Source organism: Streptomyces glaucus, assembly GCF_039533365.1.
Taxonomy (GTDB): Bacteria; Actinomycetota; Actinomycetes; order Streptomycetales; family Streptomycetaceae; genus Streptomyces; species Streptomyces glaucus.
Genome location: NZ_BAAATK010000029.1, coordinates 1 through 84,146 on the forward strand (window position 1 = coordinate 1; position 84,146 = coordinate 84,146).

At 71.5% G+C, this 84,146-nt stretch carries 73 protein-coding genes and 4 pseudogenes; 26 read left to right on the top strand and 51 right to left on the bottom strand.

The window, feature by feature from the left end:
- From ABD363_RS20945 to ABD363_RS20985, 9 genes and pseudogenes are all read right to left on the bottom strand, one after another.
- Positions 1-253 (bottom strand): annotated as a pseudogene (locus ABD363_RS20945) (two-component sensor histidine kinase); the annotation flags it as partial.
- Between the two features lie 20 nt (positions 254-273).
- Positions 274-1,161 (bottom strand): DUF5936 domain-containing protein, encoded by an 888-nt coding sequence (locus ABD363_RS20950; protein WP_344605827.1) that lies wholly within the window; start codon positions 1,159-1,161, stop codon positions 274-276.
- Positions 1,162-1,182: 21 nt separating this feature from the next.
- Positions 1,183-2,127 (bottom strand): type II secretion system F family protein, encoded by a 945-nt coding sequence (locus tag ABD363_RS20955; RefSeq protein WP_344605829.1) that lies wholly within the window; start codon positions 2,125-2,127, stop codon positions 1,183-1,185.
- Positions 2,128-2,145: 18 nt separating this feature from the next.
- Positions 2,146-3,483 carry a TadA family conjugal transfer-associated ATPase gene (locus ABD363_RS20960; RefSeq protein ID WP_344605831.1) on the bottom strand — a complete coding sequence of 446 codons (1,338 nt, stop codon included), beginning with the start codon at positions 3,481-3,483 and terminating at the stop codon, positions 2,146-2,148.
- A gap of 40 nt (positions 3,484-3,523) precedes the next feature.
- Positions 3,524-3,952, bottom strand: coding sequence for a TadE family protein (locus ABD363_RS20965; protein WP_344605833.1), 429 nt, complete (start codon positions 3,950-3,952; stop codon positions 3,524-3,526).
- Position 3,953: 1 nt separating this feature from the next.
- Positions 3,954-4,370: a pilus assembly protein gene (locus tag ABD363_RS20970; RefSeq protein WP_344605835.1), complete on the bottom strand. Its 417-nt coding sequence runs from the start codon at positions 4,368-4,370 to the stop codon at positions 3,954-3,956.
- Complete coding sequence (locus ABD363_RS20975) at positions 4,367-5,620, bottom strand: CpaE/TadZ family protein (RefSeq protein WP_344605837.1); 1,254 nt, start codon at positions 5,618-5,620, stop codon at positions 4,367-4,369. The genes ABD363_RS20970 and ABD363_RS20975 overlap by 4 nt, the downstream gene beginning before the upstream one ends.
- Before the next feature lie 9 nt (positions 5,621-5,629).
- A complete protein-coding gene (cpaB, locus tag ABD363_RS20980; protein ID WP_344605839.1) occupies positions 5,630-6,340 on the bottom strand; it encodes a Flp pilus assembly protein CpaB in 711 nt (236 codons plus the stop codon).
- 121 nt (positions 6,341-6,461) lie between these two features.
- The gene (locus ABD363_RS20985; protein ID WP_344605965.1) at positions 6,462-7,271 is read right to left on the bottom strand and encodes a hypothetical protein; all 810 of its coding nucleotides are present in this window, start codon (positions 7,269-7,271) and stop codon (positions 6,462-6,464) included.
- A gap of 371 nt (positions 7,272-7,642) precedes the next feature.
- Between ABD363_RS20985 and ABD363_RS20990 the strand changes: the two genes are divergently transcribed.
- A complete protein-coding gene (locus tag ABD363_RS20990) occupies positions 7,643-7,978 on the top strand; it encodes a hypothetical protein (protein ID WP_344605841.1) in 336 nt (111 codons plus the stop codon).
- Between the two features lie 264 nt (positions 7,979-8,242).
- Here the strand turns inward: ABD363_RS20990 and ABD363_RS20995 are convergent, their stop codons facing one another.
- The 4 genes from ABD363_RS20995 to ABD363_RS21010 form a co-directional block, all read right to left on the bottom strand.
- Positions 8,243-9,565 (bottom strand): Nramp family divalent metal transporter, encoded by a 1,323-nt coding sequence (locus tag ABD363_RS20995; RefSeq protein WP_344605843.1) that lies wholly within the window; start codon positions 9,563-9,565, stop codon positions 8,243-8,245.
- A gap of 98 nt (positions 9,566-9,663) precedes the next feature.
- The gene (locus tag ABD363_RS21000) at positions 9,664-10,134 is read right to left on the bottom strand and encodes an ATP-binding protein (protein WP_344605845.1); all 471 of its coding nucleotides are present in this window, start codon (positions 10,132-10,134) and stop codon (positions 9,664-9,666) included.
- A 99-nt stretch (positions 10,135-10,233) separates the two neighbouring features.
- Complete coding sequence (locus tag ABD363_RS21005; RefSeq protein ID WP_344605847.1) at positions 10,234-11,145, bottom strand: anti-sigma factor RsbA family regulatory protein; 912 nt, start codon at positions 11,143-11,145, stop codon at positions 10,234-10,236.
- Positions 11,146-11,221: 76 nt separating this feature from the next.
- Positions 11,222-13,594 carry an ATP-binding protein gene (locus ABD363_RS21010; protein WP_344605849.1) on the bottom strand — a complete coding sequence of 791 codons (2,373 nt, stop codon included), beginning with the start codon at positions 13,592-13,594 and terminating at the stop codon, positions 11,222-11,224.
- A 307-nt stretch (positions 13,595-13,901) separates the two neighbouring features.
- On the opposite strand from ABD363_RS21010, the gene ABD363_RS21015 reads away from it, so the two are divergent.
- Entirely contained in the window at positions 13,902-15,239 is a 1,338-nt protein-coding gene (locus ABD363_RS21015) for a M14 family metallopeptidase (RefSeq protein ID WP_344605851.1), read from the top strand.
- A gap of 19 nt (positions 15,240-15,258) precedes the next feature.
- Here ABD363_RS21015 and ABD363_RS21020 read toward each other — a convergent pair whose 3' ends face one another.
- The 5 genes from ABD363_RS21020 to ABD363_RS21040 all read right to left on the bottom strand — a co-directional run bounded on the left by ABD363_RS21020 (position 15,259) and on the right by ABD363_RS21040 (position 19,832).
- Entirely contained in the window at positions 15,259-15,873 is a 615-nt protein-coding gene (locus ABD363_RS21020; protein WP_344605853.1) for a hypothetical protein, read from the bottom strand.
- A gap of 65 nt (positions 15,874-15,938) precedes the next feature.
- Entirely contained in the window at positions 15,939-17,414 is a 1,476-nt protein-coding gene (locus ABD363_RS21025; protein ID WP_344605855.1) for a GntP family permease, read from the bottom strand.
- Positions 17,415-17,521: 107 nt separating this feature from the next.
- Complete coding sequence (locus ABD363_RS21030) at positions 17,522-17,932, bottom strand: RidA family protein (RefSeq protein WP_344605857.1); 411 nt, start codon at positions 17,930-17,932, stop codon at positions 17,522-17,524.
- Positions 17,929-18,693, bottom strand: coding sequence for an IclR family transcriptional regulator (locus tag ABD363_RS21035; protein ID WP_344605859.1), 765 nt, complete (start codon positions 18,691-18,693; stop codon positions 17,929-17,931). The genes ABD363_RS21030 and ABD363_RS21035 overlap by 4 nt, the downstream gene beginning before the upstream one ends.
- On the bottom strand, positions 18,690-19,832 hold the full coding sequence (locus tag ABD363_RS21040; RefSeq protein WP_344605861.1) for a sugar kinase: 1,143 nt from the start codon (positions 19,830-19,832) through the stop codon (positions 18,690-18,692). Before ABD363_RS21040 ends, ABD363_RS21035 begins: the two co-directional genes overlap by 4 nt.
- 138 nt (positions 19,833-19,970) lie before the next feature.
- Here ABD363_RS21040 and ABD363_RS21045 point away from each other — a divergent pair, with 138 nt between their 5' ends.
- Positions 19,971-21,248 (top strand): amino acid deaminase, encoded by a 1,278-nt coding sequence (locus ABD363_RS21045; RefSeq protein ID WP_344605863.1) that lies wholly within the window; start codon positions 19,971-19,973, stop codon positions 21,246-21,248.
- Positions 21,249-21,257: 9 nt separating this feature from the next.
- Positions 21,258-22,868 carry an N-acyl-D-amino-acid deacylase family protein gene (locus ABD363_RS21050; RefSeq protein ID WP_344605865.1) on the top strand — a complete coding sequence of 537 codons (1,611 nt, stop codon included), beginning with the start codon at positions 21,258-21,260 and terminating at the stop codon, positions 22,866-22,868.
- A 31-nt stretch (positions 22,869-22,899) separates the two neighbouring features.
- Here ABD363_RS21050 and ABD363_RS21055 read toward each other — a convergent pair.
- The 3 genes and pseudogenes from ABD363_RS21055 to ABD363_RS21065 form a co-directional block, all read right to left on the bottom strand.
- Positions 22,900-23,061 (bottom strand): annotated as a pseudogene (locus ABD363_RS21055) (serine protease); the annotation flags it as partial.
- A gap of 187 nt (positions 23,062-23,248) precedes the next feature.
- Positions 23,249-23,677 carry an SCO4983 family protein gene (locus ABD363_RS21060; protein WP_344605867.1) on the bottom strand — a complete coding sequence of 143 codons (429 nt, stop codon included), beginning with the start codon at positions 23,675-23,677 and terminating at the stop codon, positions 23,249-23,251.
- Positions 23,678-23,787: 110 nt separating this feature from the next.
- Complete coding sequence (locus ABD363_RS21065) at positions 23,788-24,999, bottom strand: pyridoxal phosphate-dependent aminotransferase (protein WP_344605869.1); 1,212 nt, start codon at positions 24,997-24,999, stop codon at positions 23,788-23,790.
- 125 nt (positions 25,000-25,124) lie between these two features.
- Between ABD363_RS21065 and ABD363_RS21070 the strand changes: the two genes are divergently transcribed.
- A complete protein-coding gene (locus ABD363_RS21070) occupies positions 25,125-25,946 on the top strand; it encodes a hypothetical protein (protein WP_344605871.1) in 822 nt (273 codons plus the stop codon).
- A 275-nt stretch (positions 25,947-26,221) separates the two neighbouring features.
- Here the strand turns inward: ABD363_RS21070 and ABD363_RS21075 are convergent, their stop codons facing one another.
- Positions 26,222-28,045 carry a phosphoenolpyruvate carboxykinase (GTP) gene (locus tag ABD363_RS21075; protein WP_344605873.1) on the bottom strand — a complete coding sequence of 608 codons (1,824 nt, stop codon included), beginning with the start codon at positions 28,043-28,045 and terminating at the stop codon, positions 26,222-26,224.
- Positions 28,046-28,415: 370 nt separating this feature from the next.
- Between ABD363_RS21075 and trhA the strand changes: the two genes are divergently transcribed.
- Together trhA and ABD363_RS21085 are read left to right on the top strand one after the other, a co-directional pair.
- Positions 28,416-29,129: a PAQR family membrane homeostasis protein TrhA gene (trhA, locus tag ABD363_RS21080; protein WP_344605875.1), complete on the top strand. Its 714-nt coding sequence runs from the start codon at positions 28,416-28,418 to the stop codon at positions 29,127-29,129.
- Positions 29,130-29,286: 157 nt separating this feature from the next.
- Positions 29,287-30,012 carry a Mut7-C RNAse domain-containing protein gene (locus ABD363_RS21085; protein ID WP_344605877.1) on the top strand — a complete coding sequence of 242 codons (726 nt, stop codon included), beginning with the start codon at positions 29,287-29,289 and terminating at the stop codon, positions 30,010-30,012.
- A gap of 48 nt (positions 30,013-30,060) precedes the next feature.
- Here the strand turns inward: ABD363_RS21085 and ABD363_RS21090 are convergent, their stop codons facing one another.
- Together ABD363_RS21090 and ABD363_RS21095 are read right to left on the bottom strand one after the other, a co-directional pair.
- Entirely contained in the window at positions 30,061-32,550 is a 2,490-nt protein-coding gene (locus ABD363_RS21090; protein WP_344605879.1) for a galactose oxidase early set domain-containing protein, read from the bottom strand.
- A 61-nt stretch (positions 32,551-32,611) separates the two neighbouring features.
- Positions 32,612-34,039: an ArnT family glycosyltransferase gene (locus ABD363_RS21095; RefSeq protein ID WP_344605881.1), complete on the bottom strand. Its 1,428-nt coding sequence runs from the start codon at positions 34,037-34,039 to the stop codon at positions 32,612-32,614.
- A gap of 593 nt (positions 34,040-34,632) precedes the next feature.
- Between ABD363_RS21095 and ABD363_RS21100 the strand changes: the two genes are divergently transcribed.
- Both ABD363_RS21100 and ABD363_RS21105 read left to right on the top strand, forming a co-directional pair.
- Entirely contained in the window at positions 34,633-35,859 is a 1,227-nt protein-coding gene (locus ABD363_RS21100; protein WP_344605967.1) for a glycosyltransferase family 2 protein, read from the top strand.
- Positions 35,856-37,037, top strand: a complete 1,182-nt coding sequence (locus tag ABD363_RS21105; RefSeq protein ID WP_344605883.1) for a glycosyltransferase — start codon at positions 35,856-35,858, stop codon at positions 37,035-37,037. Before ABD363_RS21100 ends, ABD363_RS21105 begins: the two co-directional genes overlap by 4 nt.
- 22 nt (positions 37,038-37,059) lie before the next feature.
- Here ABD363_RS21105 and ABD363_RS21110 read toward each other — a convergent pair whose 3' ends face one another.
- From ABD363_RS21110 to mca, 3 genes are all read right to left on the bottom strand, one after another.
- Positions 37,060-39,126: a thioredoxin domain-containing protein gene (locus ABD363_RS21110; protein ID WP_344605885.1), complete on the bottom strand. Its 2,067-nt coding sequence runs from the start codon at positions 39,124-39,126 to the stop codon at positions 37,060-37,062.
- A 318-nt stretch (positions 39,127-39,444) separates the two neighbouring features.
- Entirely contained in the window at positions 39,445-39,690 is a 246-nt protein-coding gene (locus ABD363_RS21115; protein ID WP_344605887.1) for a hypothetical protein, read from the bottom strand.
- Positions 39,683-40,564, bottom strand: coding sequence for a mycothiol conjugate amidase Mca (gene mca, locus ABD363_RS21120; protein ID WP_344605889.1), 882 nt, complete (start codon positions 40,562-40,564; stop codon positions 39,683-39,685). Before mca ends, ABD363_RS21115 begins: the two co-directional genes overlap by 8 nt.
- 216 nt (positions 40,565-40,780) lie before the next feature.
- On the opposite strand from mca, the gene ABD363_RS21125 reads away from it, so the two are divergent.
- Positions 40,781-41,179, top strand: a complete 399-nt coding sequence (locus ABD363_RS21125) for a DUF4307 domain-containing protein (protein ID WP_344605891.1) — start codon at positions 40,781-40,783, stop codon at positions 41,177-41,179.
- A 178-nt stretch (positions 41,180-41,357) separates the two neighbouring features.
- Positions 41,358-41,855: a transcription elongation factor GreA gene (gene greA, locus ABD363_RS21130; RefSeq protein ID WP_344605892.1), complete on the top strand. Its 498-nt coding sequence runs from the start codon at positions 41,358-41,360 to the stop codon at positions 41,853-41,855.
- A gap of 109 nt (positions 41,856-41,964) precedes the next feature.
- Here the strand turns inward: greA and ABD363_RS21135 are convergent, their stop codons facing one another.
- The 3 genes from ABD363_RS21135 to ilvA all read right to left on the bottom strand — a co-directional run bounded on the left by ABD363_RS21135 (position 41,965) and on the right by ilvA (position 45,237).
- On the bottom strand, positions 41,965-42,816 hold the full coding sequence (locus ABD363_RS21135) for an ABC transporter permease (RefSeq protein WP_344605894.1): 852 nt from the start codon (positions 42,814-42,816) through the stop codon (positions 41,965-41,967).
- The gene (locus ABD363_RS21140; protein WP_344605896.1) at positions 42,813-43,823 is read right to left on the bottom strand and encodes an ATP-binding cassette domain-containing protein; all 1,011 of its coding nucleotides are present in this window, start codon (positions 43,821-43,823) and stop codon (positions 42,813-42,815) included. Before ABD363_RS21140 ends, ABD363_RS21135 begins: the two co-directional genes overlap by 4 nt.
- A gap of 184 nt (positions 43,824-44,007) precedes the next feature.
- On the bottom strand, positions 44,008-45,237 hold the full coding sequence (gene ilvA / locus ABD363_RS21145) for a threonine ammonia-lyase (RefSeq protein ID WP_344605898.1): 1,230 nt from the start codon (positions 45,235-45,237) through the stop codon (positions 44,008-44,010).
- A gap of 162 nt (positions 45,238-45,399) precedes the next feature.
- On the opposite strand from ilvA, the gene ABD363_RS21150 reads away from it, so the two are divergent.
- From ABD363_RS21150 to ABD363_RS21160, 3 genes are all read left to right on the top strand, one after another.
- Positions 45,400-45,909, top strand: coding sequence for a MarR family winged helix-turn-helix transcriptional regulator (locus ABD363_RS21150; RefSeq protein WP_344605969.1), 510 nt, complete (start codon positions 45,400-45,402; stop codon positions 45,907-45,909).
- Positions 45,910-46,108: 199 nt separating this feature from the next.
- Positions 46,109-46,606, top strand: coding sequence for a sigma factor-like helix-turn-helix DNA-binding protein (locus ABD363_RS21155; protein WP_344605900.1), 498 nt, complete (start codon positions 46,109-46,111; stop codon positions 46,604-46,606).
- 28 nt (positions 46,607-46,634) lie between these two features.
- A complete protein-coding gene (locus tag ABD363_RS21160) occupies positions 46,635-46,883 on the top strand; it encodes a hypothetical protein (RefSeq protein WP_344605902.1) in 249 nt (82 codons plus the stop codon).
- A gap of 12 nt (positions 46,884-46,895) precedes the next feature.
- Here ABD363_RS21160 and ABD363_RS21165 read toward each other — a convergent pair whose 3' ends face one another.
- The gene (locus ABD363_RS21165; RefSeq protein ID WP_344605904.1) at positions 46,896-48,050 is read right to left on the bottom strand and encodes a cystathionine gamma-synthase; all 1,155 of its coding nucleotides are present in this window, start codon (positions 48,048-48,050) and stop codon (positions 46,896-46,898) included.
- 152 nt (positions 48,051-48,202) lie between these two features.
- Between ABD363_RS21165 and ABD363_RS21170 the strand changes: the two genes are divergently transcribed.
- The 4 genes and pseudogenes from ABD363_RS21170 to ABD363_RS21185 all read left to right on the top strand — a co-directional run bounded on the left by ABD363_RS21170 (position 48,203) and on the right by ABD363_RS21185 (position 51,978).
- Entirely contained in the window at positions 48,203-49,321 is a 1,119-nt protein-coding gene (locus tag ABD363_RS21170) for a hypothetical protein (protein WP_344605906.1), read from the top strand.
- Between the two features lie 92 nt (positions 49,322-49,413).
- Positions 49,414-50,082, top strand: a complete 669-nt coding sequence (gene msrA, locus ABD363_RS21175) for a peptide-methionine (S)-S-oxide reductase MsrA (protein ID WP_344605908.1) — start codon at positions 49,414-49,416, stop codon at positions 50,080-50,082.
- A 183-nt stretch (positions 50,083-50,265) separates the two neighbouring features.
- Positions 50,266-50,439 (top strand): annotated as a pseudogene (locus ABD363_RS21180) (DUF4291 family protein); the annotation flags it as partial.
- Positions 50,440-50,457: 18 nt separating this feature from the next.
- Positions 50,458-51,978, top strand: a complete 1,521-nt coding sequence (locus ABD363_RS21185; RefSeq protein ID WP_344605910.1) for a recombinase family protein — start codon at positions 50,458-50,460, stop codon at positions 51,976-51,978.
- 185 nt (positions 51,979-52,163) lie between these two features.
- On the opposite strand, the gene ABD363_RS21190 is transcribed toward ABD363_RS21185, so the two are convergent.
- From ABD363_RS21190 to ABD363_RS21205, 4 genes are all read right to left on the bottom strand, one after another.
- Positions 52,164-53,522, bottom strand: coding sequence for a replication initiator (locus ABD363_RS21190; RefSeq protein WP_344605971.1), 1,359 nt, complete (start codon positions 53,520-53,522; stop codon positions 52,164-52,166).
- A gap of 299 nt (positions 53,523-53,821) precedes the next feature.
- A complete protein-coding gene (locus tag ABD363_RS21195) occupies positions 53,822-54,019 on the bottom strand; it encodes a hypothetical protein (protein ID WP_344605912.1) in 198 nt (65 codons plus the stop codon).
- The gene (locus tag ABD363_RS21200) at positions 54,016-55,317 is read right to left on the bottom strand and encodes an FtsK/SpoIIIE domain-containing protein (RefSeq protein WP_344605914.1); all 1,302 of its coding nucleotides are present in this window, start codon (positions 55,315-55,317) and stop codon (positions 54,016-54,018) included. The genes ABD363_RS21195 and ABD363_RS21200 overlap by 4 nt, the downstream gene beginning before the upstream one ends.
- Positions 55,317-55,661 carry an SCO3933 family regulatory protein gene (locus tag ABD363_RS21205; protein WP_344605916.1) on the bottom strand — a complete coding sequence of 115 codons (345 nt, stop codon included), beginning with the start codon at positions 55,659-55,661 and terminating at the stop codon, positions 55,317-55,319. Before ABD363_RS21205 ends, ABD363_RS21200 begins: the two co-directional genes overlap by 1 nt.
- Before the next feature lie 164 nt (positions 55,662-55,825).
- Between ABD363_RS21205 and ABD363_RS21210 the strand changes: the two genes are divergently transcribed.
- The gene (locus tag ABD363_RS21210; RefSeq protein WP_344605918.1) at positions 55,826-56,605 is read left to right on the top strand and encodes a GntR family transcriptional regulator; all 780 of its coding nucleotides are present in this window, start codon (positions 55,826-55,828) and stop codon (positions 56,603-56,605) included.
- 410 nt (positions 56,606-57,015) lie between these two features.
- Here the strand turns inward: ABD363_RS21210 and ABD363_RS21215 are convergent, their stop codons facing one another.
- Together ABD363_RS21215 and ABD363_RS21220 are read right to left on the bottom strand one after the other, a co-directional pair.
- Entirely contained in the window at positions 57,016-57,294 is a 279-nt protein-coding gene (locus ABD363_RS21215; protein WP_344605920.1) for a hypothetical protein, read from the bottom strand.
- 326 nt (positions 57,295-57,620) lie between these two features.
- A complete protein-coding gene (locus tag ABD363_RS21220) occupies positions 57,621-58,181 on the bottom strand; it encodes an ATP-binding protein (RefSeq protein WP_344605973.1) in 561 nt (186 codons plus the stop codon).
- 211 nt (positions 58,182-58,392) lie between these two features.
- Here ABD363_RS21220 and ABD363_RS21225 point away from each other — a divergent pair, with 211 nt between their 5' ends.
- Entirely contained in the window at positions 58,393-59,769 is a 1,377-nt protein-coding gene (locus tag ABD363_RS21225; RefSeq protein ID WP_344605927.1) for an NsdA family TPR-like regulatory protein, read from the top strand.
- Between the two features lie 3 nt (positions 59,770-59,772).
- Here the strand turns inward: ABD363_RS21225 and ABD363_RS21230 are convergent, their stop codons facing one another.
- The 3 genes from ABD363_RS21230 to ABD363_RS21240 all read right to left on the bottom strand — a co-directional run bounded on the left by ABD363_RS21230 (position 59,773) and on the right by ABD363_RS21240 (position 64,976).
- A complete protein-coding gene (locus ABD363_RS21230) occupies positions 59,773-60,687 on the bottom strand; it encodes a phosphotransferase enzyme family protein (RefSeq protein ID WP_344605929.1) in 915 nt (304 codons plus the stop codon).
- Between the two features lie 234 nt (positions 60,688-60,921).
- Complete coding sequence (locus ABD363_RS21235) at positions 60,922-62,811, bottom strand: UvrD-helicase domain-containing protein (protein WP_344605931.1); 1,890 nt, start codon at positions 62,809-62,811, stop codon at positions 60,922-60,924.
- A 2-nt stretch (positions 62,812-62,813) separates the two neighbouring features.
- Positions 62,814-64,976, bottom strand: a complete 2,163-nt coding sequence (locus ABD363_RS21240) for an ATP-dependent nuclease (protein ID WP_344605933.1) — start codon at positions 64,974-64,976, stop codon at positions 62,814-62,816.
- Between the two features lie 465 nt (positions 64,977-65,441).
- Between ABD363_RS21240 and ABD363_RS21245 the strand changes: the two genes are divergently transcribed.
- The gene (locus tag ABD363_RS21245) at positions 65,442-65,900 is read left to right on the top strand and encodes a DUF4291 domain-containing protein (RefSeq protein ID WP_344605935.1); all 459 of its coding nucleotides are present in this window, start codon (positions 65,442-65,444) and stop codon (positions 65,898-65,900) included.
- Positions 65,901-66,290: 390 nt separating this feature from the next.
- On the opposite strand, the gene ABD363_RS21250 is transcribed toward ABD363_RS21245, so the two are convergent.
- Positions 66,291-67,100, bottom strand: a complete 810-nt coding sequence (locus ABD363_RS21250) for an alpha/beta fold hydrolase (protein WP_344605937.1) — start codon at positions 67,098-67,100, stop codon at positions 66,291-66,293.
- Between the two features lie 60 nt (positions 67,101-67,160).
- Between ABD363_RS21250 and ABD363_RS21255 the strand changes: the two genes are divergently transcribed.
- Positions 67,161-67,568, top strand: a complete 408-nt coding sequence (locus ABD363_RS21255) for a MerR family transcriptional regulator (RefSeq protein WP_344605939.1) — start codon at positions 67,161-67,163, stop codon at positions 67,566-67,568.
- Between the two features lie 139 nt (positions 67,569-67,707).
- Here ABD363_RS21255 and ABD363_RS21260 read toward each other — a convergent pair whose 3' ends face one another.
- Complete coding sequence (locus tag ABD363_RS21260) at positions 67,708-68,091, bottom strand: VOC family protein (RefSeq protein ID WP_344605941.1); 384 nt, start codon at positions 68,089-68,091, stop codon at positions 67,708-67,710.
- Positions 68,092-68,295: 204 nt separating this feature from the next.
- Positions 68,296-69,336, bottom strand: coding sequence for an NAD(P)-dependent alcohol dehydrogenase (locus ABD363_RS21265; RefSeq protein WP_344605943.1), 1,041 nt, complete (start codon positions 69,334-69,336; stop codon positions 68,296-68,298).
- A 172-nt stretch (positions 69,337-69,508) separates the two neighbouring features.
- On the opposite strand from ABD363_RS21265, the gene ABD363_RS21270 reads away from it, so the two are divergent.
- Positions 69,509-70,435: a helix-turn-helix domain-containing protein gene (locus ABD363_RS21270; RefSeq protein WP_344605945.1), complete on the top strand. Its 927-nt coding sequence runs from the start codon at positions 69,509-69,511 to the stop codon at positions 70,433-70,435.
- A gap of 184 nt (positions 70,436-70,619) precedes the next feature.
- Here the strand turns inward: ABD363_RS21270 and ABD363_RS21275 are convergent, their stop codons facing one another.
- From ABD363_RS21275 to ABD363_RS21295, 5 genes are all read right to left on the bottom strand, one after another.
- Positions 70,620-73,922 (bottom strand): S8 family peptidase, encoded by a 3,303-nt coding sequence (locus tag ABD363_RS21275; RefSeq protein ID WP_344605947.1) that lies wholly within the window; start codon positions 73,920-73,922, stop codon positions 70,620-70,622.
- A gap of 205 nt (positions 73,923-74,127) precedes the next feature.
- Positions 74,128-74,811, bottom strand: coding sequence for an ABC transporter ATP-binding protein (locus ABD363_RS21280; protein ID WP_344605949.1), 684 nt, complete (start codon positions 74,809-74,811; stop codon positions 74,128-74,130).
- A 65-nt stretch (positions 74,812-74,876) separates the two neighbouring features.
- Positions 74,877-76,334, bottom strand: a complete 1,458-nt coding sequence (locus ABD363_RS21285) for an ABC transporter permease (RefSeq protein ID WP_344605951.1) — start codon at positions 76,332-76,334, stop codon at positions 74,877-74,879.
- Positions 76,335-76,692: 358 nt separating this feature from the next.
- Positions 76,693-77,943 carry a L,D-transpeptidase gene (locus ABD363_RS21290; RefSeq protein WP_344605953.1) on the bottom strand — a complete coding sequence of 417 codons (1,251 nt, stop codon included), beginning with the start codon at positions 77,941-77,943 and terminating at the stop codon, positions 76,693-76,695.
- 201 nt (positions 77,944-78,144) lie between these two features.
- Entirely contained in the window at positions 78,145-78,489 is a 345-nt protein-coding gene (locus ABD363_RS21295; RefSeq protein WP_344605955.1) for a hypothetical protein, read from the bottom strand.
- Positions 78,490-78,637: 148 nt separating this feature from the next.
- Here ABD363_RS21295 and ABD363_RS21300 point away from each other — a divergent pair, with 148 nt between their 5' ends.
- Positions 78,638-78,952 carry an LAETG motif-containing sortase-dependent surface protein gene (locus ABD363_RS21300; RefSeq protein WP_344605957.1) on the top strand — a complete coding sequence of 105 codons (315 nt, stop codon included), beginning with the start codon at positions 78,638-78,640 and terminating at the stop codon, positions 78,950-78,952.
- 42 nt (positions 78,953-78,994) lie between these two features.
- Entirely contained in the window at positions 78,995-79,804 is an 810-nt protein-coding gene (locus ABD363_RS21305) for a hypothetical protein (protein WP_344605959.1), read from the top strand.
- Between the two features lie 69 nt (positions 79,805-79,873).
- On the opposite strand, the gene hutH is transcribed toward ABD363_RS21305, so the two are convergent.
- The 3 genes from hutH to ABD363_RS21320 all read right to left on the bottom strand — a co-directional run bounded on the left by hutH (position 79,874) and on the right by ABD363_RS21320 (position 83,581).
- Entirely contained in the window at positions 79,874-81,412 is a 1,539-nt protein-coding gene (gene hutH, locus ABD363_RS21310; protein WP_344605975.1) for a histidine ammonia-lyase, read from the bottom strand.
- Between the two features lie 124 nt (positions 81,413-81,536).
- On the bottom strand, positions 81,537-82,685 hold the full coding sequence (locus ABD363_RS21315; protein WP_344605961.1) for a GGDEF domain-containing protein: 1,149 nt from the start codon (positions 82,683-82,685) through the stop codon (positions 81,537-81,539).
- 95 nt (positions 82,686-82,780) lie between these two features.
- Positions 82,781-83,581 (bottom strand): enoyl-CoA hydratase/isomerase family protein, encoded by an 801-nt coding sequence (locus ABD363_RS21320; RefSeq protein ID WP_344605963.1) that lies wholly within the window; start codon positions 83,579-83,581, stop codon positions 82,781-82,783.
- Between the two features lie 221 nt (positions 83,582-83,802).
- Between ABD363_RS21320 and ABD363_RS21325 the strand changes: the two are divergent.
- A pseudogene (locus ABD363_RS21325) lies at positions 83,803-84,146 on the top strand (hypothetical protein); the annotation flags it as partial.

Genomic DNA, 84,146 nt, shown 5'->3' on the forward strand with positions numbered 1-84,146 from the left:
CGGCCGGCCGTGCCGGGGCCGGCTCCGCCGCCGGTGGTGCGGGAGCGGGCCGCCCCGGCCGGGGCGCCGCCGCCCTGTCCACCGGCTCCCACCCCGGCGGCAGCGCCGGTGTCACCGACGTCACCGGGACGTCGGGGGCGCCCGTGCGGACGTGGGCCGGCAGGACCGTGCCCGCCGGCGGGGTGGTGATCTCCGGGGCTCTGGGGCGGCGGCGCAGCAGCCCCGCGCGTTCCCTGGGTTCCGTGGTCGACATGGCCGTTTCCCGCCTCCGCCCTACTTGCCCGTGATCGAGCCGAAGTCCGTGCCCGAGCCGAGGATCAGTCCGGCGCCGAGGAGGATCATGGTCGCCGGGACCATGAACGTGGTGATCATCATGGTGGCCTTGGGGACCGCGCGGGCGGCCTTGCGGCGGGCGTTCTGCGCGTCCGTGCGCCGCATGTCCTTGGCCAGCGCCACCAGCGTGTCCACGATCGGCGCGCCCAGCTCCTCGCCCTGCTGCAACGCCGTCACGAACATCGCGACCTGCTCGGAGTCGTTGCGCCGCCGCAGCTCCGCGAAGGCCTCGCGGCGGCTCATGCCCAGGTCCATCTGGCGCAGGGTGATGCGCAGCTCGTCCGCCCACGGGCCCTCGTACTTCGACGCCACCCGGTCCAGGGCCTGGCGGAAGCCCAGGCCCGCGCTCACCACGACCGCGAGCACGTCGAGGAAGTCGGGAAGGGTGCGTTCGATGACGTCCTTGCGGATGCGGATCGCCGACCAGATGCCGACCTCCGTCCAGAACGCGCCGAAGGCGAGCAGCAGCAGCGCCACGAAGAGCTGGCCGCGCAGGAGGAAGACCAGGAAGCCGACGGCGCCCAGGAAGCCGTAGACCGCCCGGCGGGCCGCGTAGCGGTCGATGGTCAGGCCGCCGGGGTTGCCCGCCAGGTCGATCCTGCGCCGGTACCTGGCGACCTGCTTGGGGCCCATCAGGCGCAGCACGGCGGGGGCGTACCGCATGCCGAGGCGGTCCACCAGCGAGTCGACCGCGCCGGTGCGGGTGGCGCCGACCTCCAGGGCCAGCGCGAGGTCGCCGGGGAGCTTCGCCTCCGCCCGGTACATGCGGATGCCGGCGAAGACGCCCCAGACGCCGAGGCCCATGAGCAGGGCGAGCAGAAGTCCCATCGGTTGTTCTCCCCTGCCTTCTCAGACGTCGATGCGGGACAGGCGGCGGATGAGGACGAAGCCGACCGCGTAGAGCGAGAACGCGACGATCACCGCGCCCTGGCCGAACGGCGAGCCCGTCATGCGTTCCAGCGCGCCGTCCTTCACCCCGTCCATCAGGAACAGGGAGCCGACGCCGAGCACCGGCACGGCGTACGACGTCATGCTCACCTGGGACAGCTGGGTGCGGACCTCGCGCCGGGTCTCCTTGCGCTCCTCCAGCGTCTCGGTCAGGTTGCGCAGCGCGCTCACCACCTGGCCGCCCGCCCGGTTCGACAGGACCAGGGTGGTGACCAGGACGACCAGTTCGCGGGAGGGCAGCCGGTCCGCCATCTCGCCCAGCGCGTCGTCCAGGGAGGCGCCGACCGCGAGCTGGGCGGCCACCTTGCCGAGTTCCTCGCCCGCCGGGGCCTCCAGCTCCTCCGCGGCCATCCCGATCGCGGTGCGCAGGGCCAGGCCCGCCTGGGTGGCGTTGGCCAGGATGCGGGACAGTTCGGGAAGCTGGTTGATGAACTTCTCGATGCGTTTCTGGCGCTGCCAGTTGAGGAACTGCAGCGCCGCCCAGACGCCCAGCAGGCCGGCCAGCGGGCCGAAGAAGGGGGCCAGCGCCGCCTGGCCGATCAGCCACAGGCCCGCGACCGCGGCGAGCATGGCGACGAAGAACTCGCCCGGCGTGATGTCCAGGCCGGTCGCCGCCAGGCGCAGTTCCAGTCTGCGGCCGAGGTCCGTGCGGCGCAGGCGGCGGTCCAGGGTGCGGAAGCGGCGCCGGCGGCCCGCGGCCGGGACCTGGCCGGTGGCCGACAGGCGGTCGACCAGGGCCTGGCGCTGGGCCCGGCCCATGGCGTAGGAGTGCAGGCCCACGACGGCCAGGACGCAGGTCAGCAGGGTGACGCCGGTGGTGAGCGTGATCAGGGTCTGGAGATCCATGGGGACGGTTCCTCCCTCCTACCTGGCTTCTCGGGTGGCCAGCTGGTCCGCGGACCGGGCGACGCCGAAGGCCTGGGGGACGGGCTGGCTCGCCATGTGGAGGCGGTCGGCGGCGCGGCGCGGGAGCGGGAGATGCTCGTACGCGCCGTGGACGCGGCCGTCGGCCGTCATGGGCCGGGCGTTGAAGCGGGCGACCGTGGCCAGCCGGTACGGCTCGCCGCCGTGGCTGTCCAGCAGGGCGATCTCGGTGATGCGGCGGGCGCCGTCGGCGAAGCGGGTGAGCTGGACGATGACGTCGACCGCGCTGTTGATCTGGTCGTGCAGCGCCACGAAGGGGATCTCCACGTCGGACATGGAGGCCAGGGTCTGCAGGCGCATCAGGGCGTCCTCCGCGCTGTTGGCGTGGACGGTGGCCAGGGAGCCGTCGTGGCCCGTCGACATCGCCTGGAGCATGTCCAGGGACTCGCCGCCGCGGACCTCGCCGACCACGATGCGGTCGGGGCGCATCCGCAGCGAGTTGCGGACCAGGTCGCGGATGGTGACCCGGCCCTTGCCCTCCACGTTCGGCGGGCGGGACTCCAGGCGGATCACGTGCGCCTGCTGGAGCTGGAGTTCGGCGGAGTCCTCGATGGTGATGATGCGTTCGCCCTCGGGGATGAGCCCGGACAGGGCGTTGAGCAGCGTCGTCTTGCCGGTGCCCGTGGCGCCGGAGACGATGATGTTGAACTTGGCCTGCACCAGGGCCGCCAGCAGGTACAGCATGGGCTCGTCGAGCGAGCCGAGGCCGATCAGCTCGTGCAGGGTGAAGGAGCGCGGGAAGCGGCGGATGGTGAGGGTGGCGCCGGTCAGGGACAGCGGCGGGATGATGACGTTGACGCGTTCGCCGGAGGGCAGGCGGGCGTCGACCATCGGGTTGGACTCGTCGACGCGGCGGTTGACGGTGGAGACGATGCGCTCGATGGTCTGCATGAGCTGGTCGTTCGAGGCGAACCGCAGCGGCAGCTGCTCCACCCGGCCGCCGCGCTCCACGAAGATCGCGTCGGGGCCGTTCACCATGATCTCCGTGATGGAGGCGTCCTCCAGGAGGGGTTCGAGGATGCCCAGGCCCAGGGCCTCGTCGACGACCCGGCGGATCAGCTGGGAGCGTTCGATCGTCGACAGGACGGGGCCCTCGCGGCTGATGATGTGTCCGAGCACGCGCTCCAGCCGGGCCCTGCGTTCGGCCGCGGCCAGCGAACTCATCTCCGCGAGGTCGATCTCCTCCAGGAGCTTGGCGCGGTAGGAGGCGACCAGGTGGCCGTCCTCGCCCCGGTTGCCGTTCTCCTCGGGGGAGTGGATGCGTGCCCGCAGGCTCATGGTCCGGTGCTCCTCGTTCGTTCCGGGCTTTCTGGGTGCCTCAGCGGTCGAGCGGCATCGTCGCCGTCTTCTCGGCGTCGTCGAAGGTCCAGCCGGGGACGACCGAGGGGATCTGCACGGAGGCGGTGACGGTGACCTCCTCGCCCGAGTACGCCGCCGTGCAGGTGGTCCGGTCGGCCAGCCAGTCGCTGAGCGCGGCCTTGCAGTGCTGCTGGTAGTCCTCGTCCAGGGAGGCGCTGCGCGCGCCGGTCCGGGCGGCGGTGCCGGCCTGCTGGGCGGTGTAGGCGATCAGGCCGAGCTGTACGGCCGCCATCGCCGTGACGAGCAGGACCGGGAGGAAGCCCAGGTACTCGAGGGCGACCTGGCCGGCGTCGCGCCGCCGCTGCCGCTCCCGGCGCTCGTGTTCCCGGCGTTCCCGGTCGCGCCGCTGCCGCTCCCGGCGCTCGCGGTCGTCGTTGCCGTACGGCATCTCAGTTCTTCGCCTCCTCGACGGCGCCCGCGTGGCCCTCGACCTCGAAGGGGAAAGCGATCGTGCCCGGGAACAGGACGGGGACCCTCAGCGTCACGTCGGAGGTGACGTAGCCGCCGGCCGTCGCGCAGCTGACGTCGGCGCCCTCCCGCCACGCGTCCGACAGCTTGTCCAGGCCGGCCTGCTCGCACGCCGCCTGCCGCTGTCCCGGCGCCGCGGCCGTGCCCTGCCGTACGGCCTCGTCGGCGGAGTTGCCCGCGAGGGTGAAGGTGTACCCCACGAGGACCACCTGCCACAGCGCCACCAGCGTGACGAGGATCGTCGGTGTCATGCCGAGGAACTCGATCGTGACCTGGCCCCGGTCGCGCGCCGTCCGCCGCTCCCGGTCCCGTGCCCGTGCCGGGACGCGCCGTGTCATCCCCCACCGTCCTTCCGCCGCCGGAGGCTCACCGCGCCCCGGTCGCCCCGGAGCCTGCCCGCCTTCCGGTCGCCCTCGGAGGCCTTGACGAGCCCGAGTTCGCCCGCGAGGCCCCACAGAGCCTGCTTGACCGCGCCCTTGCTGTCCAGCTCGTGGACGCGTCCGGCGTCCACGGCGCCCTGGAGTTCCTTGAAGTGGGCCGGGATCGCGGTGGCCGCGACCGCCGTGCCGGTGATCTTCTGGATCAGCGGGGGCTGGATCTCGGTGGCCCGGGTGTGGCGGTTGACGACGATCGTGGTCTCCTCCGCCTTGCGGACCTGCAGCCGGTCCCACATCCGCACCACGCGTTTGGCGCCCCGGACCGCGACCACGTCCGGGGTGGTGACCAGCAGCGCCCGGTCGGCCATCTCCACGGCCGCCGCGCCGGCGCCGCTGAGCTGGGCGCCGCAGTCGATGACGACGACCTCGTAGCGGGAGCGCAGGGCGCTGACGATCTGCCGGGCGGCGCGGTCGGTGACGTCCTCGCCGCGTTCGCCCTCGGCGGGGGCGAGCAGCAGGGCGACGCCGGTGTCGTGGCGGAAGACGGCGTCGGCCAGGACGCGCGGGGAGATGTCGGTGATGGCCGCCAGGTCCACCACCGACCGGCGGAACTGGACGTCCAGGTAGGAGGCGACGTCCCCCGTCTGGAGGTCCATGTCCACCAGGGCCGTGCTGCGGCCCGACGCCTGGGCCGCCAGGGCCAGCTGGATCGCCGTCAGGGTGGTCCCCACGCCGCCCTTGGCGCCGCTGACCGTGACGACCGTGCCGCCGACGCCGGTGAACACGTCGCCGCCGGCGCCCAGATGGCGCCGTACGCCCGCCGACCACTGGGCGACCGCCTGGACGCGGCTGGCCAGCTCCTCGTAGCTCAGCGGCAGGGCGACCAGGCCGCGGGCGCCGTAGTCCATGGCGGCCTGGAACAGGCCGGGGCTCGCGTCGGAGGTGACGAGGATGACGCCGACGGCCGGGAAGCGCAGGGCGACCTCGCGGATCAGCTCCAGTGCGGGCACCGGGCCGATCCGCTCGTGCACCACCACGACCTCGGGCAGTTCGTCGACCGACTCGGCGGCCAGCCGCGCGAGGGTGTCGACGAGCTGGGTGGAGTCGGCGACCGGGGCCACCGGCTCGGCGTCCGGGAGCTGGCTGAGCAGTGTCGTGATGGACCGGACCGCGTCCGCGTCGCCGATCGCCGGGAGGATCCTGGTGGGCATGCGGGCCTCTCACTTGTCCTTCGCGAGTTCGTACGTCCGCTGCGAGTCCGGGACGGTGGTGTCGCTGCCGGGCGCCACCAGCGCGAGCCGGACCCGCTGGGCGAACGACTCGGCGTAGGTGATGCGCTGGGCGTCGATGGTGGACAGCGCGAAGGTGATGGGGACGGCGTCGGTGGGCTGCTGCCGGTTCCGGTCGCTCTCGCCGGGCTTGAGCGCGGTCAGCTCGCCCACGTCGAGGACTCTGGCGTTTGTTACGATGATCTTGGATTGAGCGGGGTCACCCTCACGCTCTCCCTCGAAGGTGGCGTACACGTTGACGGTGGAGCCCGGCGTGATCTTGCCGGCGACACCGGTCGCCGCATCGATCATGATGGCGACCTCCTGCTGCCCGGGCTGCAGGGCGGGCCGGTCGACGATCATGTCGCTCTGCAGCAGGGAGCCCTCGCGCAAGGTGGTCACCGCGATCTTGCCCTGGATCCGGGAGAGATCGGTGACCGCGTTCTTCGACAGCCACCGCTCGGGCATCGAGATCTTCTCGAACTGGCCGGTGCTGAGGGTGGTGTAGGGCGCCACGTCGTCCTTGAGCCGGTACGCGGTGACCTCGGGGCCGACCTTGGACTTCACGTCGCTGATGACGGACAGCACGCCGGCGAACGCGCCGAGGGCGCAGACGACCGACACGAGCAGGAGAATCACGCCGCGGCGCTGACGGGAGTTCATGAACCGTACAACCTCATGGGGGATATCGGTCGAGCGGGATACGGGTGCGAGCGGTGGTCCGGGCGGGTCGGGAGCGCGTACCGGGGACGCCGGTCCCGTCGTGCGCCCTGTGGTTCGGGACTCACCCGACGGGCGTCCGGTTCTCGTGGACGGGTGGAGTGGCGGAGCAGAACACGCACCGGTCCCCGATGAGGTCGATGCCGCACCAGTGGCAGGTGCTCCGCCGTACGGACGTCACCAGCTGGTACAGGACCGACAGGTCGGGCAGGTAGGTGCAGAACTCGATCAGCCGGCCGGTGCCCCACCAGCCGGCGGACTCGGCGGGCGGCGGGCACTCGCGCAGCCCGAGGACGTTCCAGGACGGGGCCAGGGTGGCGGTGACCCAGTCGGACTGGAGCTGGCCCTTGGCGACCAGCATCCAGGTGCCGAACTCCGGCCCGGGCAGGGTGGCTCCGGGGCCGATCCGCACCAGCCGCGGCTCGGGATGGGCGAGGACGCCGAACTGGCTGCCCGGCACCCAGGACCTGGCGTGCGCCTTCAGGCCCACGGGGACGCGGTCGAGCCGGGCGACGGAGCCGAGCAGCGCCCCGGCGTGGATGTAGTGGGTGAGCAGCCGGCCGGCCGAGGCGAGCACGCCGGGGCTGAGGTCGCAGGAGGCGAGCTGCCGCAGCTGGCGGGCCAGCGCGGCCAGTCCGAGCGGGGGCAGATCCGGGCGGAACAGCGCGATCCGGTCGCTCTCCAGGAGGGAGCGGATGGTGTGCAGCCGGCGCCGCACGCCCGCGGGGACGGCCCGCGAGCACACCACGATCACATGACCGTGCCGGTCGAGGAGCCCCTGCATCTCGGTCAGCGCCTGTTCCAGCGGACGCCGGTCCAGGTCCTGCAGCACGGTGGCGGGCAGGGTCCGTTCGTCCTGCGGTGGCAGCGCCATGTCGGCACTGGTCACGGCAATGGCAGTTGGCACGCGCAGCTCCCCGTTTCCCCATGCCCGTCGGTCCGCCGGCACGGCTCCGGCACACCCCGGTGACTTCACTGCGTGACTACCTCAGCACTGTATCCACGCCTCTGTGGCCGGAGAACAGCGTTTGTGCAGCCGATGAGCAACTGTCCTCGCACAAGACACGCCAAACCGGGTCAGGTTGAGCATCCTGCCGGCCCCGTCCCCGCGCCCGGCCCGGATCCGGGCGGGCCCACCGGATCTTGGGCCCGGGGTTTGGGCCCTCGGGCCCAGGCGTCGCCGGCCGTCACGGACCCCGCCTCGCCGTCCGAACAGAGGTGCTGCTGGGCAAGGAGGGGTGCGGCATGGCTCGCGGGGGAGGCATACGGCCGCGCGGACGGACGTACCGATACGACGACCGGGGCGCGACCGCCGCCGAGGCGGGCATCCAGCTGGGCGCCGACGTGCGCGGCCAGCAGGCCGTGGAGCTGGCCGGCGCGGACGAGGCCAGGCGGATCGACTTCGCCTCCACCGCGACCGGCGAGGACGCCGGCCCGCCCAGGGGCACGCCGGTCGAGGGCGTGATCCTGACCGGCCTGGACTCGGCCGGCACGGCCTTCGCGATCCGCGTCGACGCGGCCCGGGGCGAACTGCCGGACGCCGACCTGGGGAGGATCGTCGACTCGGTGGAGGTGCACTAGCCATGGGGGTGCCCGGCGCCGGTCACGTCGTCCTCACGCTGCTCACCGCCCTGTTCGGCGCGGTGGCGGTGAAGTACGCGCGCCGTCTGGCGACGGTGGCGCGGGTGCTGCGGCGCGGGGTGCGCGCGGACGGGACCGGCCCCGCCCGGCCGAGGAGCCCCCGCCCCGCGTCGCGCGGGCCGGGGGCTCCTCGGCGTCGCCGTGCGGGGGCCGTGAGACGTCCCCGGGCCCACCGCGCCGGAGGGGTGCGCGAGGAACCGGGCGCTAGAAGAACTCCGACCACGGCTGGTCCCAGACCTGCTTCACGCACAGGACCAGGAAGAGCAGCCCGGCGACGGCGAGCATGGCGTTGCTCAGCGGGCCGTTGCGCCACGGGGCCGGGGTGCGGGAGGAGTTGAGCAGCCAGATCAGGGTCAGCGCCAGGAACGGCATGAAGGCCGCGCCCAGGACGCCGTAGAGGACGACCAGCCGGAAGGGCTGGCCCTGGAAGAGCAGGACGGTGGGCGGGAAGGTCAGCCAGAGCAGGTAGGCGCGGAAGGGCCAGGAGCGTTCCCGGGCCCCCGCGGCGACCTCCTCGCCCTTCAGCGCGCCGCGCTCCCGGTAGCGCGCCACGAAGTCGGCGAACATCAGGCTCACGCCGTGCCAGACGCCGATCAGGGAGGTGAAGGAGGTGGCGAAGAAGCCGATGAGGAAGAACTTCGCCGTGGCCGTGCCGTACTCCTGCGCCAGGATGTCGCCGAGCTGGATCAGGCCCTTGTCGCCGCTCGCGATGGCGACGTTCGCGGAGTGCAGGAGCTCGGCGCCGACGAAGAGCATGGCCACCACGAACACGCCCGTGGTGGCGTACGCGACGCGGTTGTCCAGGCGCATGACCTTCATCCAGCCGGTGTGGGTCCAGCCCTTGGCGTTGACCCAGTAGCCGTAGGCGGCGAGCGTGATGGTGCCGCCGACGCCACCGATCAGGCCGAGGGTGTTGAGCACCGAGTCCTTCTCGTCGGGCAGGACCGGCACCAGGCCGGCCAGGGCGTCCCCGAGGTTCGGGGTGACCCGGACCGCCAGGTACACCGTCACCACGAACATGACGCCCACCAGGACCGTCATGACCTTCTCGAAGACCGCGTACTTGTTGAACCAGACGAAGGCCAGGCCGACCAGGCCGCAGACCACGCCCCACCACTCGAGGTCCATCACGTCCGGGAACAGGGCGTGCAGCGGCAGCGCGCTGGACGACATCGCCGCCGCGCCGTAGACGAAGCCCCAGATCACGGCGTAGACCACGAAGAAGTACGTCGTCCAGCGGCCGAGGCTCGCCCAGCCGTCGAACAGGGTGCGGCCGGTGGACAGGTGCCAGCGGCCGGCCGCCTCGGCGAGGGCGATCTTCACCAGGCAGCCGACGACCGCGGCCCACAGAAGCGTGTAGCCGAAGTTGCTGCCCGCGATGAGCGTGGCGACCAGGTCGCCGGCGCCCACGCCGGTCGCGGCGACGACGATGCCGGGGCCGATGTACTTCCAGCTCGACTTGCGGGGGGCCGGGCCGGGGACCGGTGCCGCGGCAGTGCTGTGTGTGTTTCCCGTGGTGTCCGCCATGCACGCCACGTAAGCCCAAAGCCGCCGGTGGGGACAAGGGGGCGTGCGCGGATCTTCACCCGCCGTGCCCAACGGGCGGGCCCGGCGCCCGCGCGGTCCTACGGCCGGCGCCGGCCGCAGCCGTCCGACCCGCACGTGCCGAGCTCGAACCACACGGTCTTGCCCTGCCCGTCCTGGTGACAGCCCCAGCGCCGGGCGAGCGCCTGCACCAGGAGCATGCCGCGGCCGTTCTCCGCGCAGCCCGCGTCGAGCACCTGCGGCACCCGGCGGTCCGCGTCGGTGACCTCGCAGCGCAGGACGCCGTGCGCGGCGAACAGGGTGAGCCGGAAGCGGGTCGCGGAGTGCAGCAGGGCGTTGGTGGCCAGCTCGCTGACGAGCAGCTCGGCCACCTCCACCACGTCGTCCCGCTCCGCGAGCCCCCACGCCTCCAGTTGCCGGCGGACCTCCGCACGGGCCTCACGGACGGCGCAGGGGCGGGGGTCGTACTCGATACTCAGATGGCCCGCACCCAGCGGCGGCTGGGGGAACGCACCGTACCGGTCCTCGGGGTCCCCGGAGAGTCGCAGCATGTCCTCAGGGTGACCGCGCGGACCGGTCCGGCGCAGGGGGAGGACTACCCGTTCCCCTACCTGCTTTCCCCGCGCCCGGCGCCGGCCGTACCCGCGCCGCTACGCGTACTGCAGGCGCACGGCGGCCCCGGCGGCGTCGTCGCGGACGTCGACGTACGCGCACACCTGCCGCGCGTACCACAGCCCCTGGCCGGGCTGCGGGGCGGTGGCGGGCGGCGGGACGAAGCCGGCCAGCGGGTCGTCGACGCGGCGGGCGGCGCGCAGCTCGCAGACGCAGGCCGGCGGCTCGCCCCACAGCAGGGCGGCGCCGGTGAGCGGGCCGAGGAACGCCGCGGTCTCGGCGACGGCCGTGGCGAACAGCTCGGCCTCCGCCACGGGCAGGCCGCGGGCGACCGCCCAGGCCTGCACCGCGTCGGCGTCCGGCGGGGCGAGGCGGTGCGCGTCGGCCGGGGGCGGCGGCAGCGGTACGGCGTCCAGCTCGGCCGCCAGCCGGACCGGGTCCTCGTACACGTCGGTGTCCGGGTGGGCGCGGCGGGCCGCCGCGACGACGGCGGGGCCGGCGACGCGGACGTCGTACGCGCACAGGGCGGTCGTCGGGAAGGGGGCGAAGAGGAGGTTGGTGAGGGCCTCGTAGCGGATCCACTCGGCGCTCTCGCGCACGGAGCGGCCGGCGCGGCCGTCCCAGGCCGGTTCCATGAGGAGGTGGATCCGGCCGCCGGGGCCGGCGTGCGCGGCGAGGTAGCCGGCGCCCTGGGCCACGGCATTGGCGGCGGAGCCGGTGTACCAGTCGGTGTGCGGGACGCAGCGGACGCGTCCCGCGTCGCCGCCGAGGGCGTCGCGCAGCAGGTCCAGCTTGCGGGGGGCGGCGACGGCCACCGGCGGGGGCTCGTCCGGTGCGGCGAGACCCTCGGCGAGGAAGGGCAGGGCGGCGGCCAGGAAGCCGTCGTCGCTGTCGAAGACGGCGATGCGGTGGTCGAAGGCACCGGGAGCCGGTGCGGGTCGGGTGTCCATGTGTCTCCCCTGGTGGTGGATGGTGCTCCCGTGGGGGGTGGCGTCCTGGTGGGGGGTGGCGTCCTGGTGGGGGCGTTCAGCGCTGGGCCGTCACCCAGGCGGCGATCTGGCTGCGGTTGCTGAAGCCGAGCTTGCTGAGGATGCGCTCCACGTGGCCTTCGGCGGTGCGCCGGGCGATGACCAGGCGGTCGGCGATCTGCTGGTTGGCCAGTCCTTCGGCGACGAGCTGGGCGACCTCGGTCTCGCGGCGGGTCAGGCGCACGCCCGTGGGGCCGCCGGGCGGCCCGGCCTCGGCGGGCGGTTCCTCGCGGGGCGGTTCCTGGAGCGCGTAGCCGACGATCTCCGTGAGGCACAGGCCGGCGCCCCGGCCGTACGCCCGCTCGAAGTCGCGGCGTCCGACGGCCGCGCAGACCCGCTCCTCGCTGTCCCGGCGCACGGAGGTCAGGGCCGCCGAGCCCCAGCGGTCGCGGTCGATGCCGGCCCAGACCCGGTCGGCGCCGCCCAGCAGGACGGCGGCGCGCTCGTGGGCGCCGCGCTCGGCGGCGATCACCGCCAGCAGGTCGAGGGTGAGCGCGCTGCCGGTGACGTCGTGGAGGGCGAGTTTGAGGCGCAGCGCCTCACGGGCGTACCGCTCGGCCCGCGCCCAGTCCCGGCGCACGGTCTGGGCGAGGGCGAGCATCCGCAGGACGTAGGAGCGCACCCATTCCTCGCCGTGCTCCTCGCACAGCCGCAGGGTCTCCTCCCCCACGGCGAGGGCCCGGTCGGCCTGGCCGAGGAGGCCGAGCGCGCAGGCGAGTTCGACCCGGTCGAGGCCGAAGACGCCGAGGTGCTGGCCGGGGACGGGGCCGCGGGCCACACAGGCCTCGAAGTGGGCCAGCGCGCCCGGCAGGTCGTCGCCGAAGAGCGTCAGGACGCCGATGACGTACTCGGAGTGGGCCTCCTCGGCCGGGTCGCCGAGGGCGCGGGCCAGCGCGCGGGCGTCCTCGGCGAGGCGGCGGCCCCGGGCGAGGTCCCGGGTGACGGCGGCGAGCAGGCCGGCCGTCCACAGGCCGCGGGCCCGCTCCCGGGTCGGCTCGGGGTTGGCGTCGAGGGCGCGGTCGAGCCAGTAGCGGCCCTCGCGGGGCAGGCCGCAGGCGTGCCAGTAGAACCACAGGGTGCCCGCGAGCCGGAGGGCGGTGCGGGCCTGGCCGGGGGTGCCGAGGCTGTGGTCGAGGACGGCCCGCAGGTTGTCGTGGTCGGCGCGCAGCCGTGCGACGATCTCCCGCTGGCCGGGACCGAACCAGCCGCGCTCGCAGTCCTCGGCCCGGCGCAGCACCCAGTTCCGCAGCCGTGTCCGGGCGGCGTCCTCCTCGCCCGGCAGCCGCCGCAGCCGGTCCAGGCCGTAGTGCCGTAACGTGTCGAGCAGCCGGTACCGCGCGCCGCCGGGCCCCGGTTCCCGGCAGAGCACGGACTTGTCGACGAGCCCGGCGACGGCCTCCAGGACGTCGTGGCGCGGGACGTGCGGGGTGCGCTCCCCGCTTCCGGGCTCCCCCTCGCCCGCCTCCGCCTCGTCCGCGCCCACCGCTTCGGCCGTCTCCAGGTCGAAGGCGCCGGCCAGCACCGACAGCCGGGCCCACACCAGTTGCTCCCGCTCGGTGCACAGGTCGTGGCTCCAGTCGACGGCGGCGCGCAGGGTCTGGTGGCGGGGCAGGACGGCGGGGCTGCCGGCGGACAGCAGGCGGTAGCGGTCGTCGAGGCGTTCGAGGAGCTGCTCGACGCCGAGGACGCGCATGCGGACGGCGGCCAGTTCGATGGCGAGGGGCAGTCCGTCGAGGCGCCGGCACAGGCGGGCGACGGCGGCCCGGTTGTCCGGGGTGAGGCGGAAGCCGGGGACGACGGCGGCGGCCCGGTCGGCGAAGAGGGTGAGCGCCGGGTAGCCCTCGGCGGCGGAGAGGTCGCCGTCCGGGTCGGGCACCGCCAGCGGCCGCACCTCCATGAGGTGTTCCTCGGTCAGGCCGAGGCGGTGGCGGCTGGTGGCGAGGATCCGCACGCCGGGGGTGCCGCGCAGCAGCGCCGCGGCCAGGTCGGCGCACGCCCCCAGCAGGTGCTCGCAGTTGTCGACGACGAGCAGCAGCCGGCGGTCCCGTACGTGCTCGACCAGCACGTCCAGCGGCGGTTGCGCGGAGTGGTCGTACAGGCCGAGCGACTCGGCGGCGGTGAGCGGGACGAGCGCCGCGTCGCGCAGCCCGGACAGGTGCACGAAGCGCACGCCGTCCGGGAAGGCGCGGGCGACGCGGGCCGCGATGCGCGCGGCGAGCCGGGTCTTGCCGACGCCGCCCGGCCCGGTCAGGGTCACCAGACGCGCCCGGGCCAACAACTCGCGGCCTTCGGTGAGTTCGCCGCGCCGGTCGACGAAGCTGGTCGTCTCGACCGGCAGGTGATGGTCCCGTCGTGGCGCTGATCCGCCCATGATCAGCCAGTCCTCTGGGGTGGGTCCGAGGAGCCGGACACTCCAGCCCCTCTCATGCGGACCCCACTATCCCCCGATCCCTACATATATGCACATGCGGTGTCACACCCCCGAGTGCACTTCGTCCAGGATCGCGTCGCGGGTCTTCGGCCCCCGTAGACTGCGCGGCCTGCGGGCGACGGAATCCGGTCGCCGCCCCTCCGTCCTCCTATTGACCTGCGCATGACAAAAGCGGACGATGAGCGGCACCGCACCACGCACCTTCGCACGTCGCACGGAACGACCCCACCTCCCACCAGGAGATTTCATGCGACTTCGCATCCGCGGCAGACGCTCCGCCGCCCTGGCCGCCCTCCTCGCCCTCGCGCTCGCGGCGCCCCTGTCCGCGACGGCGACGCAGGCCACCGCCGACAGCGCCGCCGAGGCGGAGCCGGCCGCCGACGACATCCGGCAGTACGAGGTCCGCACGCCCTCCGACGCCCGGTCCCGTACCGCGCTGCAGCAGGCCGGCGTGACGGTGGACGAGGCCGGCGACCACACCGTCGTCGTCTCCGGCCGCGCCGGCCAGATCCGGAAACTGCGCCGGCTGGGCTACGACGTCACCCCGTTGGGCGCGGTCCCCGACCGGTCCGGCGGCGCGGACGACGTACGGCTGTACGACTTCCCCTCGGCCGACTCGCGCTACCACAACCACGCCGAGATGAACGCCGAGATCGACCAGCGGATCGCCGCCCACCCGACCATCATGAGCAAGCGGGTCATCGGAAAGTCGTACCAGGGCCGGGACATCGTCGCCATCAAGGTCAGCGACAACGTGACGGCCGACGAGTCCGAGCCGGAGGTGCTGTTCACCCACCACCAGCACGCGCGCGAGCACCTGACCGTGGAGATGGCCCTGTACCTGCTGCGCGAGCTGGGCGCCGGCTACGGCTCCGACTCCCGCGTCACCGGCATGGTGAACAACCGGGAGATCTGGATCGTCCCCGACCTCAACCCGGACGGCGGCGAGTACGACATCGCGACCGGCTCCTACCGCTCCTGGCGCAAGAACCGCCAGCCCAACTCCGGCTCCACGGCCGTGGGGACGGACCTGAACCGCAACTGGAGCTACCGCTGGGGCTGCTGCGGCGGCTCCTCCGGGTCGCCGTCCTCCGACACCTACCGGGGTCCGGCGCCCGAGTCCGCGCCCGAGGTGAAGGTGGTCGCCGACTTCGTGCGCAGCCGGGTCGTCGGCGGGGTGCAGCAGATCAGGGCGAGCATCGACTTCCACACCTACAGCGAACTGGTGCTGTGGCCGTTCGGGCACACCTACTCCGACACCACGACCGGGATGACCGCCGACGACCGCAACGCCTTCGCCACGGTGGGGCGGAGGATGGGCGCGAGCAACGGCTACACGGCCCAGCAGTCCAGCGACCTGTACATCACCGACGGGTCGATCGACGACTACCTCTGGGGCACCCACAGGATCTTCGCGTACACCTTCGAGATGTACCCGTCGTCCAGCGCGGGCGGCGGGTTCTACCCGCCCGACGAGGTCATCGAGCGGGAGACGTCGCGCAACCGGGACGCGGTGCTGCAACTGCTGGAGAACGCGGACTGCATGTACCGGTCCATCGGCAAGCAGGCCCAGTACTGCGGTTAGGCCCGGGTCGGTCCGGGGACTACTCCCGGTCCTCGCCGGACGCCTCCGCCGCGTCCTCGGCGGCCTCGGCGTCACCGCCGTCCTCGAAGTAGGCGTCCAGGACCGCGTCCAGCCGGGCGTCCCACTCCTTGAAGCGGCTCCTGGCCGGCGCCTCGATCTCGATCGGGTACCAGCGCCGGTCAGGAGTGTGCACGGTGACCGTGAACCGCTTGCCGAAGCGGGCGGTCTCCGTCTCCACCGCTCCGATCTCGTCCCAGCGGAACTCGCACTCCTGGTCGTCCAGGGCGAGCCGGATGCCGCGGTGGTCGGCGACGATCCGCGCGCGGCGGTCGGACGCCTCGAAGACGGGACCGTCGGGGACGGCCTCCCCGGCGTCCTCCGCCTCCCCGGCGTCCGTCACCTCCCCGGCGTCCTCCGCCTGTTCGGTGTCCTTCGCCTGCTCGGACTCCCCGGCCGCCTCGGTCTCCTCCGGCCCGCCGGCGTCCTCGGCCTTCGCCGTCCGCTCCGGCTCCGCGTCCCGCGCCTCGCCGGACGCGGGCGGGGTGAGCCCGGGGACGAAGGCCGGGTCGAATCCGGCGCCCTTCAGGGGCACGGTCTCCAGGGGCTGGCTGCTCGAACCTATGCGCTGCTCCACAGCCGAGCAGTATGGTCGACGAACCTGTGCCGGGCACAGCCGGTCCCGACTTCGTTATCAGACGCCTACACGAACACGCTCAGCACGGCCGCCACCGCGAACCCCGCGACGGACAGCACCGATTCCAGCACCGTCCAGGTCCTGAGCGTGTCCCGCTCGCTGATGCCGAAGTACTTCGCCACGATCCAGAAGCCGCCGTCGTTGACGTGCGAGGCGAAGATCGACCCCGCCGAGACGGCCATGATGACCAGCGCGACGAAGGCCTGGGAGTGGTCCCCCTCCGACACCAGCGGGGCCACGATGCCCGCGGTCGTGACGATCGCCACCGTCGCCGAGCCCTGGGCCACCCGCAGCACCAGCGACAGCAGGTACGACAGCACGATCACCGGCAGGCCCACGTCGGCGAAGGTGTCCGACAGGGCCTGGGCCACTCCGCTGGCCTTGAGGACGGCGCCGAAGACCCCGCCCGCGCCGACCACCAGCAGGATGTTGCCGACCGGCTTGAGGGAGGAGGTCGACACCGTCTCCAGGGACGTGCGGGACCAGCCGCGGCGGACGCCGAGGAGGTAGTACGCCAGGAGCAGGGCCAGGGTCAGGGCCACGAACGGGTGGCCGAGGAACTCGATCACCGAGCGGAGGGTGGACGGGTCCAGGGCGATCGAGGAGAAGGTGGCGGCGAGGATCAGGACCAGCGGCGTGCCGATGATGCCGAGGACGGTGCCGAGGGCGACCGGCTGCTCACGGGGCTCCGCCCCGGCCGCGCGCTGCTCGGCGAGTACGGCGTTCCTCGCCTCGTCGGCCGCCTCGGCCATGTCCTGCGGGACGGGGACGAAGACGCGCCGCCCGATCCACGCCGAGAACGCCCACGCGGCGAGCACCGCGGGGACACCGCAGACGACGCCCATGAGGATCACCCAGCCGAGGTCCACGCGCAGCAGGCCGGCGGCGGCCACCGGGCCGGGGTGCGGCGGCAGGAAGGCGTGGGTCATGGACAGGCCGGCCAGCAGGGGCAGGCAGTACAGCAGGATCGACCTGCCGGACCGCCTGGCCGCCGCGTACACGAGCGGCGCGAGGACGAAGATGCCGACGTCGAAGAAGACCGGGATGCCGAAGATCAGGCCGGTGAGGCCCATGGCCCACGGCGCGCGCTTCTCGCCGAACAGGTTCAGCAGCCGCGACGCCAGGACCTCGGCGCCGCCGCTGACTTCGAGGATCGCGCCGAGCATGGTGCCCAGGCCGATGATGACGGCGACATGGCCGAGGATGCCGCCCATGCCGGACTCGATGGTGGAGACGGCGTCCGAACGCTGGACGGTGCCGAAGAGCTCGGTGACGGAGAGCCCGGCGAGCAGGCCGACGGCTATGGAGACCGCGAGCAGGGCGACGAACGGCTGGAGCCGGACCTTGATGATCAGGAAGAGCAGCAGCGCGATGCCGAGGGCGGCGACCAGCAGCAGGCCCGCGGTGCCGTCGACGAGGAGGAGCAGACCTCCGGTGTGGGGTGGCGCTTCGGGCGTGGCGGCGGCGAGCGGACGGGACATTCGGGGGTCCTCTACGTGAACGCATACAGCTTTCGGGCAGGGGGGATCGCGGCACGGCGCACCGGGTGCGCCGTGCCGGACTGCGGCGTGCGGGAGGTGAGGGGGTGTCAGCCCAGGACGGCGAGCGCGTCGATCTCGACGAGGAGCCCGGCGGGGAGGCCGACGTAGACCGTCGTGCGGGCGGCGGGCGGCTGGGTGAGGCCCTGCTCGTCGAAGTAGGCGTCGTAGATCTCGTTCATCTCGGCGAAGTGGTCCGTGTCCGTGAGGTAGACCCGGATCATCATCACGTCGTCCCAGCCGGCGCCGCCCTCCCGGAGGACGGCCTCGACGTTGGCGAGGGTCTGCAGGGTCTGCTCGCGCAGGGTCGGCCCGGCGGGCGTGGGCGGCTTGCCCGGCTCGGCCGGCAGGAAGCCGACCTGGCCGGCGACCTGGAGGATGTTGCCCTTCCGCACGCCGTGCGAGAACCGGGCGGGCGGGGTGGTGTGGGTCTTCGGGGTGAGTGCGGTCTTCTCGGTCATGAACTGGCTTCCTTGGCTGGGGTCCTGCCGGAGTACTCGCCGCTGATGGCGTCCGCCGTGCGGCGCACCAGGGGGAGCAGGGTGAGGAGTTCGTCGGCGGTGACGACGACGTTCGGCGCGGAGACCGACATCGCGGCGACGACCCGGCCGTCGGCGCCCCGGATGGGCGCGGCGACGCAGTTGATGGACTCCTCGTGGCCGCCGAGGTCGGTGGCCCAGCCCTGTTCGCGCACCTTGGCCAGTTCCGCCAGGAAGGCTTCGGCGTTCGGTGTCGAACGGGGCGTGTACAGGGGGTAGTCGAGCTTCTCGGCCACCGCCCGCCGCTCGGGCTCGGGCAGGTCGGCCAGGAGCAGCTTGGCCACGGCCGCGACGGTGATGGCGACGGGCTTGCCGATCCGGGAGTACATCCGCACCGGGTAGCGGCTCTCCACCTTGTCGATGTAGAGCACCTCGTCCTCCTCGTGGACGGCGAGGTGCACGGTGTGCCCGCACCTCTCGTTGAGGCGGACCAGGTGGGGGTGGGCGATCTCGCGGACGTCGAGGTTCTCCATCGCCTCCTGGGCGAGGGCGATCAGGCGGGCGCCGAGGCGGTAGCGCTGGTCGGACTGGCGGTAGACGAAGCCGTGCTCGTGCAGGGTGCGCAGCAGGCGCAGGGCGGTGGACTTGTGCACGCCGAGGCGGTCGGCGACCTGGCCGAGGTCGGCGGGCCCCTCGGCGAGCAGCGGCAGGATGCTGAGCGCGCGGTCGACGGTCTGGCTCATGGCGTGCGTACCTCCTCCTCGGCCCGGTCCACGGTGTCGGTCCACCCGGGGCCGAGTCGAAGTCTCCCCCACGCCCGGTCGTCGAGGGCGGCCAGGCGGCCGGCGTGGTCGATCCAGGTGGGGCGGCGCGCCGGGGACGGCGCCGGGCGCCCGGCTTCCGGGGCGGCCCCGGGCGGGCGCTCGCGCGGCCGGCGGGCGGGCGGCGGGGCCAGGTCGCCGGGGACGGTGAGCGCGGCGGCGGCCGCCAGGTGCCCGTACCGCAGCCGGTCGCGCACGGGCAGCCCGCGCAGGGTGGCGGAGAGGAACCCGGCGGCGAAGGCGTCCCCGGCGCCGACGGCGGCGACGACCTCGACGTGCGGGGCGGGAACGCGGGTGACGGCGCCGTCGGTGTCCGCCGCCGGCCCGCCGAAGGCGAGCGCGCCGCCCGGGCCCTGCTTGACCACCAGCGTTCCGGGCTCGGGCAGCGCGTCGCGGACGGCCCGCGGGCCGTGCAGGCCCCAGGCCGCGCGGGCCTCGTCGTCGCCGACGAACACGATGTCCGCGCCGCGCGCCAGTTCCAGCAGCACGCGCGGGCCGTCGGCGTCCCGCCACAGCCCGGGCCGGTGGTTGACGTCGAAGGAGACCAGCGGGCGTCCGGGGCGGCGGGCGGTGAGCTCGCGCATCAGCTCCAGGCAGTCGGCGGAGAGGGCGGCCGTGATGCCGGACAGGTGGAGGATCCGCGCGGAGCGGACGGCGTCCAGGTCCATGTTCCCGACCGCCATCGCCGAGGCCGCGGATCCGGCCCGGTAGTACGCCACCTCGTGCGCGGCGGACGCCCGGTCCCCGGCGGTGCGGAAGTAGACGCCGGTGGGGCGCTCCGGATCGCGCCGCACGTGCGACACGTCGACGCCGTACGCCCCGATCGCCTCCACCAGGTGGTCGCCGAACCCGTCGGCCCCCACCCTGCTGACCCACCGCGCGGTGTGCCCGGCCGCCGCCAGCACGCAGGCCACGTTGGACTCCGCGCCGCCGATCGCGCGGTCGAAGGACGGCACGTCGGCCAGCCGTCCCGGCCGGGAGGGCAGGAACGTGACCATGGACTCGCCGAGCGCGACGACGTCCACGACGCCGGGGGCGTTGCAGGGTCCGGTGGCGGTCACGATGCTCGTAGCTCCTCGGCGTCGGGCGGTGGTCGTCGGCGGCTCCGTTGACCCCGCGTGGCCGAGATGTTAGACAGCACTGAGCGACATACGCAATGGACGTTGCACATAGCGCAACGCTCTGGATCAGGAGGCTCCATGGCTCTCGCCACCAGCGCCGAAGCGCTCGCCGGCCTCGCCGAGGAACGCGTCGGCCCCCGCTTCAAGGGCCTCCCGTCGGACGCCGACGGGCTGACCGTCGGCGAGCTGGCCGCCCAGCGCCGCAACCTGTTCACCGGCGGCTTCACCACCCCCGTGCTGGCCCTGTCCGCCGAGCGCCTGGCGCACAACCTGCGGCTGATGGAGACGTACGCGGCCCGCCACGGCCTCGCCTTCGCCCCGCACGGCAAGACCTCCATGGCCCCGCAGCTCTTCGCCCGGCAGATCGAGCACGGCGCCTGGGGGATCACCCTGGCGGTGCCGCACCAGGTGCGCGTGGCCCGCGCCTTCGGCGTGCGGCGGATCTTCCTCGCCAACGAGCTGGTGGACCCGGCGGCCCTGCGCTGGCTCTCCGCCGAGCTGGCGGCCGACCCCGGCTTCCGCTTCGTCTGCTACGTCGACTCCGTGCGCGGGGTGCATCTGATGGACGCGGCGCTGGCCGGGGCCGGACGCCCGGTGGACGTGGTGGTGGAGCTGGCCGCCGGGGAGGACGCCCGGACCGGGGCGCGCACGGAGGCCGAGTGCGCGGCCGTCGCCGACGCGGTGGCGGCCGCGCCCACGCTGCGGCTGGCCGGTGTCGCCGGGTACGAGGGCGAGGTGCCGCGGGCCGACCCGGAGCGGGTGCGGGCCTGGCTGGGGCGGCTGGTGTCCCTCGCCGCCGCCTTCGACGCGGCGGGGCGGTTCGCGGACCTGGACGAGATCGTGGTCAGCGCGGGCGGCAGCGCCTGGTTCGACGCGGTGGCCGAGGTGTTCGCCGGGATCCCGGAACTGTCCCGGCCCGTGCTGAAGCTGCTGCGCTCGGGCGCGTACGTCTCGCACGACGACGGCCACTACCGCAGGCTCACCCCGTTCAACCGCGTCCCCGGGCAGGGCGCGCTGGAGTCCGCGTTCCGGCTGTGGGCGCAGGTGGTGTCGCGGCCGTCACCGCACCAGGCGTTCCTCAACGCCGGCAAGCGGGACGCGGCCCACGACCTCGACCTGCCCGTCGCCCGGGTGGTCCGCCGGGACGGCGCCGAGCGCCCGGCCGCCGGCATCACGGTCAGCGCCCTGTCCGACCAGCACACCTGGCTGCGCACGGACCCGGAGGCCGACCTGAGGGTCGGCGACTGGCTCGGCCTGGGGCTGTCCCACCCGTGCACGTCCTTCGACAAGTGGCCGCTGATCCCCCTCGCCGAGGCGGACGGCACGGTCGTCGACTACATCCGCACGTTCTTCTAGGGGGCCGCCGTGGAAGACCTCGTCATCCGGGACGCCGACGTCGTGGACGGCTCCGGCGCCCCCGCGTACCGCGCCGACGTGGTGGTCGACGGCGGCCGGATCGTCTCCGTCGTCAAGGAGGCGGCGGCAGCGGGCTGCCAGCGCCCGACGGCCGTGCGCGAGCTGGACGCGGAGGGGCTGGTCCTGTCCCCCGGCTTCATCGACATGCACGCCCACAGCGACCTGGCGCTGCTGCGGGACCCCGACCACGCCGCCAAGGCGGCGCAGGGCGTGACGCTGGAGGTCATCGGCCAGGACGGCCTGAGCTACGCGCCGGTCGACGACCGCACCCTCGACGAGGTGCGCCGCGCGATCGCCGGGTGGAACGGCCCCGGCGACGACGTCGACTTCGACTGGCGGTCGGTGGGCGAGTACCTCGACCGGCTGGACCGGGGCATCGCGGTGAACGCGGCCTACCTGATCCCCCAGGGCACGGTCCGCGCCCTCGCCGTCGGCTGGGAGGACCGGAAGGCCACGCCCCGGGAGCTGGACCGCATGCGGCGGCTGGTCGCGGAGGGGATGGAGCAGGGCGCGGTCGGCATGTCGTCCGGGCTGACCTACACCCCCGGCATGTACGCCGGGGACGCCGAACTCACCGAGCTGTGCCGGGTGGTGGCCGGGTACGGCGGCTACTACTGCCCGCACCACCGCTCCTACGGCGCCGGGGCTCTCCAGGCGTACGCGGAGATGGTCGCCCTGGCCCGGGAGGCGGGCTGCCCGCTCCACCTCGCCCACGCCACCATGAACTTCGGCGTGAACCGGGGCCGGGCGCCCGAGCTGCTGGCGCTGCTCGACGAGGCGCTCGCCGCGGGCGCCGACATCAGCCTCGACACCTACCCCTACACCCCGGGCTGCACCACCCTGGTGGCCCTGCTGCCCGGCTGGGCGAGCGAGGGCGGCCCGGAGCAGGTCCTGCGGCGGCTCGCCGACGAGGCGACCGCCGAGCGGATCCGGCACGACCTGGAGGTCACCGGCTCCGACGGCTGCCACGGCGTGCCGGTCGAGTGGGACACGATCGAGATCTCCGGGGTGACCGACCCGGCCCTGTCCGACCACGTGGGCCGCAGCGTCGCGGAGTCGGCGCGGCTGCGGGGCGAGGCCCCCTGGGCGACCGCCCGCCGGCTGCTGCTGGCGGACCGGCTCGGCCCGACCATCCTCCAGCACGTCGGGCACGAGGAGAACGTGCGGGCCATCATGCGGCACCGCGTGCACACCGGCGGCTCGGACGGCATCCTCCAGGGCGCCAAGCCGCACCCGCGCGCGTACGGCACCTTCCCGCACTACCTCGGCCGGTACGTGCGGGAGCTGGGGGTGCTGTCGCTGGAGGAGTGCGTCGCCCACCTCACCTCCCGCCCGGCGGCCCGGCTGCGGCTGCCGGACCGGGGGCTGGTGCGGGAGGGGTACCGGGCCGACCTGGTGCTGTTCGACCCGGCGACGGTCGCGGCGGGCGCCACCTTCGCCGAGCCGCGCCGGCTCCCCGTCGGCATCCCGTACGTCCTCGTCGACGGGCGGTTCGTCATCGAGGACGGGCGGCGGACGGACGTGCTGGCGGGGCGGGCGGTGCGCCGGGCCCCCCGGTGACCGCCGGCCCCGCCCCGGACCCGTGCCGGACCTACGGCTTGGGCCGGGCGCAGCCGCTGCGGCCGAGGTCGAGCTTGTCGTCGAGGCCGAAGCAGGCGGGGATCCGGTGGGTCCGCCGGGCGTAGCCGGCGCCCCGGCGGACGGTCACGGCGCCGTTCGCGTCGGCCTCGCAGGGGTTGTTCGCCGTGCGGCGCCCGCTCCTCCCCGCGACGGCCGGGCGCCGCGCCGGGACAGCGAGGAGCCGGGCCCGCGGCGCCGCGGGGGGAGACGGCACCGCGGGCCCGGCTCGGGGGGAAAGCGGTCAGGTGGTGCGGGGCGCCCGGTCCGCGCGTCGCTGCGGGTGCACGCGGACCGGGGCCGTTCGAGGGACCCCGAGGGGGTCAGCCGGCGGCGCTCAGTTCCCGCTCCCCGGCCAGCGCGGCGGCGTGCGCGTCCATGCGTTCCGCGGCCAGGATCGCCGCCGCCGTGTCGGCGCGGGACGCCGCCACGACCAGCGCGCGGCCCGCCAGCGCGTGCGCCCGCCGGTGCAGTGCGGCCGGGCACGGTTCACCGCCCTTGGCCGTCACCGCCGCACGGGCCGGCGTCCGTCCGCCCCGCAACCGGGCCACCTGCCCGGCGAGCCGTTCGGCCGCGGCGTCCAGGTCGGCGGACGGCGCCAGCGCGCGCAGCTCGTCGGTGACGGCGAGCAGTGCCGCCAGATGGCCCGCGAGCTGGATGTCCAGCTCTTCCTCACGCGACCGGTGGGGGAAGTCGGAGGTGGCGCCGGCCATCGTGCTGTGGACCGACTTGGTGCGGATCGGTTCGTACATGGATGGCCTCCCGAGTGCTTGCAGGAAGACATCCTAGCTTGGATTTCGTCTAAAGTTGAGTGCTTCACAAATCCGGACACCATACGCACCCGCGGTGGGCGGCCCGGCTCTCAGGGCTGGCCGTAGCCGTCCAGGAACCGCCCGATCCGGCCCACCGCGTCCCGCAGATCGGTGACCGTGGGCAGGGTCACCACCCGGAAGTGGTCCGGCTCCGGCCAGTTGAACCCGGTGCCCTGCACGACCATGATCTTCTCCTGCCGCAGCAGGTCCAGCACGAGTTGCCGGTCGTCCCTGACCTTGAAGACCTTGGGGTCGAGGCGCGGGAAGAGGTACAGCGCCCCCTTCGGCTTCACGCAGGTCACCCCGGGGATCTGGGTCAGCAGCTCGTGGGCGACGTCCCGCTGCTCGCGCAGCCGCCCGCCCGGCAGCACCAGGTCGTCGATGGACTGCCGCCCGCTCAGCGCCGCGACCACGCCGTGCTGTCCCGGCATGTTGGCGCACAGCCGCATGTTCGCCAGGATCGTCAGGCCCTCGATATAGGAGTCGGCGTGCGCGCGCGGCCCGGAGATCGACATCCAGCCGACCCGGTACCCCGCCACCCGGTACGCCTTCGACATCCCGTTGAAGGTCAGCGTCAGCAGGTCCGGGGCGACCGCCGCGGTGGGTTTGTGGGTGACGCCGTCGTACAGGATCTTGTCGTAGATCTCGTCGGAGCAGACCAGCAGGTTGTGGCGGCGGGCGATGTCGGTGAGCCCCTTGAGGACCGCCTCGTCGTACACCGCGCCCGTCGGGTTGTTGGGGTTGATGACGACGATCGCCTTGGTGCGGTCGGTGACCTTGCGCTCCACGTCCGCCAGGTCCGGCATCCAGTCGGACTGCTCGTCGCAGCGGTAGTGCACGGCGGTGCCGCCGGACAGCGAGACGGCCGCCGTCCACAGCGGGTAGTCCGGCGCCGGCACGAGGACCTCGTCGCCGTCGTCCAGCAGCCCCTGCATCGCCATCACGATCAGCTCGGAGACGCCGTTGCCGATGAAGACGTGCTCGACGTCCGTCTCGATGCCGAGGGTCTGGTTGTGCATGACGACCGCCCGGCGCGCGGCCAGCAGCCCCTTGGCGTCGCCGTAGCCGTGCGCGGTGGAGACGTTGCGGAGGATGTCCTCCAGGATCTCGGGCGGGCACTCGAAACCGAACGCGGCCGGGTTGCCGGTGTTCAGCTTGAGGATGCGGTGACCGGCGGCTTCCAGCCGCATCGCCTCCTCGAGCACCGGGCCCCGGATCTCGTAACAGACGTTGGCGAGCTTGGTCGACTGGATCACCTGCATGCCTGGGAGCTTACGGCCGGGTAACGCTCCTCGGGCCGTGTTTTCCACCACGTGAGACGAGGGATTTGTGCGGGTTTCGCCCTCCGCTGTCCCGCCGGCCCCGCCGGTCTCTACAATGCGCCGCCATGTCCAGGCCATCCGAGTACGAGAACGGGGCGTACGGCGCACATGCCGCGCACCATGCCGCCGGGGCGTACGGCGTTCCCGGTACGCCCGCGGAGGCCGGCGAGCCCCAGGGTCCCCCGAACGTGTACCACCCGCGGGCCGTCCCTCCGCCGTCGTACGAGGAGTACGCCGATCCGGCGACGGCCCACGGCTGGCAGAACGCGTACGACGAGACGGCCGAACTGCCCGTGGCGGCCGAACGGCCCGCGGCGGGCGGCGGCACGGGGCGGGGCGGTCCGCCCGGTCCAGCGCGGGCGCGGCACGCCGGGCGCGGGCCGGGGTCCCGGCGGGCGCGGCGCGCGGTGGCCGCCGCCGAGGCGGCGGGTGCCGTGTCGGTGGCCGCCCTGGTGGCCGGGTTCGTCTTCTCGGGGGCGTCGCCGGAGTCGTCCTCGATCTCGTCGCCGGACTCCTCGCCGGGTTCGTCGCGGGGTTCGTCGCCGGACGGGACCGGGGACGGGGGCGGGAAGGCGCGTGCCACTCCCCCGGCCCCGGCGTCGCCGGCCGAGTCGCGCGGCGCGCAGGCGGGCGCCCCCGCCGAGCCCTCCGCCGGATCGCCCGCCGGGAAGACGCCCGGCGCCGGGGTCCCCGGCGGTGCGGCGCCGTCCGGGGCGGTGAGCGCCGCCCCGCGCCGCACCGGGGTGGCGGCCGCCCCGGAGGAGTCCGCCGCCTCGCCGTCCGCCACCGGCTCCACGGCCGCGCCGGTCCCGTCCGCCACTCCGCCTCCGGACGGCCCCGGCCGCAGGCCGGGGCGCGGTCACGGCAGCACCGGACGCGCCAAGTGATCACGGGCCCGCGGTCCGGGGCGGACGGGCCGCCTGGCCCGGCGCGGCCCGGGGCGGTCCGGCGCGACCGGACCCGGCGGCGGCCCCAGGGCGCCGCCCGGCGCGGGGAGTCCGCCGGAGGCGTCGGCGCGGGGCCCGCGGCGGGCGTGCGGACGGCATGACGAGGGCCCCGCACGCCGTTGTGCGGGGCCCGCTGTCCGCACCGCGGCCGGCCGTGACGATGTCGCTGGTCAGGGCACTGTCGGCTGGACCGGCCGCGGAGTCCTCGGGTGGTGTCAGCCCAGGCGCTCCACCAGCTTGCGGTACTCGTCCCACAGCTCCTCGGGCGTGTGGTCGCCGAAGGTGTTCAGGTGGCCGGGGATCAGCGCGGCCTCCTCGCGCCACACCTCCTTGTCGACGGTGAGCAGGAACTCCAGCTCCTCGTCGGACAGGTCCAGGCCGTCGGTGTCGAGGGCGTCCTTGGCCGGCAGGATGCCGATGGGGGTCTCGACGCCCTCCGCCCGGCCCTCCAGGCGTTCCACGATCCACTTCAGGACGCGGGAGTTCTCGCCGAAGCCGGGCCAGACGAACCGGCCCTCGTCGTCCTTGCGGAACCAGTTGACGTAGTAGATCTTCGGCAGCTTGGACCGGTCCTTGTCCTTGGCCACCTCGATCCAGTGGGCCATGTAGTCGCCCATGTTGTAGCCGCAGAACGGCAGCATCGCGAAGGGGTCGCGGCGCAGCTCGCCGACCTTGCCCTCGGCGGCGGCGGTCTTCTCGGAGGCCACGTTGGCGCCGAGGAAGACGCCGTGGTTCCAGTCGAAGGACTCCGTCACCAGCGGGACGGCGCTGGCGCGGCGGCCGCCGAAGAGGATCGCCGAGATCGGCACGCCCTCGGGGTCCTCCCACTCCGGCGCGATGATCGGGCACTGCGCGGCGGGGACGGTGAAGCGGGCGTTGGGGTGGGCGGCCGGGGTGCCGGACTCGGGCGTCCAGTCGTTGCCCTTCCAGTCGGTGAGGTGGGCCGGGGGCTCCTCGGTCATGCCCTCCCACCACACGTCGTTGTCGTCGGTGAGGGCGACGTTGGTGAAGACGGCGTTGCCCCACAGCGTCTTCATCGCGTTGGCGTTGGTGTGCTCGCCGGTGCCGGGCGCGACGCCGAAGAAGCCGGCCTCGGGGTTGATCGCGTACAGCCGGCCGTCCTCGCCGAACCGCATCCAGGCGATGTCGTCGCCGATGGTCTCCACCGTCCAGCCGGGGATGGTCGGCTCCAGCATGGCCAGGTTGGTCTTGCCGCAGGCGCTGGGGAAGGCGGCGGCGACGTACTTGGACTCCCCGCGCGGCGGGGTCAGCTTCAGGATCAGCATGTGCTCGGCGAGCCAGCCCTCGTCGCGGGCCATGACGGAGGCGATGCGCAGGGCGTAGCACTTCTTGCCGAGCAGGGCGTTGCCGCCGTAGCCGGAGCCGTAGGACCAGATCTCGCGGGTCTCCGGGAAGTGGGAGATGTACTTGGTCCGGTTGCAGGGCCAGGGCACGTCCTCCTGGCCCGGCTCCAGCGGGGCGCCCAGCGAGTGCACGGCCCTGACGAAGAAGCCCTCGTCGCCCAGCTCGTCGAGGACGGCCTGGCCCATGCGGGTCATCGTGCGCATGGAGACGGCCACGTAGGCCGAGTCGGTGATCTCGACGCCGATCGCGGACAGCGGCGAGCCGAGCGGGCCCATGCAGAAGGGCACGACGTACATGGTGCGGCCCCGCATGGAGCCGCGGAACAGGCCGTTCTCACCGGTGAAGATCTCCCGCATCTCGGCGGGCGCCTTCCAGTGGTTGGTGGGACCGGCGTCCTCCTCCTTCTCGGAGCAGATGAAGGTCCGGTCCTCGACGCGGGCGACGTCGGTGGGGTCGGAGGCCGCGTAGTAGGAGTGGGGGCGCTTGACGGGGTCGAGTTTCCGGAAGGTGCCCTTCTGGACGAGCTCCTCGCACAGTCGCTCGTACTCGGCCTCGGATCCGTCGCACCAGACCACGTTGTCCGGCTGCGTCAGTTCGGCGATCTCGTCCACCCACGAGATCAGCTCCTGGTGCTTGGTGGGGACGACGGGGGGAGCCGCGATGTCGCGCGCCACGATTGCTCCTAGGTGAGGGATTTTTTGTCTGGAGGCCCCGTGGGGGCTGCGACCCGGATGCTTCACGGTGGGAACTCGGCGCTCATCCGGTGCCGACCGCACTCATTTGATCATCCGATGTGCGCGCCCATCTGTCCAGAGGGCCTCACACTTGAGCGGAGTGAGGAACGCCACGTACCTGCGCGTTCCTCAGCGTGTCTTTACCGACACGTTGGGTTCATCTGAATGTTCTTTTACCTCGCACGGGCGGGACGCGCCCGGCGGGAATGAGACGTGTGCGACCGGGTACCCCGTGAGACGATGACCACCCTCACCCGTCCCACGGGTGTACTGACACGTAACTTACGGTTCCGTAGGTACGATTCGAACTATGACTGCGTCCGCCTTCGACGCGTCCACGGACGGCCAGGCCGACGGTCGCGGCCCCGTGGCGCTCTCCCTGCCGCATCCGGTCAAGCCCAAGCTGCGCGGCTGGCTGCACCTGGGCATGTTCCCGGCCGTACTCGTCGCGGGCCTGGTGCTCACCGCCCTCGCCGACTCGGCCAGGGGCCGCATCGCATGCAGCGTCTACGCCCTGACGGCCTGCCTGCTGTTCGGTGTGAGCGCGCTGTACCACCGGGGCAACTGGAGCCCTCGCATGGACGGCGTCCTGCGCCGCCTCGACCACGCGAACATCTTCCTGATCATCGCGGGCACCTACACCCCGCTGACCCTGCTGCTCCTGCCCGACTCCAAGGGCCGGTGGCTGCTGTGGGGCATCTGGGCCGCGGCGGCGGCCGGCATCCTCTTCCGGGTGTTCTGGGTCGGCGCCCCGCGCTGGCTCTACACGCCCTGCTACATCGCGATGGGCTGGGCAGCCGTCTTCTACCTCCCCGACTTCCTGCGCACCGGCGGCGTCACCGTCCTCGTCCTGGTGGTGGTGGGCGGCCTGCTCTACAGCGCGGGCGGGGTGATCTACGCCCTCAAGCGCCCCAACCCGTCACCGCGCTGGTTCGGCTTCCACGAGGTGTTCCACTCCCTGACCCTGGCGGCGTTCATCGCGCACTACGTGGGGATCTCGCTGGTGGCGTACCAGCACGCGTAGCCCTGCGCCCCCACCGGACGGCCACGGCTCGCCGGCCGTGGCCGTCCCCCGGGCCCGGAAGCAGGACCCGGCGGGCCGCGCCCCGGCCGTCGCCGGGCACGGTCCGCCCGCCGCGAAACGCCGAAGCCCCGCCCCGCCGCCATGACATTCTGACCGGGTGAACGGTCCCGCGATCCACGTCGAGTTCCCTCCGGAACTGCACCTGTTCGTCCCGCAGGCACGGCGGACGGGCGCCACCCGGGTCGCCGTCGACGGCGTCTCCACCCTCGGCCACGTCGTCGAGTCCCTCGGTGTCCCGCTGACCGAGGTCGGCGCGCTCCTCGTCGACCACCGCCCGGTGCCGCCCGCGCACATCCCCGCGGCCGGCGAGTCGGTGACCGTGCGGGCCGTGGAGCGCCCGCAGCGGGTGCCGGGCGCTCCGCTGCGCTTCCTCCTCGACGTGCACCTCGGCACCCTGGCCCGCCGCCTGCGGCTGCTCGGCGTGGACACGGCGTACGAGTCGACGGACATCGGGGATCCGGCGCTGGCCGCCCGCTCGGCGGCGGAGCAGCGGGTCATGCTCAGCCGGGACCGGGGCCTGCTGCGCCGCCGCGAGCTGTGGGCGGGCGCGTTCGTCTACAGCACCCGCCCCGACGACCAGCTCCGCGACGTGCTGGAGCGGTTCCAGCCCGAGCTGCGGCCCTGGACCCGCTGCACCGCCTGCAACGGCCTGCTGCGCCGGGCCGCCAAGGAGGAGGTGGCGGACCAGCTCGAGCATGGGACGCGGCGGACCTACGACGTGTTCGCGCAGTGCACCGCGTGCGGCCGGGCCTACTGGAAGGGCGCGCACCACGAGCAGCTGGAGGCCATCGTGGAGCGCGCCCTGGCGGAGTTCGGTTCCTGAGGCGGCGTGCGCGGCCGGACCCGCCGGTGAGCCCGGCCGCGCCGTCGCCTAGTGGTGGTGGTGGTGCTTCCCGGCCCCGGGGCGGGGGCGCTTCCCGGTGAAGTCCCCGCTGTCGCAGGCGACCCCGTCCTCGTCCCGGTCCAGGCGGTGCCGGTCGCGGCCGTGCACCTCCATGCGGCCGTAGCCCTTCTCCGCCAGCCAGTCGCACCGCTCGGCCCGCGGCATCTCCGGGAACGTCCACGGCACGCACTGGCTGATCGTGCCGTAGGAGTGGTCGCAGCCGTCGTACCCCTCGGGCATCGTGACGCCCCGGTGGTTCCGGTGGGCGTCGGCGCCGGTGCTCGCGGCGCTCCCGGTCAGCTCCTCGGCGAAGGCCTGGACGCGGGCGGCGGCGACCTGGCCCTCCGGCCCGATCCGCACCCACCGGGACACGGACGGCACACCGCCGGCGTCCACGACCGACAGCATGTACCAGCCGGGCGGGGCCAGGTTCGGGTTGCTGGTCAGGCTGAGGTCGACGGTGGTGCCGTCGACGGTCATCGGCAGGTCGACGTAGCGCTGGTTGGGGTCGGAGGAGTGGGTGACCGCGGCCGGGCGGATCAGGGACGCCTTGACCACCGGCTTGTCGACCGTGATGCGCTGCGAGGAGCCGTACGCCCAGGTGGTGTCCGCCACCGAGGTGATCCGCGGGCGGTCGCCCTTGAAGAGGTACGGCGGCTCGTAGACCGACACGCGCTGGTCGAAGGAGCCGTCGCCCGGGTTGTCGCCGACGCTCAGCACCCGGCCGTCCGGCAGCAACGTGGACGAGGAGTGGTACGTCCGCGGCACCGGGTCGGTGGCCAGGCCCGGTTCGAAGGCGTTGGTCGCCGGGTCGTACAGCGACGCCTCGAAGACCGGGTCCTCGCGGTAGGTGTGCAGGGCGCCGCCGGTCTCCAGGACCTTGCCGTCGGGGAGGATGACGGCCGAGACGTACACCTTGCCCTCGTCGCCGGTCTGCGGGCTGCCGTCCGCGTAGTGGCCCTGCGGCAGGTCGGGACCGGGCACGTACCGCGGCGAGTCGGCCTTCATGTCGATCAGGTCGACGAGCCGGTGCGCGTCCGGCGCGACCGTGTGGTTGCCGCCGCCCATGGTGAGGACCTTCTGGTCCTGGGCGGGCGGCAGCAGGACGGACATCGACTGGTCGCGTTCGTCCTTCTTCCGCAGGCCCGGGACCTCGGCGACGGTGCCCGCCCCGTAGTCGTAGACGGAGGCGCCGGTGCCCGGCAGGCCGTTGCCGAAGACATGGCTGCCGGTGTAGAAGAGACGGCCGTCCTGCAGCAGGATCATCGACGGGTACAGGCCCCAGAAGGCCCAGGCCTGCTTGGCCTCGCCCATCGGCAGCCACTCGTTGCGGGCGTAGGAGAAGTGCTCGTTGACGACGGTGCCCGCGGAGTCCTCGCCGAGGCCGCCGAGGGAGACGACGTCGCCGTTGCCCATCGCGGTCGCCGACGGGTACCAGTGGCCGGCCAGCATGTCGTTGACCTTGACGTACTTGTTCCGGCCGGGGTCGAAGACGTAGCTGGAGCGCAGGCCCCTGTAGCCGACGCTGCCGTCGGGCTCGGCGTAGTCCTTGTTGCCGCCGACCACCAGCACCCGGCCGTCCGGGAGCTGGACGTGCCCGGCGCAGAAGAAGTCCTCCGGGGTCGGGATGTCGGTGTAGTCGCCCGTGGCCGGGTCGTACAGCGCGGTCTTGAAGGTGCCGGCCTCGAACATGTCGAGGTCGTTGCCGGACCCCGCGATCAGCAGCACCTTGCCGGTGTGCAGCAGCACCGAGTGGATGGCCCGCACCGGGGCCCGGAGCGTCTGCACGGTCCACCGGCCCTTGCACTCCGGGCCGGTGCCGCCGGTGCGGCAGGGGTCGGGCTCGGCGGGGACGGTGGCGTCGACCATGGCGTAGTCGTCCGTGGTCAGGGTCCCCACGCCGTAGAGCGCGCCGCCCCAGGTGATCTGGTCGGTGCCCGGCGGGATCACCGGGGTGCGGACCTCGGTGCGGCTCCAGCCCGCCGACGGGGCGAGGGTCTTGAGGTCGGTCCAGTAGACCCAGCCCAGCTCGGCGTCGTGCCGGAAGACGGTGAGCGCCACGTCCGGCGTCGTCGACCGGTACCAGAACGACAGGTCGTACTGGCGGCCCGGAGTGACCCGCGGCGCGCAGGAGTTCTCCAGCATCATCGTCTTGCGGTCGCCGTCGGCGCGCCGGGTCAGCTCGACCCGTACCGCGCGGCTGCCGCTGTGGGCGTCGTCGGTGACGGTGAAGGTGTAGTCGTTGTCGCCCCAGCCCGACTTCTCGAAGCACTGCGGGAACCGCGAGGGGCCGTCGAGGATCTCCAGGCCCGGGTTCTGGACGAGGTTGGCCGCGGCGGTGGCGGGCGGGGCGCCGAGCGGGCCGAGCCCGAGGGCGGTGGTGAAGAGCACGAAGGCGGTCAGCAGCAGCCGGACGGGTCTGCCGTGCGGGCGCGGCAGCCGGTGTCCGCTGCCGGGTCTTCCGGTTCCGGACAGCATGGTGTGTCCCCCCTTGGTCAGGGATCCCCCCGGATCCCCTGGTCGTCGACGGTCCTGCGGACTACCGGCCGCCGTCGATCCGGAGAATGTCGATCCGGCCGCCGCCCTCCCCGAAGGTGGCGACCGGGCGGCCGTGCGCGAACAGGTCGCGCAGGGTGGGCAGGTTCTCGCGTTCGCCGCGCAGGGCGGGGGTGGACACCACGTAGTCGATGTCCTTCCAGCCGTGCGGCAGCGTCCTGGTGACCGCCGGGTCCTGGTCCAGCTTGTAGTGCCAGATGACACCGGTGCCCGGGCGGTACCCGGCGTCGACCGCGTCCAGCCACAGCACGCCGTCGGTGACGACGCGCACCTGGTCGCGGTCGCCGACGGGGGTCTCGCGCAGCCAGCGGGAGGCGTCGCGGTAGACGCCGTTGTCGTCGGCGGTGACGGCGGAGCGGTCCTGCTGGTACCAGTGCGGGCCGGCGATCGCCGCCACGGCGGCGGCGGCCGCGACGCCGGCGGTGAGCCGCAGACGCGGCCCGCCGGGCAGCCGGGCGGTCCCGGCCTGGACGAGCCCGGCCAGGGTGAGCGCCAGGAAGGGCAGGACCTGCACGATGTACATCTGCGGCAGGTAGCCGCCGGGCCGCAGCGCGACCAGCGCCAGCACCAGCACGGCGAGGGCGGCCGGGCGCAGCCCGCGCACCGCCAGCGCGAGCACGGCCGCCGCGGCGCCGCCCACCAGCAGGTAGGGGTCCCGGGCCAGCCAGTCCGCGAACAGCCGGTGGGCGTCGGTGCCCGCCGTGAAGGGCGAGCCGCTGCCCTCGCGTCCGCCGAGCTGGAACTTGAGGGTGCCGAGCAGCGAGACGTGCCCCGGGCCGGGCCACAGCTCGCCCTTGAGCAGGGCGTACAGCGGATAGAACAGGCCGGTCAGCACGAACCCGGAGCCGAACCCCGCGAAGGAGAACTTGCGGGTGCTGGGGTGGCTGCCCTGCCAGAGGGTCACCAGCAGCACGGGCAGCAGGACGGCGATGGTCTCCTTGGACAGCACCGCCAGCGCGAAGGCCACGCCCGCCGAGACGTGATGCCACAGGTGGCGGCGCGGCGAGAGGGCGAACGCGAAGGCGGCCAGCGCCCACAGGACGGCGAAGTTGTCCAGGTAGATCTGCCGGTGCAGCACCACCGCGAGCGGCGACAGGGCGTACAGCAGCACGGCTCCGGCCGCGGCGGGCCGGACCAGGCCGAGGCGGCGGCCGACGACGTAGACCAGTACGCAGGTCATCCCCGCCACCGGGAGCATCGCCATGCGTCCCTGGACGAACGTGGGCAGGTCCGGCAGGAGCCAGGACGGCAGCCACGACAGCGCCGCGAGCTGCGTCCAGCCGAACGGCGGGTGGTCGTACCAGTAGGTGTAGTGCGCGAGCGCACCGTGCCGGACGGCCCAGGCCTGCGCGAGATAAGTGCCCTCGTCGTCATTGGGGAAGGGATAATTCCCGATTCCCCGGGCCCGCACCGCGAGGGCGACGAGAAGAACGGGAGTAACCCAGAAATAATCCGGCCGAAACATTATGCGACGTGCGGGCGATCCACCCTCTTGTGAATTGCCCGGTGCCGGCCGGAAAACGGACGAGGAACGATCTGAACTTCCTCCGTCGGACCCTTCACGCACACGCGTGTGCGGCACGGCAGTCCCCATGCGGAATCCCCCACCCCCACTTTTTGGCCCTGACCGCCCCGGGACCTCCCCCTCGAAAGCCCAGGAATCAGGCATGCCGCAGCATCATGGCACACCGCGGACCCCCGCATAAGAAGAATCTGTCATTCCGGAAGTGCCGAAGATCGTCCCCGGGAGGCCGCATTGCCGGGGAAATGGAGAACCTGCTAGCTTCGCCCGGGAGCCCTGGCACATCACCCGCGAAAAATCCCGGAACACCGCGGAAGAACCGGCAGCGCCGCCGATCGCGAGAGGGCTCGGCCGATCTGTGAAGCATCCGGAGGCACGACGGGTTGGGGAGCCCGGCGTCCGGAGAAGCCGAGGAAGACCAAGGAAGACCGAGGGGGGAATTCGTGGTCTCCGCCATCCTGTTAGTCGATTCCGTCGTCCTCATGACCGCCGCGGGCGTCACGCTCTGGTGGATGCTCCATGCCTGGCGCACTCCCGAGACGCTTCGGTCGACGGCGTTCGCCGAGCCCGACGGCACACCCGGGCTGTCCTTCTCGCTCCTCGTCCCGGCCCGGCACGAGGAGGCCGTCCTGCGCCACACGGTCGAGCAGATGCTGCGCATCGACCACCCGGACTACGAGATCATCCTGATCGTCGGGCACGACGACCCCGGCACCGCCGCCATCGCCCGCGAACTGGCCGCCGAGCATCCCGGCAGGGTGCGGACGGTGGTCGACACCCACGAGGCGAAGAACAAGCCCCGCGCCCTGAACACCGCGCTGCCGCACGCCCGGGGCGACGTCGTCGGCGTCTTCGACGCCGAGGACGTCGTCCACCCGGACCTGCTCGCCCACGTCGACTTCGCCTTCCGGCGGGAGAACGCCGACGTCGTCCAGGGCGGCGTGCAGCTGATCAACTACCAGAGCAGCTGGTACAGCCTGCGCAACTGCCTGGAGTACTTCTTCTGGTTCCGCAGCCGGCTGCACCTGCACGCCCGCAAGGGGTTCATCCCGCTCGGCGGCAACACCGTCTTCGTCCGCGCCGGGCTGCTGCGGCGGACCGGCGGCTGGGACGGCGACTGCCTCGCCGAGGACTGCGACCTGGGCGTACGGCTGTCCAGCGGGGGCGCGAAGGTGGTGGTCGCGTACCACTCGGCCCTCGTCACCCGGGAGGAGACGCCCGGCTCGATCCGGGCGCTCTACAAGCAGCGCACCCGCTGGAACCAGGGCTTCCTGCAGGTGCTCCGCAAGGGCGAGTGGCGCCGGCTGCCCGGCACCGGCCAGCGGCTGCTCGCCCGCTACACCCTCAGCACCCCGTTCCTGCAGGCCGCCACCGGCGTCATGATCCCGCTCGGGGTGGTGCTCGCCCTGATCGGCGGGGTGCCGCTGCCCTTCTCCCTGTTCGCCTGGCTGCCGATGCTCCCGATGGCCGCCATGGTGGTCTTCGAGGCCGTCGCCCTGCACGACTTCGGCCGCGAGTACGGCTTCCGCATCGGCCTCCGGCACTACGTCCAGCTGATCGCCGGAGGACCGGTGTACGCCGTGGTCCTCGCGGCCGCCGCCCTGCGCGCCGTGTGGCGCGAGTACACCGGCCGCCGCGACTGGGAGCTGACCTCCCACGTGGGCGCCCACCTGCCCGCCCAGGCCCCGCAGCCCCAGGAGGCACCGTGACGGCGTCGCCCGCCGACGTGTCCATCGTCGTCCCGACCTTCAACGAGGCCGGCAACATCCGCGAGCTCCTCGCCAGGATCGCCGCCGCCGTCCCCGCCGGGACACGCGCCGAGGTGGTGTTCGCCGACGACTCCACGGACCACACCTGCGAGGTGATCGAGGCGGCGGCCGCGTCCTGCCCGGTCCCCGTGGTGCTGCACCACCGCCCCGCCCCCGAGGGCGGCCTCGGCGGCGCGGTCGTCGAGGGCATCGCCCGCGCCGCCGCGTCGTGGATCGTGGTCATCGACGCCGACCTGCAGCATCCGCCCGAACTGATCCCCGAGCTGATCGCGAGGGGCGAGACGAGCGGCGCGGAACTGGTCGTGGCCAGCCGTTACACGGCCGGCGGCGACCGCGGCGGCCTCGACGGCGGCTACCGCAAGCTGGTCTCCAGCGCCTCGACGCTCGTGTCCAAGGGCCTCTTCCCGCGCGCCCTGAGCGGCCTGACCGATCCGATGAGCGGCTTCTTCGCCGTCCGGCGCACGGCCGTCGACCGGGCCGCCGCCGAGGACGAGGGGCTGCAGCCGCTCGGCTACAAGATCCTGCTGGAGCTGGCGGTGCGGTGCCGTCCCCGCTCCGTCGCGGAGGTCCCGTACGCGTTCGGCGAGCGGCACGCGGGCGAGTCCAAGTCCACCGCGCGCGAGGGCCTGCGCTTCCTGCGGCACCTCATCACCCTGCGCACCGCCGACGCCCGCGCCCGCGCGGTCGTCTTCGGGCTGATCGGGCTCTCCGGCTTCGTCCCGAACCTCGCCCTGCTGTGGCTGCTGACCTCCGCGGCGGACGGACTGCACCACGCCCCCGCCGAGATCATCGCCAACCAGGCGGGCCTGCTGTGGAACTTCGCCCTGATCGACTCCTTCGTCTACCGCAACCAGCGGCGCCACCACCGGCGCTCGGTCCGGCTGCTCACCTTCGCGGCCGTCGGCAACGTCGACCTGGTGGCCCGCATCCCGCTCGCCGCCCTGCTCATCGCCGCCGCGGGCATGTCCGTGCTGCCCGCGACCGCGCTCAGCATGGCCGTCGTCTTCACGGCCCGGTTCCTGGTCGTCGACCGGTGGGTGTACCGGCGGCTGCGCGGGCGCGCGGCGGCGGCAGCGGTCCCGGTCGCGCGGGAGCCGGTACCGGACCCCCTCGGCTGAGCCGGCCGGGACCCGGCGGGGCTCAGGAGGCCAGCCCGGCCCTGAGCCCCGCCGGGTCCGTCACCGGCCTGTCGCACACGAACCGGCGGCACACGTACGCGGCCGGGCGGCCGTCGACCAGACCGCGGTCGGCGAGCAGCGGGAACTCGTCGCTCTCCGGCGCGCCGACCGCGACGACCGCGCCGGGAGCGGTGCCGAGGAGCGCCGCACGGTGCAGGGTCCTCGTGGCGTCGTCGGCCGCCGGGCCGACGATCGCCACCTCGCGGGGCCCGTCCAGGAGGGCCTCGGCGACGGCGAGCCCCCAGCCGATGAAGCGGGGCACGCGCGGGCCGAGCGCCTTGACCACGCCCAGCGCCCGTTCGGCGGCGGTGCGGTGGGTCTCGGAGCCGGTGTGCGCGGCGTAGCCGAGCAGGGCGCCCGCGGCGGCGGTCCAGCCGGAGGGGACGGCGTTGTCGGTGGGGTCCTGGGGGCGGCGGATCAGCCGCTCGGCGTCGGCGGCGGTGTCGTACAGGGCGCCGGAGTCGTCGGTGAAGCGGGTCAGGACGTGGTCGAGGAGGAGCCCGGCGAAGTCCAGCCAGACGCCCTCGCCGGTGACGGAGGCGAGGGCGAGGAACCCCTCCGCCACGTCGGCGTAGTCCTCCAGCACGCCCGCGTTCGCGCCGGCCCGGCCGTCCCTGCTGGTGCGGGTGAGCCGGCCGTGGTCGTCGAGGTGCACCCGGACCAGCAGGTCGGCGGCGGCGACGGCGGCCTCGACGAGGTCGGGCCGGTCGAAGTAGGCGCCGGTCTCGGCGAGCGCGGCGATCGCCAGGCCGTTCCAGGCGGCGACGACCTTGTCGTCGCGGCCGGGGGCGGGGCGGCGGGAGCGCGCGTCCAGCAGCAGCCGCTTCACGGAGGCGATCCGGGCGGCGTCGAACACCCCGTCCCGCTGCGGCAGCTGGAGCACGGACGCGCCGTGCTCGAAGGTGCCCTCCTCGGTGACGCCGAAGTACCGGGCGGCGAGGTCGGCGTCCTCCTCCCCGAGCACCTCGCGCAGCTGCGCGGGCGTCCACACGTAGTAGGCGCCCTCGACGTGCCTGCCCGTCCCGCCACCGCCCTGGGGGTGACGCGCTTCGCGCGGCGCCGCCTCCTCGCTGTCGGCGTCGAGCGCGGAGGCGAACCCGCCCTGGTCGGTGCGCAGCTCGCGCACCATGAAGTCGGCGGTCTCCAGGGCGACCCGGCGGGCGAGCGCGGACCCGGTGGCCCGCCACAGGTGGGCGTAGACGCGGCACAGCAGGGCGTTGTCGTACAGCATCTTCTCGAAGTGCGGCACGGTCCAGTCGCGGTCCACGGAGTAGCGCGCGAAGCCGCCGCCGAGCTGGTCGTAGATGCCGCCGCGGGCCATCCGCTCGCAGGTGTCCTGCGCCATCTGCAGGGCGCCCTCGGAGCCGGTGCGCGCGTGGTGGCGCAGCAGGAACTCCAGCACCATGGACGGCGGGAACTTCGGCGCCCCGCCGAAGCCGCCGCGCTGCGGGTCGTACTCGCGGGTCAGCCCGAGCAGGGCCTGCGCGAGCTCCTGCTCGCCGGGGACCTCGGTGCCGCCGAAGGAGATCTCCCGCCCGGCGAGGTCCCGCACGATCTTCCCGGCGACCTCGGTGACCTCCTCGTGCCGGTCCGTCCAGGCCGCGCGGACGCCCTCCAGCACCTGCCGGAAGGAGGGCATGCCGTGCCGGGGCGCGGGCGGGAAGTAGGTGCCGAAGTAGAACGGCTCGGCGTCCGGGGTGAGGAACACCGTCATGGGCCAGCCGCCGTGCCCGGTCGCCGCCTGCACCGCCTCCATGTAGACGGCGTCCACGTCGGGGCGTTCCTCGCGGTCGACCTTGACGCTGACGAAGTGCGCGTTGAGGAAGTCGGCGGTCTCCCGGTCCTCGAAGGACTCGTGGGCCATCACGTGGCACCAGTGGCAGCTGCTGTAACCGACGCTCAGCAGGACGGGCACGTTCCGCCGGCGCGCCTCCGCGAAGGCCTCGTCCGACCAGGGCCACCAGTCGACGGGGTTGTCGGCGTGCTGAAGGAGGTACGGGGACGTCTCGTGCGCCAGTCGGTTCGGCATGGTGTCCATCCTGCCGCAGTGCCGTTGCTGAGGACCGAGGGGGAGCGAGCCCCGTCGCCGGGGCCCGTGCTCAGCCGTGTGCCCCGAACGGTGCCGGGCACACCGGTTCCCCGCTCCCCGCCGCCCGTTCCGCGGCGCCCGTTCCGCGGCGCCCGCCTCGCCGGTCCGCGCGGCGACGGCCCCGAGGAGCCGCCTTTGCCACCGCACGGTCCCGTCGGCGCCGCCCGTGCCGTCCCGGCCGGGGTCCGCCCGCGCCCCGTCCCCCACCCCCGGGGGTGGGGGACGGGGCGCGGGCGGCGGACGGGCCCCGCCGTCCTGTCAGCCCCGCTGGGCCCCGGGCTCGCCCGGAGCCTGGCCCGGGCCGGGCTCCGGCTCCGGGGCCTCCGTGAAGTCGACCTTGCCCATGTGCCTGTTCATGGACTTCATCAGGCCCCACACCGCCAGGGCCATCACCGCGAAGACGAGGAAACCGAGGACGCCGGGGGTGACCTTGTCCTCGTCGACCTCGGCGAGGGTGACGAGGTGCGTCAGTGCCAGGCTTGCGCTTGCGCTCATGTCAGGCATTGTCCCGGATGCCCGCGAAGAGGTCGTCCTCGGGGAGGGAGGTGTCCACGAGGGACTTCGCGAGCTCGTACTCCTCCGTGGGCCAGACCTCCTTCTGGATCTCCATCGGCACCCGGAACCAGCCGCCGTCGGGGTCGATCTGGGTGGCGTGCGCGATCAGCGCCTTGTCGCGGATCTCGAAGAAGTCGGCGCACGGCACGTGCGTGGTGATCGTGCGCTCCTTGCGGTTGAACTCGTCCCAGCGCTTGAGCCAGTCCCCGTACGGCGACTCCAGGCCGCGCTCCAGCATCGCGTGGTGCAGCGCCTCGGTGCGGGGACGGTTGAAGCCCTGGTTGTAGTACAGCTTCAGCGGCTGCCACGCCGGGCCGAACTCCGTCTCCGGGTACTTCTCGGTGTCCGCCGCGCCCTCGAACGCCACCATCGAGATCTTGTGGGTCATGATGTGGTCGGGGTGCGGGTACCCGCCGTTCTCGTCGTAGGTGGTGATCACCTGGGGGCGGAAGGAGCGGATCCTCCTCACCAGCTCACCGGCCGCCTTGTCGACGTCCTCCAGGGCGAAGCAGCCCTCGGGCAGCGGCGGCAGCGGGTCGCCCTCCGGCAGGCCGGAGTCGACGAAGCCGAGCCACTCCTGCTTGACGCCGAGGATCTGGCGGGCCTCGTCCATCTCCTTCTTGCGCACCTCGTGGATGTGCTCCTCGATGTACGCGTCGCCCTGCAGCTTCGGGTTCAGGATGGAGCCGCGCTCACCGCCCGTGCAGGTCACCACCAGCACGTCCACCCCTTCGGACACGTACTTCGCCATGGTGGCCGCGCCCTTGCTCGACTCGTCGTCGGGGTGGGCGTGCACGGCCATCAGTCGCAGCTGGTCAGTCAAGACTCAATCCTCAAGTCAGTCGGCGCCCTGTGCGTCGGCGCGGTCCAATAGGTGTCGCCCCCGCGGGTGCCGTCCCGGAGGAACGTCGTCGAGGGGTGGCGATCGGGGTGCGGACGGGGGCTTCTATAGTGACCGAACCGGGCGGCGAATAATTCCGGGACCGGACTTCAGGGCCCCTTTCGGGACATCCGTCCGCCCCTGCCGAAAGGACCGATCATGAGCACGACGAGCACGCGACCGCCGGAGGGCCGCTACGGCCGCTCCTCGGACGAGCGCGCCGACCGCACGCTCAAAGCCGTCGGCGCCGTCCTCGCGGCGGTGCTGCTCGCGGTGATCGGCTATTTCGCCTACCACTACGTCGGGCAGAACAAGATCAGCGGCGAAGTGATCAGTTTTGACACCTCGGAGGACTCGGTGCGGGTCCGTCTGGAGGTCCGCAAGGACGCCGGGGTCAGCGGCTACTGCACCGTGCGGTCCCAGGCGGAGGACGGCGCCGAGGTCGGCCGGGCCGACTTCCGCTTCGCCGGCGACGCCACGCGCATCGACGAGGTGGTCACGCTGCGCACGACGGCTCCGGGCACGACGGCCGAGCTGCTCGGCTGCCACGCCGGGTGACACCGTCCGGCATCACCCGGAATACCTAGCCGCTGACCTGCGTTGACGTGAATCCGGCGGCTTTTGTCCTCCCCCTTGGGCCGGTGAATTGTTAGGCTCGTGGTTTCGCCCATCCGTGAAGGAACATGCTTCTGGGTAGGGCGATGCTTTGTATTCCCAGTACCTACGAGGAGCACCTGTGACCCAGACCAGCGAGAACGTCACCTGGCTGACCCAGGAGGCGTACAACAAGCTCAAGGACGAGCTTGAGTACCTTACTGGTCCCGCGCGCGCGGAGATCGCCGCGAAGATCGCCGCCGCGCGCGAGGAGGGCGATCTGCGTGAGAACGGCGGGTACCACGCGGCGAAGGAGGAGCAGGGCAAGCAGGAGCTCCGTGTGCGCCAGCTGACCCAGCTCCTCGAGAACGCCAAGGTCGGCGAGCCGCCGGCGGCGGACGGCGTGGTGGCCCCCGGCATGGTCGTGACCATCGCCTTCGACGGCGACGAGGACGACACCCTGACCTTCCTGCTCGCCTCCCGCGAGTACGCGAGCGCCGAGATCGAGACCTACTCCCCCCAGTCCCCGCTGGGCACCGGCGTCATCGGCCACAAGGTCGGCGAGGACGCGGAGTACGAGCTGCCGAACGGCAAGAAGGCGTCGGTGAGGATCCTCAAGGCCGAGCCGTACACCGGCTGACCGAGCCCGTGCCCCGGCCGCCCCGGCCGGCATCGTCCTTGACGGGCCCCCGGCGTCTCGTGGACGCCGGGGGCGTCGTCGTACCGGCGCGAAGCGTGAGCCGGGTCCGTCAGGCCGCCGCCGAGCGGTACTTGCGGACCGCCAGCGTCCGGAAGATCAGGATGATCACGACCGACCAGATCAGCGAAGCCCACACCGGGTGCTGCATGGGCCAGGCGTCGGGTGCCCGAAAGCCCGGGGGAAGGTTGCCGAACAGCTCGCGGCAGGCCTGCACGGCCGCGCTGAACGGGTTCCACTCCGCGATGTGCCGCAGGAAGGACGGCATCTGGTTCGCGTCCACGAACGCGTTCGAGATGAACGTCAGCGGAAACAGCCAGATCAGGCCGCCCGAGGTCGCCGCCTCAGGAGTGCGCACGGACAGGCCGATGAGCGCGCCGATCCATGAGAACGCGTACCCGAACAGCAGGAGCAGGCCGAATCCGGCGAGCACCTTGCCGAGGTTCTCGTGCGTGCGCCAGCCGACGATCAGGGCGACGGCCGCCAGGACGACGAGGGTGAGCGCCGTCTGCACCAGGTCGGCGATGGTGCGGCCGGTCAGCACCGCGCCACGCGCCATGGGCAGGGAGCGGAAGCGGTCGATGAGGCCCTTGTGCATGTCGTCGGCGATGCCCGCGCCGGCGCCCGCCGTGGCGAACGTGACGGTCTGGGCGAAGATGCCGGCCATCAGGAACTCGCGGTAGGCCTGGGTGGAGGTGGACGAGCCGACCTGGATCGAGCCGCCGAACACATAGGTGAACAGCACCACGAACATGACCGGCTGGATCAGCCCGAAGATGAGCATCTCGGGGATCCGGCCCATGCGGATCAGGTTCCGCCTGGCCACGATCAGCGAGTCCCGGATCGACCGGCCGAACGGGTTGCTCCGTGGCGGGACGCGCACGGCGTCGGTGGCGGCGCTCACTGGACGGTCTCCTTCCTGCGCCGGGATCCCCTGCCGCCCGTCCGCCCCTCGCCCTCCTCGTCCCCGGCCTCGGCCGCGTGGCCCGTCAGGGAGAGGAAGACGTCGTCGAGGGTCGGACGGCGCAGGCCGATGTCGTCCATCTCGATGCCGCGGGTGTCCAGCTCGCGGATGATCTCGGCGAGCAGCTTGGCGCCGCCGGTCACGGGCACGGTGAGCTTGCGCATGTGCTCCTCGACCGCGGTGTCGCCCTTGCCGAAGCCGCGCAGCACCTCGGCGGCGGCCCGGAGGTGCTCGGGGCGGTGCACCACGACCTCGACGCGCTCGCCGCCGGTGCGGGCCTTGAGCTGGTCGGAGGTCCCCTTGGCGATGACACGGCCGTGATCGACCACCGCTATCTCGTGCGCGAGGTGGTCGGCCTCCTCCAGGTACTGCGTGGTCAGCAGCAGCGTCGTACCGCCGGAGACCAGTTGCTTGATGACGTCCCACAGTTGCTGGCGGTTGCGCGGGTCCAGGCCGGTCGTCGGCTCGTCCATGAACATCACGGGCGGCGAGACGACCAGGGCCGCCGCGAGGTCGAGCCGGCGGCGCATGCCTCCGGAGTAGGTCTTCGCGGGGCGGTCGGCGGCGTCGGTGAGGTGGAACCGGTCGAGCAGCTCGGCCGCGCGCTCCTTGGCCGCCTTCGCCCTCATCTGGTACAGCTGGCCGACCATCTGGAGGTTCTCCCGGCCGGTCAGGTACTCGTCGACCGCCGCGAACTGGCCGGACAGGCCGATGGAACGGCGTACGGCGTCGGGGTGCCTGACCACGTCGAGGCCCGCGACGACCGCTTTGCCGCCGTCGGGGCGCAGCAGCGTCGTCAGGCATCGGACGGTCGTCGTCTTGCCCGCGCCGTTCGGCCCGAGCAGGCCCAGGACGGTGCCCTCGGGGACATCGAGGTCGACACCGTCCAGTGCCCTTACGTCGCCGAAGGTCTTCACCAGGCCTTCGGCGTAGATGGCGCCTGGCATATGAGTCTCCACGTCGTCGGGGGATCTTCGGAAAGCCCAGGGTCGCGCTTCTCGCTCCGCCCGCTGCACGGGCGGCGCAAGCCACCGTAACGCGATGTATCGCGTACCTCAATGGATTTACTCGAACGGGTGACGAAAGGGCGCGGCCCGTGCGCTCCGCGGACACCGCAGGCAGGCGGCCGGGTCAGTCCATGACCGTGTAGCCCGCCTCGCGCAGGGCCCGGCCGACCTCGGCGCAGTGCGCCGGGCCCTTCGTCTCCAGGTGCAGCTCGACCTCCGCCTCCGTGAGCCCGAGCCGCGGGTCGGTCCGTACATGGCTCACGTCGAGGACGTTGGCGTCGGCCGCCGACAGCACCCCGAGAAGCGTGGCCAGGGCGCCCGGCCGGTCCGTCAGCCGCAGCCGGACGGCCAGGTAGCGGCCCTGCGCGGACATGCCGTGCCGCAGGACGCGCTGCAGCAGCACGGGATCGACGTTGCCCCCGGACAGCACCGCGACGACCGGTCCCTCGACGGCGCCCGGATCGCCCAGCAACGCCGCGACCGGGCTCGCCCCGGCCGGCTCGACGACCAGCTTGGCCCGCTCCAGACACAGCAGCAGCGCGGCGGACAGCTCGTCCTCGGTCACCGTGCGGACCTCGTCCACCAGATCGCGGACGATGCCGAACGGCACGTCACCGGGCCGCCCGACCCTGATGCCGTCGGCCATCGTCACCGGCTGCCCGACCGTCACCGGGCGCCCCGCCGCGAGGGACGGCGGATAGGCCGCCGCGCCCTGAGCCTGCACGCCCACGATCCGCACCTCGGGCCGCAGCTCCTTCACCGCGACCGCGATCCCGGCCGCCAGCCCGCCTCCGCCGACGCCGACGACGATCGTGCGCACCTCGGGGCACTGCTCCAGGATCTCCAGGCCGACCGTGCCCTGGCCGGCGATGACGTCGGGGTGGTCGAAGGGGTGGATGAACACCGCGCCCGTCTCGGCCGCGTACTCCTGCGCGGCGGCCAGCGTCTCGTCGACGACCTGGCCGTGCAGGCGCACCTCGGCGCCGTACTCCCGCGTCGCGCTGATCTTGGGCAGCGGGGCGCCCCTCGGCATGAACACCGTGGCGCGCACGCCCAGCAGCGAGGACGCCAGGGCGACGCCCTGCGCGTGGTTGCCCGCGCTCGCGGCGACGACGCCGGCCGCCCGCTCCTCGGGCAGCAGCCCGGCGATGCGGACGTACGCGCCGCGCAGCTTGAACGACCCCGTCCGCTGGAGGTTCTCGCACTTGAGGTGGACCGGCGCGCCGACCAGCCGGGACAGGTGCCTGCTGCCCTCCAGCGCGGTCGTCCGCGCCACGCCCGACAGCATCTTCTGGGCACCCCGCACGTCGTCGAGGGTGACGGACCGCAGGGAGTCGGCCGTGCTGTAGCTCATGCCCCAAGCATCGCAGTTCGCCCGCGGCCCGGGCGGTTGCGACCAACCTCCGAGACCCGCTTCGCGCAGCGCCGGCACGGCCCGCCGCCCGGCCGCGTACCCTGTCCCCCAATTAGCAGACCTCCACGAAGTGAGCCCCCGGCCATGCCCACAACACCTGACATGTCGATGGACATGACGACCGTCGGTGACACCGGTCTTCTCGACGCGTTGCAGCACGAGGTGGCGGTGTTCGCCCGCCGTGCCGAGCAGACCCGGCTCGGCGGGGTCGGGCAGGTGCGCAACTCCATGGACCGCGCCGCCTATCTGCTGCTCAACCGCCTCGACAAGGAGGGCCCGATGGGCGTCAAGGCGCTCGCCGCGAGCATGGGCATCGATTCCTCCACGGTCACCCGCCAGGTGGCCCCGCTCGTCGACACCGGGCTCGTCAAGCGCACCTCGCACCCCGAGGACGGGCGTGCGGTGGTGCTCCAGCTGTCCCCGCGCGGCCTGTCGCGGCTGGAGGAGGTGCGCTCCTCCCGGCGCCGGCTGATGGCCGAGCTGACCCACGACTGGGCGCCGGAGGAGCGCGAGGCGTTCTGCGCGCTCCTCACCCGCTTCAACAGCGCCCTCTCCGCCCGCATGACCGCCCAGGGGGCGCCGGCGCCGGAGGCTCCGCCGTCCTCCTCCTGAGCGCGCGGGGGGCCGGCGCCCGCCGTGCCCGCACGCGCGTGCCGCCCGGCTCTTGACCGACCGGCCGCCGCCGGTCTCCCATGGGACCCGGCCCGTGCGGGACCGGGCCCGTCCCGTGCGCGGGCGCACGGCTGTCGGCACCCCGTCGTCCCGTCCGCGGCGGGGCCTTCCTGCGAGGACCCCAGGGAGGGGAGGCGCGGTGCTCGAACGGCAGGCGTCCCGGAGCGCCCGGCGGGCCCGGGAGTTCGAGGCGTTCGTCGCGGGCGCGGCAGGACGGCTGCTGCACGCCGCGACCCTGCTCACGGCCGAGGCGCCGGACGACAACCCGCGCGCGCGGCACCTGCTGACCCTGGCCCTGGCCCACACGTACGCGCACTGGGACCGGCTGCGCGGGGAAGACCCGTACGACCGTGCCCGCCGGCATCTGGTCGACCGGTTCGCCCGCGCGTCCTGGCACCGGTACGGCGGCTTCGGCCGGGCCCGCCCGCACCCCGCCGGCACCCTGGCCCGGCTCACCCCGCAGGAGCGCCTGGTCCTGGTCCTCAGGCTGTACGAGGGCGTCGCCGAGGAACCGACGGCGGCCCTGCTGGGCCTGTCCGCGGACCGGGTCCGCGCGGTCTGCGACCGGGCGACGGCGACCCTGCTGCATCCGCCGCGGGGACCCGCGGCGGCCGGGCCGGCGGCGGCGGCGCCGTGAACCGGCGGCCCGGCACCGGGAGGCGTACGTGAACCGGCCCGAGCAGGAGGCCGCCGTGCGGCGGATCATGGCGCGGGGGGCGCCACGGGTGCCGCCCGGACTGTGCGCGGACGCCGTGCGGCAAGGCGGGCGCCTGCTGCGGCGCAGGACGCTCGCGCGCCGCCTGCTGTGGCTGCTGCTGTGCGCGGCGGCCGTGGCGTTCGCGGTGTGGGCGGTGACGGCCCGCCCCTGGGCGGAGCCGCCGTCGAGGACGTCCCCACCCCTGACGGGCTGGTGAGACCCGGCCGGACTAGCCGAGCGCCTGCTTCAGGTCCTCCAGCAGGTCGTCGACGTTCTCGATGCCCACGGACAGGCGCACCAGGTCGGAGGGCACCTCCAGGGCCGAACCGGCCGCGGAGGCGTGCGTCATGCGACCGGGGTGCTCGATCAGCGACTCCACGCCGCCCAGGGACTCGCCGAGCGTGAACACCCGGGCGCGGTTGCAGACCTCGACGGCCGCCTCCTCGCCGCCCTCGACCCGGAACGACACCATGCCGCCGAACGCCTTCATCTGCTTGGCGGCGACCTCGTGGCCGGGGTGGTCCGGCAGCCCCGGGTACAGGACCCGCGTCACGCGCGGGTGCCGGCTCAGCATCTCGGCGATCCGCCCGGCGTTCTCGCTGTGCCGGTCCATGCGCACGGCGAGCGTCTTGGTGCCGCGCAGCACCAGCCAGGAGTCGAAGGGCCCGGCGACCGCGCCCATCGCGTTCTGGTGGAAGGCCAGCTCCTCGCCCAGCTCGGGGTCGTCGGTGATCAGCGCGCCGCCGACGACGTCGGAGTGGCCGCCCATGTACTTGGTCAGGGAGTGCACGACGACGTCCGCGCCGAGCGCCAGCGGCTGCTGGAGGTACGGCGTGGCGAAGGTGTTGTCGACGACGAGGCGGACGCCCGCGTCCCGGGTGACCTGAGCGACGGCGGCGATGTCGGTGATGCCGAGCAGCGGGTTGGAGGGCGTCTCCACCCACACGGCCTTGGTCTTCGGGGTGAGGGCGGCCCGCACCGCGGCGGGGTCGCCGGTGTCGGCGACCGACCACTCCACGCCCCACCGGGCGACGACCTTGGCGAAGAGGCGGAACGTGCCGCCGTACGCGTCGTCGGGGATGACCACGTGGTCGCCGGGGCTGAGCAGCGTACGCAACAGGCAGTCCTCGGCCGCCAGTCCGGACGCGAACGCGAGGCCGCGGCGACCGCCCTCCAGGGCGGCGAGGTTCTCCTCCAGGGCCGTCCGGGTCGGGTTGGCGCTGCGGCTGTACTCGTAGCCGCCGCGCAGGCCGCCGACGCCGTCCTGCTTGTAGGTGGACACCTGGTAGATCGGTGGGACGACCGCACCGGTGAGGGGGTCGGCGGTGTTGCCCGCGTGGATGGCGAGGGTCTCGAAATGCTGACTGATGTGCCTGTCGCTCATGGGCACCGAGGGTAGTGCGCCCGCGGCGGAGGTGACGGACGACAGGGCGCGGGCACCGCGGGAACCGGCGCCCCGAGCGGGGCCGCCGGAGTTCTCCACCGGCGCGGCGACCAGGTTGGCCAATTGCCGGCGGCGTCTGGAACGCTGGAGGCATGGAGATTCTCTGGGTCCTGATGGCGCTGGTCCTGCTCGGTTTCGTGCTGCTGCCTTTCCTGCGGCGCGGGCGCGGCGCGGTCGGACTGGTGTCGCCCGACCATCCGGACGCCGCGGACCCGGCGAACTACGGCTTCGTCCGCGAGGAGCAGCTGGACATCCGCATGCCGGGGCCCGACCAGGACCTGCTGGACGTCCTGGACCTGGTGCAGCGCACCCAGGACTACAAGGCCGCGGCCCAGCTCCTCGCCGGTACGGAGACGCAGGGCGAGCTGCGCTGGCAGCGCGTGCAGGCCTTCGCGGGCGCCGCGTCGCTGGAGCTGCAGCAGCGGCCCGGCGGGGTGAGCGAGGCACCGGGCGGGCAGTGGCTGCGGGTGTGGCGGACCGAGGCGCCCAAGGACGCCGGCGGCGCGGCGGTGCACGCCGAGTTCCTGGTGCAGCAGGCGTGGCGGACGGCGACGCCCGGCACGGACGAGTTCCGGATCATCATGGAGGAGGCGAAGGCGGCGTGCGGCGACGCGGCGCTGCTGGCCCCCGGCGACCCCGTCCCGTACATCATCGAGCTGTCGGTGGCCCGCGGCCTGGCCTACTCCCGGCAGGAGTTCGAGCAGCTCTGGCTGAAGATCCTGGACCGGGCGCCGGCCCACATGGGCGCGCACCTGGCCGCGCTGCACTACTGGTGCGAGAAGTGGCACGGCTCGCGCGAGCTGGCGTACTCGTTCGCGGAGGCCGCGGCGGCCCGCGCCCCCCAGGGCTCGCTGCTCGCGGCCATGCCCCTCTTCGCGGTCTTCGAGCACCTGCCCGAGGTGACGCTGGTCAGCAGCTTCTGGCAGAGCGAGGTGGTGACGAAGGCGATCCACGGCGCGCTGCACGCGGTCCACTCGGCCCGCCCCGACGACCCGATGCTGGCCCACGTCCGCCATCTGCTGGTCTTCTTCCTGGTCCGCTCAGAGCGCTGGGCGGAGGCCATGCAGCAGCTGGTACACGTCGACGGCCACGTCGGCGCCCTGCCCTGGACCCTGTCCGCCGACCCGGCCGCGGAGTTCGCGGTCTACCGGGCGCTGGCGGTGGCGGGCTACGAGGCGAACGGCGGCAGCCCGGCGACGCTGTCGCACTGAGCCGGCCGGACCGGCGCGGGCGCCGCGCGAGGGAGCGGAATTCCGGGACGTCCGGGCGTGTTGACCCGGACGTCGCCCCGATTGGAGACCGCATGTTCCTGTACAGCCGTACACCCCAGCTGCCGACCCCCGAGCAGGCCCTGCGCGGCCGCCCGGAACCGGCGTTCACGGTCCCCGACCGCCACACCGTCCTCGGCACCCCGCTCCTCGGCCCCTACCCCGAGGGCCTGGAGGTGGCCGACTTCGGCCTGGGCTGCTTCTGGGGCGCCGAGCGCAAGTTCTGGCAGCTCCCCGCCGGCGTGTGGACGACCCTGGTCGGCTACCAGGGCGGCTACACCGAGAACCCCACCTACGAGGAGGTCTGCTCGGGCCTGACCGGCCACACGGAGGCGGTCCGCGTGGTGTTCGACCCGAAGGCGATCTCCTACGCCGGGCTCCTGAAGACCTTCTGGGAGTCCCACGACCCCACCCAGGGCTTCCGCCAGGGCAACGACGTGGGCACGCAGTACCGCTCGGCGATCTACACCCACACCCCGGAGCAGGCCGCCGCCGCCGAAGCCTCCCGCGAGGCCTACCAGAAGGTCCTCACGTCCTCCGGCTACGGCACGATCACCACGGAGATCCTCCCGGCGCAGGGCCGCCCGTTCTATCCGGCGGAGGCGTACCACCAGCAGTACCTGGACAAGAACCCGGCCGGGTACTGCGGACTGGGCGGGACCGGGGTGTCCTGCCCGGTCGGCGTCGCCGAGGCAGCCGGCTGAGCCCGCCGCGCCCGAGGCGACGGCACCGCTGAGGCCCGCCGGCCGGTTCCGATCCGGTCGGCGGGGCCCTGCCCTTGCAGGTCCCGCGGACGCGGGTGGCGGGCTGGTGCGCCCGCGTCCCGCCCGGCGCGCCCCGGGCGCACGGTCCGCGACGCATCGAAAATCGATGGCCTGCGGGAAGCGATCGAGCCCACCCTGTACGCCATGGAAGAACCGCGACACGGGATCCGGGCGCTCCACACGGCGTCCACGATCACCGTCTACCAGGCGTACTCTCCGGAGCTCGGCCTGCCCGCCGTCCGGGAAGGGCGGTTTCCCGCCGCGTGGAAGCGGGACCGGATGACCTGGATCAAGCCGCGCTCATAACCTCTTTCCATGGCCGAAGAAGACGCGAACCAGCAGACAGACGCCCAGTTACGGCGGGCCCTCCGAGCCAGGCAGGCAGCCGGCGCGCAGCGTGCGAAGCGGCACCGTTCCAACTGGACTGGAGAGTCCGCCGCGATCTACTGCCGCATCTCTCATGTGAACGACGACGACCAGACCGGCGTGGAGCGTCAGGAGCGCATCTGCCGTGACGTGGCCGAGCGCCTGGGTCTCGTCGTCGCCGAGGACCAGGTCTTCGTAGACAACAACCGGTCGGCGTGGCAGCGCAAGCGCAAGCGCCCAGGGTGGGACGCCCTTCTCGCCGAGGCCGGCCAGGGCCGCATCCGTCACGTGCTCACGTACCACCCCGACCGACTGATGCGTCAGCCACGCGATCTCGAAGAGTTGTTGCAGATCGCCGACGATCACGACATCACGTTGCACGGCCAGGCGAACCGACGTGATCTCGCGGACCCGGATGACCGGTTCTTCCTCCGCATCGAGGTCGCGCACGCGTGCCGCTCCAGCGACGACACCTCGCGCCGGCTGATCGACTCCATGATTGACCGCGCCCAGGAGGGAAGGCCGCACACCGGCAGGCGCCGCTACGGGTACGACAAGACCGGCACGGTGATCATCCCCGAAGAGGCCGCCATCGTGCGGGAGATCTTCACTCGCTATCTCGACGGCGTGAGCCCGGTCCAGCTTGCCAAGGATCTCTTCGAGCGTGGCGAGAAGACCGCCGAAGGCCGCAACTGGGGTGCCCCGCGGGTGCGGGACGTGCTCGACAGCCGCCACGTCGCCGGTATCCGCATCTTCCGGGGTGAGGAGATCGGGGATGGCGAGTGGCCCGCGATCATCGACCGGGGCATGTGGCAGGAGGTGCGGGAACGCCGTGCCTACCGGGCTGCGAAGTTGGCAGCCGGCAAGCAACCGAGCAGGTTCTACCTGCTGCGTGGCGTGGTCACCTGTACGGGATGCGGCCGGATCATGGGCGGATCAGGCGGAAGCGGAGCTAAGTACGTCTGCAATCGCCACACCCACAGGCTCGACGCCCAGCGCTGCAACAGGGTGATCTCGGCGCCCATCCTGGAGGACTTCGTGAGCGAAGCCGCCGTCAACCTCCTTGAACGCCTTGACCTGACCGAGGTTCCGACGCCTTCCCAACTGTCGGAGGAGGATCAGGCCGCGATCGAGGCCGACCGTCGCGAGCTGGACGAGCTCAAGGACATGTGGGAGAGCCAGGAGCTCAGGACACGGGAGTACCGCGAGATGCGCAAGACCGTTGAGGCGCGCATCGCTGAAGTGGAACGCAAGATGATCGTGCGTCCTGCCGCGGAGGTTCTGGACGGACTTGTGGGTCCGCACGCACGGCGGAGCTGGGAAGCGCTGAAGAAGGCGGAGGACTACCAGCGGATGAACGCCGTGATTCGCTTCCTCTTCGCGGCAGTCAAAATCAAGGAGGCGACGAGGAAGGGCAGGCAGTTCGATTACGGTCGGATCGACATCGAGCAGAACCCCATCTGGATTTGATGCTTGGGCATGACAAGAAGGGGCCTCATGGAGGCCCCTTCCGCTGTCTCATTCGATCTTTGCGCCTGGCCGTCCCCCAAGGAGACGAACCAGGCGCTTCGCTGATTCCGGCCCGATCTTGGTCGAGAACGTGCGACAGACTCTGTCCAGGTGGTGCGCCTTCTCCGCTTCACGATCATGTCTCGTCAACGGCCCACCTCTGCCTGGTGGAACGCGTTGTGTGCTGCTTCGCGGTTGCGCGCCAGATCGTCCGCGACGCCCGCCGCTATGAGAGCAGCGCCAGGGGTATGGCCGGAGCCGACGTAGCGCCAGTGCCGTTCGGTGACCACGTCGGGCATGTCGACGTGGCCAAGGTGGCGGGCGCGTTCGGCGCGCAGTGCCGCGTAGGTGGTGGAGTAGGCGCGGGATTTGGTGAGGATGTGGCCCCGGTAGCCGAGGGTGTGGGCCCAAGTGCGGAGGCGGAGGGGTGCGTATTCGGGGAGGCTGCCGAGGCGCCAGCAGGTGCGCATGAGGGTGCGGACGTGCTCGCTGACGGGTGCCGACTCGATGTCCGTCCGGTTGGTGAGCGGGTGGTCGGTGCCGGCGCCTATGTCACTCGCTCCTTTGGTGACGTACTTCGCGACGTATGCGGCCACGGCGTCATCGTCCGGGCCGTCACCGTTGGCCCTCAGAGGCCGGGCATCGATCTGGGCGCCCCAGCACAGTGCCAGCTCACCCACGGCCGGGCTGTACGGAGTGCGGACCACGACCCGCCGGGCGGAGGCGCGTACGGCGTCGACGAGTAGTCCTGTGGTGCCCCAGGCCGGGGGCTCGTCGGCGGGTCCGTTCGGGCCGTCGAGGCGGACGACGGCATGCACGTGGACGGCCGCCCGCTTCTGGTATTCGGCGACTCGGGCGAAGGACAGCCGGGCCCGCTCGGCGAAGCGGGCCTGTACGAGACCGACGGCGGAGGCCAGGCGGCGCCGGACGTCGATGACGAACCGGTCCCACAGCTTGGAGGCGTGCGCGTGCCACAGCACGTGGCCGGTGTAGTTGTAGCAGTCGGGGCACAGCGATCGGCCGACGACCGGCGCGTCCGCGGCGTGGACGGCGCCGCAGCCGAGAGGGCGCCCGTGCTCGCAGGCCCCGCCGTTACGACGCGGCCGGCATAGTTCCCCCGCCCGGTGGACGGGCCCGAAGGACGGAGCGGTCAGGGTGACGAAGAGGCGAGGCCGGTCGCGGACCGTTGCGGGGACGTTCTTGCCGCCGAGGAGGCCGGCGCGGACGAGGTGGAAGGTGTCTCCGGCGTGGAGGCGGGAGCAGGCGGGGCAGACGGTGGCGCGCCGGTTGCGGCAGCGGACGAGGAGGCGTTCACCGGGTTCGGCACGGGTGTCGTAGTGGTGCAGGATCTCGCCGGTTGTGCCGTCGATGGTGGTGGTCGAGCCGGAGAGGTGGACGGGGTGGGAGCAGCCGCCGGTTGCGGTGACCTGGGCCAGCCAGCGGGGGAACTGCGGGTCTTGGGCGAGGCGGATGGCGTCGCGGTCGGTTTCGGAGAGCTGACGCAGGCGCGCCGCGCGGTCGAGGGCGGCGCGCCGGTCGGCCGGGGTGAACTCCGGGGTGATGGTGGTGACCTTCCGGGGTGGGCCGCCGAAGCGGCACGGTGGGTGGTGGGCGGTGCGCCGTTGGCCATGGGGATCACTCCCTTGTGTGCGTGGTGGGTCTCGTCCTGAGTCAGCGGATGGTGCCGGTGCCGCGGCAGATGCGGCAGCGCCGCAGGCGTCCGCTCCAGGTCTTGCGGGCTCCGTCGCCCTTGCACTGGGGGCACCTCACGCGAGGCATGGGCATGGTGGTGCGTCCTTTCTGTTCAGGTGTGGGAGAAGCCGCTGATGACCCAGGTGACGAGGTCGTGGACGGTGAAGCCGACGGGGGTCTGGCCGAGGTAGAGACCGAAGAGGCCGACACAGACCGCTTCCCAGGCGCGGACGTCGCGGGAGCGGACGAGGAGGACGGTGATGATCCCGAAGATCACCGCGAACGTGAACGCCGTTCCTTCGTTGATCACTTGTCGTCTCCTTCCAGCGCCTCAAGGGCGCGGCTGACGATGGGCAGGTCCGGGGTCATCGAGGCGTACTTGCGGGCCGTCGAGACGGCTTCTTCAGTGGGGGTGAGGTGGGAGCGGGCGCGGCTCCAGCCGCCGTCCGGTCCGGTGCACACGGCGACACCGCGTTCCTCCGCCGTGATCGCCTGGGCGACGGCCACGGCGTCTTTGTTCAGATCGCCGAGGGCCATTTCTGCCGTGCCGGGATCGTTGACCCGGTGGCAGATCCGGCCGCTCAGCTGGGCCCGCAGGGCGGTGACGCCGGGGCCGAGGTCGGAGCCGACCCGTTGTCCGGCCACCACCAGGTGCATGCCGAGCGCGGCCCCGAGTTGGGCCAGCCGCAGCAGCAGCGTGGAGCACTGCTCGGCCTCTGCCCTGCTCTCACGGGTGCCGTCGGAGAGGTACAGCTCCGCGATCTCGTCGACGAGCACGACGACCGGCACCGGCCGGAGCTTGTCCGGGAGCTCCCAGATGGAGCGGACGCCGGCCGAGCGGCAGGCGCTCATGCGGTCCTGCATGTCGACCACGAGCGCGGAGAGCACGGCCAGTGCCTCTCTGCGGCAGGTGGCCAGGGCACTGAGTCGTCCGGCGAACAGGCCCAGTTCCATGCCGCCCTTACAGTCGATGCCGACCAGGGCGACCGGTTGCGGGGCGAGTTGGGTGATCAGCCGGGCCAGCAGCGTGGACTTGCCCGACCGAGTGGCCCCCGCGATGAGCCAGTGCGGCACCAGGCGCAGGTTCATCACCCACGCGCTACCGTTCTCCAAGACGCCGATGAGCGCGGAGAGCAGTTCGGCCGGTGCCGTGGCCAACCCCGGGCGCTCCAGCGGGTCCGTGGCCGTCGCCGTCAGGAGCACGAACCCGCGTTCCGGTGAGGTGACGCGCACCGCGTGAACTTTCCACGCGTGGACCAGCGCGTCAGCCGCCTTCAGGAAGGTGGCCGGGGTCTGGCCCGCGTGCAGGCGCACGATCACGGTCAGGCCCATGCGGGTGGCCCGGGGGAAGGAGATCCGCGGAGCCACCGGCCGCAGCGGATCACCCTTGACCACCAGGTCCCCGAGCAGCCCGCGCGGTGGGCGCCGGGAGACGGCGAGGTCGTTGAGCAGGGCGACCTTGCGCCAGGTGAACACCACCCGGCACGCGGTGACCGGGTAGCCGATCAGGTACCAGTGCCAGGCCGGGCGATGCCGGCGCACCAGGTCACCGACGACCAGCACCCACGCCAGCACGGCGAGCGCGAAGGCGAGCAGAACCGGCCGCATCAGGCGTCACCACCTTTGGGACGCGCCGGACCGGGCAGAGGCGTGATGGCGTCCGCGCGGAAGCTCACGCCATGCCGGTCACCCATCGACCAGACGAACGCCGTCAGGCCGGTGACCCGGACGATCTGCCCTTCCTCGATCCCCTCCGGCTGGCCGCTCACGGCGATCTCGATGACGGAGATGCGCCGCCCGTCCTGCCGCACGGTCACGGCCACCGTCCAGACCGGGTTGCCGTCCCGGTCCCTCTTCACCTCCTGTGTCTCGGGGTTGGTGAGCTTTGCTTCCGGCGCGATGGCGCACCGCAGTACGCCCAGGCGTGTGGTGTCCACGGGAATGGACTGCATGTGTGTTGGCCTCCCTGGCCAATCGGGACGTCAGACTCTTTCTGACGTCACTTGTCCTTACGAGTTACGACTATGAAGTCCTGTACGGCGCGAGTGCAACTACTTATGCTGACGAGTGATGTCGCGCGTGCGACGTGTCTACGACCTCACCCGGAGATGACCCGATGTCGGAGATCCAGCGCCCCGGCGCCCTCTACCAGCAGGTGGCCGCCGCGATCCGCGAGGCGATCCTCACGGGCGAGTTCGCCCCCGGCTCCCTGCTGCCGTCCGAAGCACAGCTCATGGGCCGTTACGGCGTCTCACGCCCCACCGTCCGCAACGCGATCGCGGCCCTGCGTGCGGAAGGGCTCATTGACGTCCGCCACGGCAAGGGCAGTTTCGTCCGCTCCGACGGTCAGCCCGCGCTCACCCTCGAACGGCGCATCACCCGCACACCGGACGGCACGTTCACCATGCCCAACGGCGATCTCTGGAACGTGGCCGAACAGCCGAGCACCTACCGCACCCGCACCACCAAGGCCACCGGCCGGCTCCTCCACCTCGACGAAGAAGAAGCCCTGTTCGGTTGTGACCGGCTGCTCGCCGATCCCGGCACCGGGGCGCGCGCCATGCACCGCACCCTGATTCCGTTCGAAGTCGCCGAGACCGTCCCCCAGCTCGTCGAAGAACCGGGCACGCATCCGGCAGCGATCTACCGCCTGCTCGCCCAGGACGGGCACACCCTGTCGTGGACGGAGACGGTACGGGCCCGCATGCCGCTGCCCGATGAGCGCACCGCGCTCCAGCTCCCCGACGCGACTCCGATCCTGCACCTGTCCCGCATCACGCACGGCACCGACGACCGCGCCCTGATCCTCGAAGAACTCCGCATCGGTGCCGACCGCGCCGAAGCCGCCTACCGGATCGCCGCCGACAAGCAGCCCGCACGACGCGCCCGCACCTGACCGGCAGCGATGATCGGTCGAAACAGCCTTTACTTCCTCAAGGGCGCGCCTGCGGCGCGCCGGGGCGCCCGGCCGCCCCGGCCGGGCGTGCGGCGTGGGCGCCGGTCCCGGCCGGTCGCCGAGCGCCCCGACCCACAGCACGCCCGAGGAGTCGAGGCGTCGACCGGCCGCCAAGGGCCGGGGCGTGGTGGGCCGGGGGTCGCCGGCCTCCGAGACTTTAGGCAGCCACCATGGGGCGAGCCTCGAAGAACAGGGGGCCCATCGGGCACATACGCGGGCAGGACCAGTGCCTGCCCGATTCGCCGGACCAGCGTAGGGCCCCCTGTTCACTCGCCCCATGGCAGCTCCCGCCCAAAGTCTCTCCGGCCGGCGACGTGCCCACGTGCGCCGCTCACCAGCGAAGCCGCCTTTCATACGGCGGACTCCAGGAGCGCAGCGAGCCGGTTCACGGCGTCCGGCCAGCCCGCCAGCCGGACGACGCCCCGCCCCTTGTCGTCCGTGGAGGCGACGGCCCGCATGGTCGACAGCTCGAAGCCGACGTCGAGGAGCGCCCGGTTCAGCCGGTCGGCAGCCTCCCGAGCCTCCCGCCAACCTCCGATGTAGTCGACACCGGGCGTCCACAGGACAGCGTCCGTGCCCTCGATGTCGTGCAGCCCGTCACCGATCCATTCCTCACCCGCGCCGGTCACGCGTTCCCACCTCAGCCCTCTTGCCGATAACGGCTCGTCAACTTGCTTTTGTTCAGGGCCAGAAGCGACGCAGCACAGCGGCCCCGGTACCATCAGGCACCGGGGACCGCTGCGTCCCCTCCCGGACCACCCCGGTTGCTGGCAGGCGCGGGGGTGGTCCGGTCTCGGTATGGGGTTGTGAAGCGCGGCCCCCGCTCCGGCGGGGATCCGGTGTGATGAACCGCGAGGGCCGCGCTCCGTGGCCGGAGGGGTCAGACTCCGGCCGGTTTCCGGGGCACCACCCACTCCCGATCGCGAAGGAGTGAGACGGGGCGCCACCCCGGAGATCAGGAAGGCGGGGCGTCGCCCGCCGTGCCGTCCAGGTCGAAGCGGCACCACACGGTCTTGCCGCCCCGTTCCTCCGGCGCCCACCAGACCGATGTCGCCAGCCGCTGGGCGATGAGCAGGCCGCGGCCGGTGTCGGGCAGTATCGCTTCCGCCAGCTCCCCCGCCAGCGACGGCGAGAACCCCTCCCCGGCCGGAAGCAGCGGGGGTGTCGAGTCCTCGTCACCGACGCCGATGAACAGCCACTTCGGCCACAACTTGAAGGTCACGTCGATACGTCGGCAGCCGCCGGCCTGTGCCAGGTGGCGATCCGGCACCGCGTGGTTCACCACGTTGCCGACGAGTTCCGAGACGACCAGCCGGACGTCATCCACGACCGCGTCAGCACCCGCACCACGCAGGAACACCGCCGTCATGTCCCGCGCCGTGCGCGCCGTGTCATCGGACTCGGCGAACAGCGTGAACGTCAGGAAGTGCCCACCGGTGGAGGCATCCGGCGCCGCGAACCAGTGCGTGTAGGCATCCAGTTCACCCGCCAGCCACTCGACCTTGCCCGCATCCATCATGTCCCCTTCCGCGAGCCCAAGGCGGCTCGTACGGCACCGGTTGCGTCACGCAAGCCAGTACACGACCCCACGGACCTGGCCGGGAGCGTTCACCAGGGGGTTCACGTGAACACCGGCAAAGGCAAAGGGGGTTCATCAATGAACCCCCAAGGCGAGAGCGCTGTGACACCATGAACACTCGCCGTCATTCTCGGGTTGGCAGGGGAGCATGAGCCGAGAGCCGAACGCGAAGTTGATCGCAGTCATGGACGAGGCGAAGGTCTCGAACAAGGGCCTTGCCAAGCGGATGAAGGACGCCGCAGGCCAGCGCGGCATCACTCTGGGGACCACGCACGTCTCAGTACAGCGATGGCGGGACGGCGCCGGCATCCAGCCTCAGACCGCGGCAATCATGGCGGATGTGCTCAGCTCGAAACTGGGTCGCCGCATCACACCGGCCGATCTCGGGTTCTTCGACCACACCCAGCCGATCGCCCCCGATCCCGTCGGCTACCCGAGCACGGTCCCCGAGGTGCTGTCCATGCTGGACGGACTCGCCCAGGAGCGCGCCGAGGAGGCGGTCACCGACCGTCTGGTCGTAGCGGACGCCGACCTCAGCGCCGCAGTCCTCTCCTGGATGATCGCGCGCCCCGATGGAATCCAGGCCGACCGCCCCACCCATCAACGGGTCGGCATGCGCGATGTGCGCGCGATCAGAGACGCCGCCGCCACGTTCATGCAGCTCGACTTCAAGTACGGCGGAGGCCACGGGCACCGGGCCCTACGCCACTACTTCCGCCACGAAGTCCTACCGCTGCTCAGCGCCAGCTACAGCGAGAAGGTAGGCCACGCGCTGTTCAGCGCCGCCGCCGAGGTGTCCCAGTTGCTCGCGTGGACCGCGTACGACGTCGGAAACCACCGACTCGCCCACCGCTACCTCACCTCCACCCTGCGCCTGTCCCAGGTTATCGACGACCGCATGTTCGGCGCCCGCATCCTCGGTAACCTCAGCCACCAGGCCAACTACCTGGGCAACCGCACCCAAGCCCTCCAGCTCGCCCGCGCCGCCGTCGAAGGAGCCAAGGGCCGAGCCACCCCGCGCGCCATGGCAAACTACTGGGCGATGGAGGCCCGCGCCCTGTCCAACGCAGGTGACCGGGTCGGAGCCGGCCGTGCCATGAACCAAGCCGAACAGCACTTCGAGCAGGCCGACACCGCCGACGACCCCGCATGGCTGAGCTACTTCGACGACGCCGAACTACTGGGCGAGTTCTGCCACTGCTTCCGAGATCTGAAGATGCGTCGGGAAGCCGTCGAGCACGCACAGCGCGCCGTCGACAGCACCGATCCCCAGTACGCCCGCAGCCTCGGTTTCTGCCGCATGGTGCTCGCCCAGAGCCAACTCCTGAACGGCGACCTGGAAGCCGCCGTCACCACAGCCAGCCTTGCCGTGGACGACGGCGACTCCCTCCAGTCCTCCCGCTTCCAGCGTTACGTGACCGACTTCCAGGCAGAGGTCAGCGCGCACGCCACCCACCCCGCCGTCGTCGCCTTCAACGAGCGAGTCAGCGAAGCACTCGCCCGCCTGGACGACGAGGACGAATAACAGCTACCGCGGCCGCCAGTCACGCGGCGCGTCATCGTCACGCAGGGCAGTGATGCGTCGGCGGTATTCATCCGCCGTCTCCTGATCCTCCTGCACGTTCTGCATGAGCCACGTCGTCATGCCGAACTCTTGCAGCCGTCGGAGCGTGTCATAGCCGGGCCAGTCGTACAGATCCCGCCCGTAAGCCCGTACGAAGTCGGCGTACTGCTCGTCGGTCTGCCACCCGAGGCTGTGATACTCCGTGGCCGTGACCATCAGGTCCCACTCGGGGTGATCGAAGCAGAAGGCTTCGAAGTCGATCAGCACCGCTTCGTTCCGCTCGTTCACCATGAGGTTCTGCACGTGAGCATCACCGTGCACCGGCCCCCGAGGAGTCTCGAACCTCAGCTCATCGAACTGGTCCCGCAGCTCGCGCCAGCGCTTACGCAGGAACACCCTGTCGTCATCCGGAATCGCAGCCCGGCTGATCCGCAGCTCCTGCTTGTCGAAGGGATCGAACGATGGCAGTTCAAGCCCCGCCGGCAGCGTCATGGAGTGCAGATCCCGGAGGATGCCTCCCAACTCCCCGTACGTCGCCTTACGGCCACCCTCCACGATGAGGTGCCAGAAGGTCACCGGATGCCCGTCGACCAACAACGGCTGCTCCAGGTCCTCGACGACGCGTGCGGCCGGGAATCCTTCCTCAGCAAGCCACCGCGACACGCCCACCTCAGTGCGCGCCTTCGGCAGGTACTCCTCACCGCGGGCAACCCGCACGACCACCGGCACCGAGGCCAGCCGAAACAGCGCGTTCTCCCCGAGGCGGATCAACTCGGCGCCCCTGTCGTCCAGCCCGGCCGCCCGGCACGCGGCACTCATCACCCGCGCAGCGCCTGCCGACGTGAACCCCTCATCCGACCGAGCAGCGTCAACCGCCATGCCCGTACCAGCTCCCCTAGTCGCACGCGATCAACTGGCGAGCATCTATGGGTGACCAACCCGACACACGCCAGACATGCCCCTGACCGTACCCAGGTGCGGGCGGTCGAGGCGAGGCCTTCAAGAAGGGGAGCCCCACAGACGCAAGACCTAGGCGAGCCTCATCCTCCTAACAGACTGGCGAGAGCGGGCGCCCAACAGAGAAATCATTGGATCGGTTGATACGTCAGCTCACTACAGGGACGCAAGGTCTGCTTCAGTCAAAATCTTTTCGCCACCTGTAATGTGTGAGTTCTCAATCGCCAACTTAGCCCCGGCTACGTCGCTGGCGAACACAACAACAGCAAGCGACTCAACCGCGCGTGACACGCACACATAGAGCAGACGCCTAGTCCGCTCCAAGACCGAGTCCCTTCCTGCAGACAAATTACGCTTGTCGTTGTCCGAAAGCTCCTTGATTCCAAACAGCTTCTCGTAGGAATAAAGATTGTAATTTCCTTCCTCGTCATCCAACACAGCCACAACTTTGGGGAATTCCGCCCCCTTGGTGCCATGTTGCGTGGAGTAAGGAGATTGCTGTCGAATGTATTTAAAATAGGCGGAGAGCTCTTTAATGTCGCAAGCCGTGAAAGCATCCAAGGCGTTTTTAGTTTCCGAAGTCAACACCACTTCGGCGTGCTGACCATCGGGCTTTATGTATGCAGAGAGCCGCGGGTCCGGTGCGATAAGGTTTGCCGTCATGGCCAGCTTCAGGACTTTTCCAACGGATCCTGGACCTCCCTCGGCCACGGCTCTGCGAACATGTGCTACGGCATCACGCGCAAGGGTCAATCGTTTTCTGACGTCTAGATCTGGTGTTTCCTCATTGAATAGTCCACCGCTTCTACGAAGGGTGGCAATCACGGTCGGGGAGTTGACACTCTCGGCCTCACAAATAGGTAGAATTACGTCGTCGAACGGCCGAATCGGCCAGGCACTGCCCTCATCAAAAGCTTCTTTCAGACTTTTCGATCCGCTGTCATGAAAAGCCGCATAGAGGTGCTCAAAACCCATGCGCTTGGCTACCATCCGGTGAACGATCATGAGGATCTTTGCGCCCTCACCTCTGTTAGCCGAGTCAGCTGCCCAGCTGCCGGCACTACTATGTTGCGTTAGCCAAGCACGCACGTGCTCCAATCGTTGGCTCCGCTGCTCATCTGCAGGAAGGACGAAGAAGAAGAGCTCTCCGGCTACTTGCTTTTCTGGGGGACGCCCCGACCTCTGTACCATACCGTCCCCCTCAGACCGCACCTGATTAATGACACCGAGAACTTTCTGTGAACTACGAAAGTTCTCCGGTTTATCAATCCGCTGCCACCCTGGTTCTTCGGAGATTGACCCTACACCGCGCTGGAAAATATTCTGCATAGGGTCGCCGAAGAAGCCGAGGCAAATAGCGCCTTGCGCCTGAGAGTCGACAGATTTAAGGGCTTCAACAACTTTAGGGAAGGTATCCTGGCTTTCGTCGACAAAAATGTAGGGATACTTACTGGCGATGATTCGCCTGAGGAGCTTACTACTGAGAATCAGATCAGGAACCATTGTAATAATATCTTCATGCCCAAGGAGTCCCTTTGCGTAGTCGCTTCCAACGCCATACGAGTAACGCTCAACCTCACTGCTTAGTCGAAGCTGGGCTCTAAGTTTTTCCAGATCGGAAGCATCCTTCGCTACAGTCGCTTCACGTGTACGCGACGTGTATTCTTCCTGCTTTTCCTTAATCTTCTGAATTGCGCCTTCGATATGGCGATGCACCCATGTAGCTATGTCTTTCTGAAAAGGCTTAATTAGGGTCCATAGAAAACTATGGATGGTAGAGACGGAGACTAGGGGACTGTTGCCTACATCTGCATGAATTTCCTTGGCAGCTACTTCAGTATAGGTAATGCATGCAATCTGCTGGGTTCGAGCACTGAGACGGGAACCATGACGCATCACGACATAGTCGAGTGCCTTTACCAGGGAAGTCGTCTTACCCGAACCAGCGCCAGCAACCATGACGAAGGACTGAAGAGGATCTCCATCCAGCAAGCTGCGCAACTTGATATCTGCAGGCGTATCTGGCGCAGAAACTCGTGATGTCATACTTACATTTCACCGCCATCCGTAGTCTCTGCCGGCGGAGACAGCAACCGCCCGCTAAGCCAATCCAAACCATCCAAGATATACTGTGGCGGTTTCCATGCGGCGTCCTGCTCAGCAATAAGACCAAGCGCAAACTTTGTTTTATCGAGGTTACGAACTCGCTTGAACAGCGCATCATGCAGTTTTTCGAGAGTTAACAGGTTCGACTTAGGGATCGATAGACCAATGGCCTTTCGTGACGCATCTTGCGTCCAAGCCAGATTTTCCAGAGCGAAAGCCTCTTCGAGAGTTCGACCAGCCAACTCAATTGCGTCGGCTCCCCATACAGCAAGCCGGCGGGTTTGATACGAAACTCGAATTTCGCCAGCGTCCTCTTCATGACGCTTGACGATTTTTTCACTGTCCGGCAGGTCTAGCAGTTCCTCAATCGTGCTCAACTTCGGGAACCAATTTCTGAGCGTCTCGTTCGAGGTGACGGCACGCGGTACAGTTGTCTTGCATGCACGGCCGCTTTCGTGTTCGTTTACTTCGGCATCCGTGTCCTCCGGCGGTTCAACACTATCAATGTCTGTAATGACCAGCGTGGTAATTTCCAAGAACTCGAGTAGCTCCCGAAACTTGTAAGCGAAAGCCCCGCCGACTTCAAGGATGGTGAGGTGACAGGCCTTCAGGGCGGTGAATTTTCGCTCAATAATCAGAGGCAACAATAGTCGCTCGACATTCCCTTCGACGAGGATGGCGGCATCCGCGAAAAATAGATCACAATGAGTGAGCTTCAGATACTGTTGCAAGAAATTGCGCGTCGCCTCTTTTTCTCCGTTGTAGAACGCCGAAAGGTTCTTGACCTCACTGCAATATACAGATTGCGCACCCTTGTGCCGACAAAAATATCGAATCGGTTGAAAGCTGCTTTCATACAAGATGTGTGATGAGTGAGTGGTGACGACCATCTGGGTATGGAACCCCGGCTTAGCCTCAGGTAGAAGTTCGAACACCCTGCGAATAAATACCTGTTGCAGTTGAGCGTGCAGATGAGCTTCCGGCTCTTCAATCATGATCAGGTGTACCGGCGGACGCTGGCCCTCTGCATCTTCCCAAGCATGGTGGAAGTCCAGAATTTCAACGGCCATGTAAATCAGGTTTTTAAAGCCCAGACCGTTGTATTGGTCCGGCAAGAACTGTGCTGACTCAGAGATCAGGGCGGCCCCATCGGAAGAAGGAAGCATGTAGTGAACACGCGCGCTTGTACTTAGCACGTTCTGCACATTGAACGACGCCTTGACTACGAGGCCAGCGTTGGTAGTACCCGGGTACCCAAGGTGCTCGATGCTTTTAAGGATAGACTCAAAGGCTTGAGCGAAGTGCTCATTGAGGGCTGATTCCGAGTTAGCAATAGCGCTAAGTGCGTCAAGGTCAGTCTCGAATTTTTGCAAGTTGCGCTGGTAGTACCTACTGAGTCTCCGGGACAGGTCCTCGGCTCGGCCGTGCGATTCCGCATCCGTGAGATGCCGTTGGGCATTGAGGAAGTCGACCTTAATTAGGCTGCTAACCATGGCGCCGGCACCAGACGCATTCGTGCCAAGATAGAATGGGTCATATCCGTCTCTCGGAACAAGATCGGTATCGCACTGTCGGGCATCCAGCACGTAGTATTTGATCTCGTATTCGCTCGTCAGTCGCTTCGTGAGGTAGTCAGTGAGGTTCAGAGGCCACGGTTTATAAGCTCCCTCAGGACCATCATCACGTAGCTTCCTGTCCATCCGCGACTTCTGGTAATTCGCCACCAACGAGGAGGGGTCTCTCGGGGCATAGACCATGCGCAGACCTACGGGTTCTCCGTTCCAGTCGAGTCCCGGCAAAAAATCGAGGACGCGATGCATGTTATCGTCGTCAACCTCGAACCAAAGATCAAAGTAAATTTTAGGTAGCTCTGACTCTGCATCTCCAACGGCAGGATCGAAGTTATTAAATGCATCCCAACAGTCGGCTGTAAAATCGTAAATCTGGAAGCGAACCTTGGGATCCAGGAACCTTTGGAAAACATGAGTTGCGGAGGTTTTTCCGCTGTTATTCGCGCCGACAAAAATAGTCGTTTGCTCGTCGAGGTCCACCCGGACGTTCTTTAGGCGACGGAAGTTCTGAACTCGAAAAGACTTGATGTGCATTTAACCCCCCGAACTTTTTGGCATTTTTCAAGCGTTTTATCGGCCGCACAGTTGGATGACGTTGCGCACTGCTTCAAGTTAAGTGCACGCCTATCGCAAGCGGCTCGCTCGCATGTTCGATTTAGCTCCTGCGAAAAACGCCAAGTCGACCTCGCTCACCCTCCCCTAGGCAGCAGGGCCACTTAGGGTATCCGACTGAAGGTCGGTGTGACTGGTGTTTCCCTGATACACCGTTGATTCGGCTGCGTCGGGCTGTCAGGCGAAGTCATGCTCCGAGTGCCGCAAAGGCGCTGTCAGCTCTGAGTCAGAGGCAACGGTGGCAAGTTCGTCAACGACCAGGCGGTAGCTTCGCATCCGCCTGGTCCTTCAACCGCTTGATCAAATGCCTTGCGCTCCGATGGCTCTGCGACTCAGGTGAAGGCTAGTGGGGCAGTCCCGGCCAGCTAAAAGGTCTATGAAAGCGGCTTGACCTGGATCAAGCCGTCGTTCCTGTGGATGATGTACCGCTCCGGCTGGGGCACGAAGCCGGGGCAGGAGACCGTGCTCGCCGTCGAGATCACCCGCGACGGCTTCGAGTGGGCGCTGCGCCACGCCTGCCTGTCGCATTACGTGCCCGGGCTGCACCCCGACCGCGGCGCCTGGCAACGCCGGCTGAAGCGCTCGCCGGCCCGCGTCCAGTGGGACCCCGAGCGCGATCTGCACCTGCGGCCCCTGCCCCACCGCTCGCTGCAGCTCGGGCTCTCCGGTGAGGCCGTACGGCGCTACGCGGACGAGTGGACGGTCTCCCTCCGCGACGTGACCCCGCTCGCCCGCGAGATCCGCGCGCTTGTCGCCGGCGGCGCCCCGGAGGCCGCGGCCCGGCTGCTGCCCGAGGAGCGGCCGTACCCCGTCGAGGGCGGCCTGCCGGCCCACCTGCGCCCCTGACCGGACAGGCGCGCCGAGCGGCCCGCTGCCGTTCCGGGGCGCAGGGCCGCGGAGGACCGGCGGTGCGGGGGCCGGGCCGGGCGACCTGTCCGGGACGGGCCGGGGCCTCGTGTCCGGCCGTCCTCGACCGGCCTCGGCGGATCACTGCCGCGTCGGCGTCCGGGGCGTGCGGTCCCGGTCCCGCGCGATCCACTGGCCAGGTGAGCGCCACGCGGTCGCCGCGGCGAGAAGGACCGCTGCGAGCGCCACCCGGCCGAGCGTCCGGACTCCCGCGCCGGCGAGCACGGCGCCGCCGGTCAGGGCGCCTGCGCCGATCCCCGGGTCGAAGGCCGCGACGTACCGGGACGAGGCCGTGTGGCGCGCCGGCCCGGCTCCGCGCCTTCTGGGCGGTCACGCGGGAGCGGGGCCGACGGACGCGAGGAAGCGGCGTACGTGGCCGAGCCAGAGCGCCCGGGCGTCCGCGTCGAGGATGTGGCCCGCTCCGGGCAGTTCGATCAGCGTGGCTGCCGGGATTCCCGCGGCGAGGCGGTGGGAACTCCGCGGGAGCACCAGACGGTCCCCCGTCGGCGCGAACACGAGGGCCGGGGCCGTCACGCCGGGGAGGTCGCCGCGGACGTCCACCCGGGAGACCAGGTCGAAGTGGTCGAGCATGCCGGGCGGCATCGACGCCCTCACCCGCGCCACCCCGTCCTCCACCTCGTTCGGCGACAGCTCGTTCAACTGGCTCTCGGACAGGCACGCCAGGAAGGCCAGCCGGGCCACCTCCTCCCATTCGCCCGCCTTGCCGAGCAGGGCGATCAGCCGGGCGGCGTGCGCGAGGACCGGATCGGCCACGGGAAACCCCGCCGTGAGGACCAGCCCGGTCACCCGTCCGGGATGGCGGGTCGCGGCGCGTACCGCGACGGCGGTCCCCAGGGACTCCCCGAGGACGACGAACGTCTCGTGCCCGCGCGCCACGGCGGAGGCGACGAGGGCGTCCGCGAGATCGTCGAGGTCGAGCGGTCCGGCCGCGACCGGCGTGCCGCCCGCTCCCGGGTAGTGCGGGCCGATCAGCGTGTGGTCCCGCGCCAGGTCGTCGAGCACCGGCCCGAAGTTGTTCTCGATGCCCCCGCCGGCACCGTGCGCCAGCAGGAGGGCAGGGCCGCCGCCCCGCACGTACACGTCGAAATCCCTTTCGGGGAAGGACTGTTCAGCGCTCATGGGCACGACGCTAAACTCCGACACCGGTGTCGGAGTCAAGTCCCGGGGAGGCGGTGCCCCATGCGCATGAAGGAGATGGCCCGGCGGACCGGAGTGCACGAACGGCTCCTGCGCTACTACGAACAGCAGGGCCTGCTCGCCCCCGCCCGGCTGCCCAACGGATACCGCGAGTACAGCGACGCGGACGTGGAGACGGTGCGCCGCATCCGCATCCTGCTGACGGCCGGCCTGTCCACCACGGTGATCGCTCAGGTCCTGCCCTGTGTCGCCCGGGACAGCGACCGCCTGGTTCCCACGTGTCCGGACCTCGTCCGCCGGCTCCGGAGCGAGCGGCGCCGGATCACCCGGGAGATCGAGGCCCTGCAGGCGTCGCGGACCCTGCTGGACCGGGTGCTCGGCGCGGCTCCGCCGGCCTTCGCGGACGAACCGGCGGCAGGGGAGGCGCCGCGCTCACCGGCAGCCGCCTGACCGGCTCGGACCGCCCGGCCGACCGAGGGCGCGGACCACTCGTACGCTTCCGGCGGCGCGCGGGAGCGGCGTTCCCGGGGAGCGGTGACCGGCTGTCCGGGGCGGGCCCGGACCCGGGGAGCGGTGCGGCGGGCCGGCCTCAGCCTCCGCTGCCGTACGGCCGCGTCAGGATCTCCAGGTTGTGGCCGTTCGGGTCCTCGAAGTAGACGCCCCGGCCGCCGTCGTTGTGGTTGATCTCGCCGGCCCGGCGGTGGTACGGGTCCGCCCAGTAGGTCAGCCCGGCCTCCCGGATCCGCGCGAAGATCGCGTCGAAGTCGTCCTCCGAGACCAGGAACGCGTAGTGCTGGGACGTGATCTCGCCGTCGGTGTCCAGGTAGTCGAGGGTCACGCCGCCCGGGATCTCGACCGGGACGAACGGGCCGTAGGGCGGGCCGGCCTCCAGGCCCAGGATGTCGGCGAGGAACTGTGCCGAGGCCTTCTTGTCGCGCGCGGCGACGATGGTGTGGTTCAGCCGGACTGTCATCGTACGGTCCTCCCCTGTGAGCGGTCCGTGTGCCGGTGAAGACGTCTCCCACGCTAGACAGGGGCCGGGCGCTCATCATCGGTCCGTCGTCCCGCTCCGTCCCTCCCCCGGTCCTCGGGCCCGGGGCCTACGACCGGGGCCCGGGGCCCGGCACGCCGAAGAGCCCCGGCAGCGTGCCGGGGCCCTTCGGTCAGCGGCCGGCGGTCAGATCGTCGCCGTGTCGATCACGAAGCGGTACCGCACGTCGCTGGCGAGCACCCGCTCGTACGCGTCGTTGATCTCGGACGCGGCGATCAGCTCGATCTCCGCGCCGATGCCGTGCTCGGCGCAGAAGTCCAGCATCTCCTGGGTCTCCGCGATGCCGCCGATCATCGAACCGGCGAGCGTCTTGCCGCCCCCGATCACCGAGAAGAGGTTGAGGGAGATCGGCTCCTCCGGGGCGCCCACGTTCACCAGGGCGCCCTGCGTCTTGAGCAGCGACAGGTAGGCGCCGAAGTCCAGCGGGGCCGACACCGTCGAGACGATCAGGTCGAAGGTGCCCGCGAGCTGCTCGAAGGTGGCCGGGTCGCTGGTGGCGTAGTAGTGGTCGGCGCCCAGCTTCAGGCCGTCGTCCTTCTTGCGCAGCGACTGCGACAGCACGGTCACCTCGGCGCCGAGCGCGTGCGCCAGCTTGACGGCCATGTGGCCGAGGCCGCCCAGGCCGACGATCGCGACCTTCTTGCCGGGGCCGGCGCCGAAGCGCTTGAGCGGGGAGTAGGTGGTGATGCCCGCGCACAGCAGCGGCGCGGCGACGTCGAGCTCGATCCCGTCGGGGATGCGGACGACGTAGTTCTCGTCGACGACGATCTTCTGCGAGTAGCCGCCGTAGGTGGGCTCGCCGTCCCTGCCGATGCCGTTGTACGTCGGGACGTTGCCCTTCACGCAGTACTGCTCCAGGCCCGCCTTGCAGTTGTCGCACTCGCGGCAGGAGTCGACCATGCAGCCGACGCCCACGCGGTCGCCGACGGCGAACCGGGTCACACCGGAGCCGACCTCCGCCACCACGCCCGCTATCTCGTGGCCGGGGACCATCGGGAAGATCGCCTCGCCCCAGCCCTCCCGGGCCTGGTGGATGTCGGAGTGGCAGATGCCGGCGAACTTGATGTCGATCAGGACGTCGAACTCGCCGACCGGCCGCCGCTCGATGGTGGTGCGCTCCAGCGGAGCCTTGGCGGCGGGTGCGGCGTACGCGGCAACAGTGGTCATGCCGAGGGTTCTCCTAGCGGAAGAGGGTGCGCCCGGCTGCCTTCCGACCGGGCACGGCGTCCAGCCTGCCGGTTGCCCGCGCGTTCACCCAGATCACGGCTTTGCCTACGTTCGCTGTGCCTACTACTGGCGGGGTCAGGCTCGTGTGCGTACGACCATGAATACTGGACGTATGGACGAACTGCCCGATTCCGCACCGCAGGCCGGCTCGGGCCTGGACCGGCGGGCCGAGCTCAGCGAGTTCCTGCGCACCCGGCGGGCCCGGCTGAAGCCGGAGGACGTGGGGCTGCCGGACTACGGGCGGCACCGCCGCGTGCCGGGGCTGCGCCGGGAGGAGCTGGCGCGGCTCGCCGGGGTGTCCGTGGCGTACTACACGCGCCTGGAGCAGGGCAACGGGCGGAACGTGTCGGCGGAGGTCCTGGACTCCATCGCCCGCGCCCTGCGGCTGAGCGACGCCGAGCACGCCCATCTGGTCCACCTGGCGAAGCCGAAGCAGCACCGGAAGAAGCCGGCGGCGCGCACCCAGCAGGTGCGGCCGGCGCTGCGGCACCTGCTGGACTCGATCGACGGCGTCCCCGCGTACGTCACGGGCCGCCGCTCGGACATCCTCGCCTGGAACCGGATGGCCGCGGCCGTCTTCGGCGACTGGGCGGAGCTGCCGGCGCGGGAGCGGAACTGGGCGCGGCTGGTGTTCCTGCGGCCCGAGTACCGCGAGCTGTACGTGGAGTGGGACCAGAAGGCGTCCGACATGGTCAGCTATCTGCGCATGGACGCGGGCCGCCATCCCGACGACCCGCGGCTGTCCGCGCTGGTGGGCGAACTCTCGGTGAAGAGCGAGGAGTTCCGGCGGCTGTGGGCCACGCACGACGTCAAGGAGAAGAGCCACGGCGTCAAGCGGCTGCGGCACCCGCTGGTCGGTGAGCTGACCCTGTTCTTCGAGACGTTCCAGCTCGCCGACGACACCGAGCAGTCCCTGATCACCTACCACGCGGAACCGGGCTCGCCCTCGGCCGACGCGCTGCGGCTGCTGGCGAGCTGGGGGGCGGACGCGACCCGGTCGGCGGCGGGGACGGCGGAGACCTCGGCGCCGTCCCCCTGAGCCCCGGGCGGCCCCGCTCCCCCTCGACGTTTTCGTCCGGGAGGGGTGTGAGGACGGAGGCGAGCGGCAAGACGGTCCGGTGTGAAGTGGCGGGGTGATCACCGCGCACGAGGACGGGCGGCCCGCCGGGAGCTCGGCTCCCGGCGGGCCGCCCGCTCGGCTGTCTCATCCGCCGTTCAGCGGCTCACTTGCCGTAGTAGGCGTTGTAGATCGAGAGCGTCGACTTGTTGCCCTTCTTGTCGGTGATCTTGGCGTGGAAGGAGATCGCCTTGCCCTTCGCCGGGTTCTTGACGGTGACCTTGCCGTTCTTGACGGTGAGCTTCTTCCAGGTCTGGCCGTAGTCGTAGGACACGTACACCGACAGCGACTTCAGGTTGGCGCCCTTGGCGGCGCCCTCGACGGCGACCGGGACGCTCACCGTCTTGCCGGCCGGAACCCTGCTGTCCTGGCCCGTGGCCGCGTTGAAGCGGACCGTGGAGGCGGGCAGCGCGGTGAGGTCGGCGGACGTCCTCCTGGAGCGGAAGGTCCAGCTGGCGTCGATGCGGGTGGAGGCGGCCGCGACCTTGACGCTGCGCTTGACCGAGGTCGTCAGCTTGTACTCGGCGTCGGCGGCCGGGACCTCGAACCCCTTCTCCCCGAACAGCGGGTCGTCGTGGGAGCCGACCTTGGTGCCGTTGCGGTGGAGGGTCGTGGTGACGGAGGTGAAGTCCGACGAGCCGGAGTGGCGGTCGGCGTCGGCGAACAGCGGCAGCGAGCCGTAGATCTCGTCGCCTTCGCGGAACAGGCCGTGGTCCGCGCTCAGGTGCGGGCCGAAGACCGCCCTGTTGAAGGTCTTCGTGTACGCCCGGCCCGCCTTGAAGGCCTGCGGCTCACCTAGCGTGTAGAAGGCCTCCGTGAGCGGAAGGCCCTGCTCGTTCCTGCCCTTGTACTGCTCGAAGTCGAACGACCACTGGATCTTGTCGGACGTGGACAGGTACAGCGTGCGCGTGCCGGGGAGCTTCTGCTCCACGGCGCTGCCGAGGACGACGTCCTCGGGGAACACGCCGATGGCGGTGAGGCCGCCGGTCTTGCCGGACGCCGCGGCGCCGAGGTCGTTCTTCACCGTGGCGAGCTCGCCCGCCTTGAAGTGGCGGACCTTGTCGCCCTGGATCTTCTTCACCCGCGCGGTGGTGGCCACGTCGTACTCGGCGGAGCCGCCCTTGGTCCACTGGCCGCTCCAGGTCTGCTGGAGGCCGCTGGGGATCTCCGGGCCCAGGTGGGCCATGCGCAGGTCCGCGAACGAGTCCAGGCTCAGCCCGATGCCGAGACCCGCGGCGTCGTAGAAGTAGTTCGCCGTCGCGGACAACGGCTCGGCCCGCTTGTCCGGCACCGTGATGTCGGCCGCCTCGGTCCTGCGGGCGTCGACGGTCACCGTCGTGTCCTTGGTGACGCTCAGCTTCGGCTGGACGAGCCAGTCGACGCCGCCCTCGAACTTCTCGAAGTCCTCGGCGATCCACGCGTCCAGCACGTACGTGCCCTTGGGGACGCGCACGGTGGTGCTGCCGGAGGAGACGACCGGGACCCCGAAGCTGCGGTCCTTGCCCGGGCCCGCGTAGCCGAACAGCACGGTCTCGTAGGCGTCCGTCGGCCGGCCGTCCCGGCCGATGTGCTCCACGGTGACGTCGTACGACTCCGCCTCGCGCTGCACCGCCGCGGCCGTACGGACGGTCTGGCCGCCGCCGGTGGCCGTCACGTACGCCGCGTAGGCGCCGTCAAGGGTGCCGCCGAGCCTGGTGTTCACGGTGACGTCGACGGAGGCCCTGCCGCCCGCCGGGACGGTCACCTCGGTCGCGCCGAGCTCGAAGAAGCCGGCCGGAGCCGCCTGGCCCTTGGGATCGGTGGCCGTCGCGGACAGGGTCAGCGTGACGTCCTCCGTCCCGAGGTTGCGGTACGTCAGCTGCTTGGTGACCGGCTCGTCGTCGGTGTGCGGCCACTGCTGGACGCCGAAGCTCACCGACACCGGGTCGGCGATCACCGACTGCTCGACCGCCCTGTCGAGCCGGATGCGGCCCGAGCCCTGCTGGAACGGCGTGTACGCGCCGCCCTTGGCGGAGCCGGTGAGGGCGCCCTTCAGCTCGGTGTACGTCCACTCGGGGTGCTGCTGCTTCAGGATCGCCGCCGCGCCCGCCACGTGCGGGGTCGCCATCGACGTGCCCGAGATGGTCAGGTAGCCGGCGGGCTTCTCGCCGACCTCCTGGGCGAGGACGCCGCCCTCGGCGGAGGCGGCCGTGATGTCCACGCCGGGCGCGGTCACGTCGGGCTTGATCGCGCCGTCGAGGCCGGGGCCGCGGCTGGAGAAGTCGGCGAGTCCGTCCCGGTCGTCGACCGCGCCGACGGTGAGGGCCGCGGCGGCGCTGCCCGGGGAGCCGACGGTCTGCTCGCCGACGTCGCCCTCGTTGCCGGCGGCGATGGCGAACAGGATGCCCTTCTCCGCGGAGAGCTTGTTCACCTGGGCCTCCAGCGGGTCGACCGCCGGGGTGTCGCCGCCGCCCAGGCTGAGGTTGACGACGTCGGCGCCCTGGGCGGCCGCCCACTCCATGCCGGCCAGGATGCCGGAGTCGTCGCCGTAGCCGTCGTCGCTCAGCACCTTGCCGTTGAGCAGCTTCGCGCCGGGCGCGACGCCCTTGTGGACGCCGGACCTGGCGCCCGTGCCGGCCGCGATGGACGCGACGTGCGTGCCGTGGCCGTACTTGTCGGTGGCGTCCGGGGAGGCGGAGAAGTTCTTGGCCGCGATCACCTGGCCCTTCAGGTCCGGGTGCGTGGCGTCGACGCCGGTGTCCAGTACGGCGATCTTCACGCCCTTGCCGTCGTGGCCGGCCGCCCACGCCTTGGGGGCGCCGATCCGCGGCACGGACGTGTCGAGGCTGGCCTTGCGGACGCCGTCGAGCCAGACGTGCGCGACGCCGGAGGCGGTCTCGTCCCCGTCGGTGACCGCGTCCCACAGCTCGGGCGCGTCGTCGTGCGGGGTCTGCACGGCGTCGGCGTTCAGGGACTTCAGGGTGCGGCGGAGCGTGCCCGCGTCGCGGACGTCCTCCTTGGCGGCCGTGGCCGCGCCCCGGTAGCCGACGATGACCTTCAGGCCCTTCTTCTGGGCCTTGCGGGTCGTGGACCTGCTCAGTTCGGTGACGTCGAAGAGGCGCTGGTCGAGCTTGCCGGTGGCGACCAGGCGGGCGGCGTCGGCCGGTGTCACCAGCGTGTGTCCGCCGGCCCGGCGGATCCGGACGGGTATGTCCTCGCGTCCCTCGGCCCGCTCCAGGCCGGTCACCCGGCCCTCGGCGTCGAGGACGACCCGGTCGCCGGTGATCAGGGTGACGCGGTGCTTGGCCGCCTGCGCGGGCCTCGCGGCAGCGGCGGCCCGGTCCCCCTCGGCCGCCGCGGGCCCGGTCGTGCCCGCCGCGAGCGCCACGGCGGCCGCCGTGGCGACCGTGGCCGCGCACGCTCTTTTCACTTGTCTGTGCAACGTTCCCCCTGGAGGAAGTACCGGGTGAATTTCCCGTTCACCCGGCCGGGGGTGGTCTCGCACATATGTGCACCCCCCGGATCGCTCAGTATGCCGGGGGGGGTGATCAGCCGCTCAATGGAGGAGAGAACGGTGAGGAATTCGTCGGCCCACTGTTACGCCGCCGCGCGAACTCCGTTACGCGATCGCCGGATTACGCGGCCGTGTTCTCCTTGACGGTGATCCGGCCCTTGCGGATCGTCGCCAGGCGCGGGGCCTTCCTCGCGATCGCCGAGTCGTGGGTGACCATCACGAAGGTGAGGCCGAGCTCCTTCCACCTGCGCTCGAGCACCTCCATGATCTCGTCCCGCGTCGATTCGTCGAGGTTGCCGGTGGGCTCGTCGGCGAGCAGCACCTTCGGCTCCTTCACCAGCGCCCGGGCGATGGCGACGCGCTGCTGCTGCCCGCCGGACATCTCGCTCGGCAGATGGCCGAGCCGCTCCCCGAGCCCCACCGACTTCAGCGCCTCGGCGGCCCGTTCGCGCCGCTCCTTCGGCTTCACGCCGAGCGGGACGAGGGCGGTCTCGACGTTCTCCTGCGCGGTGAGCGTCGGGATGAGGTTGAACGACTGGAAGACGAAGCCGATGTTCTGGCTGCGCACCGTGGTCAGCCTGGCCTCGGACAGCTTCGCCAGGTCGGTGCCGTCCAGGACGACCTCGCCAAAGGTCGGCCGGTCGAGCCCGCCGAGCATCTGCAGCAGCGTGGACTTGCCGCCGCCGGTGGGGCCCTGGATGACGAGCCGGTCGCCGTCCGGGATGGTCAGGTCGACGCCGTCCAGGGCGTGGACGGTCTCCTTGCCCCGCGTGTAGCGCTTGGTGACGCCTGTGAGTTCGTACATGGTCCGACTCCTGGGATGGGTGAGGGGGCCGGCGCCGGGCCGGCGCCGGCAGGGGCGGCGGCCGGCTACTCGACGCGGCGCAGCGCGTCCGCGGGGCGCAGCCGGGAGGCGCGCCAGCCGCCGAAGGCGCCGGCGACCAGGCCGCCGGCCACGGCGAGGCCCACGGCGAGGGCGATGGTGGTGAGGCTGACGGGCGCGGTCAGAGCGACCTCCAGGGTCTTCGCGGCCTGCCGGCCGGGACCGGCCATGCCTCCGCCGCCGAAGCCGCCGGGCCCGCCCGTGCCGCCGGCGGCGCCACCGCCGAGCGAGGCCTCCAGGGTCGGGCTGACCGCGGTGACGGCGTACGCGCCCGCCAGGCCGAGGGCGATGCCGAGGACGCCGCCGACCAGGCCGTTGACCACGGCCTCGCCGACCACCTGCCGGGTCACCCGGCCCGACCGCCAGCCCAGCGCCTTGAGGGTGCCGAACTCGCGCACCCGGCGGGAGACCGCCGAGGAGGTGAGCAGGCCGGCGACCAGGAACGCGGCCGCCAGCACCACGACCGACAGCCACGTGCCGACACGGGTGGCGAGGGAGGAGGCGGTGGACAGGGAGCCGGAGACGGTGTCCGCGAGGTCGGCGGAGGTGGTGACGGTCGTACCGGAGATGTTCTTCTGGATCTCCGCCTTGACGCTGTCGATCCGCTGCGAGTCGGTCGCCTTGACGTAGATCGTGGTGACCTTGTCCTCGGCGTCGGCGAGCGTCTGCGCCTGCTTCAGCGGGATGTACAGGTGGGCGGCCGCGTCCCCGCTGTCGGCGGTGGCGATGCCGATCACCTCGAACCCGGTGCCCTTGACGGTGACGGTGGAGCCGACCTTCAGCTTCTTCTCCTCGGCGTACGCGGAGTCGGCGACGGCCACCTCGGCGTTCGTCTCCGTCGGCTTGAACGTGCGGCCGCTGGTGATCCTGGAGGAGGTCAGCGGGCCGAGGGCGGGCTCGGTGACGTCGGTGCCGTAGACCGAGTAGGTGTTGACGTCGAAGTCGGCCCCGCCGCCCTGGACCTGGCCCTGCGGGGACGGCTGGGCGGCGTCCGGGCCGCCGCCGGTCCGGCCGCCGCCCTGCTGGAACCGACCGCGCGTGAACTGGCCGCTGACCTTGACGACCTGCAGGCTCAGTCCGCCCACCGCGTCCGCGACGCCGCTCTGCTTCCCGACCTCGGTGACGGTCGAGCTCGCCAGCGTCTGGAAGCCCTGCACCATGACGCGGTCGCTGCTCTGCTCCTCGTCGGAGGAGTCGTCCTGCGCGTCGAAACGGAAGCGGGGCCGCTCCGAGCTGTTCGCGGTCGGCGACGCGGCCTTGGTGACGGTCATGTCCGTGCCCAGCCCGTACAGCGACTGCAGGACCTTCTCCTGGGCCCTGCCCATGCCGGAGGACACGGAGCTGACCACGATGACCAGGGCGATGCCCAGCGCGAGGCCGGAGGCGACGACGAGGGCCGCCTTTCTGCGGCGGCGCAGTTCGCGCCTCAGGTAGGTGAAGAACATGGCGGCAAGCTAGGGACGGACCGTGATGAGGTCATAAGGCCGGGATAAGAGAAGAATGAGAAGCCTGCGGCCGGTCACGGAAGCCGCCGGCGCCGGCGGTCCCGAGAGCCGCCGAAAAGCCGGAATCCGGTGAGGGACCGTCGGAACCGGTGAGGGGACACGGAGTTGAGCGAGAAGTCCTGGCGCCGGAGAAGAAGCGCGGAAGACGGGAAAAGGCCCCGGGACCGGGGAAGAAGGCCGCGAAGCCGGCGAGGAGGCCCTGGAACGGAGGAGGTTTCGAAGGCCGGGGAGGAGTTCGGGCCGGTGGAACACGAATGCCGCCCCGAAGGGCGGCATTCGGACGGTGGCCGACCGGGCGTCAGATCGCCGAGCCCGCCTTCCAGTCGCTCCAGTTCATGTTCCAGCCGTTGAGGCCGTTGTCCGGCGCGACCGTCTTGTCGCCGGTGTTCTGGACGACGACCACGTCACCGATCATCGAGTTGTCGTAGAACCAGGCGCCCGGCGTGTTCGGGTCGTCGGCGCCCTTGGTGTCCGACAGGCCGACGCAGCCGTGGCTGGTGTTGACGCTGCCGAAGATGGACTTCGCACCCCAGTAGTTGCCGTGGATGAAGGTGCCCGAGGTGGTCAGGCGCATGGCGTGCGGCACGTCCTTGATGTCGTACTCGCCCTCGCCGTCGTCGTCGGTGAAGCCGACCGTCGCGCCGTTCATCCGGGTCTCCTTGAACTTCTCGGAGATCACCATCTGGCCCTCGTACGTCTTGTTCTCGGGCGAGCCGGCGGAGATCGGGATGGTCCTGATCACCTTGCCGTCCTGCGTGACCTTCATCTGCTTGGTCTGCGCGTCGACGTAGGAGACCTGGTTGCGGCCGATCTTGAAGGTGACCGTCTTCTGCTGGACGCCGTAGACGCCCTCGGCGCCCTCGACCCCGTCGAGCGCCAGCTTCAGCGTGACGGTGGCGCCTTCCTTCCAGTACTCCTCGGGCCGGCAGTCCATGCGGTTGGCGTTGAACCAGTGGCAGGCGATCTCCTGGCCACTGGTGGTGCTGACCGTGATGCCCTTCTGGACGGCGGCCTTGTTGGTGATCGCCTTGTCGAAGTTGATCGACACGGGCATGCCGACGCCGACGGTGGTGCCGTCGTCCGGCGTGAAGGTGCCGATGAAGCTGTTGGCCGGGGAGACCGTGGTGAAGGAGGCGTTCTCGTGGGCCTCGCGGCCCTCGGAGTCCGTCGCCGTGGCCGTCACCCGGTAGGTGGTGGCGCGCTCCAGCTGGGCGCTGGGCTTCCAGCTCTTCTTGTCGGCGGATATCTGACCGCTCACCGCCGTGCCGTCGGAGGTGGTCATCTTCACGTCCGTGAGCGTGCCCTTGCTCACGGTCACCGTGGCGGAGTTGTTGATGGAGGCGTTGGTCGAGCCGTCCTTGGGCGTGATCTCGATCTGGGCCTCGGACGTCTTCTCGGCTGCCGCCTCGTCGACCTTGGCCTGGGGCGTGTCGCTGTTCCCGCCGCCGGAGGCGCCGTCGCCGCCGCCGGAACAGGCCGAGAGCACCAGCACACCGCCGAGCAGTGCGGACGCGGCCACGAGGCCCCTGCGCCGCTTACTGTTCGTCATCACACGCTTCTCCATCGTTGCCGAATCCGGAAAACCCGAGAGTCCCCGTCAGGAACTTCCAACGCTACGACCGGTTCGTCCCGTTCCACATTCCTTCGACGTGTGGGGCACACCACGTCCGCCGGAGCGGGCGAGGGCGCGGGTGTCGGTCAGTGCGCCCCTTGAGACGACGAAACCCCGTGCGTCGGTTGCCGCCCGAGGTCATGTTCTCCCCGGGCCGCGCCGGCCGGCCGCCGCCTCCGCGTCGTCCTCGTCGTCCTCGTCGTCATCATCCTCGTCGAAGTCCCGGCCGGGCGAGCCGGGGTCGGGGTCGATCCGCCCACCGCTCCGGGAGGCCCGCCGGAGTTCCGCCCCCGGCACCTCGCCGACCGGCCCGAACGGGCCCACGAGGTACGCGAGCGCCTCCGCGGTGTCCTCCGTCACAGCGCTTCGTGCATATACCCGCTCCTCGTGGGGCACATCACGGTCGACGGCCTCTTCGGCGATGCGCCGCGGCGCGGCCCCGGCCACCGCCTCCTCGCCGGTCACCTCGAGAATCAATTCCACGCGAAGCCGCACAAAGCGTGATGTCCGCGGAGTGGTCGTGCCGGGAGCGCACGGTCCTTTCCTCCCGTGACTTTCCTGTGACCCGCGCCTTTCACTAACATCGCCCCACACGGCCAATTCGCCAGCGCCACAAGGGGATCGATATTCCGTGTCATCCGCTCGCCGTCCGTTGCTGACCGCCACCGCCGCGGGCACCCTGCTGGGCGCCCTGTGGTTCGTCCCGTCCGCGAACGCGACGTCGGACGCCCCGGCCCGAACGGCACCCTCGACGGGCTCGTCCGTGCAGGTCACGGTGGAGGCCAGAGCGGCGTCCACGAGCACGGGGACCGCCGCGGAGGAGACCCGGCTCGCCGACACCGGAAGCTTCGACAGCACCCCGTACGTCGTCGGCGGCACCGTCCTCCTCACCCTCGGCGCCGGATTCGTCGCCTATTCGGTTCGCCGGGAACGTCTCGGTTTTTAACCCGACTTGACGCTTCCTTCACACGGCGTTCATGGTCCGCGCATGAAGAGATCATCGGGCGCGCGACTGAGCGCCACGGCTGTCGTGAGCGTTCTCTCGCTCGCCCTTGTCACGGGTTGTTCCGGCTCCGGGCCGGACGACTCGAAGGATTCCGGGAACTCCGGTGCCGCGTCGGCGGCGCTCGGCGCGGCCGAGTTGAAGAAACTGATCATCGCCGACGGCGACGTGAAGGGCTACGAGGTCCGGTCCGCCGACACGGCCGAGCCGTTCGCCGGCTCCAAGGACGCCATGACGGTGACCGACGCCGCGTGCGAGCCGATCGCGTACGTGCTCACCGGGTTCGCGCCCGGCGACGACGAGAGCGCCTACGTCAACCAGTCGGTCGCCGAGAAGCCCGACGCGCAGGCGGGCCCGGGTCTGGACGAGAACTCCTCCGACGCGGAGTTCGAGGAGGCGCTGGAGGCCATCGAGGACTCGCTGAGCTCCACGGTGACGATCGTCTCCCTCTCCTCGTACGAGGGCGACGGCGCCGAGGCGGCCATGAAGTCCGTCTCCTCCGCGGTCGACGGCTGTGCGGGCGGGTTCACGGCCGCGGCGAAGGGCCAGGACACCCAGGAGTTCACGAAGGTCGCCGAGGAGAAGTCCTCCGGCACCGGTGACGAGTCGGTGGCCTTCGCGGTGACCGGCCGGGCGGAGGGCGGCGGGACCACCGCGGTGCACGCCGAGGTCGTGCGCCACGGCACTACCGTCGCCACGTACTACTCGCTCAACCTGGCCGCGCTCGCCGGCGAGAAGCCGGCGTACACCATCCCCGCCGAGGTGATGCAGGCCCAGGCCGCCAAGCTCGGGTGACCGCCCGGGGCCCCGCCCGAAGGCGCCTCCCGGACCTCCGGCTCCGGGACCGGCAGGGCCCCGGCCGTCTCACCGCAGGGGGCCGGTGACCGTCTCCACGGCCGCGACCAGCCGCCCCTCGCGCACGAACGCCTCCGCCGCGGCCAGGTCCGGCGCCAGGTACCGGTCCGGTCCGGGACCGCCGACGCCCGCCTCCCGCAGGGCCTCGACGACCGCCCGCGTCGCGGGCGCCGGGGTCAGCCCCTCGCGCAGTTCGACCGCGCGCGCGGCGGCGTACAGCTCGACGGCGATCACCCGTGTGAGGTTGTCCACGGCCGTACGCAGCTTGCGCGCCGCCGACCAGCCCATCGAGACGTGGTCCTCCTGCATCGCGGAGGACGGGATGGAGTCCGCCGAGGCCGGCACGGCGAGCCGCTTCAGCTCGCTCACCAGGGCGGCCTGCGTGTACTGGGCGATCATCAGCCCCGAGTCGACGCCGGGGTCGTCCGCCAGGAACGGCGGCAGGCCGTGGCTGCGGTTCTTGTCGAGCAGCCGGTCGGTGCGGCGCTCGGCGATGGAGCCGAGGTCGGCGGCGGCGATGGCGAGGAAGTCGAGGACGTAGGCGACCGGGGCGCCGTGGAAGTTGCCGTTGGACTCCACCCGGCCGTCGGGCAGGACCACCGGATTGTCCACGGCGGAGGCCAGTTCCCGCTCGGCGACCAGGCGGGCGTGGGCCAGGGTGTCCCGGCCGGCGCCGGCGACCTGCGGGGCGCAGCGCACCGAGTAGGCGTCCTGGACCCGCGGGGCGTCGTCCTGGTGGTGCCCGGTCAGGCCTGAGCCCTTCAGCACGGCCAGCATGTTGGCGGCGCTGGCGGCCTGTCCCGGGTGCGGCCGGACGGCGTGCAGTTCGGGGGCGAGCACCTTGTCGGTGCCCAGGAGGGCTTCGAGGCTGAGGGCGGCCGTGACGTCGGCGGACTTGTAGAGCGTGTCCAGGTCGGCGAGGGCCATGAGCAGCATGCCGAGCATGCCGTCGGTGCCGTTGAGGAGGGCCAGGCCCTCCTTCTCGCGCAGCTCGACCGGCCGGACGCCGTGCGCGGCGAGCAGTTCGGCGGCGGGCCGCACGGTCCCGTCGGGGCCCTCGGCCTCCCCCTCCCCCATGAGGGTGAGGGCGCAGTGGGAGAGCGGGGCGAGGTCGCCGGAGCAGCCGAGCGAGCCGTACTCGTGCACGACCGGGGTGATCCCGGCGTTCAGCACGTCGGCCATGGTCTGCGCGACCTCGGGCCGGACGCCGGTGTACCCCGAGCAGACGGTCTTCAGGCGCAGGAACATCAGGGCCCGCACGACCTCCCGCTCGACCCGCGGTCCCATGCCCGCGGCGTGCGAGCGGACGATGTTGCGCTGCAGCCGGGTGCGCAGGTCCCGGCCGATGTGCCGGGTGGCCAGGGCGCCGAAGCCGGTGGAGACCCCGTAGACGGGATCGGGCTTGGCCGCCAGCGCGTCCACGGTCCCGCGGGCCGCGGCCAGGGCCGTCACCGCCTCCTGGGAGAGCTCGACCCGGGCGCCGCCGCGCGCCACGGCGAGCACGTCGGACGCGGTCGTCCCGGAGGTCCCCACCACCACAGTATGCATACTCATATTCAGGAGCGTACGCAGTGAATTCCACGGTGTCACCACCGGGGGGCGGGTTCACCCCTTACCGACCAGGCGGCGTCCCGCGCCGGCCGGGGGCGCCCCCGGCCGGCGGGGGACGGCGTCACGGCGAGTGGCGGCCCCGGAAGCGCCGGCGCTCCCCGTCCGTCTCCCGGGACGGCTCGTCCGCGAGCCGCACCACGGGGTCGTCGGGCCCCTCGCGGCCGGCGACGACCGGCCGGGCCGCCCGCTCGGCCTTGGCGCGGTACTGGGCGGCGTCGGCGAGCCGGAACAGCCGGCGGGCGTCGCCGACCGGCCCGATGGGGTCCTCGGTGGAGGCGACCCCGCAGGCGACGCCGTCGCCGAGTTCCAGCTCGGCCGCCCTGCGGCACAGTTCGTCGGCCGCCTTGACCACGTCGTCGGCGGGCGGACCGACCGCGAGCAGGCAGAACTCGTCCCCGCCGAGACGGGCCGCGAGCGCGCCCGGCACCATCGCCCCGCACACCGACAGCACGCTCCCGAAGCGCTCCAGGAGCCGGTCGCCCGCGGCGTGCCCGCGGGTGTCGTTGACCCGCTTGAGCCCGTTCAGGTCGCAGACGACGAGGCTGACGGCGACGCCGTCCCGGTGGTGCCGCTCGATGGCCTCGTCCAGGCGGGCGTCGACGGCACGGCGGTTGGCGAGTCCGGTGAGCGGGTCGGTGTACGCCAGCCGCCGCGCCTCCTCCAGCCGCTCGGTCTGGGCGATGCCGGCGGCGACCACGGCGGCCAGGACGGTGGCGAAGTCGGCGTCGGCCCGCCCGAAGACCGGCGCGCCGACCGGGCGGGCGACGTACAGCTCGCCCCAGGCGCGGCCGTGCAGCACCAGCGGCGCGACCACGCAGCAGCCCCGGCCGCGGCGGCGGAGGGCGACGACGCGCTGGTGGCAGTAGCCGGGCCGGCCGGCCGCGGGCCCCTCGGCGGTCTCCACCCAGGCGCCGGGCTCGCCGCCCCCGGCCCAGCGCTCGTGCAGGAACTCGGTGATCTCCGCGAACCGGTGGACGGGGTAGGACTCGTCGTCCGGGAACTCCTCCTCGCCCTCGACCCGCTCGCCGACGTTCACCAGGACGCGCAGCCGCCCCAGCTCCCGCTCCCACCGCGACAGCGCGGCGAAGCTGCCGCCCAGCGCGCGGCGGGCGCCGGCCGCCGCGGCGCGCCAGGCCTCGCGGGAGCCGTGCGCGGCGGCCATGCCCTGCGCCAGCGCGACGACGGCCGCGAGCCGACGGTCCTCACCCATCACTCCAGGCTAGGTACATTCGGGGCAATCGGGGAGATTATCGGAGCGAACGGGGAGCCGGACCACGGGACCCGCCGGCCCCGGGCGGACCGTCCCTACTCCCCCGGCCACTTGGGCCTGCGCTTCTCGTTGAAGGCCGCCACCCCTTCCGCCCGGTCCCCCGAGAACGCCACCGCCCGCCAGGCCGCGTCCTCGACCTCCAGGCCGGCGCGCAGGTCCAGACCGTGGCCGAGGCGCAGGGCCCGCTTGGCCGAGCGGAGGCCCACGGGGGAGTTCGCGGCGATCCGGGACGCCAGCGCCAGGGCCTCCTCCCGGTCCCGCCCCTCCTCCACCAGCACGTCCACCAGGCCCAGCTCCCGCGCCTCCCCGGCCTCCACCCGCCGCGCCGTGAAGATCAGCTCGGCCGCGCGGGCGGCTCCGACACGGCGCGGCAGCAGCTGCGTCCCGCCGCCGCCCGGGATCACCCCGACCGACACCTCCGGCAGCCCCACCACGGCCGTGCGGTCGGCCACGATCACGTCGCAGGACAGGGCCAGCTCGAAACCGCCGCCCAGCGCGAACCCGTGCACCGCCGCGATCGCCGGCACCGGCAGCTCCAGCACCCCGGTGTAGGCCCCGCGCGACACCGGCCGCTGCCGCAGCAGCTCGGCGTCGCTGAGGGAGTTGCGCTCCTTCAGGTCGGCTCCGACGCAGAAGGCCCGCTCGTGCGTGGAGGTCACCACCACCGCCCGCACGCCCCGGTCCTCGCCCAGCGCCGCGCACGCCACCGCGATGGAGCGGGCCATCCCGGACGAGACGGCGTTCATGGCCTCGGGCCGGTCGAGGGCGAGCTCCGCGACGTGGCCGTCCTCGTGCCGCCGCACCAGCACGAACTCCCCGTACCGCTCCTCGCTCATGACACCCTCCCGGTTAACGTAGGTTAACTTCCGTCGCCGTCCCGATCATCGCAGGCGGGCTCCGGACGGGGAAAGGGCGCACCCGGCCGGTTCCCGTTTCACCCCCCGCTTACCCGTTCGAGTGACATCCCGCCGACCGTGGCTCCCGCCGTCCGGGGAGCGCATAGCGTGCGCTCCGCCGGGCGCATCGGGGGCGCCCGCGCCTCGGGGAGGGGATCGGGATGACGACGACGGACACGACGGCCGAGCCGCGGCAGGGGGCCGGTCCCCCGGCCGGCGCCGCCGGGACCGGTCCCCGCCGCCCCCGCGTCCGGGGCCGCCACCGCAAGCCGCGCCCCCGCAGGGCGCTGTTCGCCGCGGGGGGCCTCGTCCTGGCCATGGGGGCCCTGGGCCTCGTACGGCTGGTGTCCGGCGGGGACACGGGGAGGGTGGACGCCGCCGAGGCGGCGCCGCGCCCGGGGGCGCGCGCGGAGGAGGCGGACCGGGCGTCCGGCGCCGCCACCGCGGGCGCCGCCACGCCCGCGGCGAGCCCGTCGGCCACCGCTCTCCTGGGCCGTACGCACGC

What these genes read in the sequence shown, in the direction of transcription:
- ABD363_RS21015 (WP_344605851.1), top strand. Translation starts at nt 13,902, where the DNA reads ATGCGACTTCGCATCCGCGGCAGACGCTCCGCCGCCCTGGCCGCCCTC.
- hutH (WP_344605975.1), bottom strand. Translation starts at nt 81,412, where the DNA reads ATGCATACTGTGGTGGTGGGGACCTCCGGGACGACCGCGTCCGACGTG.
- ABD363_RS21260 (WP_344605941.1), bottom strand. Translation starts at nt 68,091, where the DNA reads ATGACAGTCCGGCTGAACCACACCATCGTCGCCGCGCGCGACAAGAAG.
- ABD363_RS21185 (WP_344605910.1), top strand. Translation starts at nt 50,458, where the DNA reads ATGGCCGAAGAAGACGCGAACCAGCAGACAGACGCCCAGTTACGGCGG.
- ABD363_RS21110 (WP_344605885.1), bottom strand. Translation starts at nt 39,126, where the DNA reads ATGCCGAACCGACTGGCGCACGAGACGTCCCCGTACCTCCTTCAGCAC.
- ABD363_RS21220 (WP_344605973.1), bottom strand. Translation starts at nt 58,181, where the DNA reads ATGGATGCGGGCAAGGTCGAGTGGCTGGCGGGTGAACTGGATGCCTAC.
- ABD363_RS21250 (WP_344605937.1), bottom strand. Translation starts at nt 67,100, where the DNA reads ATGAGCGCTGAACAGTCCTTCCCCGAAAGGGATTTCGACGTGTACGTG.
- ABD363_RS21280 (WP_344605949.1), bottom strand. Translation starts at nt 74,811, where the DNA reads ATGTACGAACTCACAGGCGTCACCAAGCGCTACACGCGGGGCAAGGAG.
- ABD363_RS21115 (WP_344605887.1), bottom strand. Translation starts at nt 39,690, where the DNA reads ATGCCTGACATGAGCGCAAGCGCAAGCCTGGCACTGACGCACCTCGTC.
- ABD363_RS21140 (WP_344605896.1), bottom strand. Translation starts at nt 43,823, where the DNA reads ATGCCAGGCGCCATCTACGCCGAAGGCCTGGTGAAGACCTTCGGCGAC.
- ABD363_RS20965 (WP_344605833.1), bottom strand. Translation starts at nt 3,952, where the DNA reads ATGCCGTACGGCAACGACGACCGCGAGCGCCGGGAGCGGCAGCGGCGC.
- ABD363_RS21010 (WP_344605849.1), bottom strand. Translation starts at nt 13,594, where the DNA reads ATGGGCGGATCAGCGCCACGACGGGACCATCACCTGCCGGTCGAGACG.
- ABD363_RS21030 (WP_344605857.1), bottom strand. Translation starts at nt 17,932, where the DNA reads ATGACCGAGAAGACCGCACTCACCCCGAAGACCCACACCACCCCGCCC.
- ABD363_RS21045 (WP_344605863.1), top strand. Translation starts at nt 19,971, where the DNA reads ATGGCTCTCGCCACCAGCGCCGAAGCGCTCGCCGGCCTCGCCGAGGAA.
- ABD363_RS21100 (WP_344605967.1), top strand. Translation starts at nt 34,633, where the DNA reads ATGACCGCCGCGGGCGTCACGCTCTGGTGGATGCTCCATGCCTGGCGC.
- ABD363_RS21200 (WP_344605914.1), bottom strand. Translation starts at nt 55,317, where the DNA reads ATGCGGCCGGTTCTGCTCGCCTTCGCGCTCGCCGTGCTGGCGTGGGTG.
- ABD363_RS21205 (WP_344605916.1), bottom strand. Translation starts at nt 55,661, where the DNA reads ATGCAGTCCATTCCCGTGGACACCACACGCCTGGGCGTACTGCGGTGC.
- ABD363_RS21150 (WP_344605969.1), top strand. Translation starts at nt 45,400, where the DNA reads ATGTCGATGGACATGACGACCGTCGGTGACACCGGTCTTCTCGACGCG.
- ABD363_RS20955 (WP_344605829.1), bottom strand. Translation starts at nt 2,127, where the DNA reads ATGGATCTCCAGACCCTGATCACGCTCACCACCGGCGTCACCCTGCTG.
- ABD363_RS21320 (WP_344605963.1), bottom strand. Translation starts at nt 83,581, where the DNA reads ATGAGCGAGGAGCGGTACGGGGAGTTCGTGCTGGTGCGGCGGCACGAG.
- ABD363_RS20970 (WP_344605835.1), bottom strand. Translation starts at nt 4,370, where the DNA reads ATGACACGGCGCGTCCCGGCACGGGCACGGGACCGGGAGCGGCGGACG.
- ABD363_RS21060 (WP_344605867.1), bottom strand. Translation starts at nt 23,677, where the DNA reads ATGTACGAACCGATCCGCACCAAGTCGGTCCACAGCACGATGGCCGGC.
- msrA (WP_344605908.1), top strand. Translation starts at nt 49,414, where the DNA reads ATGTTCCTGTACAGCCGTACACCCCAGCTGCCGACCCCCGAGCAGGCC.
- ABD363_RS21230 (WP_344605929.1), bottom strand. Translation starts at nt 60,687, where the DNA reads ATGGCGGTTGACGCTGCTCGGTCGGATGAGGGGTTCACGTCGGCAGGC.
- ABD363_RS21005 (WP_344605847.1), bottom strand. Translation starts at nt 11,145, where the DNA reads ATGGACACCCGACCCGCACCGGCTCCCGGTGCCTTCGACCACCGCATC.
- ABD363_RS21255 (WP_344605939.1), top strand. Translation starts at nt 67,161, where the DNA reads ATGCGCATGAAGGAGATGGCCCGGCGGACCGGAGTGCACGAACGGCTC.
- ABD363_RS21210 (WP_344605918.1), top strand. Translation starts at nt 55,826, where the DNA reads ATGTCGGAGATCCAGCGCCCCGGCGCCCTCTACCAGCAGGTGGCCGCC.
- ABD363_RS20995 (WP_344605843.1), bottom strand. Translation starts at nt 9,565, where the DNA reads ATGGCGGACACCACGGGAAACACACACAGCACTGCCGCGGCACCGGTC.
- ABD363_RS20975 (WP_344605837.1), bottom strand. Translation starts at nt 5,620, where the DNA reads ATGCCCACCAGGATCCTCCCGGCGATCGGCGACGCGGACGCGGTCCGG.
- ABD363_RS21270 (WP_344605945.1), top strand. Translation starts at nt 69,509, where the DNA reads ATGGACGAACTGCCCGATTCCGCACCGCAGGCCGGCTCGGGCCTGGAC.
- ilvA (WP_344605898.1), bottom strand. Translation starts at nt 45,237, where the DNA reads ATGAGCTACAGCACGGCCGACTCCCTGCGGTCCGTCACCCTCGACGAC.
- trhA (WP_344605875.1), top strand. Translation starts at nt 28,416, where the DNA reads ATGACTGCGTCCGCCTTCGACGCGTCCACGGACGGCCAGGCCGACGGT.
- cpaB (WP_344605839.1), bottom strand. Translation starts at nt 6,340, where the DNA reads ATGAACTCCCGTCAGCGCCGCGGCGTGATTCTCCTGCTCGTGTCGGTC.
- ABD363_RS21070 (WP_344605871.1), top strand. Translation starts at nt 25,125, where the DNA reads ATGTCCAGGCCATCCGAGTACGAGAACGGGGCGTACGGCGCACATGCC.
- ABD363_RS21315 (WP_344605961.1), bottom strand. Translation starts at nt 82,685, where the DNA reads ATGGGTGAGGACCGTCGGCTCGCGGCCGTCGTCGCGCTGGCGCAGGGC.
- ABD363_RS21165 (WP_344605904.1), bottom strand. Translation starts at nt 48,050, where the DNA reads ATGAGCGACAGGCACATCAGTCAGCATTTCGAGACCCTCGCCATCCAC.
- ABD363_RS21240 (WP_344605933.1), bottom strand. Translation starts at nt 64,976, where the DNA reads ATGCACATCAAGTCTTTTCGAGTTCAGAACTTCCGTCGCCTAAAGAAC.
- ABD363_RS21170 (WP_344605906.1), top strand. Translation starts at nt 48,203, where the DNA reads ATGGAGATTCTCTGGGTCCTGATGGCGCTGGTCCTGCTCGGTTTCGTG.
- ABD363_RS21000 (WP_344605845.1), bottom strand. Translation starts at nt 10,134, where the DNA reads ATGCTGCGACTCTCCGGGGACCCCGAGGACCGGTACGGTGCGTTCCCC.
- ABD363_RS21305 (WP_344605959.1), top strand. Translation starts at nt 78,995, where the DNA reads ATGAAGAGATCATCGGGCGCGCGACTGAGCGCCACGGCTGTCGTGAGC.
- ABD363_RS20950 (WP_344605827.1), bottom strand. Translation starts at nt 1,161, where the DNA reads ATGGGACTTCTGCTCGCCCTGCTCATGGGCCTCGGCGTCTGGGGCGTC.
- ABD363_RS21035 (WP_344605859.1), bottom strand. Translation starts at nt 18,693, where the DNA reads ATGAGCCAGACCGTCGACCGCGCGCTCAGCATCCTGCCGCTGCTCGCC.
- ABD363_RS21265 (WP_344605943.1), bottom strand. Translation starts at nt 69,336, where the DNA reads ATGACCACTGTTGCCGCGTACGCCGCACCCGCCGCCAAGGCTCCGCTG.
- ABD363_RS21025 (WP_344605855.1), bottom strand. Translation starts at nt 17,414, where the DNA reads ATGTCCCGTCCGCTCGCCGCCGCCACGCCCGAAGCGCCACCCCACACC.
- ABD363_RS21285 (WP_344605951.1), bottom strand. Translation starts at nt 76,334, where the DNA reads ATGTTCTTCACCTACCTGAGGCGCGAACTGCGCCGCCGCAGAAAGGCG.
- ABD363_RS21225 (WP_344605927.1), top strand. Translation starts at nt 58,393, where the DNA reads ATGAGCCGAGAGCCGAACGCGAAGTTGATCGCAGTCATGGACGAGGCG.
- ABD363_RS21125 (WP_344605891.1), top strand. Translation starts at nt 40,781, where the DNA reads ATGAGCACGACGAGCACGCGACCGCCGGAGGGCCGCTACGGCCGCTCC.
- ABD363_RS20990 (WP_344605841.1), top strand. Translation starts at nt 7,643, where the DNA reads ATGGCTCGCGGGGGAGGCATACGGCCGCGCGGACGGACGTACCGATAC.
- ABD363_RS21065 (WP_344605869.1), bottom strand. Translation starts at nt 24,999, where the DNA reads ATGCAGGTGATCCAGTCGACCAAGCTCGCCAACGTCTGTTACGAGATC.
- ABD363_RS21235 (WP_344605931.1), bottom strand. Translation starts at nt 62,811, where the DNA reads ATGACATCACGAGTTTCTGCGCCAGATACGCCTGCAGATATCAAGTTG.
- ABD363_RS20985 (WP_344605965.1), bottom strand. Translation starts at nt 7,271, where the DNA reads ATGGCGCTGCCACCGCAGGACGAACGGACCCTGCCCGCCACCGTGCTG.
- ABD363_RS21290 (WP_344605953.1), bottom strand. Translation starts at nt 77,943, where the DNA reads ATGACGAACAGTAAGCGGCGCAGGGGCCTCGTGGCCGCGTCCGCACTG.
- ABD363_RS20960 (WP_344605831.1), bottom strand. Translation starts at nt 3,483, where the DNA reads ATGAGCCTGCGGGCACGCATCCACTCCCCCGAGGAGAACGGCAACCGG.
- ABD363_RS21090 (WP_344605879.1), bottom strand. Translation starts at nt 32,550, where the DNA reads ATGCTGTCCGGAACCGGAAGACCCGGCAGCGGACACCGGCTGCCGCGC.